The sequence below is a fragment of the Pleomorphomonas oryzae DSM 16300 genome (assembly GCF_000422965.1).
In the GTDB taxonomy this organism is placed as follows: Bacteria; Pseudomonadota; Alphaproteobacteria; order Rhizobiales; family Pleomorphomonadaceae; genus Pleomorphomonas; species Pleomorphomonas oryzae.
In genome coordinates this window covers 1-102,520 of sequence record NZ_AUHB01000019.1, presented here as the reverse complement: position 1 = coordinate 102,520, position 102,520 = coordinate 1, and the positions used below count along the sequence as shown (strand labels likewise).

83 protein-coding genes, 1 tRNA gene and 1 pseudogene are annotated in these 102,520 nt (G+C 62.4%); 47 read left to right on the top strand and 38 right to left on the bottom strand.

Annotation, left to right across the window (positions count from 1 at the left end):
• A partial coding sequence (locus tag G522_RS0122530; protein WP_036840566.1) for a transposase occupies positions 1-266 on the bottom strand: 266 nt, incomplete at its 3' end.
• Positions 267-712: 446 nt separating this feature from the next.
• On the opposite strand from G522_RS0122530, the pseudogene G522_RS28280 reads away from it, so the two are divergent.
• A pseudogene (locus tag G522_RS28280) lies at positions 713-1,028 on the top strand (integrase core domain-containing protein); the annotation flags it as partial.
• A gap of 76 nt (positions 1,029-1,104) precedes the next feature.
• Here G522_RS28280 and G522_RS0122520 read toward each other — a convergent pair.
• The 14 genes from G522_RS0122520 to G522_RS0122470 all read right to left on the bottom strand — a co-directional run bounded on the left by G522_RS0122520 (position 1,105) and on the right by G522_RS0122470 (position 16,795).
• Positions 1,105-2,238, bottom strand: coding sequence for a glycosyltransferase family 4 protein (locus tag G522_RS0122520; protein WP_026792966.1), 1,134 nt, complete (start codon positions 2,236-2,238; stop codon positions 1,105-1,107).
• Positions 2,239-2,423: 185 nt separating this feature from the next.
• Positions 2,424-2,831 carry a serine O-acetyltransferase gene (locus tag G522_RS29735; RefSeq protein WP_210162967.1) on the bottom strand — a complete coding sequence of 136 codons (408 nt, stop codon included), beginning with the start codon at positions 2,829-2,831 and terminating at the stop codon, positions 2,424-2,426.
• 173 nt (positions 2,832-3,004) lie between these two features.
• Positions 3,005-4,141: a glycosyltransferase family 4 protein gene (locus tag G522_RS29730; protein WP_084633352.1), complete on the bottom strand. Its 1,137-nt coding sequence runs from the start codon at positions 4,139-4,141 to the stop codon at positions 3,005-3,007.
• Between the two features lie 39 nt (positions 4,142-4,180).
• On the bottom strand, positions 4,181-4,849 hold the full coding sequence (locus G522_RS30795; RefSeq protein ID WP_425414091.1) for a WecB/TagA/CpsF family glycosyltransferase: 669 nt from the start codon (positions 4,847-4,849) through the stop codon (positions 4,181-4,183).
• 797 nt (positions 4,850-5,646) lie between these two features.
• Entirely contained in the window at positions 5,647-6,609 is a 963-nt protein-coding gene (gene fcl, locus G522_RS0122515; RefSeq protein ID WP_026792965.1) for a GDP-L-fucose synthase, read from the bottom strand.
• Positions 6,610-6,611: 2 nt separating this feature from the next.
• Entirely contained in the window at positions 6,612-7,739 is a 1,128-nt protein-coding gene (gene gmd, locus G522_RS0122510) for a GDP-mannose 4,6-dehydratase (protein WP_026792964.1), read from the bottom strand.
• Positions 7,740-7,793: 54 nt separating this feature from the next.
• Positions 7,794-8,801, bottom strand: coding sequence for an NAD-dependent epimerase (locus tag G522_RS0122505; protein ID WP_026792963.1), 1,008 nt, complete (start codon positions 8,799-8,801; stop codon positions 7,794-7,796).
• Positions 8,801-10,141, bottom strand: coding sequence for a UDP-glucose dehydrogenase family protein (locus G522_RS0122500; protein ID WP_026792962.1), 1,341 nt, complete (start codon positions 10,139-10,141; stop codon positions 8,801-8,803). The genes G522_RS0122505 and G522_RS0122500 overlap by 1 nt, the downstream gene beginning before the upstream one ends.
• Positions 10,142-10,394: 253 nt before the next feature.
• On the bottom strand, positions 10,395-10,958 hold the full coding sequence (nusG, locus tag G522_RS28275; protein WP_084633350.1) for a transcription termination/antitermination protein NusG: 564 nt from the start codon (positions 10,956-10,958) through the stop codon (positions 10,395-10,397).
• Between the two features lie 799 nt (positions 10,959-11,757).
• The gene (locus G522_RS0122490; protein ID WP_026792961.1) at positions 11,758-12,504 is read right to left on the bottom strand and encodes a ThuA domain-containing protein; all 747 of its coding nucleotides are present in this window, start codon (positions 12,502-12,504) and stop codon (positions 11,758-11,760) included.
• Positions 12,505-12,519: 15 nt separating this feature from the next.
• Positions 12,520-13,599, bottom strand: coding sequence for an ABC transporter ATP-binding protein (locus tag G522_RS0122485; RefSeq protein ID WP_026792960.1), 1,080 nt, complete (start codon positions 13,597-13,599; stop codon positions 12,520-12,522).
• A 22-nt stretch (positions 13,600-13,621) separates the two neighbouring features.
• The gene (locus G522_RS0122480) at positions 13,622-14,533 is read right to left on the bottom strand and encodes a carbohydrate ABC transporter permease (RefSeq protein WP_026792959.1); all 912 of its coding nucleotides are present in this window, start codon (positions 14,531-14,533) and stop codon (positions 13,622-13,624) included.
• 1 nt (position 14,534) lies between these two features.
• Positions 14,535-15,422: a carbohydrate ABC transporter permease gene (locus G522_RS0122475; protein ID WP_026792958.1), complete on the bottom strand. Its 888-nt coding sequence runs from the start codon at positions 15,420-15,422 to the stop codon at positions 14,535-14,537.
• An 80-nt stretch (positions 15,423-15,502) separates the two neighbouring features.
• Positions 15,503-16,795, bottom strand: coding sequence for an ABC transporter substrate-binding protein (locus tag G522_RS0122470; protein WP_026792957.1), 1,293 nt, complete (start codon positions 16,793-16,795; stop codon positions 15,503-15,505).
• Positions 16,796-16,998: 203 nt separating this feature from the next.
• Between G522_RS0122470 and G522_RS0122465 the strand changes: the two genes are divergently transcribed.
• From G522_RS0122465 to G522_RS28270, 3 genes are all read left to right on the top strand, one after another.
• Positions 16,999-18,024: a Gfo/Idh/MocA family protein gene (locus tag G522_RS0122465; protein ID WP_026792956.1), complete on the top strand. Its 1,026-nt coding sequence runs from the start codon at positions 16,999-17,001 to the stop codon at positions 18,022-18,024.
• Positions 18,021-19,010, top strand: coding sequence for a LacI family DNA-binding transcriptional regulator (locus G522_RS0122460; protein WP_026792955.1), 990 nt, complete (start codon positions 18,021-18,023; stop codon positions 19,008-19,010). The genes G522_RS0122465 and G522_RS0122460 overlap by 4 nt, the downstream gene beginning before the upstream one ends.
• Before the next feature lie 77 nt (positions 19,011-19,087).
• The gene (locus G522_RS28270) at positions 19,088-22,171 is read left to right on the top strand and encodes an alpha-mannosidase (protein WP_051229103.1); all 3,084 of its coding nucleotides are present in this window, start codon (positions 19,088-19,090) and stop codon (positions 22,169-22,171) included.
• Between the two features lie 38 nt (positions 22,172-22,209).
• On the opposite strand, the gene G522_RS0122450 is transcribed toward G522_RS28270, so the two are convergent.
• Positions 22,210-22,947: a GntR family transcriptional regulator gene (locus G522_RS0122450; protein ID WP_051229101.1), complete on the bottom strand. Its 738-nt coding sequence runs from the start codon at positions 22,945-22,947 to the stop codon at positions 22,210-22,212.
• A 207-nt stretch (positions 22,948-23,154) separates the two neighbouring features.
• On the opposite strand from G522_RS0122450, the gene G522_RS0122445 reads away from it, so the two are divergent.
• Together G522_RS0122445 and G522_RS0122440 are read left to right on the top strand one after the other, a co-directional pair.
• Positions 23,155-24,132, top strand: coding sequence for an SIS domain-containing protein (locus G522_RS0122445; protein WP_026792953.1), 978 nt, complete (start codon positions 23,155-23,157; stop codon positions 24,130-24,132).
• An 86-nt stretch (positions 24,133-24,218) separates the two neighbouring features.
• Positions 24,219-25,064 (top strand): PfkB family carbohydrate kinase, encoded by an 846-nt coding sequence (locus G522_RS0122440; RefSeq protein ID WP_036840561.1) that lies wholly within the window; start codon positions 24,219-24,221, stop codon positions 25,062-25,064.
• A 56-nt stretch (positions 25,065-25,120) separates the two neighbouring features.
• Here the strand turns inward: G522_RS0122440 and G522_RS0122435 are convergent, their stop codons facing one another.
• Positions 25,121-26,209: a LacI family DNA-binding transcriptional regulator gene (locus G522_RS0122435; RefSeq protein ID WP_026792951.1), complete on the bottom strand. Its 1,089-nt coding sequence runs from the start codon at positions 26,207-26,209 to the stop codon at positions 25,121-25,123.
• 371 nt (positions 26,210-26,580) lie between these two features.
• Between G522_RS0122435 and G522_RS0122430 the strand changes: the two genes are divergently transcribed.
• Both G522_RS0122430 and G522_RS30660 read left to right on the top strand, forming a co-directional pair.
• Positions 26,581-27,399, top strand: coding sequence for an ABC transporter substrate-binding protein (locus G522_RS0122430; RefSeq protein ID WP_026792950.1), 819 nt, complete (start codon positions 26,581-26,583; stop codon positions 27,397-27,399).
• A 156-nt stretch (positions 27,400-27,555) separates the two neighbouring features.
• Positions 27,556-29,079 (top strand): amino acid ABC transporter permease/ATP-binding protein, encoded by a 1,524-nt coding sequence (locus G522_RS30660; RefSeq protein ID WP_026792949.1) that lies wholly within the window; start codon positions 27,556-27,558, stop codon positions 29,077-29,079.
• Positions 29,080-29,097: 18 nt separating this feature from the next.
• Here the strand turns inward: G522_RS30660 and G522_RS0122420 are convergent, their stop codons facing one another.
• On the bottom strand, positions 29,098-30,495 hold the full coding sequence (locus G522_RS0122420) for a phospholipase D-like domain-containing protein (protein WP_026792948.1): 1,398 nt from the start codon (positions 30,493-30,495) through the stop codon (positions 29,098-29,100).
• A gap of 244 nt (positions 30,496-30,739) precedes the next feature.
• On the opposite strand from G522_RS0122420, the gene katG reads away from it, so the two are divergent.
• The 8 genes from katG to rpiB all read left to right on the top strand — a co-directional run bounded on the left by katG (position 30,740) and on the right by rpiB (position 40,126).
• Positions 30,740-32,947, top strand: coding sequence for a catalase/peroxidase HPI (katG, locus tag G522_RS0122415; protein WP_084633355.1), 2,208 nt, complete (start codon positions 30,740-30,742; stop codon positions 32,945-32,947).
• A gap of 328 nt (positions 32,948-33,275) precedes the next feature.
• Entirely contained in the window at positions 33,276-34,274 is a 999-nt protein-coding gene (alsR, locus tag G522_RS28265; protein WP_084633348.1) for a transcriptional repressor AlsR, read from the top strand.
• Entirely contained in the window at positions 34,271-35,209 is a 939-nt protein-coding gene (gene alsB, locus G522_RS0122405) for a D-allose transporter substrate-binding protein (RefSeq protein ID WP_036840559.1), read from the top strand. Before alsR ends, alsB begins: the two co-directional genes overlap by 4 nt.
• A 235-nt stretch (positions 35,210-35,444) precedes the next feature.
• Positions 35,445-37,019 carry a sugar ABC transporter ATP-binding protein gene (locus G522_RS0122400; RefSeq protein WP_210162966.1) on the top strand — a complete coding sequence of 525 codons (1,575 nt, stop codon included), beginning with the start codon at positions 35,445-35,447 and terminating at the stop codon, positions 37,017-37,019.
• Positions 37,016-37,966: a D-allose ABC transporter permease gene (gene alsC, locus G522_RS0122395; RefSeq protein ID WP_026792944.1), complete on the top strand. Its 951-nt coding sequence runs from the start codon at positions 37,016-37,018 to the stop codon at positions 37,964-37,966. The genes G522_RS0122400 and alsC overlap by 4 nt, the downstream gene beginning before the upstream one ends.
• A 128-nt stretch (positions 37,967-38,094) precedes the next feature.
• Complete coding sequence (alsE, locus tag G522_RS0122390; protein ID WP_281168507.1) at positions 38,095-38,778, top strand: D-allulose 6-phosphate 3-epimerase; 684 nt, start codon at positions 38,095-38,097, stop codon at positions 38,776-38,778.
• Positions 38,775-39,668, top strand: a complete 894-nt coding sequence (gene alsK / locus G522_RS28260) for an allose kinase (protein WP_036840557.1) — start codon at positions 38,775-38,777, stop codon at positions 39,666-39,668. Before alsE ends, alsK begins: the two co-directional genes overlap by 4 nt.
• Positions 39,665-40,126: a ribose 5-phosphate isomerase B gene (gene rpiB, locus G522_RS0122380; RefSeq protein ID WP_026792942.1), complete on the top strand. Its 462-nt coding sequence runs from the start codon at positions 39,665-39,667 to the stop codon at positions 40,124-40,126. Before alsK ends, rpiB begins: the two co-directional genes overlap by 4 nt.
• A gap of 45 nt (positions 40,127-40,171) precedes the next feature.
• Here the strand turns inward: rpiB and rbsK are convergent, their stop codons facing one another.
• Positions 40,172-41,104, bottom strand: a complete 933-nt coding sequence (gene rbsK / locus G522_RS0122375) for a ribokinase (RefSeq protein WP_026792941.1) — start codon at positions 41,102-41,104, stop codon at positions 40,172-40,174.
• A gap of 164 nt (positions 41,105-41,268) precedes the next feature.
• Between rbsK and G522_RS28255 the strand changes: the two genes are divergently transcribed.
• On the top strand, positions 41,269-42,411 hold the full coding sequence (locus tag G522_RS28255) for an ROK family transcriptional regulator (RefSeq protein WP_051229095.1): 1,143 nt from the start codon (positions 41,269-41,271) through the stop codon (positions 42,409-42,411).
• Here the strand turns inward: G522_RS28255 and G522_RS0122365 are convergent.
• From G522_RS0122365 to G522_RS0122345, 5 genes are all read right to left on the bottom strand, one after another.
• A complete protein-coding gene (locus G522_RS0122365; protein WP_026792940.1) occupies positions 42,365-43,606 on the bottom strand; it encodes an ROK family transcriptional regulator in 1,242 nt (413 codons plus the stop codon). The two genes, G522_RS28255 and G522_RS0122365, sit on opposite strands and share 47 nt — an antisense overlap.
• A 53-nt stretch (positions 43,607-43,659) precedes the next feature.
• Positions 43,660-46,680: an alpha-mannosidase gene (locus G522_RS0122360; RefSeq protein ID WP_026792939.1), complete on the bottom strand. Its 3,021-nt coding sequence runs from the start codon at positions 46,678-46,680 to the stop codon at positions 43,660-43,662.
• A 47-nt stretch (positions 46,681-46,727) separates the two neighbouring features.
• Positions 46,728-47,570, bottom strand: coding sequence for a carbohydrate ABC transporter permease (locus G522_RS0122355; RefSeq protein ID WP_026792938.1), 843 nt, complete (start codon positions 47,568-47,570; stop codon positions 46,728-46,730).
• A complete protein-coding gene (locus tag G522_RS0122350) occupies positions 47,567-48,481 on the bottom strand; it encodes a carbohydrate ABC transporter permease (RefSeq protein WP_051229112.1) in 915 nt (304 codons plus the stop codon). The genes G522_RS0122355 and G522_RS0122350 overlap by 4 nt, the downstream gene beginning before the upstream one ends.
• A gap of 158 nt (positions 48,482-48,639) precedes the next feature.
• Positions 48,640-49,935: a type 2 periplasmic-binding domain-containing protein gene (locus tag G522_RS0122345; RefSeq protein ID WP_026792936.1), complete on the bottom strand. Its 1,296-nt coding sequence runs from the start codon at positions 49,933-49,935 to the stop codon at positions 48,640-48,642.
• 116 nt (positions 49,936-50,051) lie between these two features.
• On the opposite strand from G522_RS0122345, the gene G522_RS0122340 reads away from it, so the two are divergent.
• The 8 genes from G522_RS0122340 to G522_RS0122305 all read left to right on the top strand — a co-directional run bounded on the left by G522_RS0122340 (position 50,052) and on the right by G522_RS0122305 (position 59,201).
• On the top strand, positions 50,052-51,050 hold the full coding sequence (locus G522_RS0122340; protein WP_026792935.1) for an ABC transporter ATP-binding protein: 999 nt from the start codon (positions 50,052-50,054) through the stop codon (positions 51,048-51,050).
• Between the two features lie 26 nt (positions 51,051-51,076).
• Positions 51,077-52,051 carry an ROK family protein gene (locus G522_RS28250; RefSeq protein WP_051229093.1) on the top strand — a complete coding sequence of 325 codons (975 nt, stop codon included), beginning with the start codon at positions 51,077-51,079 and terminating at the stop codon, positions 52,049-52,051.
• A 124-nt stretch (positions 52,052-52,175) separates the two neighbouring features.
• The gene (locus tag G522_RS0122330) at positions 52,176-53,174 is read left to right on the top strand and encodes a LacI family DNA-binding transcriptional regulator (protein ID WP_026792934.1); all 999 of its coding nucleotides are present in this window, start codon (positions 52,176-52,178) and stop codon (positions 53,172-53,174) included.
• 42 nt (positions 53,175-53,216) lie between these two features.
• On the top strand, positions 53,217-54,506 hold the full coding sequence (locus G522_RS0122325) for an ABC transporter substrate-binding protein (protein WP_026792933.1): 1,290 nt from the start codon (positions 53,217-53,219) through the stop codon (positions 54,504-54,506).
• Between the two features lie 116 nt (positions 54,507-54,622).
• Positions 54,623-55,558, top strand: coding sequence for an ABC transporter permease subunit (locus tag G522_RS28245; RefSeq protein ID WP_084633346.1), 936 nt, complete (start codon positions 54,623-54,625; stop codon positions 55,556-55,558).
• Positions 55,551-56,429, top strand: a complete 879-nt coding sequence (locus tag G522_RS0122315) for a carbohydrate ABC transporter permease (RefSeq protein ID WP_026792932.1) — start codon at positions 55,551-55,553, stop codon at positions 56,427-56,429. The genes G522_RS28245 and G522_RS0122315 overlap by 8 nt, the downstream gene beginning before the upstream one ends.
• Before the next feature lie 2 nt (positions 56,430-56,431).
• Positions 56,432-58,129: a GH32 C-terminal domain-containing protein gene (locus G522_RS0122310; RefSeq protein WP_036840554.1), complete on the top strand. Its 1,698-nt coding sequence runs from the start codon at positions 56,432-56,434 to the stop codon at positions 58,127-58,129.
• A 22-nt stretch (positions 58,130-58,151) separates the two neighbouring features.
• Entirely contained in the window at positions 58,152-59,201 is a 1,050-nt protein-coding gene (locus G522_RS0122305) for an ABC transporter ATP-binding protein (RefSeq protein ID WP_026792930.1), read from the top strand.
• Positions 59,202-59,204: 3 nt separating this feature from the next.
• On the opposite strand, the gene G522_RS0122300 is transcribed toward G522_RS0122305, so the two are convergent.
• Positions 59,205-60,107: an AraC family transcriptional regulator gene (locus G522_RS0122300; RefSeq protein ID WP_026792929.1), complete on the bottom strand. Its 903-nt coding sequence runs from the start codon at positions 60,105-60,107 to the stop codon at positions 59,205-59,207.
• A 293-nt stretch (positions 60,108-60,400) separates the two neighbouring features.
• On the opposite strand from G522_RS0122300, the gene ahcY reads away from it, so the two are divergent.
• The 7 genes from ahcY to trxA all read left to right on the top strand — a co-directional run bounded on the left by ahcY (position 60,401) and on the right by trxA (position 74,132).
• Complete coding sequence (gene ahcY, locus G522_RS0122295; RefSeq protein ID WP_026792928.1) at positions 60,401-61,798, top strand: adenosylhomocysteinase; 1,398 nt, start codon at positions 60,401-60,403, stop codon at positions 61,796-61,798.
• A gap of 481 nt (positions 61,799-62,279) precedes the next feature.
• The gene (locus G522_RS0122290) at positions 62,280-64,772 is read left to right on the top strand and encodes a PAS domain-containing sensor histidine kinase (protein ID WP_084633345.1); all 2,493 of its coding nucleotides are present in this window, start codon (positions 62,280-62,282) and stop codon (positions 64,770-64,772) included.
• Positions 64,773-64,783: 11 nt separating this feature from the next.
• Complete coding sequence (tsaE, locus tag G522_RS0122285; RefSeq protein ID WP_026792926.1) at positions 64,784-66,292, top strand: tRNA (adenosine(37)-N6)-threonylcarbamoyltransferase complex ATPase subunit type 1 TsaE; 1,509 nt, start codon at positions 64,784-64,786, stop codon at positions 66,290-66,292.
• Positions 66,293-66,325: 33 nt separating this feature from the next.
• A complete protein-coding gene (locus tag G522_RS0122280; protein WP_026792925.1) occupies positions 66,326-67,066 on the top strand; it encodes a nucleotidyltransferase family protein in 741 nt (246 codons plus the stop codon).
• Positions 67,067-67,069: 3 nt separating this feature from the next.
• On the top strand, positions 67,070-70,126 hold the full coding sequence (addB, locus tag G522_RS0122275; protein WP_026792924.1) for a double-strand break repair protein AddB: 3,057 nt from the start codon (positions 67,070-67,072) through the stop codon (positions 70,124-70,126).
• Positions 70,123-73,620, top strand: a complete 3,498-nt coding sequence (addA, locus tag G522_RS28240; protein WP_051229086.1) for a double-strand break repair helicase AddA — start codon at positions 70,123-70,125, stop codon at positions 73,618-73,620. Before addB ends, addA begins: the two co-directional genes overlap by 4 nt.
• A 191-nt stretch (positions 73,621-73,811) precedes the next feature.
• Complete coding sequence (trxA, locus tag G522_RS0122265; protein WP_026792923.1) at positions 73,812-74,132, top strand: thioredoxin TrxA; 321 nt, start codon at positions 73,812-73,814, stop codon at positions 74,130-74,132.
• 73 nt (positions 74,133-74,205) lie between these two features.
• Here trxA and G522_RS29720 read toward each other — a convergent pair whose 3' ends face one another.
• The 3 genes from G522_RS29720 to G522_RS0122250 are packed head-to-tail and all read right to left on the bottom strand — an operon-like array spanning position 74,206 to position 77,074.
• Positions 74,206-74,451 (bottom strand): FeoC-like transcriptional regulator, encoded by a 246-nt coding sequence (locus G522_RS29720; protein ID WP_169453585.1) that lies wholly within the window; start codon positions 74,449-74,451, stop codon positions 74,206-74,208.
• 5 nt (positions 74,452-74,456) lie between these two features.
• Positions 74,457-76,844, bottom strand: a complete 2,388-nt coding sequence (gene feoB / locus G522_RS0122255) for a Fe(2+) transporter permease subunit FeoB (protein ID WP_245586717.1) — start codon at positions 76,842-76,844, stop codon at positions 74,457-74,459.
• Positions 76,841-77,074 (bottom strand): FeoA family protein, encoded by a 234-nt coding sequence (locus tag G522_RS0122250; RefSeq protein ID WP_026792920.1) that lies wholly within the window; start codon positions 77,072-77,074, stop codon positions 76,841-76,843. Before G522_RS0122250 ends, feoB begins: the two co-directional genes overlap by 4 nt.
• Positions 77,075-77,878: 804 nt before the next feature.
• Between G522_RS0122250 and G522_RS28235 the strand changes: the two genes are divergently transcribed.
• Positions 77,879-82,507 (top strand): 2-oxoacid:acceptor oxidoreductase family protein, encoded by a 4,629-nt coding sequence (locus tag G522_RS28235; protein ID WP_036840581.1) that lies wholly within the window; start codon positions 77,879-77,881, stop codon positions 82,505-82,507.
• 484 nt (positions 82,508-82,991) lie between these two features.
• Here the strand turns inward: G522_RS28235 and G522_RS0122240 are convergent, their stop codons facing one another.
• The 7 genes from G522_RS0122240 to G522_RS30320 all read right to left on the bottom strand — a co-directional run bounded on the left by G522_RS0122240 (position 82,992) and on the right by G522_RS30320 (position 87,287).
• Positions 82,992-83,765, bottom strand: a complete 774-nt coding sequence (locus G522_RS0122240; RefSeq protein ID WP_210162968.1) for a ferredoxin--NADP reductase — start codon at positions 83,763-83,765, stop codon at positions 82,992-82,994.
• A 294-nt stretch (positions 83,766-84,059) separates the two neighbouring features.
• Complete coding sequence (locus G522_RS0122235) at positions 84,060-84,362, bottom strand: hypothetical protein (protein WP_026792918.1); 303 nt, start codon at positions 84,360-84,362, stop codon at positions 84,060-84,062.
• Positions 84,363-84,492: 130 nt separating this feature from the next.
• The gene (gene hisA, locus G522_RS0122230) at positions 84,493-85,227 is read right to left on the bottom strand and encodes a 1-(5-phosphoribosyl)-5-[(5-phosphoribosylamino)methylideneamino]imidazole-4-carboxamide isomerase (protein WP_026792917.1); all 735 of its coding nucleotides are present in this window, start codon (positions 85,225-85,227) and stop codon (positions 84,493-84,495) included.
• Positions 85,224-85,871: an imidazole glycerol phosphate synthase subunit HisH gene (gene hisH / locus G522_RS0122225; protein ID WP_026792916.1), complete on the bottom strand. Its 648-nt coding sequence runs from the start codon at positions 85,869-85,871 to the stop codon at positions 85,224-85,226. Before hisH ends, hisA begins: the two co-directional genes overlap by 4 nt.
• Positions 85,868-86,341 (bottom strand): DUF2628 domain-containing protein, encoded by a 474-nt coding sequence (locus G522_RS0122220; RefSeq protein WP_026792915.1) that lies wholly within the window; start codon positions 86,339-86,341, stop codon positions 85,868-85,870. The genes hisH and G522_RS0122220 overlap by 4 nt, the downstream gene beginning before the upstream one ends.
• An 11-nt stretch (positions 86,342-86,352) precedes the next feature.
• Positions 86,353-86,946 (bottom strand): imidazoleglycerol-phosphate dehydratase HisB, encoded by a 594-nt coding sequence (gene hisB / locus G522_RS0122215; protein ID WP_026792914.1) that lies wholly within the window; start codon positions 86,944-86,946, stop codon positions 86,353-86,355.
• Between the two features lie 113 nt (positions 86,947-87,059).
• The gene (locus G522_RS30320; protein ID WP_169453581.1) at positions 87,060-87,287 is read right to left on the bottom strand and encodes a hypothetical protein; all 228 of its coding nucleotides are present in this window, start codon (positions 87,285-87,287) and stop codon (positions 87,060-87,062) included.
• On the opposite strand from G522_RS30320, the gene G522_RS0122210 reads away from it, so the two are divergent.
• Positions 87,286-88,626 (top strand): MFS transporter, encoded by a 1,341-nt coding sequence (locus tag G522_RS0122210; RefSeq protein ID WP_210162964.1) that lies wholly within the window; start codon positions 87,286-87,288, stop codon positions 88,624-88,626. The two genes, G522_RS30320 and G522_RS0122210, sit on opposite strands and share 2 nt — an antisense overlap.
• Here G522_RS0122210 and queG read toward each other — a convergent pair.
• The gene (queG, locus tag G522_RS28230) at positions 88,604-89,647 is read right to left on the bottom strand and encodes a tRNA epoxyqueuosine(34) reductase QueG (RefSeq protein WP_051229082.1); all 1,044 of its coding nucleotides are present in this window, start codon (positions 89,645-89,647) and stop codon (positions 88,604-88,606) included. The genes G522_RS0122210 and queG overlap by 23 nt on opposite strands.
• A 21-nt stretch (positions 89,648-89,668) precedes the next feature.
• A complete protein-coding gene (locus G522_RS0122200) occupies positions 89,669-90,361 on the bottom strand; it encodes a glutathione S-transferase family protein (RefSeq protein WP_026792912.1) in 693 nt (230 codons plus the stop codon).
• Between the two features lie 206 nt (positions 90,362-90,567).
• Between G522_RS0122200 and G522_RS0122195 the strand changes: the two genes are divergently transcribed.
• Positions 90,568-91,377, top strand: a complete 810-nt coding sequence (locus tag G522_RS0122195; RefSeq protein WP_026792911.1) for an undecaprenyl-diphosphate phosphatase — start codon at positions 90,568-90,570, stop codon at positions 91,375-91,377.
• 10 nt (positions 91,378-91,387) lie between these two features.
• Here G522_RS0122195 and G522_RS0122190 read toward each other — a convergent pair whose 3' ends face one another.
• The gene (locus tag G522_RS0122190) at positions 91,388-92,368 is read right to left on the bottom strand and encodes a complex I NDUFA9 subunit family protein (RefSeq protein ID WP_026792910.1); all 981 of its coding nucleotides are present in this window, start codon (positions 92,366-92,368) and stop codon (positions 91,388-91,390) included.
• Positions 92,369-92,589: 221 nt separating this feature from the next.
• Between G522_RS0122190 and G522_RS0122185 the strand changes: the two genes are divergently transcribed.
• The 12 genes from G522_RS0122185 to G522_RS0122130 all read left to right on the top strand — a co-directional run bounded on the left by G522_RS0122185 (position 92,590) and on the right by G522_RS0122130 (position 102,420).
• Positions 92,590-92,674 (top strand) — tRNA-Leu (locus G522_RS0122185).
• A gap of 399 nt (positions 92,675-93,073) precedes the next feature.
• Positions 93,074-93,688 (top strand): ribonuclease D, encoded by a 615-nt coding sequence (locus G522_RS0122180; RefSeq protein WP_026792909.1) that lies wholly within the window; start codon positions 93,074-93,076, stop codon positions 93,686-93,688.
• A gap of 261 nt (positions 93,689-93,949) precedes the next feature.
• A complete protein-coding gene (gene lptC / locus G522_RS0122175) occupies positions 93,950-94,693 on the top strand; it encodes an LPS export ABC transporter periplasmic protein LptC (RefSeq protein ID WP_026792908.1) in 744 nt (247 codons plus the stop codon).
• A 79-nt stretch (positions 94,694-94,772) separates the two neighbouring features.
• Complete coding sequence (lptA, locus tag G522_RS0122170; protein ID WP_051229080.1) at positions 94,773-95,342, top strand: lipopolysaccharide transport periplasmic protein LptA; 570 nt, start codon at positions 94,773-94,775, stop codon at positions 95,340-95,342.
• A gap of 58 nt (positions 95,343-95,400) precedes the next feature.
• Positions 95,401-96,147, top strand: coding sequence for an LPS export ABC transporter ATP-binding protein (lptB, locus tag G522_RS28225; protein WP_051229105.1), 747 nt, complete (start codon positions 95,401-95,403; stop codon positions 96,145-96,147).
• Positions 96,148-96,251: 104 nt separating this feature from the next.
• Positions 96,252-97,769, top strand: coding sequence for an RNA polymerase factor sigma-54 (gene rpoN, locus G522_RS0122160; RefSeq protein WP_026792906.1), 1,518 nt, complete (start codon positions 96,252-96,254; stop codon positions 97,767-97,769).
• A 345-nt stretch (positions 97,770-98,114) separates the two neighbouring features.
• The gene (gene hpf / locus G522_RS0122155; protein WP_026792905.1) at positions 98,115-98,720 is read left to right on the top strand and encodes a ribosome hibernation-promoting factor, HPF/YfiA family; all 606 of its coding nucleotides are present in this window, start codon (positions 98,115-98,117) and stop codon (positions 98,718-98,720) included.
• Positions 98,721-98,811: 91 nt separating this feature from the next.
• Positions 98,812-99,276 (top strand): PTS IIA-like nitrogen regulatory protein PtsN, encoded by a 465-nt coding sequence (gene ptsN, locus G522_RS0122150; protein ID WP_026792904.1) that lies wholly within the window; start codon positions 98,812-98,814, stop codon positions 99,274-99,276.
• Between the two features lie 142 nt (positions 99,277-99,418).
• The gene (locus G522_RS0122145) at positions 99,419-99,922 is read left to right on the top strand and encodes an MmcB family DNA repair protein (RefSeq protein WP_026792903.1); all 504 of its coding nucleotides are present in this window, start codon (positions 99,419-99,421) and stop codon (positions 99,920-99,922) included.
• 184 nt (positions 99,923-100,106) lie between these two features.
• Complete coding sequence (locus G522_RS28220; protein ID WP_169453582.1) at positions 100,107-101,504, top strand: polyhydroxyalkanoate depolymerase; 1,398 nt, start codon at positions 100,107-100,109, stop codon at positions 101,502-101,504.
• Positions 101,505-101,594: 90 nt separating this feature from the next.
• Positions 101,595-102,023: an Hsp20 family protein gene (locus G522_RS0122135; protein ID WP_026792902.1), complete on the top strand. Its 429-nt coding sequence runs from the start codon at positions 101,595-101,597 to the stop codon at positions 102,021-102,023.
• A 121-nt stretch (positions 102,024-102,144) separates the two neighbouring features.
• Positions 102,145-102,420, top strand: a complete 276-nt coding sequence (locus G522_RS0122130; RefSeq protein ID WP_425414090.1) for a BQ00720 family protein — start codon at positions 102,145-102,147, stop codon at positions 102,418-102,420.
• Positions 102,421-102,520: the final 100 nt, after the last annotated feature.

Here is a 102,520-nt window from a genome sequence, read left to right as displayed (position 1 = left end):
AACGACAGACGGTCGTTGATCAGAAACTCGGCCCGCTCGTCAGAGAGGTTGTTGGCCGCCTGGATCACCAGGATCTTGAACATCATCACCGGATCGAACGGAGGCCGACCGCCTTGCGGGCCGTTGGTGTAATCAAGGGCCGTCAACAGATCGGCTCGGAATATCTCGAAGTCGACGGTCTTGCCAAATGCCTCCAACTGGTCACCGAGGTCGCTCAGCCGCTTCAGCCGGTCATCGAAGTCAAAAAAGCCAGGCAGTCCAGACATCGCCAGAGCCCTCCGCCACAAGGCAAAGGGAATCATAAAACCACTGATTTGGCGAGGTTTTTAGAAGCGTCCAGCTTGGCTCCACATTGATCGAGTTCTTCGACGATCTGATTGGCTCCAAAGGCTTGGTCGCCTGGCAGTCATTGAGTTCGTCGCCGCTGACCATACGTACATTACTGATGGTATCGTAGCGATTTTCCTGCAAAAGAACGAAGTAACCGAGGCTCCTGGACGGACCGGTCAGCGCCAAAATGTCAGTTGCTACGCAGCCTTTAATGCGGCCGGTGGCTTGGCCCTGAATTCGTCTTGTGCATTTCAGACCATGCTAATAGAATTCGGCCGATGATGGCACATTCCAAGTTTGGTTCCCCGGTGGCTTCCAGAATCCATTGCCCGCGCTGGCACAGACGTTTTGCTCTCAATGTTCGACGGCGCGCTATATGACGCACATGTTCGATATGCGTTGTCGCGAGAACGGCATCGAGCACCGCCTGACCAAAGTGAAGCATCCCTGGAACCAATGGGCAGGTCGAGCGGATGAACCGTACGATCAAGGAGGCGACCGTCAAGCGCTTCCACTACGACGATCATCGCCAGTTCGAAGCGCGTCGCGCTGATTTCGTCGCCGCCTACAATTTCGCTCGCAGACTGAAGACCCTCAGTGGCCTCACGCCCTACGAGTTCATCTGCAAATGCTGGACTTCCGAGCCAGAACGATTCACCCTCGATCCAATCCAGCAAATGTCGGGACTAAACACCTAGCCCAATCAGTTGGGCCAGGTTTGAGAAGACAGAAAATACATCAAAAGCAGACCTCGCATGCTGCAGTCGCCATAATTCACGCCCGCAAAATCGCCGTCAGAATTTCGGCGTTTCGAGGCCCATGTGCTGCCAATGCATAGGCACGGGCTTTCTTTCCCATCTCTTTCATTCTGTATGTATTCTCAGATATTTCCTTTATGAAACTCGCAGCGTCCTCTATGCTGCCGCTGCGAACTCCAATTTCCTCCTTCTCAAGATTGCAGTCAGGATCAACCTCAATACTCACGACCAACATCTCGCGAAGCCAAGCCTGAATAAATGTATTAGGAAACCCTTCTCTTACAGAGGTATTAACAAATATGTGACATTGCTCCATAAGTGTCTCGACTTCTATCTGTGTTTGTTCCCCCAGATACTGAAAGCGTGGCAAACTTCTTGCTTCTTCTAGCAAATTGGAATAATCGTCGTCCTGCCGACCCACCATAATCCACTCGAGATTCGTTGCCTCTAGTCTCTTTGCAATTTCGACGAATCTTTCTGGCTTTTTGAACGGTTTCAGATTGGCCACCCAAAGAACCTTTATTTTCTCATAATTTTTTCTGTTTTTGTAATCCACAGGTGAGAAAAAATTTCGCGCGACGAAGATTTCTCTTCCGATCTTCCGTTCTTTTGCTACCAGCCACTGACTCTTGCTCTGGCATACTATCGAGTAAGCTTTCCTGATTCCCCATCCATGCATCATCTGATCTATCGTTCGCAGTATATTACGTTCGATCTTCCGGTAAAATGGACGGAGATCATTGTCATGCGCTACGTGAAAAATAAATCTACATCTATTCAGGAAACTATACACCGCGCAGGTTGCGGTGTATGCGCCACCATCTCTTTGATAAATTACGTCGGGCCGTATCTCCCGAAGGCATTCGTACAATCCAAATGCGTCAACTAACTGCGTGTATCTCGATATCCACAATGGCCCCGGGATCCGCACAATTTTATACTTATTCTTCGATCCAGCATCGTCAGCGATATGCTTACCTATAAAGTATATTTTAGAAGACGTGTTACGCACTAAATGTTCAATAATTCGGTCCACCTGCGCTTGTGCGCCTCCCATGGCGTAAGACGAATGGGTGTGCAGTACAATGGCCACCCGGACATCCTTTTTTCCGTCGAATATATCATTATCGTGGATAGCACCGGATGTCATTGATCTTCCTCTTAATGTAATAGAGCACCTATAGCGAACAATCCCGCACCTCCACCACCATCTGACTGGCTCGGGTATATACGCCACCAGGCGACTCGCCCAAGGGTAAATCTAGCCCAGAGACGTAGTTGCAATCATGGGCGGCGTGATTGACAACGATTCATTGATATATATAACGCCTTTGACTATGTTCGCCTGCGTATTATCCGCGCCGGAACGCCCACAGCTGTACAACCAGATGGTATATCGCGTAAAATTACGGCATTCGCACCAATTTTTACGTCGTCTCCAATTTTTAAGCTCCCGATTATTTTTGCACCCGCCCCAATACTCACTCGATTTCCAATTTTTGGCGCCCCGGAGGGATTGGCATTTCCTATATTCCCGATAGTCACGCCCTGCCTAATGATAACATCATCACCTATAACTGCATTTCCGTGTATAATGATTCCTCCAAAATGCTCTATAACCAACCTTCTTCCTATAATTGCTGAGTCGGGTATGGATATACCGGTCATTATTTCGACCACTTTATGCATCAATATTGATGGAATATACAGTGCTCTTTTAACAAATTTTGGCTTGATAGACATCCGCAAGTGCCTAAAGCGGTAACACAGGATCGCCCAAAATCCTTGGCTCAGCAGCCCTTCTCTATTTGCTTTATAGTCCTCGACAACAATCCAAGGCATTTTAGGACTCACGCACGGATTTTACGATCAAGCTCGTTTTTATTTGAATGCTGTTTGTTTGTATTAGAGTTTACTCACTCTACGTTTCCTCTTAGATTCTTACCCGATGATAGATCGTTATAAAGGCTCAAAAACGCTCTCGAAGTGACACTGGAGTCGAACTTTTCTTTTGCAAAAATTCGACTCCTATTTCCCATTGTGGCGAGCGTTTCTGGCGATGACGCTAGCTCAGAGATCGCGGCAACCAGCATCTCCACGTCATTGGGAGCAATGAGCAGACCTCGCTCACGTCTACCGAGTAACTCAGGGATAGAGCCATACGGGGTTGCAATTGGAACTAAGCCAAGTGACATCGCCTCAAGAACAATCATAGGCATACCCTCGAAAGGAACTTTTGAGGGCAGCACTAATATGTCGTAATTCTTTAGAATTTCTGGCCAATCCGCGTGAGCAAAGACGCCGCCAAAGGTCAGGGCTCTATTTACAGATGCTTCCGTTTCAATTTCCCGTTTTATTGGTCCGTCGCCATATATTGTGAAATGCACCGAGGCTGGATAACATCTATTCGCAGCTTTCAATACCAGGTCTACGCCCTTCTCGGACACTAATCGTCCAGCAAACAACACCCGCAAAGAGTCATCGTCGGCTGCCGGAGTTCTAGCTTCCTTCGGAATCCTGACGGAGTTATATATGCTTATTGATTTCCTGCTGGGGACAAAAGTGTGCTGGGTGAATAACTCAAGTTCTGTTTGGCTTAAAAAGACGATCTTTTCCGACATGCCAATCAGAAACTTTAAGGCCACTCTTACAAGCCCCGTCGGCTTTGTTTCAAGAAATAAACCCCCATGAAAATGGAGTATTACAGCCTTCCCGCTAATACGCGCAGCTAATACAAATGGTAGATCCCGGTAAATGGATCTTGTCATTAACGCGGTGTTGGAGTGTAATATATCGTACTTTTCTGTTATTGCCTTTAACATTCCCTTAAGTATGTTTAGTAGTGATGCTAATTTTCGCAGATACCACTTACCTGTCTGAGGTGCGCCAAGGACGAGATGAGTATAGTGTACTTCATCACCTAGCGCTTGCTTAAGTTCGCTTACGACAGCCGATATTCCGCTGACGTTAACACTGGAAGCCAAACTTGGTGCAGAAATTAGTACACATATCTTTTTTTCTTTTAAAGAACGGGGATCACAATTTGCGTTCATCTTCCGCTCCTGTAGCGCAACGCCTAGAACAAACTAAATTTAGCGGAACTCGCTGGAACCACGGAGGCGGCGTATTACGTTAAAAAGTATATCTGGTACGACGCGGATTATAAATAGAGGTGCGAGGAGCAGGTAACGTTTCCAAAGGCGCTTCGGCTCGCTTGAAAGCCGATGCAGCCACTCAAGACCGTTATCGCGCATCCACTTGGGTGCTCGCGCTACGCTTCCTGATTGAAAGTCAAAAGCGGCGCCAACGCCAATGCATACACCATTGCCAAGCAACGGAGTGGCTAGGTCCATCCAAATTTCCTGTTTGGGGCTGGAAATTCCGACCCAGACAAAATCGGGACGGGATATCCGAATATTTTCAATTTCGCTATAAATCTCATCCGATGTTGCTTGACCTCGACCCAGCGCTCGCATGGGAGGGCTAAAAACTCCAGCGATCTTGAGGCCCGGGAACTTTTCCACCAAACGGCGGGCCATTTCGGCCGCCACACCAGGCTTCCCCCCGTAGAAGTAGTGACTTTGGCCGGTGTATAAGGAATGCGAGCAAAGTGCGTCGACCAAATCTGCCCCTGTAACTCGGCCAATTGCTTTTCCATATCCCATCAACCGGCCTATCCAGACTAAAGGCATACCATCAGGCACAACTAGGAGTGCCTTTTCATGTATTTGGAGAAGGGTCGGGTCACTAGCTGCCAACATAAGGCTCGGGACTTCTCTAACAAGTACGAATCTACATGAATTATCTTTTGCTGCCTGCGAAATGTAATTCACAGCCTGCGTCATATGTGTTGCGCTAATTGGAACGTTAAGAACGCGAAATGTTAAAGGGGGGCTAACCAACACAGTAACGGACTCCTGGGTGAACTTTCTTGCGTATATATTTTTGGTTGTACACTTAACTAAGCTATCGTATTTTATAGATATATTTCATTGTCTTGCTATTTCGCGAAATAGATAACAGTCACTTCTTATGCGCCAACCGCCAGTGCTATGAACTTCAATGTATTCTGAAGGTGGGTTCGAATGGTTAAGGAAAATTAGAGCGCCATTATATCGGCGGGCACAAGAGCGTCCGAAGCCCGCCTAGTGACACGCGGGGGGCTTCGATGTGATCGTATGAGTGCGGACTCTGGCGTGACATGCCGGAGCGGTTAGGATCTTGCCAGACGGTGGGGCGCTTTTACTATCATTCGACCGAGCAGGACGGTGCTCAACTGTATCTCCGAGAATATGTTTCGGCGATTCTGACATAAAGCGAGCGGCGATTTGGGCGACCGCCGGTCAACTACCTCGGTCTCATTAGGCCATGAGCATAGAGTAACTAATTGCCATAAGCTGGACCTCACAACAACATGGCCACGGCTAATGAAATTAGTTAATAGCATAAATCAATTGTCAATCACGCCAGCTGCGTACAGTAAATCACCTTAATTCAGGGCTTCAATCCAAGACCATGATTCTTGTCCATAGATAAAGCCCGTACTGCCGGACTTGAGTTACCGACGCGCTTCTGCCTGTCGTAGCGTCACTTGACCGGCGACGAAAGCGGCATATGTCTCTGCAATACCTTTCTTCAACTCAATCTTTGCCTCCCATCCAAGAGTGCGAAGCTTTTCGGCACTCATGAGTTTGCGCGGCGTGCCGTCAGGCTTAGACAGATCATGAACGATTTCGCCTCTATACCCTACTACTTCACAAACGAGCTTCGTCAATGCCAGGACCGATAGATCTTCTCCCGAGCCTACGTTCACGTGCTCGAAGTCTGAATAGACTTTCATCAGGTGGACACAGGCGTCTGCACAATCATCAACGTGGAGGAACTCTCGCAACGGCTTGCCGGTGCCCCAGACAACAATCTGCTTAGCGCCGGTAATCTTTGCTTCGTGTGCCTTGCGGATAAGAGCTGGCATTACATGGCTGGAATTGAGATCGAAATTGTCGCCTGGCCCATAAAGATTAGTAGGCATTGCCGAGATGAAATCAGCGCCGTGCTGCTTGCGATAGGCTTGGCAAAGTTTAATGCCCGCAATCTTCGCGATAGCGTACCATTCATTTGTTGGCTCAAGCTCACCGGTAAGCAAGGCGCCTTCGACAATTGGCTGGGCAGCAAACTTAGGATAAATACATGAGGACCCAAGAAAACACAGCTTTTCAACACCCGACCGAAACGAAGCTTCAATTATATTAGCTTCGATCATCAAGTTATCGTACAGAAAATCAGCTGGATAACTGTTATTCGCTAGGATTCCGCCGACCTTTGCAGCCGCCACAAACACGGCGTCTGGCTTGGCAGTTGCCACCCATGCACGCACCGTAGCCTGATCCTTGAGATCTACATCATTGCGATTAGCCGTCAGTATTTCGCAATTCTCCGACACCAATCTGCGGACAATTGCGGCGCCCACCATTCCGCGGTGTCCAGCCACCCAAACCTTCTTGCCTTTCAATTCATATGGCATCGTCAGCCCTCCACACTGACTGGCAGGTCTAGACCGTGCTTTTTAAGGAGAGCATACCGCCGCGCAGATTTGTGATCCTCCGCAACCATTTCGCGACACATTTCGCGCGCAGAAATTTCTGGAACCCATCCGAGTCGTTCTTTTGCCTTCTTTGGGTCGCCCAGCAGAGTTTCCACTTCCGATGGGCGGAAATACCGAGGATCGATGCGGACAATCACGTCACCAACGTTAAGTGCGGGCGCGAGGTCCCCAGAAATGGCTGAGACTACCCCAACCTCGTTAACACCCTCTCCCCGAAATTCGATGCTGACGCCGAGGTCTTCGGCCGCCCATGCGATGAACTCACGAACGGATTGCTGCACGCCTGTGGCAATCACAAAATCTTCCGGTTTGTCCTGCTGCAGCATGAGCCACTGCATCCGGACATAGTCCCTGGCATGCCCCCAATCACGCAGCGAGTCGATATTGCCCATGTAGAGACATGGTTCGAGTCCCATGGCGATGTTCGCGAGGCCACGCGTAATTTTTCGCGTGACGAATGTTTCACCGCGGCGTGGTGATTCATGATTGAATAGAATGCCGTTGCACGCGTACATGCCATAGGCTTCACGATAATTTACAGTTATCCAATACGCATATAGTTTTGCTACAGCATAAGGACTGCGCGGATAAAACGGGGTCGTTTCTCGCTGGGGGATTTCCTGAACCAGACCATAAAGTTCGGAGGTGGACGCTTGATAGAAACGGGTTTTCTTAGTTAGACCCAGAAACCGTATTGCTTCAAGAAGTCGCAGGGTGCCAATGGCATCGACATCAGCGGTATATTCGGGAGCCTCGAAAGACACCGCAACATGGGACTGCGCGCCAAGATTATATACCTCGTCGGGTCCGATTTCCTGAATGATGCGCGTTAGATTTGAGGTGTCGCTCAGGTCCCCATAATGCAACTTTAGCTGCGCATTATCGACGTGGGGATCTTCATAAATATGGTCTACGCGTTGCGTGTTAAACAATGACGCACGGCGCTTAATTCCATGTACTTCGTACCCCTTAGAAATCAAAAATTCGGCAAGATAGGAACCATCTTGGCCCGTGATACCAGTAATAAGGGCTGTTTTCCTTTGTGACATTATTTCAAGTCCTAAATGCTGGATTTTATCTGAAATAGTATTTTGATGCCTATTTCAGCCCTTCCAGGTTCTGTACCATTCGACGAAGTTCTTCACCCCGGTTGGAACGTCGGTCTCCGGGACGTATCCGGTCAGAGCCTTGAGCAGGTCGGGTGCGGCATAGGTCTGGGGAACGTCGCCCTTCTGCATGGGCAGGAGGTTGCGGACGGCTGGCTTGCCGAGCGCCGTCTCGATGGCCGTGATGAAGTCCAGGAGGCCGACCGGCTGGCCGCCGCCGATGTTGACGATGCGGAACGGTGCCTGCCTGGACAGCGTGTCGGTCACGCCCTCGACGGTGACGCGGTTGTCCTCGCTTGGAGCGACGGGTACCAGGCGAACGATCGCCTCGATGAGATCCTCCACGTAGGTGAAGTCGCGCCGCATGTTGCCTTCGCCGTAGACGTCGATCGGCTCGCCCTTCTCGATGGCGTCGACGAACTTGAACAGCGCCATGTCCGGCCGCCCCCAGGGGCCGTAGACCGTGAAGAAGCGGAAGGCGGTGGTCGGGATCTTCCACAGGTGAGCGTAGGAATGGCCCATGACCTCCACCGCCTTCTTGGTGGCGGCATAGAGCGTCAGCGGCTCGTCGGTCTTGTCGCTTTCGGCAAACGGCACCTTGTCGTTGGCGCCATAGACCGACGACGTCGAGGCGAGCATCAGGTGCTTGACCTCGCATTGCTTGGCGAGCTCCAGCACGTTCCAGCTGCCGGTCAGGTTGGCGTCGACATAGGCCTTGGGGTTTTCGAGGCTGTAGCGGACGCCGGCCTGAGCGGCGAGGTGGATGATCACCTCCGGTTCGGCCAGCTCTGCGGCCTGCTTCAGCGCTTCAGCATCTTCCAACTGGCCGATCACCGCCCGAAAGCCGTTCGACCGTTCGAGAAGAGCATGCCGCGCTTCCTTGAGGCGAACGTCGTAATACGGCGTCATGCCGTCGAAGCCGACCACGAAGTGACCCTCGTCGAGCAGACGCCGGGCGAGATGGAAGCCGATGAAGCCGGCGGTGCCGGTGATCAGGAAGCGCATCACTCGGCCGCCTTGGAGAGGGAGCCTGTGAGCTCAGAGCCGCGTCCGACGCTGGTATAGCTGAAGCCGTGCTTTTCGATCTCTTCGGGCCGGTAGATGTTCCTGAGATCGACCAGCACCGGCGCCTTCATGACGCCTTTGAGGCGGGGGAAGTCCAGCGCCCGGAACTCGTTCCACTCGGTGACGATGCAGACCGCATCGGCCCCCTCAGCCGCCTCATAGGCGCTGCCGACGTAATCGACGCCCTCGATCAGCTTCCTGGCGTTGTCCATACCCTCGGGGTCGAAGCCGCGCACCTTGGCGCCGGCGTCCTGCAGCGCCTGGATGATCGAGATGGCCGGGCTGTCGCGCATGTCATCGGTCATCGGCTTGAAGGTCAGACCGAGCACCGCCACCGTCTTGCCGCGGGCATCGCCGCCCACTGCCTGGATCACCTTCCTCGCCATCGCTCGCTTGCGAATGTCGTTGACGGCGACGGTGGTCTCGATCAGGCGTACCGGGCTGTCATAGTCCTGGGCGGTCTTGACCAGCGCCAGCGTATCCTTGGGGAAGCAGGAGCCACCATAACCGGGACCGGCATGCAGGAACTTCGCCCCGATGCGGCCGTCGAGGCCGATGCCGCGCGCCACCTGCTGCACGTCGGCGCCCACCTTCTCGCAGAGATCGGCGATCTCGTTGATGAAGGTGATCTTCATGGCGAGAAACGCATTGCCGGCATACTTGATCAGCTCGGAGGTGCGGCGCTTGGTGAACAGCAGCGGTGCCTGGTTGAGGTAGAGCGGCCGGTAGACCTCGGTCATTACTTCCTTGGCCCGCTCGTCCTCATAGCCGATGACGATGCGGTCGGGCCGCTTGAAGTCGTCGATGGCCGCGCCCTCGCGCAGGAACTCCGGATTGGAGACGACGGCGACGTCGGCGGTGGGATTGGTCTCGCGGATGATGCGCTCCACCTCATCACCGGTGCCGACCGGCACGGTCGACTTGGTGACCACCACGGTGAAGCCCTTCACGGCGGCGGCGATCTCGCGGGCAGCGGCGTAGACATAGGAGAGGTCGGCATGGCCATCGCCGCGCCGCGACGGCGTACCGACGGCGATGAACACCACGTCGGCCTCGGCCACCGGACCGGCAAGGTCAGTGGTAAAGGTCAGACGACCCGCCTTGACGTTGGCGGCGACCAGTGCATCCAGCCCGGGCTCGTAGATGGGGATCTCGCCGCGCTCCAGCGCCTCGATCTTCTCCACCGCCTTGTCCATGCAGACAACGTCATGGCCGAAGTCGGCAAAGCATGTCCCAGAAACAAGGCCAACATAGCCAGAACCTATCATCACGATCTTCAAAATCGATACTCCGAAATTCTTCGCTTCAAATCTTCAAACCGACTTCAAACGTTCGATAAAGCCACAACCCGAGCACGGTATTCCAGATAGGCCTGAACGCCCAGCCGGGCCAACCAGACAAAAGCTACCGCACTCCGGGTGAAATCGCTTCACCAGGGACCATTTGCACCACCGTCGCACATGAACAGCCCAAAGACCGTTCTCCCACACCTCGATCGGAGGCTATCAACGCATCAAACCAAACAGGCAGCGATCAGGCGACCTTCAAGATCATGTCCCGAGAAACGCCCGTCCGAACCTGACCCCCCATCAAACTCATCAACAATACCAATCGATTACGCCCATCGAGCCGTTCAATCACGCCCAGCTGTTCGGCAAACGGCCCCTCCCTGAGGCGTACCGTCATGCCGGGTTGCAGCGGATCAACGAACTCGAGAATTCCGTTGGCGTCGGTCGACGCCACCAAGGTTTCAACAACGCCGGCCTTGACCGCCAGGGGAGTGCCGCCGCTGGTCACGAGCGACCGCACACCCAGCGTTCCATTGATCGATCGCCAGCGCGCCCGCATCGGATCCAGGCGCACGAAGACATAACCGCGAAAAACGGGCGCCGTCGTCGCGATTGTCTTGCGAGCATGGCGTCGCACCACTTTTTCAAGCGGAGAAAACGTATAGAACCCCTGCCGACGGAGGTTATCGATTGCGACACCTTCCCGCTGCGGCTGGGTCATGGCGGCAAACCAACGTTCACCCTCTGGAGGCCTTTCAAAAGCGGCCTCAGACACTCCAACAACCTTTTGAGACAATAAACTTTCCATAAGGCCCCTTCTTACGCCAAAACACACGCAACTCGACGCCCTGAACCGTAATTAACCCTCACGACGAAATGCCATCGTGATTTTCAAACCCTTCCTTGCCATTTTAATGCAATTATCCTGCCAATTCACTATCCCCCTAAAACCGCTAGCGTAAGCGGCTCTGGCGACGAAAACGTGACGCTCGGCAGGCGTTGTATCCGATATGGCGAGCTTCCAACCATCCCCTTCAAAAACAAACACTTAACATAAGCCACCAGAGCCAGGCGGCCCCGAAATTTCTGAAATATAACTTGCATTCCAGATGGCTCACCCAGCCCCAACCATCAGGGAAATCCGTTAGTCAACGGTACTTTCGATTGAGTAACGCTGTCAACTGTCACCGCCTGTGAAGGAGGATGCAAACCCGCCCCATAGTAAATCTGCATCACCCAGCGAGCCCAATATCCCAGATTGGGCCGTTGGGCAGGGGCGGGTGAAAACTGGGGTATTAGTGGACCAGGAACCTCTTCAAAGCGATCAAGCGGCAATGCTCCTCGATCTACCGTAGAGGCAGGCAAATACAGCTTCGAGCGGTCGGACTCCCACATCTGCACCAAGCGCCATCTCCCTCGGAGCAAATGTCAGATTCGCCTCACCAGGATCGCGAGGTTGTTGCCGGTTGTCGTTGAGGGAATGCCGAATGGCGATAAATGCCCGTGTGGCATGCGACGGTCGATTTGGCAAAAGGATTGGCCTCGCCAAAGTCGCAAGGAACTTGCTGCCAGCCATCGGCACCAAACGGATGACCTGCTGGGATTTATCAGCTCCTCGCCATCGGACGCGGATGCAAGGGTTCGGCGCGGTGCCAGTTTTCGAGGACGCGGCCGTCGGTGTGGGCCTGCTTCACCCAGCGAATGCCGTTGGAGATGACCTTGTGGACCATCGGGTCGTGATAGATCGGGAAGGTCTCGTGGCCGGGGCTGAAATAGAAGATGCGACCGCGGCCGCGCTGGAAGGTGCAGCCAGACCGGAAAACCTCGCCGCCGGAATACCAAGACATGAAGACGATTTCGTCCGGCTGCGGAATGTCGAAGGGCTCGCCATACATTTCGGAGGCCGCCACCTCGAAATAAGGCGGTAGCCCTTCGGCAATCGGGTGCGACGGGTTGACCACCCAGACGCGCTCCAGATCGCCTTCAGGCATTTCGCGCCAGGAGAGATTACAGTTGGTGCCCATCAGTCGCTTAAACAGCTTGGAATGGTGGCCCGAATGCAGCACGACGAGGCCCATGCCCCTGAGCACGCGCTGCTGCACGCGGTCGATCAGGCCGTCGCTGACGTCGTCGTGGGCCATGTGGCCCCACCAGAGCAATACATCCGTGTCGTCAAGAAGGCTTTGCGGCAGGCCTTCGTCGGGATCATCGAGCGTGCCGCGATGGATCTCGAAATCGGAGTGGGCGATACCCTTGGCGATCGCACCGTCGATGCGGTCGGGATAGATGTCGCTCACCGCCTTGTGGAGCTGCTCATGGCGGCCCTCGTTCCAGATCGTTATCTTGATGGACATATTTTCCTCTCTGCGTCAGGCAGCCTTGGCGGAACGGAGAATCCGTCCATCTGGGCTGAAGATGTGACAGGCGGTGGTCTCAGCGGCGAACGGCACCCGGTCGCCTGGGCGGAAGGTGACGTCGCCCTCGACGCGGACGACGATCGGCTGCTCGATTGAACCGACGGTGAGATAGGTCTCGACGCCCAGTCGTTCGACGATCGCCACCTCGGCGACAAAGTGAGCGGCCTGGGTGTCGACGACCTTGATGTGTTCGGGCCGCACGCCCATTCGGGCGGGCCCTTCGGAAAGCGAAGCATCGGCAAGCACGAAGCTCATGCCGAGCGGGCCCGCGATATGGGCGCGGTCGGCGCTCTCCCGTGTCACCGCGACCGGCAGGATGTTCATCTTTGGCGAGCCGATGAAGGTGGCGACGAACTCGTTGTCCGGCCGATGATAGAGATCCATCGGCGGACCGACCTGAGCAACGGTGCCCTGATTGAGGACGACGATCTTGTCGGCCATGGTCATCGCCTCCACCTGGTCGTGCGTCACGTAGACGACGGTAGCCGAGAGCTCGCGATGCAGCCGCTGCAGCTCGGCCCGCATCTGCACGCGCAACGCGCTGTCGAGATTGGACAGCGGCTCGTCGAACAGAATCAGCGCCGGCTTCTTGATGATGGCGCGGCCGATGGCGACGCGCTGGCGCTGGCCACCTGAGAGGGCGCCTGGCCGGCGATCGAGCAATTCGCCCAACTGCAGGATCTCGGCCACTTCCTCGACCTGGCGACGAATCTCGGCCGGCGCCACCTTCTTGAGGCTGAGCGAGAAGCCGATGTTCTCGGCCACCGTCATATGCGGATAGAGCGCATAGGACTGAAAGACCATGGCGATGCCGCGCTTGTCGGGCGGCACGTCGTTGATGCGCGTGCCATTGAGGACAAGATCGCCGCTGTCGATGCCTTCAAGGCCGGCGATCATGCGCAACAAGGTCGATTTGCCGCAACCCGACGGCCCCACGAAGACGGCGAACTCCCCATCTTCGACCGTAACGTCGACGCCCTTGATGACTTCCAGCGCGCCGTAGAACTTGCGGACGTTGTTGAGGTGGATCATTGGCTCGAACTCTTGTTTTCTCTCAGCCCTTCACGCCGCCCGAAAAGGTCTGGACGAGGAAGCGGCGCGCGAAGCCGAAGGCGACGACGGCGGGAACCAGGTAGATGAAGGCAAGCGCGGTCAGCAGGCCGTAGTCGATCTCGTTGATGCGCAGGAAGGCGCGGAAGAGACCGAGCGGCAGTGTCTGCAATTCCGGCGACGACAGCAGGATCAGCGGCAATAGGAAATCACCCCAAGCCGACATGAAGGCGAACAGGCCGGACGCGGCGAGGCCAGGCAGAGCCAGTGGCACCAGCACACGCCGGATGCGCTGGATCATCGTGGCGCCGTCCATCAGGGCGGCTTCCTCATAATCGCGTGGCAGACCGTCGAAGAAGGTCTTCATGATCCACAGCGACAGCGGCAGCTGCATGGTGGCGAGCACCAGGATCAGGCCGAGATAGCCGTCGATGAAACCGGTCCAGCGCATGATGTCGCGCGTTGCGCTTCCGAAGATGGGGCGCAGCAGGGCGCCTTCGGCGTTGTTCAACGTCAGCAGGAACTTGTAGAGCGGCACCACCAGCGCTGTGGACGGCAGCACGCGGATGAGCAGGATGGCGTAAAGGAAGGGCAGCTTCCACCAGGCACGGGTTCGCGACAGGGCATAACCGCCGAGGCCGGAGAGCACCATCACCAGGAAGGTGGCGGATCCCACCACGAACAACGAATTGAACAACCACTTGGCGCCGTCTTCCTTGGCGAAGACGCGCAGGTAATTGGCAAAGGTCCAGGTCTCAGGCCAGCGCAAGAATAGCTGGGCGTTACCGTCGAACGAGGCGATCAGCAGCCAGAAGAACGGAATGGCGCAGAAGATCGAGATCAGCGACAGCGTCGCATAGGCCATCAGATCGCCACGCACGCAGTTGGCGGATTCGCCGGGAGGAGCCACGGACATGTCAGATCTCCACCTTGGCGGCGCGAACGTAGGCAATGCCGAGCATCAGCGACACCAGCAGGGCAATCACCGCCACTGCCGCGCCATAGCCGAGCTGGTAGGCCGTGAATGACTGGTTGTAGATGTAGATGCTGATGAGTTCGGTGGCGCCGCCAGGGCCACCGCGGGTCAGCGCGTAGACGAGGCCGAACACGGCGATGGTCGAGACGGTCGAGATCAGCATGTAGAGAAGAATGGTCGGCATCATCAGCGGCAGGGTGATGCGACGGAACATTTGTGCCGGCGTGGCGCCGTCCATCCGCGCCGCCTCGTAAATTTCCTGGGGAATGGTGCTGAGGCCAGCGGTCAGCAGGATCATCGCCGTGGCGATGCCGCGCCATGTGTTGACGACGATGATCATCGCCAGCGGAAACACTTGCAGCCAGTCGGCGGTCGGCAGACCGAAGAAGGAGACAATGCGGCTCAACGTGGCGTGATCGCCGCCGGCCAGCATCGAAATCCACATGAAGCCTGCCACCACTTCCGGCGCGGCGTTGGGCAGCAGGATGATCGACGAGAACAAGGTCCGGAAGACGAGGCGACGACGCAGGGCAATGGCCGAGACGAGGCCGAGCACGAACTGGCCGATGATGGCCGACCCCAGCACGAAGACAAAGGTGACGAACAGGGCGTTCCAGAACTTGGCGTCGTTGAACAGGCGTGTGTAGTTGCGCCAGCCGACGAAGCGGGGTGCGCGCGCAGCAGCGCCGGTCAGCGCCTCGTTGGTAAACGACAGATAGACCGAATAGATGGCCGGATAGATGACGAAGGCGAGAAGCAGCAGCAGCGACGGCAGGAGCACGATCATCAGCTGCCGCTCGGCGCGCCGTTCCTGGAGCGTTTTGGCCATGGGGCTCACATTAGTGGATCGAAAATCGTGGGACGCGAGGCAAGCCGCGCGTCCCCTAATTCATGGGCGCAAGAGCGAAATCACTTCACTGCGTCGTCGCCGAGCGTTTCCTTGACGTAGTCGACGAGGATCTTCTGGGCGCCGGCCGCGTCGACTTCCTTGCGGAGCAGAGCATCCGTGGCGCGGGCCACGCCCTCAGCGACGGTGCCGAAGCCGGCAGCCTGCTTCAGGAACGTGCCTTTCTCGGCAGCCGCATGGATCGGAACGAGTTCGGTGAGCTTCTGGAACTCGGGATCGCTGGCCGCGTCCTTGCTCGCGGGAATGTTGCCGATGCGGGCAGCATAGGACACTTGCGTCTCAACCGAACCGATCTCGAGCAGCGCCTTCTTGGCAAGCTCGACATTGGCCGACTTGGCATTGACGGCCCAGGGCGCAGCGAGGTTGGCGAGCACGAACTGACCGCCGGTCTGCCCGGGAACAGTCCAGGTGCCGACCACCTTGGTCACATCCGGGATGGGGTTCTTGCTCTCGCGACCCCAATCGAAAATGTAGCACCAGGAGCCGCAGGTGGTGGCGACCAGCTTGCCGGCCGGGAACAATTCATACTTGGGGATCACCCAAGGCTCCGGTCCGAGCAGCGGTTGCACCGGCATCAAATCCTTGTCGATCAACGTCTTGTAGACATTGAAGACATCCTTGACGCCCTCGCCGTTGAGATCGAGCTTGCCATCGTCTGTGACGATCTGCGGCGTCTTGGAGCCGACGATCAGGTGCTGGAAGCCCTCGTCGAAAGCGCCCGAGCCCCAGCTGACGCCGGCCGGGAACAGGAGGCCGTAGGCACCGGTCTTGGTCTTGATCTCCTCGGCACGGGCGATCAGGTCATCCCAGGTTTTCGGCTGTCCGGTGGAAATGCCAGCCTTTTCCAGCACGTCCTTGCGATAATAGATCTCCTGGATGCCCAGCATGTAGGGCATCACATAGGTCTCGCCGTCCGGGCTGACCGCCAGCTTCTTGGCGACATCGTAGAAGTTCTTGTAGCCGTCCCAGGCATTGATCTCGGTGGTGATCGGCGCGAGATAGCCGGCGTCGACCATATCGGCCACGGCGGCCGTCGACGGCATGGAGAACAGATCGGGGCCGTTGCCGGCGCCGAGCTCGGTCAGGAGCTTGGAAAGATAGTCCTTGTCGGGGGCCGGGTATTCGACCACCTCGACCTTGACCCCGAGCTTCTTCTCGATGCGCTCGACCGTCGATTTCATCGCGTCGATACCGGCCTGGCCGTGATTGGCCAGACGAAGCGTCTCAGCCTGCACGAACGTTGACGTGCAGCCGAGCAGGATGGCGCAGAGGCCACCAAACACCGTCTTCTTCAACGGACAATCCTCCCATGATGGATGCCTGACGCCCTCCAGCGCCAGTCGTAAGAAGTGTACACGTTTTCGCAACTCCGGCAAGTCACCCTATCCCTTCGTCTCATACACCCTACAACATACTGAAATAAACCGATGAAAAATGGCTTGTCAGGAAAAACGCGTCTGTGTACACGTTTGCACAACGGTGGAAGGGAGTTGCACAAATGGTCGCGCGGCTGAAGCTGGGAGTGATTGGCGCCGGGCTGAAGGCGGCCGAATATGCGGCGAGCTGGGTGGCGATGCCCGAGGTAGAATTCGTGGCGCTCAGCGACACGTCGCCGGCTTCCCTCGAAAGGCTCGCCGGTATTTGCCTGGCCAACGGTGCCCCACGCCCGCATTGCTTTACGGACTATCGCGAGATGCTGGCGACCTGTGGCGATGGGCTCGACATCATCTATGTTTCGACGCCGCATGCCTTCCATGCCGAACAGGCGATCGCCGTTGCCGAGCGAGGCATCGACCTGTTCCTCGAAAAACCGATGGTGACGACCGTTCCCGAGGCGGAGGGACTGATCGCGGCGCAAAAGCGCGGCAAGGGAACCATCGTCACCGCCTTTCAGGGTGGATTGTCTCCCCTGGTGCTCGATACGCGCCGCCGGTCGCTCAGCGGTGAATTCAGCGATCTCGTCGCCATTTCCGGCATGATCTGGGAAAGCTGGGCCAGCAACTACGCCGGACACTGGAAGCAGAAGCCGGAGATTTCCGGCGGCGGCTTCATGTTCGACACCGGCGCTCACTTGATGAACACCGTCTGCCTGCTGGCCAACTCCGATTTCGCCAACGTCAGTGCCTATATGGACAATCGCGGCGCGCCGGTCGACGTCGTTACCGCCGTTTCTGCTCGTCTCGCCAACGGCGCACTGGCGACGCTCACGGCGGCCGGCGAGGGGCCAAAGGGCTGCGCCTCGTTCATCTCGCTGTTCTTCACCAAGGCGATCGTTCGCATCGATGCCTGGGGCGGTTGGCGCGAACTCATCCTCGACGGTGTGGCACAGCCGCGCGAAACGGCTGAGATCCTCGACAATCCGCTCAAAAGCTTTCTTGCCATCCGCGCCGGCAGCATGGAAAACACCGGCTCGGTGGAGATGGGGTTGAGATTTGCCCGGCTTTGGGACGCTATCAAAGCGTCAGCGGCGACAAACGGCACCCCGGTGCATATTGGCGGAGCCGGGGGGCAAATGGAACGATGAGCAGGAAACGCATCACTTCGAAAGAGCTTGCGGAACTGGTTGGTGTTTCGTCGGCAACCATTTCCCGGGCCTTTTCGCCGGATGCCCGGATCGGTGAGGAGACGCGCAGCCGGATTCTGGCAGCGGCACGCAAATATGGCTATCAGCCGAACGCCATCGCCCGCTCGCTCAACAATCAGCGATCGCGCCTGGTCGCCGTGGTCGTCAACGCCATCGGCAACCCTTGCGAAGCGGAAGAACAGCAGCTGCTTGTCCATGCGCTGCAAGCTCGCCAGTTGCTGCCGATCATCCTGTGCTGCGGCGATCATAGCGATCGGCTGCAGCTGATGCGGCTGGCCGCGACCTATCAGGTCGATCACGTGGTGATCTTCTCCGACATGGTGTCGCTGCGCGACGCGGTCGACATCTTCCCGACCACCAAGCCGATCATCGTTTCCTTCGAACCGCTCGATAACGAGGAAGTATCGGCCATCCGTATCGACGGTTCGGCAGCCGCCGACGAGGTCGTCGACAGACTGGTGGCCAACGGCAAAAGCCGCTTCACCTATCTTTCCGGCACCAGTTCGAGTTGGATCGACAAGCTGCGGCGCAAATGGTTCGCCGACGCACTCGCTCGGCGTGGCCTCGCCTTCGTCGCCGAGGCAACCGGCACCTATTCCTATGACAGCGGCTTCAAGGAAGCCGTGCCGCTGGTCCATCGCTCCAAGGCCGACGCCATCATCTGCGGTAACGACGTGATGGCGATCGGTGCCCGCGACGCCGTGAAGCGCGTGCTGGGCAAATCGGCGCCGGACGACGTTGCCATTGTCGGCCAGGACGGCATTGCCATGGCCGCCTGGGATTGCCACGATCTCACGACCCTCAGCCTCGACCACGTCGCCTTCATCAATGCCGTCGTCGAGCTGATCGAGCGGCATGAAGCCGGCGACGACAAGCCCGACACCATTACCCTCACCTGCTCGATCCGATGGGGCGCCACGGCCTGACGCGCCTCAGCCACCTCGCCTTCCCCCCGACCCGCTCCCCAGAGGACAGTCGCCCACCCTCCTCGACTGGAAATGACATGCGCCCCTATCGCGACCGCCAAAGAACCCTGGAACAGCTTTCTCGCCATGTTGACACCTGGGTGGATGAACTGGAGGCGTTCGAACTGAAAACTCGGCGTCATTTGGGGCCGTTCGTGGAAATCGGCCCCGACGGCGCTCGGCGGCAAGTTGCCCTTGGCGAGGGCTGGGGCGATCGCCACGGTATTCATCGTTTTGAGCTCGATGAGACAGTCACGCTGCCAGAGGGACCGGTGGAGCTGCGCTTCGATTTCGGCGGCGAATCGCTGGTGCACCTTATCGGTGTCGATGGGACGTTGCTCGACAGCTTCTCCGCCAATCCGCGCCATCGCCGGTTCGAGGCGCCGCGCGGCGTCCCGTTCCGCATCGTGGTGGAGGCGGCTGCCCGCACGCTGTTCGGCATTCCCAATCGCGAGCCACGGCTCGGCATGGCCGAGATCTACGAATATTATCCAGAAATCCGCCACTTGCGCCGGCAATTGGCGACGCTCAAAGAGACAGCCGATGCTGTCGCCGACAAGGAGCTGGCGCGATCGCTGTTCGAGGCCGCCTCGGTCGTCGTCTCCGGCTTGCGCCTGCCGACGGTAACCACCGAAATCGGGCCGCGCCTTGCCGACCGCGCCTGGGCGCGCGACATCTGGGAGCGCAGCTTCGAGCCATCGTCCGAGCCGGCGCCACTTTCGGACGTTGCCATCGTCTCGGTGGTGGAGGCGAGCCGTCGTTTCGACGAGCTCGTTGCCGAGTTGCGAACGGCCTATCCCAAGCAGGGCAACGTCCTGGTCAGCGGCCATGCCCATATCGACTATGCCTGGCTATGGCCGCAGCCGGAAACCGTACGCAAGATCGTTCGCACCTTCTCGAGCGTCAACTCGCTGATGAAGCGCCACCCGGATTTCCGTTTTCTGCAGTCGTCCTCGATCTTCTACGCCCATGTCCAAGAGGAAGACCCCGCCCTGTTCGAGGAGATCCGTGGCTGGGTCGCCGAGGGGCGCTGGGAACCGATCGGCGGCATGCTGATCGAGTGCGATACCAACATGCCCTCGGCCGAGGCTTTCCTGCGCCAGTTCGTGCTGGGGCAGAACTATTTCCTGAAGCATTTCGGGCGGATCAGCCAGGTGGCATGGCTGCCGGACACCTTTGGCTTTACCGGCGCCATGCCGCAGATCATGCGCCACGCCGGCATCGAGGCGCTGGTGACCATCAAGGTGACCTGGAACGAGACCAATCGCCTGACCGACAACCTGTTCCGCTGGCAGGGCAACGACGGATCGCGGGTGTTCGTTCATACTTTCGACGCCTCGGCGCACGAAGGCTACAACATGACCATATCGCCGCCTGCCCTCCTGGAGGTCTGGCGCAACCACGGCGGCAAGGATCTGTCCGACACGGTGATTGCCTCCTATGGCTGGGGCGATGGCGGCGGTGGCCCGGACCCTGACCAGATCGAATCCCTGCCGTTCCTCAATGCCATGCCGGCGATTCCGACCGTCAGCCACGGCGCCCTCGAGCCATACGTTCTCGGCCTGGCCAAGAGCTTGGAGAACGCCGCGCTACCGACATGGCAGGGCGAACTCTATCTCGAATACCACCGCGCTACGTTGACGACGCAGGCGCGGGTCAAGCAGCTTAACCGACGCGCCGAAGCGGATCTCGTTGCCGCCGAAGCGCTGTCGGTGATCGACGCTCTTGATGGCGGATCTTCCAACATGCCGGATCTCGCTGCCGACTGGACGCTGCTGTTGCGCAATCAGTTCCACGACATCCTGCCGGGCTCGTCGATCCGCGAGGTCTATGAGCAGACCGAGAAAGAACTATCCGGCGTCGTAAATCACGCGGCCACCATCAGCCACGAGCGTCTTGCCGGCATCGCCGCCCGGCGCACCGGCGCGCGCGATGGCGTTTTGGTCGCCAATATCTCGGGATCGGCCAAGACAACGCTTCAACTCGAAAGCCAAAATCCATTGCCGACAGCGCTCAAGCCGCAGCGGATCGAGGGCGGCTATGTCGCCACCGTCGATCGCCCGCTTGCGCCGCTGTCGCTGGCCTTCGTCGGGACGGCGAGTGCACGAACCGTCACGACTGACGGCACCGCCCTCGAAAACGACTTCGTTCGGGCAACGCTCGATGAATTCGGCCGCGTCGCCAGCCTCTTCGACAAACGCTGCGGCCGTGAGTTGCTCGATGGACCGGGCAACCGGCTGATGCTCTATCGCAACGATCTGCCACGCCAGTACGATGCCTGGGATATCGAGGCTGGCTTTGAACTCGGCGAGGAGGAATGGCTTTCGGTCGAGAGCTGCCGGGTGACGGCGGCGGGACCGCACCTCGCCGAAATTGAGATTGTCCGCCGGCATTCAGCCAGCACCATCCGTCAGAGGCTGCGCCTGTGGGCCAACAGCCCTCGGCTTGAAGTGGTGACCGATCTCGATTGGCACGACCGCCGCACCTATCTGCGCGCCGTATTTCCGGTCACCGTGCTGGCCGAGGAAGCGGTGTTCGACCAGGCGATCGGCGTCACGCGACGCCCGACCCATGACAATACGACCTGGCAGCGCGCCCAGTTTGAGGCCTGCGGTCACCGCTTCGCGTCACTGTCCGAGACCGACTGGGGTGCGGCGCTGCTGTCGGCCGACAAGTATGGCTTCTCTGCCAAGGGCAACCGACTGACGCTGAGCCTCATTCGCGGACCGATGTATCCCGACATGCTGGCCGACGAAGGCCAGCACCGCTTCGTCTATGCCATTCTGCCGCACGATGGCCGCTGGTGGAGCGAAGCGGTGCAAGCCGAGGCCGATCTTCTCGCCACACCGCCAACCTTCGTCAGCGCCCGCAGCGATGCCGACTACGACATCGTGCCGATCGGGCTTTCTGGCCAGCAGGTGCGCCTGCATGCCTTGAAGCCGGCGGAAGATGGCGAGGGCTATGTCGTGCGCCTGTCGGAGACGGCCGGCCGGCGCGGACCTTTCTCGCTCGCCCTGCCGGAAGGCAAAGCCGCGACGCCGGTTGATGCGTTCGAACGGGTCAAGGCCGAGGACGACAATGCTCTCGACCGTCCGTTCGGTCTCGCCAGCTATCGGTTCTGATGCTGTCGGCTGGCGTTACCATATGAGGCGGCGCCAGCTCAGACCTGGATGACGAAGTTGACCCGGTTGCTGGGCGTCAGCAGTAGTGAGCGCTGAAGCGGCGTGCCTGCCTCGTCGAATACAATCTTCTCCACCTCGAACAGCGGTTCGCCACTGCGGCAATGAAGATGATCGCGCTCGTCGGGGCCGGCGAGGCGTACGTTGATCACTCGACGCGCATGGCGGACTTCGCGGCCATAGCGGGTCTTGAGCAGCCTGTAGATCGAGCTGGCGCCGGCAATTTCGCTGGCAAGATCGGGGAACAAGGCGAGCGGGAAGTCGGAGATTTCAATGGTCATCGGCGCATCGGCGGCCATGATCAGCCGTCTGATGGTCAGGATCAGGGCGCCCTTTGGAATGGCGAGTTTCTGCGCGAGCGCGCTGTCCGCGCTGCCTTCGGTGACGCCGAGCAGTTGCTTGCTGACCTTGTAGCCCTGCAGCGAATAGGTCTCGGAGAAACCGGCGAGATCGACGAGGCTGGTCTCCATGCGTCGGAAGGACACGAAGGTGCCCTTGCCGTGCCGCTTTTCCAGAAGGCCCTCCTCCTGCAGTTCGCTGATCGCCCGTCGCACGGTGATACGGCTCACCGCATATTGCTCGCAGAGCTGCGTTTCTGTCGGCACCGGCTCACCGGGCGCATAGCGTCCGCTCTGGATCGCCTCCGTCAGGCTGTTCTTGAGCTGGAGATACAGCGGCGAGGCGTCCTGCCTCGCGAGACTGTCGGCGGACTGGGACAAGACGACTTTTCTCCTCGGTTCCGAATGGAGGCGCTGGTCGAGTGTAACGGCGACCGTGCCACAGAACACCGGCCAAGTCACCGTTGCCGCTGGTGACGCATGTCGCCGAGGTCGGCTGGTCAGCGCTGCCTTGAAAACGCCGTTGACAGACCTCGATAAGCCATATTAGCGTATATGACGTCATATGACGTTATCAAGGAATCAATCATGACGGAAGTGGTGAAGAACGTCGAGGCGGCGGTGAAGGCAGCGGCCGCCCGCGCAGCGGTGACGGACATCTTCTTTGTGGCCTGTGGTGGCTCCAACGCCCTGCTCATGTCCGGCCATTACGCGGTCGAACGCGAGGCCGAGAAGATTGCCAGCTTCTCCTATACCTCTGCCGAGTTCCTGGCGCGGGCACCGAAGCGTCTCGGCAAGAGCTCGGTCGTCATCCTCTGCTCGCATTCGGGCAACACGCCGGAGACGGTGGCCGCAGCCAAATATGCCCGTGAGGCCGGCGCGCTGACCATCTCCTTTACAAATGTCGAGAATTCGCCGCTCGACCAGGCATCCGAGGCGGCCATTCTCTACCAGTACAATCCGCTGGCCGTTTCCGAAGATCACGCGGCGCCGATGCTGATGCGCCTTGTCTTCGGCATCCTTGCCGCCCGCGAGGGCAACGGCAAGCTCGCCAAGGTCGAGAAGGCGCTGGGTGGCATGGCGAAGACCATCGAGGGTGTCATTGCCCACCACAAGCCGTCGATCGCCGCCTGGGCCGAAAGTTATAAGCGCGAGCCGGTGATCTACACCATGGGCTCCGGCGCCAACTGGGGGTCGGCCTACTCCTTCGCCATCTGCATCCTGCAGGAGATGCAGTGGGTACACTCAGCCGCCATCCACGCCGGCGAATACTTCCACGGCCCGTTCGAGGTGACCGATTTCGACGTACCGTTCATCATCCTCAAGGGCCTCGGCAACGCCCGCAAGATGGATGAGCGGGCGCTCGCCTTCGCCGAGAAATACTCCAAGCGCCTGCTGGTGCTCGACGCCGCCGAATTCGGTCTGGAGAAGCTTGCTGGCGATGCGGCAGAATATCTGACGCCGATGCTGTTCACGGCGCTCTTGCGCGCCTATGCCGTCGCTCTCGCCGACAGCCGCGGCCATCCGTTGACCGTTCGTCGCTACATGTGGCGCATGGAATACTGATAGCTTGAGAGGGTGGGGCGGACCACCGCCCTACCCCATCTTTCCGCGTGGTGTTGGCCGTGCCGCGACGGCCGAAAGGATGAGTGATGGCTGCTTCGAAGTCCTCGCCGGCCCTGCTCGGCATCGGCGACAATGTGGTGGATTTCTATAGGGACCGCGGCGAGTTCTTCCCCGGTGGCAATGCCCTCAACGTGCCGGTGCTGGCCAAGCGCTATGGTCTTGCCAAGACGGGCTATATCGGCCTGATCGGCAATGACGCAGAGGGCGCCCACGTTCGCAGCAGCCTCGATCAAGAAGGCGTCTGGACCGGCCGGCTCCGACAGGCTTTCGGCCCGAACGGCAAGGCGGTCGTATCGCTCGACGATCAGGGCGATCGTGTCTTCCTGGGCTCCAACAAGGGTGGCATCCAGCGGGCGCTTGCCCTGCGCATGGACGTCGAAGACATCGAGGCCATCGAGAGTTTCGGCAACATCCATACCTCGGTGTTCAGCTACCTCGAACCGGAGCTGCCGAAGATCCGGGCGCATGCGCAAACGCTGACCTTCGATTTCTCGACCCACCGCGATCCCACCTATATCGCGTCGGTCGCGCCGCATATCACCGGTGCCTTCCTGTCGGGATCGGGGCTTTCGGATGGCGAGGTCGACGGTCTCATCCAATATGTTGCCGGCTTCGGCGTTACCACGGTCGGCGTGACGCGCGGCAGCGACGGTGCCTTCTGGCTGGCCGACGGCCGGCGCTATCGCCAGGGCATCAAGCCGGCGAACGTCGTAGACACACTGGGCGCGGGCGATTCATTCCTGGCCGGCTATCTCACTGGTGTCCTGACCGGACGATCCATCGAAGCCGCCTTGGATTTCGCGGCCGAATGCGCTTCCGCCACCTGTGGCTATTTCGGCGCCTTCGGTTACCCCCATCCCGCCAGCGACTGAGGCTGCCTGCCATGAGGACGCCCCACCAACCATATCCGGCGCTGAACCGGCAACGGTCAGGTGGTCGCCATCATGGAACGTGGCACGCCGATCGAGCCCCGCTCGATAAAGCGGGTGGGCAACACGCAATGGCGAGCGGGCAGCGTCTCGCCGTTGATACGGGCGATCAGCAATTCGGCCGCCTGGGTGCCCATATCATAGACCGGCTGGTCGATGACGCTGATCGGCGGCGTCGTCACCGACGTCCACTCGGCGTCATAGAAGGAAACCAACGACAGATCGTCGGGGATGCGCAGGCTGCGCGCCTGCATTGCCTTGAAGATTTCGAAGGCAACCAGACTGTCCGACGCCAGGATGGCCGTCGGTGGTTCGACAGCCGACAGCAGCCGCTCGACCGATGCACGCTGCAGGCCGGCAGTGGCGTTGCCGGCGAGGCAGACGCCACGCTCGGGCGCCTCGATGCCGGCGGCATGGCAAGCAGCGAGAAAGCCGTCGATGCGCGCCTTGACCGAGGAGGTGTAGAGCTGTTCCGGTCCGGTAAACACCGGCGGCTCCGCATTGAGCGCTGTAACGTAGGCCAGACGCCGATGACCGGCCTCGATCAGACGCATCGTGGCAGCGAAAGCTGCGTCGCGGTCGTCGGTGGCCACCACGTCGGCGGCAAGGCCGTCGATCGGCCGGTCGAACAGCACCAGCGGGCGACGCGACCGGACGATATCCCGGAGATGAGCAACGTTGCGGTTGTCGGCGGGTGTGACGATCAGACCGTCGACCCGCTTGCCGACCAGCACCTTGAGCGCCGCCTTCTCCGCTTCCACCTCTTCGCCCGAGTTGGCGAGAATAACGTTGAAGCCGTGCCGGTGAGCCGTGTCGGAAATACTGCGCACCGCAATGCCGAAGAAGGCGTTTTCGATATCGCCCACCACGATGCCGATGGTACCGGACTTGCCGGTGCTTACCGAGCGCGCCAGTTCGTTGGGCCGGTAATCGAGCGCCTTGGCGGCCGCCTGGACGCGCAACTTCACCTCTTCGCTGACCGGGCCGTAACCACCGAGCACACGGGCCGCGGTGGCCTTGGAGACCTCGGCGCGTCGCGCCACGTCGGCCACCGTCACGGGGCGAAAGGGAGAAGTTTTCCTATCCATGAGATGTAGCACTACATAGCGATTGACGTCACGTCAATGTCGCAATAACCTCCGAACTGAGACCGGTCTCACACTACATCGTGACCGGATGAAACGATGAAAACAAGTGTGTCGAACATGGTGAAGCCAACATCGACCGCCTGGAAACGACAATCAAAGGTTCTACCTCCGCGTCACGGGGATACGATGCGGTGTGGAAACTTGCTCTGGCGAGGTTGAACGACTTTTACTTCGCCATTCGAAGAAATCCAAACGGGGGTCTAGCAGGGCATCCGTTCGGAACGAGGGTTGCCGCCGCCACGCAACGACAGGGCGGAAACAGACGATAGCAAGCACAACAACAAGGAGAACAGCACATGATCAGCAGTGCAATGAAAGGGTTGGGCCGCCAGATTCGCAGTTTTGGTCTTGTGGCCGCTCTTGCCGCTAGCGGCGTTTCAGCAGCCGCGGCCGCCGGCGACAATCCCTATGGTCTGATCGACCCCACGACCATCAGCGTTGGCACGATGGGGGACTCCAAACCCTATGCTTTTGTTGATGCCAACGGCCAGTTCAGCGGCTTCGACCTCGAGTTCTTCCTCAACGTCGTTTCGCGCATGGGCTTCGACAAAAATCACGTCACCTTCACCGGCCAGGACTTCTCGGCCCTGATGCCATCGGTGGCCAACGGCCGCTTCGACGTGGCAGTTGCCGCCATCGGCACCACCGAGGCCCGCAAGAAGAACGTGGATTTCTCAGATGGTTATCTCGCCGGCTACCTGACCGTGTTGACCCCGGACGCTTCGATCACCACGCCGGAAGGTCTCAAAGGCAAGCGCCTCGGCGTTGTGCAGGGCACCCTGCAGGAGATCTACGCCGAGAAGAACTTCACCAGTTCGGACATCGTGAAGTTCCCTGACAACAACTCGGCCGTCTCCGGTCTCAACAACGGCACGGTCGACGCTCACTTCCTCGATTATGAAGCAGCCAAGCAGTATGGCGAGACCTATCCGGCGCTGAAGCTCGCCGTGAATATCCCGTCCTTCGACGCGCCGGCCGGCTTTGTCGTCCGCAAGGGCAACGACGCCTTCCGGGAGGCGCTCAACAAGAACCTGCATGCCGCGATGGAAGACGGCACCTGGCGCGACCTTTACCAGAAGTGGTTCCCCGGTTCGCCGATGCCCGACCAGTACCTGCCGTCGAAGAAATAAAACGACCTCCGCGCCCGGCATCGTTCCGGGCGCGGCGACAGGTCCCTGTGAAAGCCGTCCATGCCCCCCTGCCGGACGGCCCCTTGACCGGGACGCTCCCTCGCGTGCCCGGTTTCTTTTGTCTCGCTCAGCAGCCGACTTGGAAAGTCTTCCCTAATGGAATGGTTCGAGAACGTTCGTCGCAGCTTTCTGGATTTCGATGCGATGGCGGCCGTGTTGCCGAACATGCTGTTCATCGGTCTCAAGAATACGCTCATCCTCGCCTTCGCCTCGACGATTCTCGGCGTGCTGGTCGGTATCGTTCTCGCGGTGATGGGCATTTCCCGGTCGAGTTGGGTACGGTTGCCAGCCCGCCTCTACACCGACATCTTTCGTGGTCTGCCAGCCATTCTGACCATCCTGATCATCGGCCAGGGCTTTGCCCGCATCGGTCGCCAGATCTTCGGCCCCTCCCCCTATCCGCTTGGAATCATTGCACTCAGCTTGATCGCCGGCGCCTATATCGGCGAGATCTTCCGCTCAGGCATCCAGAGCGTCGAGCGCGGCCAAATGGAAGCCTGTCGGGCACTGTCCATGAGCTATGGGCAGGGCATGCGTCTCATCGTCATTCCCCAGGGCATCCGCCGCGTGCTGCCGGCGCTGGTCAATCAGTTCATCGGCAACGTCAAGGATTCGAGCCTCGTCTACTTTCTCGGCCTGCTCGCCTCCGAGCGCGAGATCTTCCGCGTCGGCCAGGATCAAGCGGTGGTAACTGGCAACCTGTCGCCACTCCTGCTCGCCGGTGTCTTCTATCTCATCATCACCGTGCCGCTCACCCATCTCGTCAACTACGTCGACAACCGGCTGCGCACCGGTCGGCGGCCGATAACTCTGGTCTCCGGCCTCGAGGAGGTCGGCGAGTTGCAGGGCAGTGTCGGCTCGGCGAAAAATACGGCTGAGAAATTGCCGACCTTCAAGGGGGGCAGCCTGACGGTACGCGGCCTCGGCATGGCCTATGGCGATCTTGAGGTCCTCCGGGACATCGACCTCGACGTGAAGGCCGGCACGGTGACCTGCATCATCGGTCCGTCGGGTTCCGGCAAGTCGACGCTGCTGCGCTGTCTCAATCGGCTGGTGGAGCTGAAAGCCGGCGACGTGATGATCGACGGCGCGTCGATCCTTGCCATGAAGCCCGAAACGCTGCGCCGGCGCGTCGGCATGGTGTTCCAGCAGTTCAACCTGTTCCCGGACCATACTGCGCTCGAGAACGTCATGCTGGCGCTCACCAAGGTGAAGAAGATGCCGCCGGCCGAAGCGCGGCGGATCGCCGAGGCGCGGCTTTCCGACGTCGGCTTGGCGAGCCGCATGGACCACCGCCCCAGCAGCCTCTCGGGCGGTCAGCAGCAGCGCGTTGCCATTGCAAGAGCGCTGGCCATGGCGCCGGAGGTAATCCTGTTCGACGAGGTGACCAGTGCCCTCGATCCGGAATTGGTCAAAGGCGTGCTCAATCTGATGTCCGATCTCGGCCAGCGCGGCATGACCATGGTGGTGGTCACCCACGAGATGGGCTTTGCCCGCAAGGTCGCCGATCAGGTGATCTTCATGGATGAGGGGCGCATCGTCGAGGCCGGTGCGCCCGATGATATCTTCGACCGGCCAAACAGCCCGCGCCTCCAGCGCTTCCTCAACGAGGTGCTGTAACAGTGCTAGCGCGGCTGGTCAGAGCAACGGACTGACCAGCCGCGCGAGATTCTCGGCCAAACTCATGATCAATGGCCGGCGGCGCCATTCCATCAGGTCCAGGCGATCGCTCAAAGCCATGCACTGGGCTTGCTGGGCGACCAGTTCGGCCACTTGCTCCGGCTCGTAGAGCAGCAAGCTGATCTCGGCATTGAGCACGAACGACCTGAGGTCGGCATTGCCCGAGCCGATGACGCCGATACGGCCGTCGATAGAGACGTGTTTGGCGTGCAGAAGGTGATTGCGATAGCGATGAATGCGCACGCCCATCGACATCAGCTCGTCGTAGAAGGAGCGCTGCGCCAGGCGCACCATCTTCTGGTCGACCACACGGGACACGACGAGGTCGATGGCAACGCCGCGATAGGCCGCCGTCTGAAGGGCGGCCAACACCGCCTCGTCGGGTATGAGATAGGGGCTGACCAGCGTAACCTGCGTTTCGGCGGCATGGATAAGCGCCACCAGAAGACGCTCAAAGCCCGGTACGCCATAGTCGGGACCGCTCGGCATCACCTGCGCTGGGGCACCAGCCGTCACCGGCATGGGCGCTGGAGGTAGAAGCTCGCGTGTTTCGAGATACCAATCGCTGGCGAAAACGGCCGCCACGGCGGCGGCGGCCGGCCCTTCGACACGGGCAACCAGTTCGTCGTTGACGATACCGCGACGGAAATCCCGGTCGACGATATTTTGCGAACCGACATAGGCGAGACGACCGTCGATGACGGCGATCTTGCGATGGTTGCGCAGGTCGGCCCGCGCTCGCCGGACCGTCGTCCACCACCGCACCGGCAAGGCCAGCTTGCACGGCACGCCTTCGGCGGCGAGGAGAGCAAGCGTCCGCTTCGCCCACGGGCGCGAACCGACGGCATCGATCAGCACCCGAGCATCGACGCCACGGCGGACGGCGCGGCCAAGCGCGGCCGCAACCTTCTGGCCGGTGGCGTCATCGGCAAAGATATAGGTCAGAAGGTGGGCGCTTGTCTCGGCGGCGTCGATGTCGGCTACCAGACTGTCGATCGACAGGTCGTAGTCCGACATCAGAGACAGGCCGGACGCGCCGGTCGCCGGAAACTCGCCCAGCCGTTCCGCGAGCTCGGCAATACCGGGCGCCGGCCGATCGGGCTGCGGCAGCGACGTCGCCGCCCGCCGCCGAAGCGTGGCCGCCTCCGCGAAGCGTTGCTGCCGCCAGGCGGGAAAGCGCGGGCGGCCGATCAGCCGATAGAGAACAAGTGCCGGTACCGGAAGGAAAAATACCAGAAGAAGCCAGCTTCTGGCCGCTTCGGGAGGACGCCGCAATGGAACGACCACCACCATGACCAGGCGGATCGACCATTCGACCAGCAAATAGATGAGCGCCAGATGCTCGGTCCAAACCAACCCAACGCCCTCCACGCGTGCAATCTTTCCTCTATGGCCGAAATGCCCCCGCTTATCCAGTGCCGGCGGTCGCCAATGCAACCATTGGAGCGAAGCTGCCGTCGGCAGAATTCTGCCGGCCACTTCTCCTCAAAGTGGATTGGTGAAAACCGGTATGCCGCCTATGATCGGGCTGGTTGCGAAGGCGTCCCGAGCGGAAGGCCTGCTAGGCGTCGGCGTGGCAAGCAAGAAACGGGAGGGCGACATGGATAAGGTCGATCATCACGGCGCCGGCAAATGCCCTGTCATGCATGGGGTCAGTCCCAACGCGATTTCCGCCGGTCGGTCCAATCGGGACTGGTGGCCGAACCAATTGAACCTCAGAATTCTTCACCAGCATTCGAACCTCTCGGACCCCATGGGTCCGGCCTTCGACTATGGCAAGGAATTCAGCAAGCTGGATCTCAAGGCGGTGAAGGCCGACCTCTACGCTTTGATGACTGACAGCCAGGCTTGGTGGCCGGCCGACTGGGGCCACTACGGTCCCCTATTCATTCGCATGGCCTGGCACAGCGCCGGCACCTACCGGTTGATGGACGGCCGTGGCGGCGGCGGCACCGGCAACCAGCGTTTTGCCCCGCTCAACAGCTGGCCGGATAACGTCAATCTCGACAAGGCCCGGCGGCTGCTCTGGCCGATCAAGCGCAAATACGGCAACAGCCTGTCTTGGGCCGACCTGATCATCCTGGCCGGCAATTGCGCTCTCGAATCGATGGGCTTCAAAACCTTCGGCTTTGGCGGTGGCCGTGCCGACATCTGGGAGCCGGAGGAAGACATTTACTGGGGCGCCGAGGACGAATGGCTCGGCGACAAGCGCTACAGCGGCGAGCGCAACCTCGAGAATCCGCTGGCTGCCGTGCAGATGGGCCTCATCTACGTCAATCCCGAGGGACCCAACGGCAATCCCGATCCGGTAGCTTCAGGGCGCGACGTACGGGAAACTTTCGCCCGCATGGCGATGAACGACGAAGAGACGGTGGCGCTGATCGCCGGCGGCCACACTTTCGGCAAATGCCACGGCGCCGGCGACCCGACACTGGTCGGCCCCGAGCCGGAAGCGGCGTCGCTGGAGACGATGGGCCTCGGCTGGAAAAACGCCTTCGGCTCCGGCAGCGGCGTACACACCACAAGCAGCGGCATCGAGGGCGCCTGGAAGAAGAACCCCACCACCTGGGATATGGGCTATCTCAACACGCTGTTCGGCTACGAATGGGAACTGGTGAGAAGCCCGGCTGGGGCCTATCAGTGGCACGCCAAGGACGTCGCGGAAGAAGACCTCATTCCTGATGCGCACGATCCCACGCGCAAGCACCGGCCAATGATGACAACCGCCGACCTGTCACTGCGCTTCGACCCGATCTACGGACCGATTGCCCGGCGGTACCGCGACGACCCCGCCGCCTTCGCCGATGCCTTTGCCCGCGCCTGGTTCAAACTGACCCATCGCGACATGGGGCCGAAGGTGCGTTACCTCGGACCGGAAGTGCCGACTGAAGATCTTGTCTGGCAGGATCCGGTACCGCCGGTCGAGCATGAACTGGTCGATGCCGGCGATGTCGCCGCGCTCAAGGCAAAGGTACTCGCCTCAGGTCTGACCATCTCGGAACTGGTGTCGACCGCCTGGGCGTCGGCTTCGACCTTCCGTGGCTCGGACAAGCGCGGCGGCGCCAACGGCGCTCGCATCCGCCTTGCCCCCCAGAAAGACTGGGAGGTGAACGAGCCGACACGGCTTGCCCGCGTGCTGTCGATGTTGGAAGGCATTCGGCTGACGTTCAACGCTTCCGCCCCGCGTCCCATCTCGCTGGCCGATCTGATCGTTCTCGCCGGCACGGCCGCGGTCGAAGAGGCCGCGAAGAAGGCCGGCTATACCGTCGATGTGCCCTTCTCGCCAGGACGCACCGACGCAACACAGGAGCAGACGGACGTCCCGTCCTTCGCCGTCATGGAGCCGAACGCCGATGCCTTCCGCAACTACGCAAAGGCCGGGCGCCCGGTGGCGACCGAAGAATTGATGGTCGACCGGGCGCAGCTCCTAACCCTGACCGCGCCGGAAATGACCGTCCTCGTCGGTGGGTTGCGCGTGCTCGGCGCCAACTGGGGCGGGACACTCCATGGCGTGTTCACCGAACGGCCGGGCGTGCTCAGCAACGACTTCTTCGTCAATCTCGTCGACATGACCACGGAATGGAGGCCGCTCTCCGAAGGCGATGAAGCGTTGTTCGAAGGGCGCGATCGGGCGAGCGGCGTCGTGAAGTGGACCGCCACCCGCGTCGATCTGGTGTTCGGCGCCAACTCCCAACTGAGGGCGCTGGCCGAAGTCTACGCCCAGGACGACGCTGGCGAGAAATTCGCCCGCGATTTTGCCAAGGCTTGGACCAAGGTGATGAACGCCGATCGCTTCGATCTCCGCTGACGGAAAACAGTCGGCCCCGGAATTTCCGGGGCCGCCTCGGCAAGCCAAGCGCCAATTGCGGCGGCTCTCGACCAGAATCTTTCAGCAGCCAAAGACCGAACTGATCATCTCGGCGGGCTGATCCTTCCTCTCCCATCCACTCATCAAACCCAAGCGGGTGCGCCCTGACCGGTGGCCGGCTGGACGCACGATCGCGCGCCTCAATCATCCATAAGTATAAACACCAGGCCAAAAGGACCGGTCGGTTTGCACTTTACATCCATGCGTCACTTTCGTAAAGTTTGCCTCATCACGCACGAGGACGGCAAGCGAGCGAGGATGCAACAGCATGACAGGCAGGGAGCGAGCCGGCCACCACAAAGAGAGCGGAACCCGCGACCCTATGGCGGCAGCGGCGCATATTCGCATGTTGCTACCTGCGCTATCCCAAGGGGAGCAGAACGTTGCCCTCTGGTTGCTGGAACGCGGAAATTTGACGAATGGTCCAAAGATCGGTGAAGTCGCCGCCGCTCTGGGTATTTCGGAAGCCATGGTCGTCAAGGTGTCGCGCCGGCTGGGCTACGGCGGCTTCAAGGAGCTGCGCGCCGACCTGATGGCCTATTATGCCAATCTCCGGGTGGAGATCGACGAGGAGCTCAAGCGGGAGGACACCATCCCGCAGATCGTCCGCAAGGTGTTCGCCACCGAGCGTTCGGCACTCGAGGAGGTGGAGAGCATTCTCGACATCGACGCGATCGCCGAGGCGTCGCGTATCTTCATCAAGGCGCGTCACCGCGACCTCTACGGCGTCGGCGGTTCGGCCACCGTTTGCGCCGACGCTTCCCACAAGTTCCTGAGGATCGGCATCCGCTCGAGCGTCTTTTCCGACGCTCACCTGATCGCCATGTCGGCGAGCCTTCTGGAAGAGGGCGATGCGGCATTGGTGGTGTCGCACTCGGGTGAATCCAAGGACGTGATCCTCGGCGCGGAAGTCGCTCGCGCCTCCGGTGCCAAGGTGATCACCATCACCAATTCGATCGCTTCGACGCTAGCCCGCAACTCGGATGTCGTGCTGTGCGCCCCGGCCAAAGAAGCCCCGTTGATGGGCCAGAACGCCGCTGCCCGCATCGCCCAGCTCGCCATCCTCGACACGATGTTCATCTGCCTGGCGCGTGAGGACTACGAAACCGCCGAGCGGAACCTGAACAAGGTGCTGACCTCGGTCGCCGTCTATTCGACGAACGACCGCGGCCGGACCGAAAGACGCGGCACGCCCCGCGCTGACAAAAATTCGCCGGACGGCGTTCAGCCGGCGAAGGAAACCGCAAGGAAAAGGGTGGAGTTATGAAAATCAGAGGCTTGCTCATTGCGACCGTCGCCGCTGCCGGTATGCTTGGCTTTTCCGCCAGCGCCATGGCCGCCGACTACGCCATCGTCCTCAAGACGCTGTCCAACCCGTTCTGGGTGCAGATGAAGGACGGCATCGAGGCCAAGGCCAAGGAGCTCGGCGTCGAGGTCGACATCGTCGCCTCGCCGTCGGAAGAGGATTTCCAGTCTCAGCTGCAGCTGTTTGAGGACATGCTGAACCGCGACTACAAGGGCTTTGGCTTCGCGCCGCTGTCGCCGGTCAACCTAGTCAACCCGGCCGCCGCCGCCTACAAGAAGGGCAAGCCGATCGTCAACATCGACGAGAAGGTTGATATGAAGGCCCTCGAGGCTGCTGGTGCTAACGTCGAAGCTTTCGTCACCACCGACAACGTCAAGGTCGGTGAGAAGGGCGCCAAGTTCATCATCGAGAAGCTCGGCGCCGAGGGCGGCGAAGTCGCCATCGTCGAGGGCAAGGCCGGCAACGCTTCCGGTCAGGCTCGCCATGACGGCGCCAAGGCGGCCTTCGAAGCCACCTCGAACGTCAAGCTCGTCGCCAGCCAGCCGGCTGACTGGGATCGTCTGAAGGCGCTCGACGTCGCCACCAACATCCTGCAGTCGTCGCCCGACCTGAAGGCCTTCTACTGCGCCAACGACACCATGGCGCTCGGCGTCATGCAGGCGGTGCAGAACGCCGGCAAGGCCGGCAAGGTGCTGGTGGTCGGCACCGATGGTGCTCCGGAAGCCCGCGAGATGGTGGCCGCCGGCCGCCTGACCGCCACTGTCGCCCAGGACCCGGCCAAGGTCGGCGCTACCAGCCTCGAACTGCTGGTCAATGCCGTCAAGGCTGGCAAGCTGACGCCGGTTGGCACCGAGCCCAAGTTTGTCGCTGTGGATTCGGTTCTCGTCACCAAGTGATGCCTTGACCGAGGCGAGGCAGCCGTCGCGCATGCGGCCGCCTCCCTCCTCCTCCGTCCGGCGTGTCACTCCCCCGGCGCGCCGGACGATTTCTTGAGCAAGAGCCGCTCGACCTGAGACGGGCTTTTGCTGTCTCCCTTCGCTTTCACGCACCCGCCTTTACCGAAGCGTCCCGCAGGCGCTCGGGCGGATGCTTTGGACAGCCATCCGATCGGACGACCTAAGCGAGATCGACATGTCAAATCTGGCTCCGAACACCGCTGGCCCGGCCGGCACCGAAGCGGTCGCCCCGATCGTCCGCATGGTCGGCATCGAGAAGCATTTCAACAACGTATCGGTGCTCAAAGGTGTCAATCTCGACATCCGCCCCGGCGAGGTGCACGTCCTGCTCGGCGAAAACGGCGCCGGCAAATCGACGCTGATGAAGATCCTGACCGGCATCCACGAGCCGACCGGCGGCGACATCGTGCTGGACGGTGTTTCGCATTCGCTGGTGACGCCGCGCCAGGCCAGCGAGGCCGGTATTTCGATCATCTATCAGGAACTCTCCGTCATCAACGAGCTTTCGGCGCTGGAAAACCTGTTTGTCGGCCGCCTGCCGGTGAAACGCCGCCTCGGCGTCCCCATGGTCGACTGGAAGTTGATGGAAGCGGAAGCGCAGTCGATCATTGGCCGGCTGGGTCTCGGCGGACTGGACCTTCATAAGCCCGTCGGCGAAATGCCGATCGCCCACCGCCAGATCATCGAGATTGCCAAGTCGCTGATGAAGAACGTCCGCGTGCTCATCATGGACGAGCCGACGTCGTCGCTGACTTCGGTGGAAACCGAGCGGTTGTTCGCCCTCGTCCGCCAGCTCAAAGCCGAAGGGACCGCCGTTCTGTTCATTTCCCACAAGCTCGACGAAGTGCGCGAAATCGGCGACTCGTTCTCGGTGCTGAAGGATGGCGTCTCCACCGGTCACGGCCGCATTGCCGACTTCACCAATGACGACCTCGTCCGCATGATGGTCGGGCGCGTGGTCAAGCAGCGCTTCCTGGCGGAGGGGGCGATCGATCGCACCTCGATGCCGGTGCTGAAGGTCGAAAACGTCACCAGTGCCGATCGCAAGCGCGTCCGCGACGTCAGCTTCGAAGTGCACCATGGCGAAGTACTGGGCTTTGCCGGCCTGGTCGGCTCCGGACGAACCGACCTGATGAACTGCCTGTTCGGCGCCGAACCGCGCGCCGCCGGCAAGATCTTCCTCAACGGCGCCGACATCACGCCGAAGAACCCTGTGGAGGCGGTGAAGTCGGGCATGGCCTATCTCACCGAAAACCGCCGCCAGACCGGCTTCACCCCCAACTTCACCATCGAAGGCAACATCGCCGTTACCAAGTCGGTGAAGGATGCGCCGTTGCGTGGCACCTGGGGGCTCGTCGATCGCAAGGCCGAGCGCGTCACCGCCGAAGAGCAGCGCAAGCAGCTCTCCATCCGCTGCGCCGGCATCGACCAGAGCATTCTGGAGCTCTCCGGTGGCAATCAGCAGAAGGTGCTGGTCGGCAAGTGGATGTCGATCGCTCCCTCGGTGATCATCTTCGACGAACCGACTCGCGGCATTGACGTCGGCGCCAAGTCGCAGATCCACGAAATCATTCGGACGCTCGCCAACGCCGGCAAGGCGGTGATCATGGTGTCGTCCGAACTCCCCGAAATCCTGGCCGTCTGCGACCGCGTCGCTGTGTTCCGCAACGGTCGCATCATGGACGTCCTCGACGGTGCCACGGCAACCGAGGAGTCCATTCTGAGCGTCGCAATGAGGGACGGCAAATGAGCCAGCGCGTGAAACTTGGCAAACTCTGGGACATCTACGGGACGCTCTGCATCCTCCTGGTGATCGTGGTGCTGTTCAGCGCCCTGTCCCCCACTTATTTCACCCGCCCCGAAAACATCGTGCAGATCTTCCTGCAGAGTTCGATCACCATCATGATCGCGCTCGGCGAGTTCTTCCCGATCCTGATCGCCGGCATCGACCTGTCTGTCGGCGCGGTCCTGGCGCTGACCGGCATGATTACCGCCCAGCTGATGGTGGCCGGCTTCGACCCGACGCTCGCGGTCCTGCTCGGTGGCGTCGGTGGCGGCCTGGTGCTCGGCGCGATCAACGGCCTCTTGGTCAACTTCACCGGTCTGCATCCCTTCATCATCACCCTTGGCACCAATGCCATCTTCCGCGGCGTAACGATGATCATCTCCGGTGCCAGCCCGGTGTTCGGTTTCTCCTACGACTTCGTGAATACGGTGACCGGCTTCGTCGGCTTCGTACCGGTGCCTGTTATCTTTGCGCTGTCGTTTGCCGCCGTGCTGTGGTTCTTCACCGCCAAGACGCGCCTCGGCCGCAATATCTATGCGGTTGGTGGCAACAAGGAATCGGCCTTCTATTCGGGCATCGACGTCAAGCTGCATACGCTGATCGTCTTCATGATCTCCGGCCTCTGTGCAGGTCTTGCCGGCGTGCTGTCCATCGCCCGTCTCGGCGCCGCAGAGCCGGCGGCCGGCACCGGCTTCGAGACCTATGCCATCGCGGCGGTGATCATCGGCGGCACCAGCTTCTTCGGCGGCAAGGGACGCATCCCCTCGGTGGTGATCGGCGGCCTGATCATCGGCACCATCAACAACGGTCTCAACATCCTACGCGTTCCCACCTTCTACCAGCTGGTGGTGATGGGCGGACTGATCATCTCTGCGGTGGCGCTCGACCGCCTGATCGGCCGCATGCGCTGATGCAAAGCCGACCGGCTACCATATAAGAGTCCCCGTCCCGCCCATTCCTCCTCGGCGGGACGGCCCACCCCGTCGTTCCTCCCACGGCGGGGGCCTGCCGGACCACCGGCTCAGATCAGGACGACCCGATGAAGATCAAGATTTCTCCCTCCCTGATGTGCATGGACCTCCTGCGCTTCAAGGAACAGCTTACCTTCCTCGACAGCCACGCCGACTTTCTGCACATCGACATCATGGACGGCCATTACGTGCCGAACCTGACGCTGTCGCCGTTCTTCATGGAGAATGTCGCCAAGGTCTCGAAGCTGCCGATGGATTGCCACCTGATGACCACCGACCCGTGGATGTGGGTGCCGATCATGGCCAAGGCAGGCGCTGGCTACATCTCGCCGCAGGCCGAGACCATTAACGCCATCGCCTTCCGCATCATCGCCAAGATCCGTGAGCTCGGCTGCAAGCCCGGTATTGTCCTCAACCCATCGACGCCGCTCGATACGCTGCGCCACTACATTCACCTCGTCGACAAGATTACCATCATGACCGTCGATCCCGGTTATGCCGGCCAGCCATTCATCGAGGAAATGCTGGAGAAGATTACTGAAGCCAAGCGCCTGCGCGAGGAACGCGGTCTCAAGTTCCTGATCGAGATCGACGGCTCCTGCAACAAGCGCACTTATGCGCGCCTCGCAGCTGCCGGTGCCGACGTGTTCATCGTCGGTACCTCCGGCCTCTTCCACAACCACGAAGACATCGCCGAGGCCTGGAAGATCATGACCGCTGACATAGAGGCGGCGCTCGGAGCCGCAGCATGAGCGTCTTCGCCGGCATCGATCTCGGCGGTACGCACACCCGCTTCGCCGTGATGGCGGACGACGAATTCGTGCTGTCCGAGAAATACGTCACTACCGATCTCATGGCGACCGGGCCAAAGCTTGCCGGCGTCATCGGGCGCTACAAGGACGTCGTCGCTCGTGCAGGGCTCAAGCCGCAAGCGGTGGGTATCGGTCTGCCGGCAACGCTCGATGCCGATCGCCGGGTTGTCCTGTCGGCGCCCAACGTCGACGGCCTTGACGGCCTCGACGTAGTTTCGCTGCTCGGACATGCTTTCGGGATACCGGTGGTGGCAGAGCGGGACGTCAACTTCCAATTTTTCCACGACATGAAAGCGAGTGGGCGTTCGCCCAAGGTGGCACTTGGCGTCTACATCGGCACCGGTGTCGGCAATGCGGTGTGGATCGACGGCTTCTATACGGGCGCCCACGGCTCCGCCGCAGAACTCGGCCACATTCCGGTGCCTGGTGCGACCGGCACCTGTGGCTGCGGCAAGGTTGGCTGCCTTGAGACGGTATGCTGTGGCCGCTGGCTGAAAGGCTGGCAGGAGCGGAATGCGCCGGATACGCCGATCGGTCAGATCTTCGCTTGCCATGGCAACCATCCAGACATCCGCAACTTCGTCGAGACAGCGGCGATGGGCATCGCCACTGCCGTCAACATCATCGACCCCGAGCTGGTGTTCCTTGGCGGCGGCGTGCTCGAGATGCCGGACTTCCCCTTCGATACCCTCAAAACGCGGCTTCTCGCCCATGCCCGCGCGCCATTCCCGCGCGACGTGCTCGAGGTGCGGCTTGCCTCCAACCTCGGCGACAGCGGCGCACGCGGCGCCTGCCTCTATGTCGCTGGCAAATTCGGAGCGGTACAATGACCGGCAAACTCAAGATCGTCATTTCGTCCGACCATGTCGGGGTCGACCTCAGAAAGACCGTTGCCGCTCACCTCACGGCGCTCGGTCATACGGTGGAAGATGTTGGTCCGGTCACAACCGAGCGGACCGACTATCCCAAGTGGGGCGAGAAGGCTGCGCGCATCGTCCAGGCTGGTGGTGCCGACTTCGGCGTCGTCATCTGCGGTACCGGCTTCGGCATTTCGCTCGCCGCCAACAAGCTCAAGGGCATTCGCTGCGTGGTCTGTTCGGAACCCTATACGGCCCGCCTGTCGCGGCAGCACAACAATGCCAACATGCTGGCTTTCGGAGCCCGCGTCGTTGGGCAGGATCTGGCGCTGATGATCGTCGACGAATTCTTCGCCGCCGAATTCGAAGGCGGTCGGCATGCCGGGCGTGTCGCCATGATCGGCGACTTGGAAACACGCGAAGGGCGCTGATCGACCTTTCCGGTTTATTGTCTCAGGCGGATAGGCCGCGCGTCCTCAGGACGCGCGGCTGTTTCTTGTCAGCAGAGCCTCAACCTCCTGCCGGGTCGGTGCCGCCTCGGAAGAGCCTTCCTTGGTGCAGGCAAGTGCACCAGCCGCCGCCGCAAAGCGAACGGCACTTTCCGTCGTCATTCCCTCCGCCAGCGCTACGGCGAGACCGGCCGCAAAGCAGTCGCCGGCCGCCACCGTATCGATGGCCTTCACTGGAAACGGCGGTATATGGCCCTGGAAGTCGGCGCCATCGACGTAGACGCCGCGCGCGCCCATCTTGACGAGAGCGAGCGGCAAACCGGTGTCTCTCAATCGGCGAGCAGCAGCGGCTGCCGCTTCGATGTCAACAGGCGCAATGCCAGTCAGCGCCTCGGTTTCGATCTCGTTGGGTGTCAAGGCGTCGAACAGGCGAATGGTGTCGGCCTCGAACGGAAAGGTCGGCACTGGCGCCGGATCGAGAATCGCCAGCGCTCCGGCTCGGCGCGCCAGCTCGACCGCCCTCAGCGTTGCCGAAAACGGATGCTCGAGCTGAGCCAGCAGTACTTTCACATCGGCAAACAGCGGGAACGCCGTCTCAACCTGCTCCACCGCAAGGCCGGTGTTGGCGCCGGGAATGACCGTGATGGCATTCTCACCTCGAGCGTCGATGCCGATGACGGCAAGACCAGTCGGCAATTGGCTGTCGATCGCCAGATGGTCCGGACCGACGCCAAGGCCGGCAAGCCGTGTGCGGATGAACTCGCCGAAAGAATCAGCTCCGACACGGCCGATGAAGTGCACCGGCGCTCCGAGTCGCGCCACTGCCACCGACTGATTGGCCCCCTTGCCGCCAAGCACCATGGAATAACGATGACCGGTGAGCGACTCACCGGGACGCGGGGCACGATCGGCGTAGGTGACGATGTCGACGTTGACCGAGCCAATGACGATGATGGACACGACAATCTCCAGAGGGCAGGAAGCAACCGGAAGACAAGAGCTGGAAGCACCTAAGGGCATTGGGAAACGGCGGAACTTTGCTTTCGGGCGGCATCGTTGTATCGCTAGGATATCCACCCGGAAAGCAACATTTCGGACGGGCGGAGAGCGGTGCCAAGGACGGAATGATGACGGGAAATCATCGGTCGGCGACGACGCGCCTTCGGCGAACGCCGTCATCGATCAAGGACGGCCCAGGCATCAACCACGGCGATATCGCCGATCACAATTCCCGCATCGCGCTGGAACTGCTGCGCGTTTTGGGGCCTCTCACCCGCCGCGATCTTTCTCAGCGTCTCGGACTGACCGAGCCGGCGATCACCGGCATCCTGAGGCGCCTTGAGGGACGCGGTCTCCTCACCTCGCGCCGGCAATCCGGTGCCAGCCGATATCCGGTGACCGAGTTCATGATCCGGCCTGAGGGCTGCGTAGCGCTCGGCCTAAGGCTGGCCCGGCGAGCGGCGACGGCCGTTCTGGTCGATGCGGCCGGCAATGTCATCGCTGAGCGACACGATGTGCCGCCGGGCGAGTTGATCGATGCCGGAAAGGCGCTGCTTGCCCTGAAACCGGCCGAGGCGGAAGTGCTGGGCGTCGGGGCCGCCTTGTCGCCCGATGACGGCGTCAGCATCGACGCGGTGCGTCAGGCTTTCGCACCGTTGACCGTGCTGGCCAATGCCGACAGCGCCACCGCCGCCACCGCCGAGCGACTGATCGGCGCCGGCGATCGCGACGGCGGCTTCGTCAGTATTCTGGTAACCCGGTCCGGCGTTCGGGCTGGACTGTCGATCGGCGGCCGGCCTTTCCATGGCATGCACGGCTTTGCCGGCGGCATCGGCGCCATGCGCACCGGCCAGAATCGCGCCCCGCTGGCCGAGGGCCTGTCGCCGGACCGGCTCGACGCTGCCATTGCCGCCGGTGACGACCGCGAGGCGGTCCTTGCCAACTGGGCGCGCGACGCAGCCGACCACCTGCTCGACGCGGTGGTGGCGATTTCCGGCGTGGTGGTGCCCGGCCTCATCCTGATCGGCGGCGACCTGCCGGATGACGCAATCGATGCGGTGGTTGCCGAAACATTGGCCGCGCCGGTGGCAGTCGGTGGCCGGCCGACGACCACGTCGTGGATGCCGCCGCTCTGCCGATCGCCCCTGCCCGCATCCGGGGTCGCCCTTGGCGCGGCTCTGTTGCCGATCGTCGAATTCCTGTTGCCCGATCCCAGACGGCTCAGAGAGACGCCGGCTCAGCCTGAGGCTGTGGCGACACGGGCGTGACCGATCGCAGCGGCACGCGCTTGAGCTGTCCGGCATCGGCCGATGGCAGGCCCAGCCGGTGAGCAAGTGGCATGGCGGCCGCGCCGAGGGCTGCCGCATCCTCCGAGCAGACGGCGCGATGCAGCGTCACCTGCGGCAGGCCAGCGCGCAGAATTTCCTTCTGCGCTTCGACGATCAGTTCATCGATGAGACGCACCGGCATGCGACCGCCGATCAGCACCGCCTCGGGATCGGCGATCAGCGCAATGTGCGATACCGCTTCAGCAAGCCAGCTGGCGGCGCGTGTGATCCAGGCGGACACCAGTGCCCGACCGCGCTCGTCCAGCGCCGCGAGTTCGGCAGGCGTGTGCACGATGATGCCGTGAGCACGAAGATGATCGTAGAGCAAAAACATCGAGAACAGCTCGCCGAACTGGCGGATACGGCCGGCGCCGTTCGCATCGACTTCTCGCACCGGCAGGCAGCCGATCTCGCCGTTGATGCCGCCCGCTCCCTTGTGGCGGACGCCGTCGATCACCAAGGCTCCACCGACACAGGCATTAGCGAGGACATAGAAGAAACTGCCGATCTCCGTGCCAAGGCCGTAGTCGATCTCGCCCAGCGCGGCGGCATTGGCGTCGTTGTCGATGAAGACGGGATGCGGCGTTACCGCCTCGACGGCACCGCGCAGGTCGAAATCGGTCCAGGCGGCGTAGGCGGAGGGACGGCCGATGACGTCGATCTCACCGAGCCAGTCGGGGATCGCCACACCCACGCCGGCGAGGCGCCCTTCGTCCACCAGCTTGCGGCGGCGGAAGCTCGACAGCGCGTCGGAAAACAGTGCCATGAACTCGTCGGGGAGAATGAAGCTCTTCTCGTGATGGACACGCCCACGCACAGTGCCGGTGGCATCGACCACCACTACGGTAAGATGGTCGCGGTCGATGTTGGCGCCAACCGAGAACATACCCTCGGGATCGATCTCCAGCTCGATCGCCGGCTGCCCCCTGAGACCATGCCGACGGCGCGCCTCCATGACCAGGCCGTCGTCGACCAGACGATCGACGATGCGGGCGATGGCCTGCTTGGTCAGGCCACAGCGGGCGGCAAGTTCGGTACGCGAAATCGGTGCGCCCCGATGAATGGCGGCGAGCACCAGTTGACGGTTCTTGACGGCCGCTTGTTCGGCGTTCGATCCGAGAAAACTCACCGACATTCCCTCCCCGCCCGCCGGAAGACCGGCGGACGGGACGAGACTAGCGCGAGGCCTCACGCCTTGCAAAGTCGCCAGCTCTTCACCTCGAAGGGCTTCAGGCCGCGTTCCGGCACATCCATCGGCTCCTCGAGAATGGTGACCGGTCTGTCGATGGTCCAACCGTCCTTGAGCGAAAGCCCGAAATCGCCGCGCCGGCCGGCCGGCTCCCAAACGCGCAGGACCAGACCCTCGCCTTCCTCGGCGGGTTTCAGGACGGACAGGGCTGCCGGGATGCCCTCGGCCACGACCGGCTGGACGAGGCCAGGGGCTAGGCCGGAAACTGTCCGGACCAGCAGGGGTTGGTTGAGATCGTCGGCCTCCTCGCGAACGCCACCGTCGTGCCAAGGGCCGGCGTGGGGCATCAAAGCGTAGGTGAAGGTCTGCTCGCCTTCGTCGGCCAGCGGATCGGGATAGATGGGCGAGCGCAGCAGGCTGAGGCCGAGCACGTTCTCGTGGACGCTGTGGCCGTACTTGGCGTCATTGAGCAGCGCCACGCCGAAATCCGGCTCGGAAAGGTCGAGGAAGCGATGAGCCGCCGCCTCGAACATCGCCGTATCCCAGGACGTGTTGGTGTGGGTCGGGCGGGTGACGATGCCATAGGCGCACTCGGCCGTGGCGTTGCGGCTCTTGGCATTCACGGCGGTGAGCGTTCTCAAGAAGACGCGGCGGTCGTGCCAATCGAGGGTGGTCCTGATGTCGAGGCGACGGGCACCGGCAGCAAGGCTGAGCACCTGCGTGATGGTCGAGGACCGGAAGCGGCGAACCAGCTTGACGGCGACGCGGTGCGGCCCTTGCTCGATGACCTCAAGGCTCTGGAGATCGGTGATCTCCTCGCCGCGCTCGGCATAGTCGCCCTCGATGTCCCAGGCGTCCCAGTTGCGTGGCTTGTCGACCGGATAGGCCATCAGGCGGTTGCCATAGCCGTCGAGCGCTTCGCGGCCGGTCGGCTTGTGCAGGATGGAAGCGATGCAGCCGTTGGCGGCAAGCGCCACGCGCAACACGTCGTTTTCGAGATGCGTGCGACTGACCGACAGCGAACCGGCCGGCTTCAGGCTGGCGGCATCGATCACGGCGACCGCAAGTGGCGGCAGTATTTCCGCCGAGGAGATCACGGTGCCATCGTCGAGGGTTACCCGAACCGGCCGCCCATCGAGCGACGGGTTGACGACCAGAAGGCGCTCACCGGGCGCCTTGGGCAATGCGCCAGCGATGGCGTCGAGCGCCGCCGCCTGCGCCTTGAGGCCGGTATCGATCACGTCGCCGAGTTCCTTGGCAGCATCCTCGTAGACCTCGTGGATCGACGAGCCCGGTAGGATGTCATGGAATTCGTTCTTGAGAACGGTGCGCCAGGCCGGCTCGAGGCTTTCAGGCTTTGGCGCCCCAAGCAGATGGGCGAGCGAGGCGGTGGTCTCGGCGGTGATTAGCGCGCGCTCGGCCTTGCGGTGCAGGCGCTTGACGACGCTCTGGCTGGTCAGCGTGCCGCGATGCAGCTCGAGATAGATCTCGCCCTGCCAGACCGACAGCTTCTTTTCCTTGGCCGAATGATGGGCGCCGTCGAAGAAATCCTTGACGCGGGTCCAGCGCGCCTTCGGCAGCGTCGGGAAGACGCGCAGCTGTTTTTCGCGGGCCACCATTTCCGGCGTCGGGCCACCGCCGCCGTCGCCATAGCCGACGCAGAGCAGCGTTTCCGGATGCAGCGCCTTCTCGCGGAAGTTCCGCCAGGTCGGAACGTGACAATCCGGACGGACGAAGCCGTTGTAGCCCTGCATGGGATTGTCGAAGGTGTGGGCGAGCACGCGGCTGCCGTCGAGGCCCTCCCACCAGAACAGGTCGGACGGAATATGATTGGTCTCCGACCAGTTGACCTTGATGGTGAAGAAGCTGCGGATGCCGGCTTGTTTCAGAAGCTGCGGCAGGGCGCCGGTGAAGCCGAAGCAGTCGGGCTGCCAACAGATGTCATGGCGGATACCGAAGGTCTTCTCGAAGAAGCGCTGGCCATAGAGATATTGGCGCGTCAGGCTTTCGCCGGTGGGCATGTTGGTATCGGGCTCGACCCAACTGCCACCCAGCGTTTCCCATTGGCCGGAGCGGACCCGCTCGACGATCTTTTCAAACAGTGCCGGGTCATCCTCGGCTACCTGCGCGTAGTAGTGGGCCGTCGATTGATTGAAGCGGAAATCCTGCGACGCCTCCATCATCGAAACCGCCGTCGAGAATGTACGGCGGGTCTTGCGGCGGGTCTCGCCATAGGGCCACAGCCAGGCAAGGTCGATGTGGGCGTGGCCGGTGAGTCCGATCTCGCCTTCCGGCGGGAAACGCTGCTGCAGCGCTTCGAGGCGGGCGATCAGCGCGTCGTAAGCCGCAGCAACGGCGGCCTTTTCTGCCTGGTTGAGGGCGGCGGGTGCGTCAATGAGCTCGGGCAGTTGCCAGATCTTCTGCTGGCCCTCGCTGCCGGCGGTGCGGGCGATGTAATCGGCTGTCGAGGACGGCCAGTCGAGGCCGCGCAGAGTATCCTCGGCGGCGGCGATCAGGTGCGGCACGACATCGTGGCCCTCGAGCACGCTGACCGCCTCGATGACCTGGGTGACCAGCAACCACAGCGCCTCGACCGACGGCTCGGACAGCCGGAGTTCGGCGCGGTTGACGTGCGGACGACGCACCGGTTCGCCGAACGGCAGGCGGGCCACGGTTTCCGTGGTTACCTTGAAGCTGCGTCCCGAGAGCGGGAAGCTCTGATGGTAAGGGTCGAGACCGTAGGAGATCGGCTCACAGCCATCGCAGGCAACGGCGATCAGGCTTTCGCCGCCGAGATCGAGGCTAAGTGTGGTCTCCGCAAGCGGCCACCCGGCAGGCACTTGTCCTTCGAGCGCGAAGTGGACGACGCCGTCCTTGCGTGGCCAGGGGGTGCCGATCTCGATGGCCGAACCCTCGAAGGTGATGGCAGCGAGTGGCGCCGTTTCGCGGACCTTCCAGAACTCCAGTTCGGCGACGCGGACTTTGAGGCGATCGAGGCGTTGGGCAAGGGTCAGGGACATGGGAGACATCCAATTCAAACCACGAAATGAAGCGAAGCTGGCCCGCCCTATCCTTTGACGGCGCCGGCCGTCATGGCGCTGAGGATCAGGCGTTGCAGGGCGAGAAAGGCGATGATCGCAGGCACCACCGAGATCAGGCAGGCAGCGGCGAGAACCTGGATGGTGCTGGCATTCTGCGTGCCGGCATACTGGAAGATGCCGACGCCGATTGGGACCAGCGAGTCCTTGGTGATCAGCAGGAAGGGCACCAGGAACTGCGACCAGCCGGCGATCACGGTTATGATGAAGGCCGAGGCGACGCCGGGCGTCGATAGCGGCAGGATGATGCGGATGAACACCGAGAGACGGTTGCAGCCGTCGATCAGGGCTGCCTCATCAAGGCTTTTCGGAATGCCGTCCATGTAGCCCTTGAGCAGCCAGGTAACCATGGGCACGCCGAGGGCGATGTAGACCATGACGGTGCCGAAGTGGCTGTCGATCAGGCCGAGCCGGCTCATGTAGCGGTAGAGCGGCACCATGATGACCAGCGGCGAGATCATCTGGAAGGCGAGGATGCCGAGCATCCAGGCGCCCTTACCCTTGAAGTCGAAGCGGGAGAAGGCATAGGCGGCGGGCGCGGCAATGATCAGACAGCCGACGGCGGACAGGCAGGACAGTTTCAGCGCATTGATCAGGTAGACCGGGAACTGGCTGGAGGTCAGCACCATCGTGAAATTTTCGAGCGTTGGGTATTTAGGAATCAGCCTGGCAACGCCGAGGAACACTTCCTTGCGGGTGCGGAGCGCCATGGACAGCAGCCAGATCAATGGCCAAGAGAAGAAGACGAACATCACGGCCATGAAGGCATAGCTCAGGATGTCGCCGAGGCGATCGCGGGTGCTGAGTTTCATGCCTTTTCCTCCTTCGGCAGGAACGAAGCGTAGACGAGCGCCAAGCCGAGGCTGATGATCAGCATCAGGATCGACAGCACGCTGCCGGCCGCGAGGTCATAATTCCGGAACACCACATTGAAGGTGTAGAGCGACAGCACTTCAGTGGCGCGGCCCGGCCCACCGCCGGTCAGCGAGATGATCGCGTCGAAGGTATTGAGCGTCTGGATGGTGATCAGGATCATGTTGACCAGGATGGCCGGTCTCAGCTGTGGCAGCGTCACAAAGAACAGCCGCTGACGCCCGTTGGCACCATCCACTTCGGCCGCCTCGTAGAGTGAGGGATCGATCGCCTTCAGCGCCGCGTACATCACGACCATGGAGAAGGCGGTACCGCGCCAGATATTGGAGAGGACAACCGACCACATGACGACGTCTGGGTCGGACAGCCACTGAACCGGCGCCATGCCGGCGAAGCGCAGCAGCGAGTTGAGCCCGCCGAACGGCGCCTCATTGAACAGCATCTTCCAAATGATGCCGCCGGCGATACCTGGCACCACCCAGGCAATCAGCGCGGTAGTCCTCAGGATGGTCGTGCCGAACAGATGGCGGTTTTCCGAGCGAACAACGACCAGCGCCATGGCAAGGCCAAGGAGCTGCTGGCCGATCACCGAGCCGGCGGTGAAGATGAAGGTCACCCAGACGATCTGCTGAAGCTCGGGACGGGTCAGAACATTGGCGAACGTGGAAAGCGTGTAGTGGCCCTCGCCGCCCAACAGCGTCAGATCGGTGAAGGCGTAACGAAAAACGTCGATCACCGGATAGAGATAAAACAGCCCCATCACCAGGATCACCGGCATCAGCCAGGGATAGGGAGATGGAACGCGGTTGTGCCGGCCTGCAGCCCCAACGAAAGGCAATCTCGAGCTCATGGCGCGTGCGGACATGGGCACCTCGGGTTCAAGGGTTCGGCGAAGCGAAGGCGGCCGCCAAATTGGGCGGCCGCCCGCGGCGGGGTGGCTCCGGAGCCTTGGTGAGCCACTATCCCACTAAGTGCCGCCCGCCTGGAGGAACGGCGGGCGGCAAAGGCTCAGAGCCGTGCGTAGGCGTCGAGCGATGCCTTGTAAGCGTCGTCGACGGCAGCGTCGGTCGCCGCGGCACCGGTCAGCACCTTGCCCATCATGATCTGGATCTGGTTGGAGATTTCCGGATAGATCAGCACGCCGGGCCGGGCCTGGCCGACCTTCAAAGCCTTGGCGAAGGTCTGGTTGGCCTCACTCTTGAAGACGTCATACTTGTCATAGAGGTCGGCGCGGGTCGGCAGCTGTTCCTGCAGCGCGTTGGCCGGGCCCATATAGATCTCACGGGCAAGCGCGGCGCACATCTCAACCTTTTCCGGATCCGAGGAGAAGGCCGCGACCGTCCAGCCGCCGGTGCCGGTCGACCGCTGATCGGCCGTGATGCCCGGCAGCATCGAGAAGGTCCACTTGGCAAACTCTTCGGGGTCCATGGAATTCTGCAGCTGGCGAAGTTGCCAGTTGCCGCCAACGAACAGCGCCGTCGTGCCTGCCACAGCCGCGGCGTTGAGGTCATCATAGTTGCCGATGGTGGTGACGCGCTTGGGGGCGGCGCCGGACTCGACGAGGTCGCGATAGTAATTGACGGCCTTGACGAACTTGTCGCGGTTGGCAGCGTCCGCGAAGATCGGCTTACCGGCATCATCGACTAGCTTGCCACCCTGACCCCAGAAATTGCCGAGCCAGTCGAAGGCGGTTCCCTCGTAGCGGCTGCCGTTAAACAGGATGCCTTCCATGCCGGCCTCGACCGACTTCAAGCCGGCCGCCTTGGTGTCAGCCCAGGTCACCGGTTCGTTCGGTACGATTTCCTTGTTGCGATAGAGCACGCGAAGATCGGTCGACCACCACCAGGCATAGATCTGGCCGTCCTTGCCGGTTACGCCTTCGCGGACGAACGGGAACAGCTGGTCGATCTCTTCCTTCTTGAAATAGGGCGATAGCGACTTCAGCACGCCGGCCTGCTTGAACAGCGGCAGTACGAAGCTGTCGACGGCGGCGCAATCAGGTGCATGGCCGGCCTTGGCCTGCTCCAGCATACGCGCCTGCTCTTGACTGATATCGCCGGTCATCATCTGCAGTTCGAGCTGCCAGCCGGGATGGTTGTTGATGAACTGCGTATAGAGTTTGGAGTAGCCGGCCGCCCAGGTCGGATCGGTGCTCGACGGGCCGTCGCCCGTCAGGCGGAACACCATCTTCTTCGGCGCATCGGAGGGCCCGACGCGATCGCTGGTAATGAGATCCTCGGCGGCAACCGGCAGGCAGCCAAGCGCCGTGGCCGCGGCGAGCGCCGCTAGCAGAGATTTCTTCATCGCTTTTCCTCCCAGAAGGCGCGGAAGCCGCTCCTCAAAATTTCGGCTTCCCAAACCAACGCCAATTAGATTAAATCACTTTGTTTTGTTGTCAAGCCAGCGTCTGGGAGGTTCGCATGGCCACCGTCGAAATCAGGAATCTGCGCAAGGCCTATGGCGCGCTTGAGGTGTTGCACGACATCTCGATCGACATCGCCGACGGTGAATTCGTGGCTCTCGTCGGTCCGTCCGGCTGCGGCAAATCGACGTTGTTGCGGTGCGTCGCTGGCCTCGAAACCATCAGGAGCGGCGAAATCCGCATCGACGACAAGGTGGTCAACGACCTGGCGCCCAAGGACCGGGACATCGCCATGGTGTTCCAAAACTACGCGCTTTATCCGCACATGAACGTCGCCGCCAACATGGGTTTTGCCCTGAAACTCGCCGGCCGACCCAGGGCCGAGATCCAGGACCGCGTTGGCAAGGCAGCCACCATCCTCGACCTGACGCGCCAACTCGAGCGCAAACCGGTGGCGCTATCCGGCGGGCAGCGTCAACGCGTCGCCATGGGCCGCGCCATCGTCCGCGACCCCAAGGTCTTTCTGTTCGACGAGCCGCTTTCCAACCTCGATGCCAAGCTGCGTGTGCAGATGCGCGTGGAGATCCGCGAGTTGCAGCAGCGGCTTGGCACCACGACCATTTATGTGACGCACGACCAGACCGAGGCCATGACCATGGCCGACAAGATCGCCGTGCTGAACGCCGGCCGTCTCGAACAGGTCGGCGCACCGCTCGATCTCTACCGTTCGCCAGCCAATCTATTCGTCGCCGGCTTCATCGGGTCGCCACAGATGAATTTCATCACCGGCGATCTCGCCAGCAAGGCCGGCGCTGATACCATCGGCGTCCGCCCCGAGCATCTTGTCGTCAGTCGCGATGGCGATGGCTGGCGCGGCCGAGTGATTTCCGCCGAGCATCTGGGCAGTGACACTTTCATCCACGTCGAGATGGCCGACGCCAGCCGGATCACGGCCCGCACGGTTGGCGACATGCCGGTGGCTGCTGGGGACGACGTTGTGCTGACCCCGGAGGACGGGCATTTGCACCGCTTCGGCGTCGACGGCAACGCCCTTTAGTCCGGGAACCGACGGGGAGAGGCTGGATGTATATCGGGATCGACTGGGGCGGGACGAAGATGGAGGTGGTGGGGCTTGATGCCGAGGGCGTCGAGCTCTGCCGCCACCGTATCGCAACGCCGCGCGAGGATTATGACGCCTCGATCCGGGCGGTGGTCGATCTGGTAGCCCATGTGGAAAAGGCGACCGGCCAGAAGGGTAGCGTCGGCATCGGCCTGCCCGGCAGTCCCAACCCGCTGACCGGCCTCATCCGCAACTCCAACGCCTTCTGGTTGAACGGTCAGCCGCTCGGTCGCGATCTCGAAGCCGCGCTGCAGCGGCCGGTGCGGCTTGCCAACGACGGCAATTGCCTGGCCGTCTCCGAGGCGATCGATGGCGCCGGCGCCGGCCTCGATGTGGTGGTCGGCATCATCCTGGGTACCGGCCATGGCGGTGGCATCGCCATCAAGGGCAAGAGCCACGCCGGCTTTCAGGGGCTGGCCGGCGAGATCGGCCACTATTCGTTGCCTTGGCCGAAAGAGGGCGAGTATCCCGGCCCCAGGTGCTGGTGCGGCCGCAACGGTTGCCTGGAAATGTTCTGTTCGGGCACCGGCTTCGAGCTTGACTACAAGACCACCACCGGCATCGATCGCAAGGCCTCCGAGGTGATCGCGCTGAAGCGAGCCGGCGATCCGGTCGCTCTCGAGGTCTACGGTCGCTATGTCGATCGCCTCGCCCGGTCGCTGGCGCTGATCATCGACCTGGTCGATCCGGATGTGTTCGTGCTGGGCGGCGGCATGAGCAATGTCGACGAGCTCTATGACGACGTGCCGAAGCTTCTCTCAACCCGCACCAACCTCTGGCAGGGCGAGGGCAGCCGCCTCGTCTTCTCCGACAGCGTGGCGACGCCTATCCGCAAGGCCAAGCATGGCGACAGCTCCGGCGTCCGAGGCGCAGCCTTCCTCTGGAAGGAAGAACGCCAGAGGTTGCGGACTGATGGCTTTTCCCTTCAAAGGGCGTAGTTCGAATGCCTTGACAAGATCTCGCAGCGATGGCATTGGGTAAACGATAACTCAAGCCACCTACCGACGAGGAATGAAGAGCCGTCTCGGTAAAGCGTCGGCGCCCTGGGAGGGGAAACCACTCGTGACCGTTTCGCTGCAGGATATCGCCAGCATCGCCGGGGTGTCGGTCAAGACCGTCTCCGGCGCATTGCACGGCGGCTCGGCCCGGATGGCCGACGAGACGCGCGATCGGATCTGCAAGATCGCCGAGGAACTCGGCTATGTCACCAATTTCGCCGCGCGCAGCATGCGGCAGGGCTGGATGCCGCTGATCGCCATTATCGGCGATGAACTGCTCACCTCGCCTTTCGCCACCGAGATCATTCGCGGCCTCGACAATTCCGCCCGCAAGGCCGACCTCTCGGTGTTCTTCACCACGATCGGTAGCGACCGCGACATCGCCAAGGTCTACGACGATGTCAGCCGCTTCCGACCCCGCGCCATCGGTTACGCGGCGATGTATCACAAGGAAGTAGCCATCCCACCCGAACTCGCCGACCATATCGGGGTGATGATCAACTGCCGCGACGCGACCGGACGCGTGACGTCGCTGGTGCCCGACGAGGAAGCGGCCGGCCACATCATCGCCAGCCACCTGATCAACGCCGGTCGGCGCAAGATCTCCTTCATCAATCTGCCGGGGCTTCTGGCCGGCGAGCTGCGCGAGCGTGGCTTCCGGACCGCGCTCGGAGAAGCCGGTCTCGAGCCGGTCGCCGTGTTGCCGGCTGTCAAGCGCGCCATCTACGCCGATCGGGCGCGCAGTCTGGTCGCCCAGCATGTCGCGGACCTGATGGCCGGACCCGATCGGCCGGACGCCATTCTTTGCGGCAACGATCGCGTGGCCATGGAGGTCTACACCGCGCTCCGCAAAGTGGGAGCGGGTATCCCCGACGACGTCGCGGTCGCGGGCTTCGACAATCAGATCGACATCGTCACGCGGCTCGACCCGCCGCTGACCACCATGGCCCTGCCCCACCGCGCCATGGGCCGGCTGGCGGCGGAAATACTTCAGGCGGACGAACCGCCGGAGAGGGGGCTGAAATTGCTCCCATTCCAGCTTGTGGAGAGGGCTTCGGTCTGAGCTGGACCTGAAACCGAGGAAGAAACGGAGGAGACTTTCATCATGGGTAATCGTTTACTTAGCGTCTTTGCCGCCACAACCGCACTGATGGCGCTGACGGCCGCCGCCGATGCCAAGACTGTGGTGCGCATGATGCACCAAGGTGATCCCGGCTGGGTGGCGCTCTACGGCAAGGTCGCCGAACGCTTCGAGGCGGCCAATCCGGATGTCGACATCGAGCTGATCTACGCACCGCACGATGCTTACAACGAGAAGTTCTCGTCGGCGGTGATGTCCAAGCAACTGCCTGACATCATGGAGCTCGATGCACCCTTCCTCGCCAACTACGTCTGGTCGGGCTACCTCAAGCCGCTCAAGAGCTACGTCGACAAGGACCTTCTTGACGACATGACGGCGTCCAACATTGCCCAGGGCACCTACCCGATCGACAAGGAGCTCTATGCCATCGGCCTGACCGACAGCTCGGTGGTGCTCTACGGCAATAAGAAATATCTCGAGAAGATCGGTGCCCGCATCCCGAAGTCGGTGGACGACGCCTGGACGCGCGCCGAGTTCGAAGACTATCTCGGCAAGCTGGCCAAGGTGGATGGCGTCAAATGGCCGATCGACACCTTCCGCGGCTATGGCATCAAGACCGAGTGGGTGACCTACGCCTACCAGCCGATCCTCAACTCCTTCGGCTGCGACCTGATCGACCGCAAGACCTGGAAGGCCGAGGGCGCGCTCGACAGCAAGCCTTGCGTCGATGCGCTCACCATGATGCAGACCTGGGTGAAGAACGGCTGGGTCGTGCCGATGTCGTCGGGTACCAACCAGTTCTACGCCGACGGTCAGCCGGCAGCGCTCGCCTGGGGCGGCCACTGGTTCTACGCCGAAGCCGCCGCCAAGATGAAGGACGACGTGGTGGTGATGCCGCTGCCGAAGTTCGGCGACAAGAGCGCCAGCCCCGACGGCACCTGGATCTGGGCGATCACCACCCAGTCCGAGCATCCCGACATCGCCGGCAAGTTCCTGAGCTTCCTCCTGAAGGACAAGGACTATCGCGACTACGCGGTGAGCCAGAGCGCCTATCCCGGCCTCAAGAGCTTTGCCGCCCAGTCGCCGCTCTATGCGGAAGGCGGGCCGATGGCTGTCGCTTTCGAGCAGGCATCCAAGGTGGCCGTGCCACGCCCGCCGCACCCGGCCTATCCGACCATCACCTCCGCTTTCATGCAGGCCGTCGACCAGATCTTCAACGGCGAGGACACGCAGAAGGCGCTGACCGCTGCCGCCCAGAAGATCGACGAGGACATCGCCGACAACGACGGTTATCCGCCGTTCGACGGCAATTGATGTCCGCCCGCTGAGGTCCGTCCGTCGCAAGGACGGGGTCTTTGCACGGCCTAACGGCGCGCGCCCTCCCTTCAGGCGCGCGCCGCATCCTGCCACCATCGCTTGGCGAGGGGCTCATGTCCGCACTGACAATCCCACCGAAGCGGCGCCGCCGTTCCATCATCACCCGTGTCGGCTGGCCGCGTTTCCTGCAGGAAATAGGCATGCTGGCGCCGGCGGTCGTGCTGATGACCGTCTTCCTGATCACGCCCTTCCTGCTGTCCTTCTGGACGGCGATGACCAACCAGCCGCTGGTGCCCCGGCCGACGCCGGTGCGCTTCGTCGGCTTCAACAATTTCCTGCGCATCCTGAGCGACGATCTGTTCTGGACGTCGCTCTGGAACGTCACGCGCTTCACGCTCTGGGTGCTGCCGGTACAATGCGGGCTCGCCTTCCTGACAGCGCTGATCCTCAATCAGAAACTGCCGTTCCGGAATCTGTTCCGCGGTATGTTCTTCCTGCCGGCCATCACGTCGATGGTGGTCGTCTGCGTCATCTGGGGCACGCTGTTCCAGTACCCGACCGGTCCGCTCAACCAGATTCTGGCGTCGCTATCTGGCGGGCATATCCAGCCGATCGACTGGCTGGGCGATCCGAACTGGGCGATGTTTTCCATCGTGCTGCTGTCGGCCTGGCAGGCCTACGGCTTCCAGATGATCATCTATCTCGCCGGCATGCAGGGCATTCCCGACGAACTTTATGACGCCGCTCGCATCGATGGCGCCGGTCGCTGGGGCCGCTTCTGGCATGTCACCATGCCGGGCCTTAGGCCGACCCATGTGTTCGTGCTGGTGATCACCACCATCCAGGCCTTCAAGCTCTACACGCAGGTCGCCATCCTGACACAGGGCGGACCGAAGTCGTCGACCGAGACCGTCGTCCACTACATGGTGCGCGCCGGCTTCGAGGAGCAGAAACTCGGCTACGCTTCGGCGGTGTCAGTGATCCTGTTCCTGATCGTCCTGGTCATCGCGCTGATCCAGCGCAGGCTCATGAGGCGCTTCGATGTCTGATCTCGCCCTTTCCCCCCGCAAGCCAGCGGCGCCTCTCAATGGCTACCGCATCGTCCAGTCGATCTCGGTGTTCGTCATCGCTCTGGTGGTGATCTCGCCGCTGTTCATGCTGTTCATCGCCTCGCTGAAGGACGACCGATTCCAGATCCTCGCCGATATGGGATCGTTCCGGGCCTTCTGGGTGGACAACCCGACACTCAATAACTTCCGCGAGGTCGGCAACTTCGCCGGCGAGCTGGCCTTCGGCCGCTATCTCGGTAATTCGCTGTTGATCCTGTTCTCGACGGTCAGCCTCGGCCTGATCATCAACTCGATGGCCGGCTTCATCCTCGCCTGGGGCAGCCTGCCGGGGCGGGCGCTGATCCTGTCGCTGATCATCGCTCTCTACGTCATCCCGCAGGAGAGCATCATCATGCCGCTGCTGATCATCGTGTCGCGGGCCGGGCTGTCCGACACCTTCACCGCCCAGATCCTGCCCTTCGTGGCGAGCCCCCTCTACACCTTCCTGTTCTACCAATTCTTCGCGCAATTGCCGAAGGAGCTCTACGAGGCCGCCTCCATCGACGGCGCCTCGATCTTCCGCACCTGGTGGTCGATCTTCATGCCGCTCAGTCTGCCGGCCCTTGCCACCGTCTCCATCCTGATGGGCATCGAGGCCTGGAACCAATATCTCTGGCCCATCCTGATCACCCAGACCGACTATGCCCGGCCGATCTCGGTGGCGATCGCCACGTTCTTCGGCCAGGACAGCATCTTCTGGGACCGGGCCATGGCCGCCTCGGTGCTGATGATGATCCCCATTCTCGTGTTCTATCTCGCCTTCCAACGCTGGTTCATCAGCTCCTTTGTTGGCTCAGCGGTGAAAGGTTGACCATGTCCCAGCCATTTTCTTCGGCCGATCAGTCGGGCTGGGAAGCGATATCCTTTGCCCCGGTGGCAGCGGGCCACACCATCGAACTCTTCCTGATGGCCAAGGGGACGGAACCGGCGATCGTCGCTCTGAACGGAGCGGGCGAAGTGATCACCGGGCGAACAGACGCCTTCGAACGGTGGCGCCTCGTTGCCGCAGCGCCGGTCGATCGCCTCAGCTACGATCCCGCGACCACATTGCTGTCGGCCGTCTACGCCTATGATTCAGCCAGCGTGCTCGACACCGGCATTCGGGTGCTGCATGCCGGACCGGCATCGACCCCGCCTAAGCTGGCTGGTGGCTACCATTTCCGGCCGCCTTTCGGCTGGATGAATGATCCCAACGGCTTTGGCCGCTTCGATGGCCGCGCCCATCTCTTCTACCAGCACTACCCGCACAGTCTTCGCTGGCATGCCATGCATTGGGGCCACGCTGTCTCCGACGACCTGTTGCATTGGCGTCATCTGCCGATCTTCCTCGAGCCGGGTGACGCCGTATACGCGGCGAACGGTGCCGGGGGCATCTTCTCCGGCTCGGCGATCGCTGTGCCCGGAGAACCCGGCTTCCGGGCTTTCTTCACCGACCATATCGAGGGCCGGAAGCCGGAGATGGAAGTGCAATGTGCGGTGCGGAGCAGCGACGGCGTCACACTCGACACCCCGCAGACAGTGCTGGCTGGTAGGCCGGATGGGCTCGGCCTCGGTGAGGACAACCGCGACCCTTACGTCTTCCGTGGCCCCGATGGGCGTCTCAAGATGTTGCTCGGCGGTCGCGATGCCGAGGGGGGCGTCGTCATGCTCAACGAGACAGCCGACCCGACCGGCGCGTCCGGCTGGCGCTTCGTCGGTCTTGTCCACCGCGAGCGAGACTATGGCCGCACCGTCGGCGAATGTCCGGCCATGCTGCCGCTCGATGGCCTGGCGGAAGATCCTGAAACCCGCTGGCTTCTGATCGTCGGCCTGTTGATGAGCCGCGATCCGGCGACACGGCGGCGCAATCTCACTTTCGGCATCGTCGGCCATTTTGATGGCCAGACCTTCGTACCCGAATTTCGCCGGGAGCTGGACTTCGGCACGGACGCCTATGGCTTCCAGGCCTTCGTTGACCGGGATGGTCCCGTCGGCATCGCCTGGCTCGCCAACTGGACGGATATCGTCAGGACCGCCGACTGGCCGACCGCGATGACCCTGCCGCGCCGGCTGCTGCTCCGGGACGGCGCGCTGCTCACGCCACCGATCGAGGCGGTCACCACGCTCCGGCAGGCGCTTGTCGATGACCATAGCCTTGCAGCCGGCGACATGGTCGGTCTCAACGACGGTGCCGCTGAGATCATGATCGAGTTCGAAGAGGCGGGCTTGCCCTTCGAACTCACGCTGTCGCACCCGACGCTGAAGCTCGCCATCACGGCCGGCGCAGGCGGGCTCGCCATCCTTCATGAAGACAGCAAGGGTTCGCTCGCTGCGCCGCATTATCTCGCCGTCGGCGCGCAGGTGCGCTCCGTCCGCGTCTTCCTCGACCGGGGATCGATCGAGGTGTTTGCCGACGACGGCCGCTATGCCGGCACCAAGCGGCTTGCCGATGCGGCCCCGGTGACTGCCATCCGCCTCGAAGCCCCGCAAGGACGCATCGCCGCCGCGCGCGTTTGGCGGCTCGGCCTCTGAACAAGATCAAGGGAGGAACACCATGGCCAGCGTTTCCATCGACAACGTCGCCAAGTTCTATGGCAGCCATCAGGTCATCCACGGCATCGATATCGACATTGCCGATGGCGAGTTCGTGACGCTGGTCGGTCCATCCGGCTGCGGCAAGTCGACGCTGCTCAGGATGATCGCCGGCCTCGAGGAAATCTCCGACGGCGACATCCGCATCGGCGACCGTCTCGTCAACGACGTGCCGCCGAAGGAGAGGGACATCGCCATGGTGTTCCAGAACTACGCGCTCTATCCGCATATGACGGTGGCCCAGAACATGGGCTTTGCGCTGAAGCTGAAAGGCGAAAGTCGCGCGGCCATCGACGCTCGCGTCAAGGAGGCCGCAGCCGTCCTGGCGCTCGAGCCCTATCTCGACCGGCTGCCCAAGCAGCTGTCGGGTGGCCAGCGGCAGCGCGTCGCCATGGGCCGGGCGATCGTGCGCAGCCCGCAGGTGTTCCTGTTCGACGAACCACTTTCCAATCTCGACGCCAAGCTGCGCGTGCAGATGCGCGCCGAGATCAAGGATCTGCATCAGCGCCTCGGCACCACGACGGTCTACGTCACCCACGACCAGATCGAGGCGATGACCATGGCCGACCGCATCGTGGTGATGAAAAGCGGCGTGGTCGAGCAGATCGGCCGGCCGCTGGAACTGTATGACCGACCCGCCAACCTGTTCGTCGCCACGTTTATCGGCTCGCCGGCCATGAACCTTATCAAGGGCAGAGTGGGTAGCGGCGGCTTTGTCGGCGAAGGCGGGGTTGTGCTGCCGCTGCCCGCCCGAGCTGGTGCTAGCGCGGTTACCTACGGTGTCCGCCCCGAACACCTGACGCTCGACGAGAGCGGCTTCCGTGCCGAAGTGGTGGTGGTCGAGCCAACCGGCGCCGAAACCCAGGTGCTTGTCCGATGTGGCGGACAGACGCTGGTCGCTGTGTTGCGCGAACGAGTCGACCTCAACCCCGGCGACAGTATCGGCCTCAAGCCGGATCTCACGGCCGTCCATCTGTTCGGCGAGGACGGTCGCCGGCTCCAGCAGGAATAAGCCTCAAGCGGCGGCGCGGGTTTTGCCGCTCGTGCCTGCCCGTCGTTCGGCTCGGAAGGCCGAGGGCGTGCGGCCAATCAACCTGAGGAAGTTGCGATTGAAGGTCGAGAGCGTCTCGTAACCGACATCCATGGCGATCGAGGTCACCATGTCCTCCGTCTCGGAGAGCAGCTGGCAAGCCTTGTAGATCCTGAGATGGTTGATGTACTCGGCGCAGGAGCAACGCAGGTGCCGCTCGAAGAGGCGCGAGAAGGCGGCCAGGGCCATGCCTTCCGTTGCGGCCACCTCGCGACAGGTGAGGCCCGGCCGGTTGAAGTTGGCGGCGATATAGGCGAGCATCCGCTCGAGCCGGCGCGGCTGGGCGCATTGATGCTCCATACCCTTCAGCGACAGCGACTGACGATTGCCGTCATGCTCCAGTACGCGCATCAGCTTGAAGAACAAGGCGATGCGTTCGAACCCGTCGGCCCCGAGCAGCGCCTCCATCAGACCCGCCGCCTCGCTGGCGGCGGAGGGCGAAAATTCGATGCCCGCCCGTGTCGCCTCCAAAAGGGTGGAGAGGCCGGCGCAGTCGGAAAATTCCGCCATGCAACGCTCGGCAAAGCCGGCACCCATCTGAAGCACCAGATCACGGTCGCGAATGCGCCCATCCATGTCACGATCGCCGCCGTCCGACACCCACATGTGCGGCAGGTTGGGGCCGGTCATGACGAGATTGCCCGGGCGGAACTCGCCGGCGTAGGTGCCGACATAGAACTGGCCGGAACTGCGACGGATCAGATGCAGCTCGTATTCCGGATGATGGTGCCAGCCGGAGTAGGCGAAGGGGTAATCGTGCGAATAGACGCGGAACGTGCGCTCGAGCGGCGCCTCGATCACCTCCAAAACGGGCTTTGTCTGACCCATCTTCGCCTCCCTTGGTGGATAGCGGAACCGTCCGTAGTCAGCCGATCGACCTCAGGCGTCGGCAGCCCCAGCCCGTTATGCACAGTTTTACATTAGACTCTCCGTTGCCCCTTTGGAAGTCACGCAACAGCGTCTTTGGGCGAGCAAAGAGCTTTCATCATGATATAAGGATCTCTTTATGTCGTCATTGCACCGGCGGCCGACTTCTCTTATAAGGCGCTGATTGGCGGCCGTTGCCGCCCCTCGTTGGCTCTTAACCAGCATATCCTCACCCCGCACCCGGAGCTCCGCCGATGGTCGCCAAGGAATACATCGTCAAGGACATCTCGCTCGCCGATTGGGGCCGCACCGAACTCGACATGGCCGAGATCGAAATGCCCGGCCTGATGTCGGTGCGCGCCGAATACGCCGCCGCCCAGCCGCTCAAGGGCGCCCGCATCGCCGGCTCGCTGCACATGACCATCCAGACCGCCGTGCTGATCGAGACGCTGAAGGCGCTCGGCGCCGATGTTCGCTGGGCGTCCTGCAACATTTTCTCGACGCAGGACCATGCCGCCGCCGCCATCGCCGCCGCCGGCATTCCGGTGTTCGCCGTCAAGGGCGAGACCCTCAAGGACTACTGGACTTACACCGACCGTATCCTCGACTGGGGCAATGGCGAGACCGCCAACATGATCCTCGACGATGGCGGCGATGCCACACTCCTGGTGACGCTCGGCTCCAAGGCCGAGAGCGATCCGTCCGTCCTCGCCGACCCCAAGTCCGAGGAAGAGGAAGAGCTCTTCGCCACCATCAAGGCACGGCTTGCCAAGGATCCGACCTTCTATTCGCGTGCCAAGGCGAACATCCGCGGTGTCTCGGAAGAGACGACGACCGGCGTCATGCGCCTCTACCAGATGGAATCGCGTGGCGAGCTGCCCTGGCCAGCCTTCAACGTCAACGACAGCGTCACCAAGTCGAAGTTCGACAACAAGTACGGCTGTCGTGAAAGCCTGGTCGATGCCATCCGCCGTGGTACCGACGTGATGATGGCCGGCAAGGTCGCCATCGTCTGCGGTTACGGCGACGTCGGCAAGGGCTCGGCCCAGTCGCTGCATGGTGCCGGCGCCCGTGTGCTGGTCACTGAAGTCGATCCGATCTGCGCCCTGCAGGCCGCCATGGACGGCTTCGAGGTGGTCACGCTGGAGGACGACATCCATCGCGCTGACATTATCGTCACCTGCACCGGCAACCTGCACGTCGTCACCGTCGACGACATGCGCAAGCTCAAGAACATGGCCATCGTCTGCAACATCGGCCATTTCGATAATGAGATCGACGTCGCCGGCCTCAGGAACTTCAAGTGGAAGAACGTCAAGCCGCAGGTCGACCTCGTCGAATTCCCCGATGGCAAGAAGATCGTCCTTCTGTCCGAAGGCCGGCTCGTCAACCTTGGTAACGCCACCGGCCATCCGAGCTTCGTGATGAGCGCCTCCTTCTCCAACCAGACGCTGGCCCAGATCGAGCTTTGGACCCGCGGCGCCAAATACGAGAAGAAGGTGCACGTGCTGCCCAAGCACCTCGACGAGAAGGTGGCCCAGCTGCATCTCGCCAAGCTCGGCGCCAAGCTCTCCAAGCTGACCCCGGAGCAGGCCGACTATATCGGCGTCAAGTCGACCGGTCCGTTCAAGTCCGCGATGTATCGCTATTGAGGCTTTCGGCTTCCCGTCCTTGACGGGAGCCGCCCCAAGTCCTTTGCAATCCCCGCCCGCGCTCCCAGAAGAGCGCGGGCGGTTTTTCTTGCCGGCAAAGCCTTATCCACAGCTGTTCCACATATGCGGATTTTTCCGGGGGACATTGCCGCGTCGCGCAGGAATTGGAGAAAAAGGCGGCAGTTAAAGTGGATAAGACGAGTCTGCTCAATCCTCTGGCCACCCCCTACCGACAGTTGTCGACTCCTTGCGGCCGATGCGCCGGACACCAAAGGTCATTGAACGTTCCGTGAACATAGTGGCCCATTGGACTCGCTCATCACAGATGCGTCCGTCGAGGCTTCCTCGACTCTTTTTGCCCCCCATGAAAGGCGGTATTTTGAAGTGATTCGGAACGGCGGTGGGGCACGCGCCGGTCCGGGACGAACCTCCCTTCGGGAGTGGGCGTCCTTTCCTGAATGCGGCCGAAAGGGGATACTATATGCCGGGGCTGAACCGGACACGATTGCCGTTTGCCGGGCATGTCGGGAAGATAGCCCTGCTCTCGACTATCCTGTCGCCGGTCGTTGCCAGCCCGGCGCTGGCTCAGGCCATCAAGTTCGGCTCCGATGGTTCGGTCTATTTCGAACCGCTGCAGGTGGCCGCCCTCTCCGCCTTCGTGTCGGCGATCTGCATTGCTGTGGTCTCGGCCGCCGCCCTGATCAGGGCGCGCCGTATGGCCGAAGAGGACCGCGAGCGCCTGTTGCGCGAGAACGCCGATCTGAAGCTCGCCGCCGACCGTACCGAAGCCGCCCTCAACGCCGACGACCAGCGCACCGTCATCTGGGGCGCCCGCGATGAAGCGCCGAAAGTGATGGGGTCGCTGCCGGAAGCGTCGGGTGTTCCGCGCAGCCAGGTTGGCTTCCTTGCCTTCGGCCAATGGCTGGAACCGGCCTCGGCCCAGCTCCTGGAAGCCCGCACCCGTGCCCTGCGTACCGACGGAGAAGCCTTTCTCGACGTTCTGACCACCACCACCGGCGTTCACATCGAGGCGGCTGGTCGGGTCAATGGCTCGCGTTGCTTCATTCGCTTCCGCAACCTCACCCGGGAACGGCTGCAATATGCCGAACTCGCCGAGCGTTTTGAACGGCAACGGACGCTGGTCGAAACCTTTGAAGGCCTCATCGACAATGTTCCGATGCCGGCCTGGACGCGTGACAAGTCCGGCCGGCTCGTCTGGGTCAACGCCGCCTATGCGCGCGCCGTCGAAGTGGCCAGCGCGACGCAGGCGGTGGCCGTCGGCGTCGAGTTCCTCGACACTGCCGCCCGCAAGGCGATCGCCGACAGCCGGCAGGGCGCGCCGGTGTTTGAAAAGCGTCTGTCACTGGTGGTGGGCGGTGCCCGCCGGGTGTTCGACGTCGTCGATGTCGAGACGGCATCCGGCAGCGCCGGCATCGCCACCGATGTGTCCGAGCTCGAACAGGCGCAAGTGGAGCTGCGCCGCACGATCGACAGCCACGCCCGCACGCTCGACCAGCTCGCCACCGCCGTTGCCATCTTCGGCGCCGACAAACGGCTCAAGTTCTACAACGCCGCCTACCGCGCCCTGTTCGATCTCGACACTGCTTTCCTTGAAACCGGCCCCGACGATGCCGCCATCCTCGACCAGTTGCGAGTGTCCCGCAAGCTGCCCGAGCAGGCCGACTTCCGGACCTGGAAGCGTGAGCAGCTTTCCGCCTATCAGGCGATGGAGGCCCGCGAGAGCTGGTGGCATCTGCCGACGGGGCAGACGCTACGCGTCATCGCCAATCCCCATCCCCAGGGTGGCGTCACCTACGTCTACGAGAACGTCACCGAGCAGATCGAGCTCAAGAGCCGCTACAATGCGTTGACGCGGGTGCAGGGCGAGACGCTCGATCACCTCTCCGAGGGCGTTGCGGTGTTCGGCTCTGACGGCCGGCTGCGGCTGTTCAACCCGGCCTTTGGCAGCCTCTGGAAGCTTTCCGACGACATGCTGGCCAGCCGGCCGCATATCAACGATGTGGTCGGCCACTGCATGGCCGCTCATGGCAACCGCGAAGCCTGGGATCAAGTCCGCCTCGCCGTTGCCGGCCTCGCCGACAGCCGCAACCGGCTCACCGGCCGGCTCGACCGCCGCGATGGCGGCGTGATCGACTTCACCACCGTGCCGCTGCCGGACGGCGCGACGTTGATCACCTTCGTCAACGTCACCGACTCGGTGAACGTCGAACGGGCGCTTACCGAGAAGAACGAGGCGCTCGAAGAGGCCGATCAGCTGAAGAATGCCTTCATCCAGCATGTGTCCTACGAGCTGCGCTCGCCGCTGACCAACATCATCGGCTTCGCGCAGCTGCTTGCCGACGACAACGCCGGTCCGCTCAACATCAAGCAGCGGGAATACACCGGCTACATCATGGATTCGTCGACGGCACTGCTCGCCATCATCAACGATATCCTCGATCTCGCCACCGTCGATGCCGGCATCATCGAGCTCGACCTCGGCGAGGTGGACATTCCCTCGACCGTCGGCGCGGCCACCACCGGCCTGCGCGATCGCATCGCCGAGGCGCACATCGACCTGAAGCTCGACGTGCCCGACGATATCGGTTCCTTCGTGGCTGACGAGAAGCGCATTCGCCAGGTGCTATTCAACCTCCTGTCCAACGCCATCGCCTTCTCGGATGATGGCGGCGTGGTGTCGCTCTCCTGCCGGCGAACTGATGAGGACATCTCATTTATCGTCGAGGATCATGGGCGCGGCATCCCAGACGAATACCTTCAGGCGGTGTTCGAGCGCTTCGAAAGCCGCACCAACGGCGCCCGCCGGCGCGGCCCCGGCCTTGGTCTTTCCATCGTCAAGAGCTTCGTCGAACTGCACAAGGGCAGCGTCGAAATCAGCTCCAAGATTGGCGTTGGCACGCGCGTCGTCTGCAGGCTGCCGATAAACCCCAGCATCGCTCAAGCGGCCGAGTGAGCGCCGCCGCGATGCCCCCATCCGTCCGCACCGTTACCGTTGCCGATGAGACGGGCACGATGCGTCTCGCCGACGATATTGCCGCCATCACCCGACCGGGCGACGTGGTCGCTTTGCACGGCGATCTCGGCATGGGCAAGAGCGCCTTTGCGCGGGCCGTCGTCCGGCGCCTTGCCGGCGATCCCGACCTTGAGGTACCGAGCCCGACCTTCACGCTGCTGCAAAGCTACGAAACCGCCCGCTTTCCGGTTCATCATTTCGACCTCTATCGCCTCGCCGACCCCGACGAGCTGATCGAAATCGGCTTCTCCGAAGCGATCGGCGAGGGTCTCTCTCTGATCGAGTGGCCCGACCGGGCGGGTGACGAACTACCAGCCGAGCGGCTCGACATCGTCATTTCCGAGGGTGACAGTATCGATGGCCGACGCTTCGCGCTGCATGGCCATGGCGCCAGCTGGACAGAACGGCTCGAGGAGACATTCGCCGTTCGCGATCTCCTCGACCGGGCCAGCTTTGAGGGCGCTGAACGACGGCATCTGCACGGCGATGCCTCGACGCGCAGCTTCGAGCGGGCGACGGTTGGCAACGATGCAGCCGTGGTGATGCGCTGGCCGGCCTGGCGCGCCTACATGAAGCGGGCTGACGACGACCGTTACGAGGAAATCGTCCATCTCGCCGATAACCTCACCGCCTTTTCCGCCATTGCCGACACGCTGCGCCGTCACGGCTTTCGCAGCCCGCGTATTCTCGATTGCGATAGCGAACGACGGCTGATGCTGGTCGAGGATCTCGGTTCGGACGGTATCGTGCGCGATGGCGTGCCGATTGCCGAGCGCTATCTCGTGGCGGCAAGGCGGCTCGCCGATCTCGCAGTCGTGGCTTGGCCTGAGATTGCCATCGACGACACCGGCGGGCGCTGGCCGATGCCGCGCTATGATCGGCGGGCGCTCGCGACCGAGGTCGGCCTCTTTGCTGCCTGGTACATGCCGCGACTGACCGGTGCGCCGCTTGCGGCCGATGCGCGGGCCGAGTGGGATAGCCTCTGGGACGATTTGCTCGCTCGCTTCGATGACGACCAGCAGCGGCTGGTGCTGCGCGACTACCATTCGCCGAATATCCTCTGGCAGGCCTCCGGCGACCCCATCGGGATGATCGACTTCCAGGATGGCTTGCTCGGCTCGCCGGCCTACGACTTCGCCGCCCTGGTCACCGATGCCCGCGTCGACATTCCCGACGAACTCGCCGCAGCAATGACCGCCGCTTATGTCGAGCGCCGCCAAGTTCTTGATGCCGGCTTCGACGCTGCCGATTTTGCCGAACGCGCGGCCATCCTCGGCGCCCAGCGCAACGCTAAAATCCTCGGCCGCTTCGTTGAATTTGCCGCACGCACCGGCCGCACGCATCATCTCCGTTTCCTGCCGCGCGTGTGCCGCAACTTCGAAAAAGCACTCGACGATAAGGTTCTCGCCGGGGTCAAGCTCTGGTATGAACGGCTCGCGCCGCCGGCCAACCGGCCGTGAGCCTTTCCGACTGCCGAGACCCCGATCGCTTCAATGACTGACGCTTTTCCCTCCGCCTTTCATCCTCGCCGGGCCATGGTGCTCGCTGCCGGTCGCGGCAAGCGTATGCGCCCGATCACGGCAACCACGCCGAAGCCGCTGGTGGAAGTGCTCGGGCGCAGCCTGATCGACCGGGTGTTCGATCGCTTGGCCGAAGCCAACGTCGAGACGGCGGTGGTCAACGTCCATTACCTCGCCGATCTCGTCGAGGTGCACGTCAGCAAGCGGCGCGATCTCTCGGTCATCGTCTCCGACGAGCGCGATCTGCTGCTCGACACCGGCGGCGGTGTGGTCAAGGCGTTGCCTCATCTGGGCGACGAGCCATTTTACCATCTCAACTCCGATTCCATCTGGCTCGAAGGCGTGTCCGCCAACTTGCCGGCGCTGGCCCGAGCCTGGGATGACGAGCGCATGGATGGCCTGCTGCTGCTGGCGCCCACGGTTGGGTCGGTTGGCTATTCGGGAGTCGGCGATTTTGAGATGGCCGGCGATGGCCGCCTGATGCGACGACGCGAGCGTACCGTCGCCCCATTTGTCTATGCCGGCGCGGCCATCTTCAAGCCCGCCATCTTTGCCGATCGTCCACTGGCCCCCTTCTCGCTCAACCGAATTTTCGACGAGCTCATCGGCAAGGGCCGCCTGCATGGCGTGCGGCTCGAAGGCACATGGCTGCATGTCGGAACACCCGAATCGATCCGGCAGGCAGAGCGGACCATCGAGTTGTCAGCGGAGTAGGTGATGACCGGGCGCGTTTTCACCATTCACCCTGGTGCGCCCTTCCTCGCCACACTGGCCGAAGCGCTTCTCGACGGCCGCCTGATAGCCGGCCGCAGCTATCGGACCCGACCGCTCGACCTTGCCGACGTCAGCATCTATCTGCCGACTCGCCGAGCCGGCGCAGTGCTGAGGCAGGCGTTCCGCAATGCCTTTGGTGGCGGGTCGGCGATGCTGCCGCGCATTCTGTCCATTTCCGACGTGCTGGAAGCTGAAGACGATCTTCTGGCGCCGGAAGCGCTCGACCTGCCGCCGGTGATCGCCGCCGCCGAACGACGGTTGATGCTGGCGCGTCTCGTCAGCCGCTGGCGTGAACGCGTGGCGAGCGACCAGTTGTTGACGCCGTCCGGCCAGCCGGTAGCCGTGCCCGGCTCGCCGGCCGAAGCCCTCAATCTGTCCGCCGATCTGCTGGCCCTCCTCGATCAGGCGGAACTTGAAAGCGTCGACTGGGGCAAGCTCGACACGCTGGTGCCCGACGACTACGCCGCCTGGTGGCAGCTGTCACTCAACTTCCTGAAGGTGGCCACCGAGGCTTTGCCGGCAGCCATTGCCGAACGGGGCCAGATCGGCGCGGGCGCTTTTCATCGGGCGATGGTGGAGGCCACTATCGCTCGCTGGCAGGCCTGTCCGCCGCCCGGCCCGGTGATCATTGCCGGCTCGACCGGCTCGGTGCCGAGCACCGCCGACCTGATGGCCGCCGTGCTGAAGCTTCACGAGGGAGCTCTGGTCCTGCCTGGGCTCGATATCGGCGCGCCGGCCGAAATGGTTGCCGCGAGCATTTTCGATTGCGCCCACCCCGAGCACACCATGAGCCGCCTCGTCGAGCGGCTTGGCGTCGAACGGCAGGATATCGGCGAGCTGGGCACTCCGAAGCCGGCACTGGCAGCACGCGGCGATATCGTGCGGCGGGCGCTGATACCGGCCGCCGTTACCGATCGTTGGCCCGAACATGCTGCGGCCCTCGATGCCGATGCCAGCGGGACCGAGGCGGCGCTTGCCCACGTTTCGCTGGTGATCGCCGCCAATGAAGCGGAAGAAGCGCTCGCCGCCGCCATCGCCCTCCGCCAATGTTTGGAGAACCCCGAGGCGCGATCGATCCTCGTCACGCCTGACCGGACCATTATCCGCCGCGTGGTTGCCGAGCTTGACCGTTTCGGCATCGAGGTGGAGGACACAGCCGGCCAACCGCTGCCGCAAACGCCCTATGGCCAGCTCGCCCTGCTGCTCGTCGAAGCGGCAACCGAGGACTTCCCTCCGGTGAAAGTGGCGGCCATACTCGGCCATCCCGAGACGCGCTTCGGCTGGACTTCGGCACGGGTCCGACCAGCGGGCCGGCTGATTTCCCGGAAGGTGCTGCGCGGGCCGCGTCTTGCCGGCGGCATCGCGGCGATCTCAAAAGCTTTGCAAGCATTGGAAAGTCGGGACGAGGACTCAGGCGCCATTCTTGCGGATGCGCTCGCCCTCGCCGAGGCCTTGGCGGCGGCGATGGCGCCATTGGTCGCGGCGGCCGCCTTGCCAGCCCCGACGCTTGCCGATTTCCTGGCCGCGCTGCGCGAGACGCTGGATCACGTCACCCGTCGTTCGGACGACGACACAGACGAGCCGAACCGGGCGGAACGACAGCTTTTGAAGATCCTTGAGGATCACCTCCGCGCACCCGACGCCGGCCTTGTCCTTTCCGGCGGCGATTTCGCTCCGGTGCTGCGGGCATTGATCGGCAACGTGCTGGTGCTGACGCCCAGCCGGCAGGCCCGCGTCATGGCCACCGGCCCGATCGAGGCGCGCCTTCTGCCGACCGACCGGCTGGTGCTGGTCGGTCTCGATGAGGGCGTGTTTCCGCCGGTGACCGATACCGGCGCCTGGTTGTCACGACCGATGCGGGCGGGCCTCGGCCTCAGTCCGCCGGAACTCCGCATCGGCCTTTCCGCCCACGACTTTTCCGCCGCTCTCGGCGCGCCTGATACGGTGCTGATCCGCTCGGCCCGACGCGGTGGTGCGCCAACCGTGCCGACCCGTTTCCTGCAACGCCTGACCAGCCTCATCGGTCCGGCGCGGACGGAAGCGATGGAGGCACGCGGGGCTCGCTTCCTCGACTGGGCGCGCCGGCTCGATGACCGGCCGAACGTGCCGCGCGCCGCCCGCCCCAATCCGGCGCCACCACTTGACGCAAGGCCGCGCATGCTGCCGGTCACAGACATTGAAACGCTGATCCGCGATCCCTACGCCATCTACGCCAAGCGCATCCTGAAGCTCAGGCCGCTCGACGGCTTCGGCGAAACACCCGACTTCGGCACCCGCGGCACGCTGATCCACGACATCCTCGCCGATTTCGTGGCGACCTGGACCGGTCCCTGGGATGAGACGGCCATCACGGCACTGATCGAATTCGGCCGGGAGCGGTTTTCCAACGCGCTTGCCACCCACCCCGAGGTTCATGCGCTCTGGTGGCCACGCTTTCAGGCGCTCGCCCGATTCATCGTGCTACAATTCGAGGCCAAGCGCGCGCCACTTGCCCGGCATACCGAGATCGAGGGTACCCTCGCCGTGACGGATCGCTTTACGCTGACCGGACGCGCCGATCGAGTCGATATCGAACAGGACGGGCGCGTCAGCATCATCGACTTCAAGACTGGCCGAGCGCCGACGGCGGCCCAGATCGCCGCGCAATTGACACCGCAGCTACCGCTGGAAGCAGTTATTGCCCGTCACGGCGGGTTCTCCCGCCTGTCGGGTCCGCGCGAAGCGGCCGAACTGGTGCATGTGGTGCTGCGCGGCCTCGAAGGCCGCGACGAGATCGAAAGCTACACTGGCCACGCACCGCGTGGCGGTGACCCGGTGACGCTGGAGGAAACGATCGCCGAGGCGGAAACCCGCCTGCGTGGCCTCGTGCGCGCTTACGCCGATCCCAACCGCGGCTACCTTTCACGCGCCCGGCCGTTCCGCAAGACCGACCGCGGCGACTACGATCACCTTGCACGGGTGAGCGAATGGAGCATCGAGGACGACGGAGGCGAGGAATGAAGATTCCGGTCGCGACCCGCCAGACTCAGCTCCTTGCCACTGACCCAAGTGCCTCGGCCTTTGTTTCGGCCAACGCCGGCTCCGGCAAGACTTGGGTTCTGACGCGGCGAGTGATCCGTCTGCTGCTCGACGGCGTCGATCCCGGCCGCATCCTCTGCCTCACCTTCACCAAGGCAGCGGCGGCCGAGATGTCTGCCCGCATCTTCGACGAGCTGGGCCGCTGGGCCGGCCTTACCGACGATGAACTGACCAGCATTTTGTCCGAACTCGAAGGCCGGCCGGTGCATCCCGACCGCCTGGCGCCGGCCCGGCGACTGTTTGCCCGCGCCATCGAGACGCCGGGCGGCCTGAAAATCCAGACCATACACGCCTTCGCCGAGGCGTTGCTGCAGCGGTTTCCGATCGAAGCCGGGCTCGATGGCCGCTTTCGCGTGCTTGACGATGCGCGCAGTGCCGACCTCTACGCCGAGGCGCGCGCCGAGCTTCTGTCCGCCTGCGCGGCTCATCCCGATAGCCCCGAGGGGCGGGCGCTGTCGGAACTGGTGGCGATTGCCGGCGACGAAACCTTAGACCGGGCGCTTCGTGCCGTCGTCTCCGCTCGCGACGATCTCGCCGCCTTCTTCAATGGCAACCTCTCCATCGATGAGGCGCTTGCCGCTCTTCCGCAGGCGCTTGGCGCGCCGGCCGGAGCTAGCTGGGAAAGTCTGATCGCGGAGATGGCAGTCTCGCCGGACTTTTCGGGCCCGTTTCTCAGCCGGCTTATCGATTCGATCGATGCCTCCAAATCCAAGTCGATGCCAGCCCTTGGCGACGGCTTTCGGGCAGCCCTGGCGGCGCCCGATCCCGAAACGCGGCGGCTCTTGTGGCGCGGCCTGTTCCTGACCGGCAAGGGCGAACCGCGCAAGCGTCCTTTCACCAAGGACGTTCTCGACGCGTTGCCGGAAGCCAACGAGCGTTTCGAGCGGGAGGCACAACGGCTTCTCAATCTCGAACGCGCCTTGTCGGCCACTCTTTGGGGAACACGCAGTGCGGCACTTCTCCGCCTCGCCGACCGGCTGATCGGCCTTATCGAGGCCAAGAAGGCCCGGCTGGGCCTCCTCGATTTCGATGACCTGATCGAACGAGCGGCCGCGCTGCTGTCGCGCTCGGATGCCACCGAATGGGTGCAATACAAGCTCGACGAGGGCCTTGACCACGTGCTGGTCGACGAGGCGCAGGACACCTCGCCGCGCCAGTGGCAGATCGTCGGGGCGCTGACTGGTGAATTCTCAGCCGGCGAAGGAGCCCGCGCAGGACGCCGGCGTACCATCTTCGCGGTCGGCGACGAAAAGCAATCGATCTATTCCTTCCAGGGCGCGGCACCGCACCTGTTCGGCCTGACGCGCCAGACGCTCGGACGTCGCCTCGCCGACGCGGGCCTACCGGTCCATGACCTTCGTCTTACGCTATCCTTCCGGTCGACGGCAGCGGTGGTCGGCGCGGTCGATGCCGTATTCCGGAACCCGGGCGCGCATGCTGGTCTTTCCACTGATGTCGGCCCCACCGTTCATGAGACGGTGCGCGGCCGCGAGCCTGGTCTCGTCGAGTTATGGCCGGCCGTCGAAAAGCTGCCGGCGCCGCCACCCGGCAACTGGGAAGATCCGGTTGATGCCACGGCAGCCGCCAGTCCGGCCGTGCGCCTTGCCGCACGGATCGCCGACGAGATCGCCGGCTGGCTGCGCTCGGGCACTCGCCTCGATGCGACCGGTGCGCCGATCCGGCCCGGCGACGTGCTGGTGCTGGTCCGCAAGCGCGGCACCTTCGTCGAGGCAGTCAACCGGGCCCTGAAGCAACGCGGCGTAGCCGTCGCCGGTGCTGATCGGCTCGACGTGGTCGGCCATGTCGTCACTCAGGATCTCCTGGCCGCCGCCCGCGTCGCGCTTATGCCGGAAGACGACCTGACGCTCGCTACCGTCGCAAAGTCTCCACTCATCGGCCTCTCGGAAGAAGCGCTGTTCCGCCTCGCCCGCGGTCGGCCGGCTCTCCTTTGGGATGCCGTCCGACAAAAAGCTACCGAAGGCGACGCCGACGCCGAGACGTTGCGCGCCACCGTCGCGCTCTGGATGAGCCGCGCCGATCGGGGCGAGCCCTTCGTCTTCCTGTCGCGCCTCGTCGGGCCGGATGGCGGACGAGCCGCCTACCGCGCCCGCTTCGGCCGCGAGGCCGACGAAGTCATCGACGAACTGCTGACACTGGCGCTCGCCTATGAGGGCGAGGAGACGGCCGGCCTCAATGGGTTCATCGACCGGCTCGCCAAGGGGGGCGAACTGATCCGCCGCGAACTCGACGCCGAGCGCGACGAGGTGCGCGTCATGACGGTGCATGGTTCGAAGGGCCTTGAAGCGCCGGTGGTGTTCCTGATCGACCCCGGTGACAAGCCAGCCAGCGAGAAGAACCTGCCCGACATTCTGGCCGTCAGCGATGGCCCAAACCCGCCGATCGTCTGGCGGCAGGGCGGCGCCTTTCGCCCGGCCCCCGTCGAGGCAGCGGCGCAAGCCTTCATCGCCGCGCAGGAGGAGGAATATCGGCGCCTGCTCTACGTCGGGCTGACGCGCGCCCGCGATCGATTGATCGTCGCCGGCCTCAAGGGTGCCGACGAGGGAGCTGATCGCCGCTGGCACGGCCTCGTCGAGGCGGCACTCGGCACCGACGCCGAGACGGTGAGGGGCCCTGATGGGACCGTCGTCGCCTGGCGCTGGCATGCGGCGAATGAAGAGCCACCGGCCCCGGCGCAGCCGGCCAGGGTGAGCGCCGACGAAACGCAGCCCTTGCCTGACTGGCTCACGCGCAAGGTGACCGACGCGCCTGCGGGCCCCACCAGCATTGCGCCGTCGCGTGCCGCCACTTCGGGTCAAGCCGGGGCGACGACAACCACCTTCGATCCTAGAGCCGCAGCCCGTGGCACCATTCTCCACCGCCTGTTCGAGCTATTGCCGGATATCGAGCCGGCTGCCCGCGCCGTCGCGGCTGATGCCTATCTTGCACGCCTTCTTCCCGATCTGCCGGGCGGCGATCGGACCGCGCTTGTCGAGGCCATCGTCGCCCTGATGGCACGACCGGACCTGACGCTGCTGTTCTCGCCGGCGGCCCGTGCCGAGGCGGCGATTGCCGGCAGCGTTGCGACGCCGGCGGGACGGACGATCGCCGTCAGCGGCAGCGTCGACCGACTGCTGGTCGAGCCCGAAGCCGTTATGATCGTCGACTACAAGACGGCGGCGCGTCCCCCGCGCTCGGTGCCGCAGCGATACCTGCTGCAACTCGCCCTTTACAGGGCGGTTCTTCGTCACCTCTGGCCAGACCGCCCCGTGCGCGCGGCCATCCTATGGACGGCGGCGGCGCGGTTCGATGAGGTGGCGCCGGCTACGCTGGATGCGGCGCTTGCCGCTTATCTTGAGGCTGTGGATGCCGGCGCCAGGCCCGACGATCACGAAAATGAAACCGATGACCGGTTCTAGAGCAAAAGTCCGTGGGGCCGTTTTGCCTAAGGTATTGTTTTTTATAAAATTGCGTGTGGGGAGACGTTGGAGACGCCCAGGATCATGCTTCAGCCACGCTTGACGCTTCGGGGTCCGCTCCTTAGCTTTCAGGCAACAGGCGCGGCCCGGCCATGAGTCGGTGCCGCGCTGTCCATCTCGTGAGGTCCGTCATGTCGTCCAAGAAGGTCACCGACCAGTCGTTCACCACCGACGTGCTTGGCTCGTCGACCCCCGTCCTCGTCGACTTCTGGGCCGAATGGTGCGGCCCTTGCCGCATGATCGCACCGGCGCTCGACGAAATCGCCGGCGAGCTCGAGGGCAAGATCACCATCGCCAAGCTCAATGTCGATGAGAATGGCAATACGGCGATGAAGTATGGCGTCCGCTCGATCCCGACGCTGATCATCTTCAAGGATGGTGAGCCGGCGGCCATGAAGGTCGGCGCCGCTCCAAAGAGCGATCTCGCCGCCTGGATCAAGTCCGCCATCTGACGACTTGCTTTCGATCAAGAAAAGCCCGGCTCCGCACTGCGGAAGCCGGCTTTTTTTGTTTATCTGGCCTTGCTCAGCCCGCCAGCCGCAGGTCGCCGACCCACTCGAAGATATCCTCGACCTTGCAGGCGCAACCGCAGGTGCCCGCCTTCGAGCAGCCGGCCCCTGCCGCCAAGGCACGCACCTTGCCCTTGGCAACCCAGAGGTCGAGAACAGCACGGACAGCATCTTCGCCGGCATCGAAATGCAGCGCAACGTCGGAGAGAGGGGCGCTGCCCCGTTCCCTGAGGTAATCGCGGACAGTTGACGGTGTCATCATGGTCATCACTCCGCCGGCTGCGCGGCGAGCGAGCGGCTGCGCGCCCGGCCAGCCATCCACATCGCAGCAATGCCGGCTGCGAAAATGGCGGCGGCCATCACCAGCCATCGGGTGGAACTGACCGGATGGGCGGAAAAGGTCGCCGCTTGATAGAAGGAGACGGCGGCGAGATAGCCAATGGCCGTCGTCCAGGCCGCTGCAAAAGCCGTCCACTTGCCGCCGATCTCGTGCCGCATGGCGCCGAGAGCTGCGACGCAAGGCGTGTAGAGCAGGATCAGCAGCATGTAGGAGAAGGCGGCCGCTGTTCCGCCGAAGTGCGATTGCATGGCGCCGAAGACCGAGCCATTCACCTCGAGTTTTTGGGCGGCGGCGGCGTTGTCGTCGACATAGCCGACGTTCAGTCCCAGTGGATCGGTGAGGCTGCCACCGAGCGCAGCGAGATTTTGTGGGATCGTAGCGGCGGCGGCAAGAAGCTTGTTGCCGAGGCTTTTATCGGCAGACGAGGTCGTACCGGAGGCAGGCACAGCCACATCCTGGCTCACTTGCTCGTAGAGGGCATTGAGTGTGCCGATCACCGCTTCCTTGGCGAAAATGCCGGTGAACAGGCCGACGGCCGCCGGCCAGTTATCCTGGGTGACGCCCATCGGCTCGAACACCGGCACCAGCTCTTGGCTCACCAGCGCCAATAGGCTGGTGCGGGTGTTGTCGCGCCCGACGCTGCCGTCGGTACCGATGGCCGACAGGAAGGACAGCACCATGACGATGGGCACAATCACCTGACCGGCGCGAAGGATGAACTCGCGGAGACGCTGCCAGGCCTGGACGATGACCGAACGGATGGTGGGAATGTGATAGGGCGGCAGCTCCATGACGAAGCGGGTCGGCTCGCCTTCCAGCAGGGTCGACTTGAGGACGAGGCCGGTCAGCACGGCGAAGGCGAGACCGATAATATAGAGGCCGAAGATGATGTTCTGGCCGCTCACCGGGAAGAAGGCGGCGGCAAACAGCGCGAACACCGGCAGGCGGGCGCCGCAGGACATGAAGGGCGCCATCAGTGAGGTCATGACGCGGTCGCGGCGGCTTTCCAGCGTTCGCGTCGCCATGATGGCCGGCACGTTGCAGCCGAAGCCGACGATCAGCGGCACGAAGGACTTGCCCGGCAGGCCGATCGCCCGCATGGCGCGGTCCATGACGAAGGCGGCGCGCGCCATGTAGCCGGAGTCTTCGAGGAAGGACAGGAACAGGAACAGGCAGGCGATGATCGGCACGAAGGTCGATACCGTGCGGATGCCAGAGCCGAAGCCGACCAGGGCCGCCTCGACGATCGGCGGCGTGCCGAGAGCTGAGAGGAGCTGACCGAAACCGTCGACGAAGACGGCGCCAAAAGCCTGATCGAAGAAATCGATGAAGGCCCCGCCCACCGAGATGGTGAACAGGAACATCAGGTACATGGCGAACAGGAAGATCGGCACGCCCAGCAACCGGTTGAGGACGACGCGATCGATCATCTGCGACAACGGAGCCGACAGGCGCGTGGTCTGCCGGTACACGCCGGCCATTAGTTCGCCGATGAAACGGTAGCGGCCGTCGGCGATGACGATGTCGCCGTCTTCGCCGGTTGCCTCTTCGATGTCCGCGCGGGCGCGTTCGACGTCGGCGACCAATTTCGGCCCGGCTATCGTTTCGGCCAGGGTATCGCCTTCGATCAGTTTCAGCGCCACCCAGGCCGGATCGGCCTTTGCAGCCCGAGCCGCATCGGCGACGAGCGGCGCCAGAGTGGAAACGGCTGCTACGATCGCCGGATCCTGTTCTGGCCGGGCCGACGGCCTTATGCCGGCGCGGGCGGCTTCGATGATGGCCACCTTCAGAGCATCGCGGCGTCCGTGATGATGATGGCCAGGATGATGGGCGTGTCCGTGACGACCAAGTCCGCGTGTCGCGACGGTCGGCACCACCGGGCAGCCCAGCCGTTCCGACAACGCGTCGATATCGACTTCCACACCGGCTACCTTGGCCATGTCCATCATGTTGAGGACGACCAGCATCGGTACGCCGAGTTCGAGGAGCTGGGTGGTCAGGTAGAGGTTGCGTTCGAGGTTGGAGGCGTCGACGATGTTGAGAACGAGGTCGGCCTCGCCGGACAGGGTGAAGTCGCGCGCAACGCGCTCGTCCTGCGAGCCAGCGTCGGCGCTGCCGATCAAATAGACGCCCGGCAGGTCGACAACGTCTACCGGCTGCCCGTCGAGGATGAAACGGCCGACGCGCTTTTCGACGGTGACGCCCGGCCAGTTGCCGACCTTTTGCGTCGCACCGGTCAAGGCGTTGAAGAGAGTGGATTTACCGCAGTTGGGATTGCCGACGACCGCGACGACGAGAGGCTCACCGGCCATCATACGGCCTCCAGCTCAAGGATGGCCGCTTCGGACTTGCGGAGCGTCAGCGTGAAGTTGCGAACGGAGATCTCAATGGGGTCGCCGAGCGGGGCCTTGCGGCGCACCTGAAACACGGCCCCCGGGGTCAGCCCCATGGCAAGCAGTCGCTGGCGGTATCCACGATCGCCGGCCACCAGGCCAGTGACGCGGGCGCTGTCGCCCGGTTTCATCGTCTCGATCGAAAGCCCCATCCTCGCGCACTCCAAGCCACATCAGCCGGGCTGGCAGTATCGACACTGCAACTCAGTCTCAACTGTATATGACCCCGTGCAGTTGCCTCTCAATTCGTATTCGACCTTAGGCTTAACGATTGCTACGGAGATGGTTAGAAAATCTTCCTCGCATTCGGTCTGCGTTGGGAAATCTGGAAGACAAGCCGGCCGGTGGCTGTGTAGCGACGGCTAGGTATCGCCGCCCGGGAGAGGGCTCAAGCTTAACCTGCGGAGAAATTCAGCTTTTCCGAGGTTTAAACTTCCATTTCACGGTGAACTTTAAATTTGCCGCGTGTCAGGACGATGGACGGCCAGACAATACCAAACAGATAAACCGATTAATCTATCCGCGAATACTGTTTTAGGCTGGGCCGCGACGATCATCGATGACCCGGTCGCCGGTCCCGGCTACGCGCCGGAAGCAATGCCTATTGTTCACAATTATCGCTTTGTTCACAGTGGGTTGGTTCAGATAGCGCGCCGATATCCGGCTTGCCGGCCGGGGAGATGCCCTGCAAAAAACGCATAGCAGTAAAACCTTCGCAGTTCCACGTAGTCCCCGGTTGAGTACTTACGACAAAGCTCTGCGGTGCCTTTATAACGGCAGAAGGGCCTATCGGTAACAACACCGAAGCCCAAGTAAGTTTCGTATAGTTTTGACTGAAATCAAGGTCAAAACTCCATCGGCAGCTGAACATCGGTGTATCGATGCCCGAACCTCGACCAGTGACTGATCGGACGGGGCGGACAGGAACACCAGATGCAGCAGGACGGATGCAGCAAATGAGCGCGAAATATCCAGGTCTTCCCACGGTCATCAACGGTAACGGCGCCGTGGCCCATGTCATGGGCCACGTATGCGGTGGCGTCATCGGCTACCCGATCACGCCCTCGACCGAAATTTCCGAAATCTATGAGAGCTTCCGCGCTGGCGGCGGCTGCAACGTCTGGGGCCGCCACCCCTTCTTCTACGAGCCCGAAGGCGAACATTCGGCCCAGTCGGGCGCCCTCGGCGCCGCGCTGACGGGTGGCAAGTTCATTTCCAACGCCTCGTCCTCGCAGGGCATCCTCTACGGCCTCGAGTCGCATTACGTGACCGTCGGCAAGAAGGCCGGCGGCTTCGTGCTGCAGGTGGCCGCCCGCGTGGTGTCCAAGCACTCGCTCAACGTCATGGCCGGCCATGACGACGTCTACTCGCTGCTGCCCACTGGCTACACCATTCTGTTCGGTGCCAACCCGCAGGAGGCGGCCGACCTTGCCGCCATCTCCTACAAGGTGTCGGCGCTGTCGCTGGTGCCGGTCGCCAACTCCATGGACGGCTTTGCCACGTCGCACATGCTGTCGGAAGCCAAGATGCCGGAGCCGGCGCTGCTGAAGGAATTCCTCGGCGACCCCACCGGCCGCATCAAGTGCCCGACCGTCGCCCAGGAAATCCTGTTCGGCGCCAAGGGCCGCGCCTATCAGCTGCGTCAGTGGCTGGTCCGCAAGAAGGACAGCTTCACCACTGCCGATGCCACCGCTCTCAAGGCCTATGTTGACGCCAACGAAGACGCCATCGAGGCGGACAACGAAGGCAAGCTGATCGAGACCGCTGCCAAGTGGGTCCCGGCCGAGCTCAAGGCCCAGTTCAAGCGCCAGTGGCTGAATGCATGGGAAAAGGGCACCCGTCAGCTCGTCCCGGCTCTCGTCGACATCCACAACCCCGGCCTGACCGGCGGCGTGCAGAACCAGCCCGACTTCCAATCCGGCGCTGCCGACCATCGCACCCACTTCGTCGTGGACGTGCCGAAGTTCGTCAAGCAGGCCATGGACGAGTATGGCGAACTGACCGGCCGCAAGTATTCGCCGGTCATGACCTACAAGACCGAAGACGCCGATTACGTGATGATCGGCCTCGGCTCGGTGACTGACGACGTCGAAGCCGTTGTCGACTACCTGCGCTCGAAGGGCCGCAAGGTCGGTTCGATCGCCATCAAGCTGCTGCAGCCGTTCCCGGAAGCCGAATTGATCGCCGCCATCGCCGGCAAGAAGGCCGTCACGGTGCTCGAGCGTTCGGACGATACCGCGCTGACCAGCTTCGTCACGCAGGCGCTGTTCAAGGCCCGCGAGAATGCCGACGGCGGCCGCCATCAGGGCATCCCCGCCATCGACAAGCTGCCCAAGGTCACCACGGCCATCTTCGGCCTCGGCGGTCATGACCTGCAGTCGCGCCATCTCGTCGCTGCCTTCGACAACATGGAAGCGGCCCGCAACAACCCGTTCGTCTACCTCGGCTCGCAGTTCTTCTCGAAGAACCCGAATGCCCGCATGAGCGAAGTCCAGGCCAAGCTGAAGGCGGCCTACCCGCAGACCGAGTTCATGGCGCTCGAGACGGGTGAGAACCCCCGCCTGCTGCCCGACGATGCCTTCCGCGTCCGCTTCCACTCGGTGGGCGGCTACGGCACCATCGCCACCGGCAAGCTTCTGACCGACATCCTGGCTGGCGCCCTCGGCCTCTACTCCAAGGCCGCTCCCAAGTACGGCTCCGAGAAGTCCGGCGCTCCGACCAACTATTACATCACCCTGTCGCCGGAGCCGGTGAAGATCACCAACGCCGAGATCGAGGACGTCGAGATCGTCATCTCGCCGGACCACAAGGTCTTCGCGCACTCCAACCCGCTGCGCGGCCTCGCCAAGGGTGGCACGTTCATCCTGCAGACCTCGAAGACGCCGCTCGAGGCGTGGCTCGACATGCCGGCTTCGGCCCGCAAGACGATCCGCGACAAGGAGATCAAGTTCCTGGTGGTCGACGCCTTCGCCGTCGCCAGCAAGAATGCGCCGTCGCCGGAACTCGCCACCCGCATGATGGGCATCGCCTTCATCGGCGCGCTCTGCGGCCACGAGAAGCGGATCACCGCCGGTGCCGATCGCGCCGCCATCCTGGAGAAGGTGCGTCAGCAGATCTCCAAGAAGTTCGGTGCCAAGGGTGACGCCGTCGTTGCCGGCAACATGGCGGTGATCGCCGAGGGGGCCGAGGCGACCCATGAAGTTGCCTACAACGATCCGGCCTTCAAGGCCGCCGAGGCCGACGCCCCGGTGAGCCAGGCCCGCTCGGTGGCCATCTCGGCCTCGATCTGCAGCCTCGACACCAGCTCGCCGGCTGGCATCTTCGATAACGAGTATTACGAGGACATGCTGGCTGGCCCGTTCAAGGACGGCACCATCGGCGAGTCGCCGGTTCTGCCGGGCACCGGCATGTTCATGCCGGCCGGTTCCGCCGCCATGAAGGACAAGGGGCTGTTCCGCCGGCAGGTGCCGGTGTTCGACGCCGAGAAGTGCACGGCCTGTCTCGAATGCACGCTGGTCTGCCCCGACGCCGCCATGCCGTCGACGGTGCATGAGATCGACGATCTCGTTGCCACTGCCGCTCGCCAGATCGACGTGTCGGAAGCCCGCCGTGCCCAGATCGCCAGCAAGGTGCCGGCGATCGCTACCGCCATCCGCGAAGTCTACAAGGCTCAGCCGAAGGCTCGCGCCTTCCATGAGATCTTCGCCCAGGTGGCGCCGGGCGTCGCGGCCGGCGATGCCTCGCTCGCCCTCGACTTCAGCAAGATGGCGACGCTCCTCGCCAACTTCCCGGTGGCGCGTACCCGCCTGTTCTTCGATCAGGCCGAGAAGAAGACGCCCGGTTCGGGCGCCCTCTATTCGGTCGGCCTTGACCCGTGGAAGTGCTCGGGCTGTCTCGAATGCACCACCGTCTGCGGCTCCGACGCCCTGGTTCAGACCGAGCAGGACGACGCGCTTCTCGAGACGCTGCAGGCTCGCTTCGAGTTCCTGACGAAGACGGCCAACACGCCGTCTCGCTTCACCGAGCAGCTGACCGGCGCCAACGCCAAGCGCCTCATCCTCGACCGTGACAACTACTATGCCATGACCGGTGGTCACGGCGGTTGCCGCGGCTGTGGCGAGGTCACCGCGCTGCGTCTGATCATGGCGGCGAACAATGCTCTCCAGGGCCGCGCCCGCAAGGAGCATATCGCCGAAGTGGAGGCGCTGGTTGCTAAGCTTGAAGCCAAGCTTGCCACGGTGACCGACGAGGCGCGTTCCGCCCGCATCAAGTCGTCGCTCGAGACGATCAACCACCACCTCTTCCTCTTGGAGAGCGGCCCGACGGGTGAAGGCCCGGCGTCTGCGGTGGTTGCCAACTCGACCGGCTGCTCGAGCGTGTACTCCTCGACCTTCCCGTACAACCCCTACCGCGATCCGTGGGTGAACAGCCTGTTCCAGGATGCCCCCGCCCTCGCCAAGGGTATCTACGAAGGTATCGCGGCCGACGTGCTGGTGAACTTCCGGGCCATGCGCATCGCCGAGCTGGAGCTCGCCGACCAGTATGACGCGGCCGTCCACGACAAAATGTTCCGCACCTTCGGTTGGGAGCAGTTCAGCGAGACCGAACTCGGCCGCCTGCCGACCGTGTTCTCGATCGGCGGCGACGGCGCCACCTACGACATCGGCTTCGGCGCGCTGTCGCGGTTGCTCTCGACCAAGACGCCGATCAAGGTGATCGTAGTCAACACCGGCGTCTACTCCAACACCGGCGGCCAGGCTTCGACCTCGTCGCTGATCGGCCAGGACTCTGACCTCGCCCGCTACGGCGCGGCGCATGCCGGCAAGACGGACAACCGTAAGGAACTCGGCCTGATCGCCGCCTTCCACCCGGCGGTGATGGTGGTGCAGACTGCCACCTCCATCCAGGGCCACTTCCTGAAGAACGTCCTCTCCGCCCTGTCGCGGACGACGTCGCCGGCCATCATCGACGTCTACACGCCCTGCCAGGGCGAGCAGGGCATCGGTGACGACGTGTCGAGCGAGCATGCCCGCCTCGCCGTCGAGAGCCGCACCAGCCCGGTCTACGTCCACAATCCGGACGGCGGCTCGGTGCTGAAGGAACGCTTCTCGCTGGACGGCAACCCCGACGTCGAGCAGGACTGGACGACCCTCGTCCTGACCTACAAGGACGCCGACGGCAACGAGCAGACGAAGGAAGTGCCGCTTACTCCGGCCCACTTCGCCCACCAGGAAGGCCGCTTCAAGAAGCAGTTCACCGGCAAGCCGCTTGCCGATGACGTCAACAACGCCGTGTCGATCGAAGAGTTCATCGACCTCAGCGACGAAGAGCGGGTCGGCAAGATCCCGTTCATCTGGGAAGTCAAGAAGGGCAAGCTGATCCGCTTCCCGGTGCCGGCCCAGATCGTTCGCCTGGTCGAGGAGCGCCGCCGCTTCTGGCGCACGCTGCAGAACCTCGCCGGCATCGACGCTGCCAAGCTCGACGAAGCCCATCAGGCTGAGCTCGACGCTCTGCAGAGCCGCTACGACGAGGCTCTTGCCGAGATCGACACGCTGAAGGGCGCTTCGACCACCGCCGCCGAGTAATCGGCAGCTAAACTCAAGAAGATCGGGCCGCCGGGAAACCGGCGGCCCTTTTTGTTAGCACGATTGTAAACATTATCGATATTCTACGTTAAAGTACGAGAATATCTGAAACAGATGTATCCCGTAATACGTTATTAGCTCGACTCATTGAAGACGAGTTTCACAAGGGCCGCATATCTTTTTCCGCCTCTCGCGGCAGTGAAGCAATGGGTCTCGCCCTTCCAGAACAAAGCCCCGCAATACCCGTCTTTCTCCAGTGACGGTGCTTCGGAAGCTTTCCTCCCCTCCCGGAGTCTTCATGCGAAACTTCTTCGCCCGCGTAGCGGATCCTGTCGGGCGACCTTGCCGAGAGATCCGATAGGCTGAAGCAGGGTGTGGCCGGCTTTATTGCCATGCTGAAATCCGCTTGATCTCTCCACATCGCAAACAAAAAGGGCGTCCCGAGGGGCGCCCTTTTCATTGATCGCCGTTTGAAAGCAGACGCTCAGCCGACGAAAGCGCGCTCGACCACGAAGGTATTGGGGGCGTTGTTGGCACCCTCGACAAGGCCGAAATGCTCGAGACGGTCCTTGGTATCCTTGATCATCGCCATCGAGCCGCAGATCATGGCCCGATCGATAGCGGGATCGAAGGGCGGGACATTAAGGTCGGAGAACAGCTTGCCGGAATCGATGAGGTCGGTGACGCGGCCCTGACGCGGATGCGGCTCGCGCGTCGCTGCATCATAAAGGCGGAGCTTGCCGGCGGCGAGCTCGCCGAGGAACTCATGGTTGACGACGTCGTCGTAAAGTTCGCGAGCATAAGCCAGTTCCGCCACCTCACGACAGGTCTGGACGAGGATAACCTCCTCGAACTTCTCGTAAACGTCGGGATCTCGGATCAGGCTGGCGAAGGGCGCAACGCCGGTGCCGGTCGACAGAAGATAAAGCCGCTTGCCAGGCAACAGCGCGTCGATCACCAGCGTTCCCGTCGGCTTCTTGCGCATCAGGATAGTGTCGCCAACCTTGACCTTCTGCAGGTGTTCGGTGAGCGGGCCGCCCGGCACCTTGATGGAGAAGAACTCGAGTTCGTCATCCCAGGCGGGGCTTGCTACCGAATAGGCGCGAAAGACCGGCCGCTCGGCATTGGGCAGGCCGATCATCACGAACTCACCGGAGCGGAAGCGAAAGCTGGCCGGACGCGTCGTGCGGAAGCGGAATAATCGATCGGTATAGTGTCGAACCTCGGTCACTGTCTCGGTAAAGACATTGTCGGGAATCGGGAAGGCTTGGGCGCCTTCGGCGCCAGTCGCAACGGTCGAGGTATAGGCGTTCAAGGTCGGCTTCCTCTGCCAGTGCACATTAGGCCGCAACCGACGCGGATCACGCCGACAGATCAGGGCCACATGCGGGTGATAACACCCGCACCTCTTCTAGATGAAGCAAACGAGTTGCAAATTCCAGTCATTCCCAGGAAAAAACCGCCGAAAGCTGCCGACATAGCTGCATGGCAGGATTGCACGGCGAGCTCTGAAGACCGGAAAGCGATTCGGCCGGGCCTTACCTGTGCCCGATCAGCGAAGCGCGGCAGCGCCGGTCCGAGAGGGCCGGGCGTGCTTGGCGGAGGCCTCATGCGCCTCGGAGGCCGGACGCGACAGGCCGGCACGCACCGTCAGCGCGGCGAAGGCGGCAAGCTCAAAAGCCGTGACAGCCAGAACGACCGACAGGGCGATCTGCCAACTGGGCAAGGCCAGCACGGCTGCGCCAACGCCGGCGCCACAGGCCACGATCGGCGCGAGGAGGATGAGCGGGAGCAGGCGCACACGCACGCCGGCCACGAACCCCATCAGACCCGACATCGCGACAATGAACAGCATGGCCATACTCCGGACAAACACCGATGCCCCGACTATGGCAGGCCGCGCTTAGGACTCGCTTACAAAAATAGCTCAATTTTGATTGAATTCGTCGCGACCCCTCATCACGATCTCGAGGGCCCGAGATGGATCAGACTTTGGCCAGCCGGGTAAGGGCGGCACTGGGATCCAAGCGTCCGTCATAAAGCGCACGCCCGGTGATGGCGCCGTCGAGCACAGCCGCTTCCGGCTGGCAGAGCGCTTCGATATCGTCCATCGAAGCGAGACCGCCGGAGGCGATCACCGGGATCGACACAGCTCTGGCCAGCGCCAGCGTCGCCTTGAGGTTGAGCCCCTTCAGCACGCCGTCGCGATCGATATCGGTATAGACGATAGCGGCAACGCCGGCGTCCTCGAAGCGACCGGCCAATTCAATGACGGTGAGTTCAGCGCTTTCCGCCCAGCCCTCCACGGCGACCTTGCCGCCGCGCGCATCGATGCCGACCACAACGCGCCCCGGAAAGGCTTTCGCGGCGGCTTTCACCAAACCCGGATCGCGCAGAGCGACAGTGCCGAGAATGACGCGGGAAATGCCCTTGCCGAGCCATGCCTCGATGGCGGCCATGTCCCGAATGCCACCGCCAAGCTGGACGCGCATTCCCGGCATCACTGCCGCAAGGATCGCATCGACCGCCTCACCGTTGACCGAGCGGCCGGCGAAGGCGCCATTGAGGTCGACGACGTGCAGCCAGGGAAAGCCGATATCCTGGAAGGCGCGGGCCTGCGCCGCCGGATCGGCGTTGTAGACCGTGGCGGCATTCATGTCGCCGAGCTTCAAGCGAACGCAGACGCCGTCCTTGAGATCGATGGCGGGGTACAGAATCACGGGCGCCACCTCAGGAAGTTGGCAATGAGGCCGAGACCAAGCGTCTGACTCTTCTCGGGATGGAATTGGGTGCCGGCGATGTTGTCGCGGCCGACCATGGCGGTAACCGGACCGCCGTAATCGGCCACGGCGATCAGGGCGCCGGTTTCGCGCAACGTCATGTGATAGCTATGCACGAAATAGGCATGCAGGCCTTTGTCGCCAGTCGGCAGCCCCTCGAGCAGGGCATGGGGCCGAACCAGATCGATGGTGTTCCAGCCCATGTGCGGCACCTTGAGGGAAGGGTCGCCAGGCTTGATCGGCTCGACATCGCCGTCGATCCAACCGAGGCCTTCGGTCACTGTCTTTTCAAGACCGCGCTGCGCCATCAGCTGCATGCCAACGCAGATGCCGAGAAACGGACGCCCCTTACCGATGACCGTCTCGGTCAGCGCCTCGATCATGCCGGGAACGGCCGCAAGGCCCGCCTTGCAGTCAGCAAAGGCGCCGACACCCGGCAGCACGACGCGATCGGCGGCCCGCACGGCGCCCGGGTCGGACGTGACCAGGATAGTATCGCCGTTGCCATCACGGGCCGCCCGTTCGAAAGCCTTGGCGGCCGACCGCAAATTGCCGGATCCATAATCGATAATGGCAACCGTCATGGCCGCGCTCCGCTTTCCGGGAAGAGGCCGAGCACGCCCGGCGGGACGCTTCTGGCGGGATGAAGAACCGGAGGCACTGGCGGCGGAACTGGAGAAGGCTGGCTGAGCCAGCTGTCGAAAAAGCGCCGCTCGGCTGCCTCGCGGCTTTGCCCTTCGACGACGCCAGCTTCCCGGAAACCACGCAACGCCAGGGTCAGACGGCGGATATCGTTGGCGGCGACGCCGGTGGCCAGCGCCAGGATCAACTCGAGGCCACCACTGGTGACTGGCCCGAGCCAACGCTCGGCAACGCTGATCAGCGCCGCAACCACCAGCCAACCGACGAGGCCCAGCCATTCGCGGTGCCTCAGGAACCAAAGCGGCCCGAACAGCAGAGCCCAGAAAGCAAAGCCGTCGCGCACGAAGACGGCGCGGTCGGCTGTGACTTCCGACGCGGCGTTGCCCGGCAAATGAACGCTGAAGATGGCCATTGTTGCCTCCGTCAGGCTTCGAGCACGCCCTTGGTCGACGGCACACGGCCGCCTTGGGCCGGATCAACGGCGATGGCGAAGCGCAGAGCGCGGGCCAACGCCTTGAAGCAGCTTTCGGCAATATGGTGGTCGTTCGAACCATAGAAGGTTTCGACATGCAGCGTCAGCCCGGCCTGCATGGCAAAGGCACGGAACCATTCCTCGATGAGCTGGGTGTCGAAGCTGCCGATCTTCGGCGCGTGAAACGCCGTGCGAAAGACCAGATAAGGCCGGCCGGAAATGTCAACGATAACCCGGGACAACGCTTCGTCGAGCGGCAGCGTCACGTCGGCGTAGCGGGTGATACCGGCCTTGTCGCCAAGCGCCGTGCGAAAGCACTGGCCGAGCGCGATGCCGACGTCCTCTACGGTGTGATGGTCGTCGATATGGAGGTCGCCCTTCGCCTTGATGTCGAGATCGATCAGGCCATGGCGGGCGATCTGGGTCAGCATATGGTCGAAGAAGCCGACACCGGTGGAGATGTCGGCCTCGCCACGACCATCAAGGTCGAGGCGGACGGAAATCTCGGTTTCGCGGGTCGAGCGGCTGAGGCTGGCCGTACGCATGGCTCGCTGTCACTCCTTCGGCGGGGATAATCGGCTTCTATCAGGGGTGGGACGAAATGGAAACGGGAAATGCCGCCAATCGGACCGTGTCCTCGCCGGAGCCGCGCTCTCTTTCACCGAACATTGAATGAAGCCTGTCGCATCCGGCCTGTCCTTTTGGCATTCAATGTCGCATGAGAGGGACCAACACTGCCAAACGACCACCAGATCCGGGCGTCGTCGGTCCACCATCTTCTCCCTGCTTTGCGTTCGTCGATGATCGACATACCTGCCCTTTCCTCCGATTCGTCCGCCCGGTATTCACCGGCCGTCGCGCTCACCATGGCGGCGATCGGCTTCATGCAGATCCTCGACAGCGCCATCATCAATACGTCGCTGCCGACCATGGCGCGTACGTTTGGCGTGACAACGATCGATCTCTCGCTGGCCGTCACTGCCTATGTGCTTGCAGCCGCCGCGGCGTCGCCACTGGCCAATTGGTTGTCGGACCGACTCGGGGCGAGGAGCGTACTGTTGGCGGCGCTCGCCGCCTTTACGCTGTCGTCGGTCTGGTGTGCGCTCTGTCAAACACTGCCCGAGCTGATCGTCGCCCGTGTCGTCCAGGGCGTGGGCGGCGCCCTGTTGTTGCCGGTGGGAACCGCAGTGGTGATGCGCCGCGCCGCCGGCACGGATTTCGTGCGCGCCACCGCGCTGATGGTCTGGCCGGCTCTGATGGCGCCAATCGTCGGACCGGTGATCGGCGGCTTCATCACCGAACACCTCAGCTGGCGCTGGAACTTCTGGCTCAACCTGCCGCTCGGCGTCTGCGGGATGCTGGCGATTCTCAAGCTGGTGCCGAACGAGCGCGAGATCGGCGGCCGGCGGCTCGATGTGGCCGGCTTCCTTTTGTGCGCCGCCAGCCTGACGACATTGCTCGCCGGATTCCAACGTTCCGCCGAAGCCGGCAGCGAGCGCGTGGTTGCGCTCACCATGATCGGCGTTGGCGCTGTCCTCGGTGCCGCCGCCGTCCATCACCTGAGGCGATATCCCGAGCCACTGCTGAGGCTTGGCGCGTTGTCTCGGCCGAGCCTCAGTTATGCCTTCCATCCCGGTGGGCTCTATCGCGTCTTGTTCTCGGCCGCTCCCTTCCTGTTGCCGCTGTGGTTTCAGCTCGGCTTCGGGTTGTCACCGGCGGCGGCCGGCCTGTGGGTGCTCGTCTACTTCGTCGGCAATCTCGGCATCAAATTCATCACCACACCGCTCATGCGACGGTTCGGCTTTCGCAATGTCCTCGTCGGTGACGGCATTCTGGTGGCCTTGTCGATGGTGGCTTGTGCTCTGGTCGGCTCTCTCGATCAGCCCCTTGTCGTTGTGCTGATCCTGCTCTTTGCCGGCAGTGTCCGCTCGGTGCAACTGACCACCTTGACGACATTGGCCTTCGCCGACGTACCCGGCGCCGAGCGTGGCAACGCCTCCAACCTGATCGCCATGATGCAGCAGGCGACCCAGGCCGCCGGCGTGGCGGTCGCTGCCTTCAGCCTGTCGGCCCTGCAAATTGTCCTGGGTCGTGGGGACATCGGCCTCCCGGAACTCCAGGGCACCTTTTGGATCATGGCGGCGCTGGCTCTTGTCGGTGCCATCGTCGCGCTGCGTGTTCCCGATGCATTCGGCCGTGAGGTCAGCGGAGCCGGCGGTCGCTAGTCTCTTGCGACGGGAAGCGATCGAGCGCCCACCTGGCCGCTTCCGCCACGACCGGATCGGGGTCGTCGAGCAGGGGTTTCAGCGCTGGAATCAAGGATGGATCGCCGGAATTGCCGATGGCGATCGCCACATTGCGGACGAAGCGATTACGGCCGATGCGTTTCACCGGCGAGCCGGTGAACAGGACCCGAAACTGGGCATCGTCCAGTGCCGCGAGCATGGCAAGCGACGGCGCAGTCAGCTCGGGACGCGGCCGCAGCTTCATCTCGGCTGCCTCGCTGGCAAACTTATTCCAGGGGCAGACGGCGAGACAGTCGTCGCAGCCATAGATGCGATTGCCGATCAGCGGCTTCAGCTCTTCGGGAATGGGGCCGGCGTGTTCGATGGTGAGATAGGAGATGCACCGCCGCGCGTCGATTTGATAGGGCTCCGGCAGGGCACCGGTCGGACAGGCATCGAGGCAGCGCCGACAGGCTCCGCACCGATCGGTCGCCGGCTCGTCCGGCGGTAGCTCGGCGGCCGAAAGAATGACGCCGAGAAACAGCCAGGAGCCGAAGTCGCGCGAGACGAGGTTGGTATGCTTGCCCTGCCAACCGACGCCGGCCAGCGCGGCAAGCGGCTTTTCCATCAGCGGGGCGGTATCGACGAAGACCTTGACGTCGGCGCCCGTATCGCGGGCGATCAGGCCCGCCACATCCTTGAGGCGTCCCTTCACGATATCATGGTAATCGCGGTGGCGCGCATAGACGGAAATGTTGCCGACGGCGGACTTTGCGAGATTGGCGAGCGGGTCGCTGTCCGGGCCGTAGTTCATGGCCAGCACGACGGCCGACCGTGCCTCGGGCCATAGCACGCGCGGGTCGGCCCGCCGTTCGAGCGTCTCCTCCATCCAGGCCATGGAACCATGACGGCCGAGATCGACGAAGGCGCGCAAACGACGCGCGGCGTCACCCAGGCGATCGACCGGTGCAACGCCGATCGCCGAAAATCCGAGGTCGCGGGCGCGGGCCCGCCAGTTCAAGGCGCCCTCCCCAAGGCGGGCTCAAAAATCGAGATCGGTGTAGATCGGCGCGGCCGGCAGACCAGCCAGGCGGTCGGCAAGCAGCGTTCGGAAGGTCGGGCGCGACTTGATCCGGGCATACCAATATTTGGCATTGAGATCCTCGTCCCAAGGAACATCGCCGACGTAGTCAACGACCGACAGTTCGGCGGCGGCAGCGAGGTCGGCAAAGGTCAGCTGCTCGCCGGACAGCCAGTTACGCGAGCCCGACAGCCAGCCGATGTAGTGAAGATGATGCTTGATGTTGACGCGGGCAACCCGGAGCACCTGATTATCCGGTGAGCCGCCGCCCAATTCCCGCGGCAGCTCCAGCTTCATGATCTTTTCATGCTGGAAATACTGAACGGCTTCGTCGTGCGTCTTGTGTAGGAACCAGTCGACGAGACGACGCATTTCGGCGCGTGCCTCGGGATGATTGGGCATCAGGCGGCGGTCGCCGAGCGCATAGCCGCGCGTTTCATCGATATATTCCATGATCGGACCGGAGCCGACGATCGGCGGGCCATCGTTCTCGATCAGAACGGGCACGTTGCCGGCAGGATTGAGCTCAAGGAATTCCGGCCGCCGCTCCCAGCTTTTTTCGGCAATGAGCTCCACCTTGGCGTCGTGCTCGGCCAGCATCAGCCGGACGAAGCGCGACGTGGTGGAAAATGGATGGTGATAGAGCTTGAGCATCGTAAACCCGAAGCGCCGGCGCCGCCGACATCAAGACAAGAGGATGGTAATGGATCGCCAGGGTTATCCAGCGGCGCCCCGTACCCTTCCGATTCGGAACGGCGGCGGAGCTGCGAGGCTGGCCTATAGAGCCGACGCCATGTATGAACAACTGGTTACCAGTTTACCTCATTCGCCCAACCCTTTTTGAACGAAAGCATCGCGACATGGATCTAGCGGGCCTCATTCAAGCGCTTCTCCTCGGCATCATTGAAGGTATCACCGAGTTTCTGCCCATTTCCAGCACCGGGCATCTCATCATTGCCGAGCAGTGGCTCGGCGCCCGGTCCGATATGTTCAACATCGTCATCCAGGCCGGTGCCATATTGGCGGTGACGGTGATCTACTGGCAGCGGCTCCTCGGGTTCCTGATCAATTGGCGCGACCCGGAGACAAGGCTCTATCTTGGCAAACTGATCGTTGCTTTCCTCGTCACGTCCGTGCTGGGCCTCATTGCCAAGAAGCTTGGCTTCAAGCTGCCTGAAACCGTGGTGCCAATTGCCTGGGCTCTGGTGATCGGCGGTTTCTGGATGATTCTCGCGGAACACTTCGCAGCCGGACGGCCGGAGAGCCGCCGCATCAGTTGGACGACCGCGGTGGTGGTCGGCATAGCGCAGGTGGTAGCCGGCGTCTTTCCCGGCACATCGCGCTCGGCAGCGACCATTTTTTCGGCCATGCTGCTGGGCACCGGCAACCGGGCGGCCGCCACCGAGTTCGCCTTTCTCGTCGGCATTCCCACCATGTACGCGGCCAGCGCCTTCGAGATCATCGCCACGCTGAAAGACGGCGCCGCCTCAGCCAACGAAAATTGGCTCGCCCTGGCAATTGCCTTTGTCGCTTCGGCGATCACTGCCTTCATTTCGGTCAAGTGGCTGCTGGGCTACATCCAGACCAACCGCTTCACCGTCTTTGCCGTCTATCGCGTTCTACTCGGCGGACTGCTGTTCGCCTTGATCCTGACCGGCTGGGTCAACTGACCCGTCGGCCTCAGGCCGACGCGCCGTCCCGGTCGTATTGCCCGTGTGGGCGGAAACGCACGGCATATTCAGGCAGCACCGCGCCGAGTGATGTCGGCGCGATGCCGAACGCCTCGAATGTGCGGCCCTCGCCAATGGCGGCGGCCGACACCACGCTTCCCGCCTTCAAGAGCTCGACCTGGTCGGGCGTTAGCGGTGCGCCGGGCAACCAGGCGGTAAGGCGGGCAGCCAGTGCGGCCAGACCGAAGGGAACTGTCAGGAGGCGCGGCCGACGGCCGGTCTCCGCAAGCAAGCGCTCGATGATGGCGCGGAAGGTCAGTACCTCGGGTCCCCCCAATTCGTAGATGCGCCCACCGGTGATCTGGGCTTCGACGGCAGAGGCAATCGCCTCGGCGACATCGGTAACGAGCACCGGCTGCAGAAGTGTGAGACCACCGCCGATCAGCGGCAGTATCGGGCTGCGCGCTGCAAGCTCGCCGAACATATTGATGAAATGATCGTCAGGTCCGAACACCACGGACGGCCGCAACACCACCGCATCCGGCACGACGTCGAGCACCGCGGCCTCGCCGGCTGCCTTGGTGCGGGCATAGATGGATCTCGAAGCGGCATCTGCACCGATGGCCGAAACATGGACAAGCCGAGAAATACCGGCGGCAGCCGTCGCCTCGGCAACGGCACGGGCGCCAAAGGCCTGCACGGCGGCGTGGGTCTGACGGCCAGAGGCCGAGAGAATGCCCACTAAGTTGACGACGGCGTCGGCGCCGCTCACTGCCCGGTCCACCGAGGCGCGATAGCGCAGATTGGCCTGCATCGGCATGATCTGCCCGACGCCCCCAAGCGGCTGCAGGTGAGTCGCCAGATCGGGCCGACGGCAGACGGCGCGAATGCGCCAGTCGCGCTTGGCCAACGCCCGTACGACATGACGGCCGAGAAAGCCGGAGGCGCCGAAGATGGTGACAATCGGCTTTTCTTCCCGAACGAGGGGCATAACGATCCCTTCCTGCGTAGGTTGCGACGGCAATCGAGGTCGTCGTCCGTTGTGGACGAGCCGAACCTGCAAAACCAAATTATTACGGCAGGATGCGGCGCTCTGTACATACCGGACCGCGTAGCATTCCGTAGCCGACGGAATTCATCGGCAGGGATTGAAATGGCGGTTGACAACACCGCGCCGACCCCGTATTCACCCCGCCAGCCGACGACCCCTGTGCCCAGGTGGCGGAATTGGTAGACGCGCACGGTTCAGGTCCGTGTGCCGCGAGGCGTGAAGGTTCGAGTCCTTTCCTGGGCACCATCGTCGATCTCTAGGGATCGACGGGAAGTCGCCGTTCCGTTACCGAATGCCGTTGAATAACCTGCCTTTGGGCAGGTTTTTTAATACCTGGGCCTCATCGCGGGGGTACCCGAGCGGCACACTTGGGCTTTGCTTCGAAAAGGCGGTTATCCCGTTGCTGTGCGAGGACCACTCCGCAGACCGCGTCCACCTCCAGGCCGCCGGAAGGGCACCCCACCGGAACTCTCAGCCTGGCGACGACAATGGCATAATTTTCTTGCACTCGGACGCCCGGCATCCGCATATACGGCGAACTGTTTCCCAAGGACCGGGGGCTGCGCCGCCGGCCGTTTTCACGCATCCATCCTTTGGAAGGTCGAGCGACTTTTGGACGGATGTGTCAGCTCGCAGAGTTTTGCCATGACCATCCGCCTTCACACCGGCGACCTTCCCGATCTCGACGCCTACGGCGATGTCATCGCCATCGACACCGAAACCCTCGGGCTCAAGCCGCACCGCGATCGGCTCTGCGTCGTGCAACTGTCGCCGGGCGACGGTTCGGCCGACGTGGTACAGATCGCTAAGGGGCAGACCGCAGCACCCAACCTTGTCCGTCTGCTCACCGATCCCAGGCGCATCAAGGTGTTTCACTTTGCCCGTTTCGATATCGCCGTCTTGAAGCAGACCTTCGGCATAACCGTCACGCCTCTGTTCTGCACCAAGATCGCATCGCGTCTCACCCGTACCTATACCGACCGGCACGGCCTGAAGGACGTCACCAAGGAGCTCCTTGGTATCGACATTTCCAAGGCGCAGCAGTCGTCGGACTGGGGGGCGACGACGCTCAGCCAGGCCCAGCTCGAGTACGCCGCCTCCGACGTGCTCAACCTTCACGCGCTCCGGCAGCGGCTTCTGTCCATGCTTGAGCGCGAGGGCCGCCTGGAGATGGCGGAGGCCTGCTTCCGCTTTCTGCCGACACGCGCCGATCTTGACCTTGCCGGCTGGGGCGAAGAGGATATCTTCGCCCACAGCTGAATGGCTTAAGGGCGCGCGGTTTTTGCCACCACGCGGTGCAAGAAACTCGCGGCAATTGGGTCAAGAAATAGTAAAGCAATCGCTTGCGAGCAATGGCTTGAATGTGATCGCAGCCCACTCGCGGTACGGCAAGCGTTGGTTTATCTTTATGTTTAGAGTTCGCCGGATAGAACAGGAGCCGGCCTTTGCCTGCGGCATAGCGGCCGACGGGCATCGTTGAGGCTAAAGACGGAGGTCCCGTCCGCAAAACGGGTACGAAGGATGACTGATATCGCGGCGAACCGCGCTTTCGATGGCGACGGCATGGAACCGTTTGACGGGTCCACGCGCGCTGGGCTGTTTGCAACGGCGGCACGAGCGAGCCGGCGGGTTCGTCGTTTGCGTTTTTTGCTGCCTACCGTCGGCGCGCTGCTTTTTGCGCTGGTGATCGTGGCGACGGTGATCACGCGTATCTCCATCAGCCTCAGTATCGGTGATTTGAAGATCACAACCGACGGTCTTGCCATGGACGCGCCGCATCTCTCCGGCAGCGACGGCAAGGGGCGCACCTATACGGTGAGCGCGGCAAGCGCCGTGCAGGATCTCACGGATACGCGCATCATTCGCCTCAAGGGCATTGAGGCAAGTGTGATTCAGACCGATGGCAGCCAAGCACACCTTCTTGCCGACACGGGTGTCTATGATTCCGCGGCGCAGAAACTGGTACTCAAGGAGAATATCCGGCTGGCCAATTCCGACGGTTCGGACGGCTTGCTGAGTCGTGCGGAGATTGACCTCAATACCGGTTCGCTGACCTCGGACAGTCCAGTCGCGTTCTCATCCCGCCTTGGAAAGATCAATGCCGATACGATGGGCGTCGAAAAGAAGGCCGGCACGGTGACCTTCTCGGGTGGCGTTCACATGACCGTCGATCCGGCTGCCACCTCAAATGGCGCAGGCAAAACACTTCCCGGTCAGACGGAACGACCTGGCAAAAAAGAAACCATTCTTAATTCAACCCCTTAAATATGTTTGGGTGGTTCGGGGCGCATCGACCTGAGCCAAACCGTTCTAGCCGCCTCGATGAGGCAGAAGGCAACTGAAGATGACGGTCCGCATGCCCCGCTCCAGCCTCCTCCGCCGGGCCGCCATGGCCGGCTTGCTCATCGGCCTCGCCGTTGGACCGGCTGCCGCCGTGGAACAAACGGCCAAGCTGCCGACAACGACCTATCAAGGCCTCGGCATGTCCTCCGACCAGCCGATCCAGTTCGAATCGGAACAGCTCGAGGTCCACGATCAGGACAAGACGGCGGTGTTTACCGGCCACGTCATCGTCCGCCAGGGGACGACGGTGCTCAAGACCGACCGCCTCACGGTATTCTACCAGGGTTCACCGACAGGACAGGGGCCGCAGCAGGTCAGCCGTCTCGAGGCGAAGGGCAATGTGCTCGTTACCTCGCCCAACCAGACGGCGAGCGGCGACAATGGTACCTTCGACACCGCGGCCAATACGATCCTGCTCACGGACAATGTCGTGCTCACCCAGGGCGACAACGTCATTCGCGGGCCGAAGCTATTGATCGACATCAACACCAGCCAAGCGAAAATGCTCGGTGGGCGGGTACAGATGCTGATCGCGCCGAAGTCGCTCGACACCAAGAACACCAAGGGCTGACATTCCTCTTTTGCCGGATACCTGAGCCTTGCTGAAGCATTTTGCCCAGACCGAGAGCCTGCCGCTTCCCGAAGCGGCCGACACATCCGATCTCGCCGTCTTCAATCTCGTCAAAACCTTCGGCCAGCGGCCGGTGGTGTGTGGCGTTTCCATGCAGGTGCGGCGCGGCGAGGCTGTCGGTCTTCTGGGCCCCAATGGCGCCGGTAAGACCACGCTGTTCTACATGATCACCGGGCTGATCCCGGCCAACGGTGGCAGCATCTTCCTCGATGGCCACGACATAACCGGATATCCGATGTTCCGCCGAGCTCGGCTCGGCATCGGCTATCTGCCGCAGGAAGCCTCCATCTTCCGTGGCCTGACGGTCGAGAATAACATCCGCGCCGTGCTGGAACTGGTCGAGCCGAACCGGGACGCCCGGGAAGCCGAGCTCGACGCCCTCCTCGACGAGTTCCACCTCACTCATTTGCGCCGCCAGCCGGCCATCGCTCTATCTGGTGGCGAGCGGCGGCGCGCCGAAATTGCCCGCGCGCTGGCCAGCCGGCCGGTGTTCATGCTGCTTGATGAGCCTTTCGCCGGCGTCGACCCGATCGCGGTGGGCGATATCCAGGCTTTGGTGCGCCACCTGACGGGGCGCGGCATCGGCGTCCTGATCACCGACCACAACGTGCGTGAGACGCTCGGCCTTATCGATCGCGCCTATATCCTGCATTCCGGCATGCTGCTGGTAGAGGGAACGCCCGACGACATCATTTCCGATGCCGACGCACGTCGCGTTTACCTCGGCGAGCAATTTACCCTTTGATGCTGCCCCCTGCCTAGGTTATGAAGCAAGAAGCGGACCATCTTTGGCCGCTTTATTGACTTTCATGGCTTCCGCTTTGGGGCGGAATGGACGGGAGTTGCTCGATGGCGCTGTCGGCGCGGCTTGAACTGAGACAAAGCCAGTCGCTGGTGATGACGCCGCAGCTGATGCAGGCCATCAAGCTGCTTCAGCTCTCCAATATGGATCTCATCACCTACGTCGAGCAGGAACTCGAGCGCAATCCGCTGCTGGAGCGCGTGGACGACGGTGACGGCGAAGCACCCGCCGTTGAACCGACCGACACCGATCTGCCGGCGCGGGCCGACGCTCCGGACTGGTTCGAGACGGAAGGCGCTCCCAGTTCCGAACGGGTGTCCAACGTCCTCGATACCGATATCAGCAATGTCTACCCCGACGATGCCGGCCAGCCCGAGCGGCCGGCGCTTGACGTCGGTGCGCTAGCCGGTGGCGACTGGTCTTCGGTCGGTCGCGGCGGCACGGGCGAGGACTACAGCCTCGAAAGCTTCGTCGCCGGCGAAATCAGCCTTACCGACCATCTCGCCGAGCAGCTGGCCGTGGCCATTACCGATCCGGCCTTGCGTCTCATCGGCCATGATCTCATCGACCAGGTAGACGAGGCCGGCTACCTCAGGGCCGACCTCGCGGCCACCGCCGAGCGGCTGGGAGCCCCGCTTTCCGATATCGAGAAAGTGGTTGCGATCCTTCAAACCTTCGAACCCACCGGAATCTGCGCCCGCAGCCTTGCCGAATGCCTGGGGTTGCAGCTGGCTGAGAAAGACCGCCTCGACCCGGCAATGCAATCGCTGCTCGGTCATCTTGATCTTCTTGCCCGGCGCGAACTTGCGGCGCTCAAGCGCCTCTGTGGTGTAGATGACGAAGATCTGGGCGACATGATCAAGGAGATCCTGGCACTCGACCCAAAACCAGGCCATGCCTTCGGTTCGACGCAGGTGCAGACAGTGGTGCCGGACGTCATGGTCCAGCCGGCCAGCGACGGCGGGTGGACCGTGGAGCTCAACACCGATACGTTGCCGAAGGTGCTGGTTAACCAGATCTATTACGCGGAAGTGTCGAAGACCGCCCGCGACGAGGAAAAGACCTATCTCGGCGAGTGCTTCCAGTCGGCCAACTGGCTGACCAAGAGCCTGGATCAGCGGGCCAAGACCATTATGAAAGTGGCAACCGAGATCGTTCGTCAACAGGACGGTTTCCTGACCCACGGCGTGGCCCACCTCCGGCCGCTCAATCTTCGGATGATCGCCGACGCCATCGGCATGCATGAATCGACCGTGTCGCGCGTCACGTCGAACAAGTACATGGCAACGACGCGCGGCATCTTCGAGCTCAAATATTTCTTCACGTCATCGATCGCCTCATCCGAGGGCGGCGACGCCCACTCGGCCGAAGCGGTGCGCCACCGCATCCGGCAATTGATCGACGGCGAAACCGCCGACGACGTGCTTTCCGACGACACGCTCGTCAAAATGTTGCGTGACGACGGCATCGACATTGCCCGTCGCACAGTGGCCAAGTATCGGGAAGCGTTGCGTATTCCCTCCTCGGTTCAGCGCCGCCGCCTGAAGCAGCTTGCCGGCGCGTGAAATCACTGTAACCTTTCCTAAATCAGGGCTCATCCGGAAGGTGGATTGATATCGCCACCGGCCGACGCCAAATCTCAAGTAGGCGGGTGCGTCGCCCGATCACGCCAGCTCAGGGAGGTTTCTTCCACGTTCCGCTTCACAATTTGACCGGCGCTCCCCAGCTGGCAACAGCGGGGCAAAGGTGAAGCGACACCAGCATTCCACCGGCGAGACGGAAAGCCGCGCCCCCGCTCGCCAGTGCCGGCAAGAGGCCCGCCTTAAACGGGTAGCCGGAGACGCAGGCACCGAGCGGAGTTTTCCACCGGCGCCCCGTCGCTTCAAAAAGCGCGAGAAACGAGGACTCTGATGCCGCTTCGTATTACCGGAAAGAACGTCGACATCGGCCAAGCGCTTCGCGACCACATCACCACCCGCACCGCAGAGGAACTCGGCAAATATTACGACGAGTCCTTCACCGGCCATGTCGTGGTGCAGAAGGAGGGCAAGGCCTACATTGTCGACTGCTCGATCCAGCTCGCCTCCGGCACGACCCTGCAATCTCGCGGCGAGGATTTCGAGGCTTATCCGGCGGCCGAAAAGGCCGTAGAGCGAATCGGCAAACGGATGCGGCGCCACAAGCGCAAGCTCAAAAACTTCAAGGGTGGCGAATCGGCAGCCGGCGACCAGACGCCGGGCGGCCGCTCCTGGGACGACATCGATGCCCAGGCAACGGTATTCGCCGCGTTTGACGACGAGGAGCTTGGCGAGGACTTCGCCCCGGCTGTGGTGGCGGAAACCACGCAAAAGATCCGGACCATGAGCGTCGGCTCGGCTGTCAGCGAGCTCGACTTTACCGGCGCGCCGCTGGTGATGTTTCGCAACGCCGGCAACGGTGGCGTCAACGTCGTCTACCGACGCAATGACGGGAATATCGGCTGGATCGATCCCTCCCTCAATGAAATCGCCGGATAACGGGGCTCATCCCATCTGTCTTTTCGTTATCTAGACCTATATGAAGGCGAGGGTCGGGCTACCGACCCTCCGCCAAACCTGGAACAAGACGATGGATCTGAGCGACCTCCTGGTGATCGACGCAATCCTGCCGCGGCTCAAATCCGCCAACAAGAAGCAGGCGCTACAGGAGATGGCCGCCAAGGCCGCAGTTCTTACCGGACGAGACGAGCGTGATATCTTCGAGACGCTGATGCAACGGGAGAAGCTCGGCTCGACCGGCGTGGGCCATGGCGTCGCGATCCCACATGGCAAGCTTGCCGGCCTTGATCGGTTGGTTGGTGTCTTTGCGCTCCTCGACCGATCGATCGATTTCGATTCCCTCGACGGCGAACCGGTTGACGTGATGTTCCTGCTGCTGGCGCCGGAAAGCGCCGGTGCCGATCACCTCAAAGCTCTCGCCCGTATTGCCCGCATTCTGCGCGATGACGAGACGGTCGCCAAACTCAGGGCTGCCGACGACGCCGCGGCAATGTACGCGCTGCTCACGGTGAACGTTCGTTCCGACGCCGCCTGAGGCCGCCGCTCCGCTCTCCATCGAATTTCGGTCCGTCGATAGCCCGGGGCAGTTCCCGTCCGGGGCTGCCGAATGTTGCGCCGCGTTCGGGTGCGCCTGTTGATTTTCAGAAACAAATCATGAACAATGACGGCGGAGACTGATGATGCCCCTGCCGACCGCCGCCTTTCCTTCCCCGATCGAAAACTTTGTCAACGATGGCCGTCAGTCGGAAAACGCTCGCCTCGTACAGCGAGGTGTCGGCCGGCTGCTGGCCGGTCACGGCTTTTCCGTTCTTTACGAGTTGCCGCTCGCTTCCAGTCGGCGAGCCGATGTGACCGCGCTTGGCGCAAACGGCGACATCTTCATTGTCGAGATCAAATCGTCGGTTGAAGATTTTCGCGCCGATCGCAAATGGCCCGACTATCGGCTTCACTGCGACCAGCTGTTTTTTGCGACCCATGCCGGCGTACCTGCCGAGATCTTTCCTGAGGAAGCCGGGTTGATCGTTGCCGATGGTTACGGCGGCGCCATCTTGAGAGAAGCGCCCATTCATCGACTCGCAGCGGCGACGCGTCGGGCAATGACACTGCGCTTTGCCCAAGTGGCTGCGAGACGCATCCAGCAACTCATCGACCCGCAACTGCCCGATATGGGAGCGTTCTGACTATCCCTTCGTAGGGTGGCAGACGGAAGTCTATGCCCAAAACACCATTTCAACGGCTCCGCCGCGACTAAGAGCGGGGGTGTCGACGCTTGCTGTCACGGAGGCGAGCGCTATCCTTTCCATGACTGACAATGAAGCGGCGGGGGGACCGGCGGGGGACGATACTGACCGCTTGGAGGAGGGCGTGCCATTTTATCATAGCTATTCCGGATTGGTGTCCGGCCGGGAGCAGCCACCTGATCGCCGGCCGCCGGCAGCCTCAGGTCCATCTGCAGATCTCTATGCCCGTGCCGCCCGCCGCTATTATCATCCGACGTTCAATTTCGGAACGACGGTGGTGTCGGGTGTGCGTGGGCCGGTCTTCGAGCGGATCGTTCATGTCGCGCCTTTCTGGACATTGACCGCCTTCGATCGCGCGCCAATAGACCCCGATGCGGATGTTCCTTGCGTGCTGGTATTGCCGCCCTATGCCGGGCACTGCCCGACGCTTGTCCGCGATACGGTAGCGGCTTTTCTGCCCGGCCATGCTGTTTATGTCGCCGGCTGGGCCGACGCCCGACATGTGCCGCTCTCGGCTGGAGCGTTCGGGCTTGGTGAGGCCATAGAAGCAGTTGCCGACATGGTGGCTGAGATCGGTAGGGCCGTACATGTGGTGGCGGTTACGGAGGCAGGTGTGCTCGCCGTCGCTGCAGCGGCCCTGCTCAGCGGGCGTGGCTATCCGCCCGCCACGCTGACGCTGATCGGCGGTCCGGTCGATTGTCGTGCCGATCATGCGGGACTCGCGGCAAGCGCCACCGCACGGGGGCTCGACTGGTTCATGAGGGCGGTCATCGCCCCTGTGCCGCCGCCCTTCGAGGGAGCCTATCGCGAGGTCTTTCCCGGCTTCTTTACCCTCACCGGTTTCCTGACTCGCAGTCTCGACAGCTCGCTCTCCGATCCCAAGGAGCTATTTTCCAGCTTGATCATTGGTGACGGAGATAGTGCCGACGGCCGCCGCTTCTTCTTCGACGAGTTCCTGGCGGTCATGGATGTGCCTGCGGAATTTATGCTGCAATGGATTGAGGCGGTGCTCATCAACCGTCCCTTTGTTCCCGATCCCAGCCAACCGCGCCTGTCACACGCGACGCCGCCGCTTGCCGGCATACCACTGATGACGGTCGAGGCCGGGAGTGATGCCTTTGGCGGCGGCGGCCAGACCCATGCAGCTCACACGCTGACCGGCATGTCGGCCGAAGGCTGTCGTCACACAGAAGAGCGGGCCGGGCGCTTTGCCCTGTTCAGCGGTGCTCGCTGGCGCGCCTCTATATTCCCGCGCGTCGCCGACTTCATCGCCGGCCAGGTTGGTCTGCCCAAGCCCCCTCAGATCGCGCAAGCCGAGGATCTTCTCGCACTTTCCGGCCTCACTCCGGCATTCATCGCCCGGCTCAATCGGGAAGGCTTCTATTTCCGGCGGCAGCTCGCCCGGCTCGATGAAACCGCGGCCAGTCTTCTGGACCGGCGGCTCGGCACCGAGGCCCATCCGCTCGCCGCCGAGTTGGCCCGCGAAGCCCGCCGTCAGCTAGCCGAAGCCGGACGGTCTTGAACGGCAACGGAGGCAACGCCATATTGAACGCTGGACACTGGGTGCCTCAGGGGCCCGGTCAAGGTCGCTTCGTTGCGAGGACTTTGAAACATGACGAGATTGGCAGGCTTCTCGAGCCCGTTCCTTTTGGGCTTCGACGAGATCGAGCGGGCGCTCGACCGAGTGTCGAAGGCAGCAAATGACGGCTACCCCCCCTATAATATCGAGCGTATCGAACGTGACTCCCCAGAAGGAGACGTTCTGCGCATCACACTGGCTGTCGCCGGTTTCACGCGCGAGCAACTCGAAGTTTCCGTCGAAGAAAACCAACTGGTGATCCGTGGGCGGCAGGCGGATGACAAATCCCGCCTCTATCTTCACCGTGGCATCGCGGCACGGCAATTCCAACGCACGTTCGTGTTGGCCGAGGGCATTGAAATCCTGGGTGCCGACCTCCGGAACGGCCTCTTGTCGATCGACCTGATACGCCCGCCGCTTGAACGGGTGATCCGCCGGATCGAGATCAACGCCGAGGACTGACGATAAACGCGCCAGTCACCTTTTCCCGCTAGACTGTATTTCAGACCCCGACCGCCAATGCCGCGGGCGGCGTCTTCCCCCTGTTCGGTCTTGAGCCGGCGCGGGGGAAAGGAGTGATGCGATGGCTTCTTTCACCAAGAACACTTCCGCCGACGATCGGAAGATCATGCCCGATGCCGCCTTCCGCGAGCTCGGTGGTGGCAGGATGGCCTATCTGCGCCGCGTCTCCTCTGATGACGTGATGGCAGCCCATCCCGGCTATCTAGATCTCAGGCCCGGCATGAAGCTGTGGGCGCTGCATTCGGCCGACGGGCAACCGATCATGTTGACCGATAGCCGCGAAGCGGCCATCGCCAACGCCACAGAGGCCGACCTGACGCCGATGATGGTACACTGACCGGATCTAGATGTGAGCTTTCAGGAGGTTGTCCATTCGGAGCGGATTTTGGAGACTGGAGTTACCACACCTCAGTTTTCCAGGATCGCCCCGAATGAAC

Excerpts from the sequence above, each read along its gene's own strand:
- G522_RS0122520 (WP_026792966.1), bottom strand. The coding sequence starts at position 2,238 with ATGACATCCGGTGCTATCCACGATAATGATATATTCGACGGAAAAAAG.
- G522_RS29735 (WP_210162967.1), bottom strand. The coding sequence starts at position 2,831 with ATGTCTATCAAGCCAAAATTTGTTAAAAGAGCACTGTATATTCCATCA.
- G522_RS29730 (WP_084633352.1), bottom strand. The coding sequence starts at position 4,141 with ATGAACGCAAATTGTGATCCCCGTTCTTTAAAAGAAAAAAAGATATGT.
- G522_RS30795 (WP_425414091.1), bottom strand. The coding sequence starts at position 4,849 with ATGTTGGCAGCTAGTGACCCGACCCTTCTCCAAATACATGAAAAGGCA.
- fcl (WP_026792965.1), bottom strand. The coding sequence starts at position 6,609 with ATGCCATATGAATTGAAAGGCAAGAAGGTTTGGGTGGCTGGACACCGC.
- gmd (WP_026792964.1), bottom strand. The coding sequence starts at position 7,739 with ATGTCACAAAGGAAAACAGCCCTTATTACTGGTATCACGGGCCAAGAT.
- G522_RS0122505 (WP_026792963.1), bottom strand. The coding sequence starts at position 8,801 with ATGCGCTTCCTGATCACCGGCACCGCCGGCTTCATCGGCTTCCATCTC.
- nusG (WP_084633350.1), bottom strand. The coding sequence starts at position 10,958 with ATGGAAAGTTTATTGTCTCAAAAGGTTGTTGGAGTGTCTGAGGCCGCT.
- G522_RS0122490 (WP_026792961.1), bottom strand. The coding sequence starts at position 12,504 with ATGTCCATCAAGATAACGATCTGGAACGAGGGCCGCCATGAGCAGCTC.
- G522_RS0122485 (WP_026792960.1), bottom strand. The coding sequence starts at position 13,599 with ATGATCCACCTCAACAACGTCCGCAAGTTCTACGGCGCGCTGGAAGTC.
- G522_RS0122480 (WP_026792959.1), bottom strand. The coding sequence starts at position 14,533 with ATGTCCGTGGCTCCTCCCGGCGAATCCGCCAACTGCGTGCGTGGCGAT.
- G522_RS0122475 (WP_026792958.1), bottom strand. The coding sequence starts at position 15,422 with ATGGCCAAAACGCTCCAGGAACGGCGCGCCGAGCGGCAGCTGATGATC.
- G522_RS0122465 (WP_026792956.1), top strand. The coding sequence starts at position 16,999 with ATGGTCGCGCGGCTGAAGCTGGGAGTGATTGGCGCCGGGCTGAAGGCG.
- G522_RS0122460 (WP_026792955.1), top strand. The coding sequence starts at position 18,021 with ATGAGCAGGAAACGCATCACTTCGAAAGAGCTTGCGGAACTGGTTGGT.
- G522_RS28270 (WP_051229103.1), top strand. The coding sequence starts at position 19,088 with ATGCGCCCCTATCGCGACCGCCAAAGAACCCTGGAACAGCTTTCTCGC.
- G522_RS0122445 (WP_026792953.1), top strand. The coding sequence starts at position 23,155 with ATGACGGAAGTGGTGAAGAACGTCGAGGCGGCGGTGAAGGCAGCGGCC.
- G522_RS0122440 (WP_036840561.1), top strand. The coding sequence starts at position 24,219 with ATGGCTGCTTCGAAGTCCTCGCCGGCCCTGCTCGGCATCGGCGACAAT.
- G522_RS0122435 (WP_026792951.1), bottom strand. The coding sequence starts at position 26,209 with ATGGATAGGAAAACTTCTCCCTTTCGCCCCGTGACGGTGGCCGACGTG.
- G522_RS0122430 (WP_026792950.1), top strand. The coding sequence starts at position 26,581 with ATGAAAGGGTTGGGCCGCCAGATTCGCAGTTTTGGTCTTGTGGCCGCT.
- G522_RS30660 (WP_026792949.1), top strand. The coding sequence starts at position 27,556 with ATGGAATGGTTCGAGAACGTTCGTCGCAGCTTTCTGGATTTCGATGCG.
- katG (WP_084633355.1), top strand. The coding sequence starts at position 30,740 with ATGGATAAGGTCGATCATCACGGCGCCGGCAAATGCCCTGTCATGCAT.
- alsR (WP_084633348.1), top strand. The coding sequence starts at position 33,276 with ATGACAGGCAGGGAGCGAGCCGGCCACCACAAAGAGAGCGGAACCCGC.
- alsB (WP_036840559.1), top strand. The coding sequence starts at position 34,271 with ATGAAAATCAGAGGCTTGCTCATTGCGACCGTCGCCGCTGCCGGTATG.
- G522_RS0122400 (WP_210162966.1), top strand. The coding sequence starts at position 35,445 with ATGTCAAATCTGGCTCCGAACACCGCTGGCCCGGCCGGCACCGAAGCG.
- alsC (WP_026792944.1), top strand. The coding sequence starts at position 37,016 with ATGAGCCAGCGCGTGAAACTTGGCAAACTCTGGGACATCTACGGGACG.
- alsE (WP_281168507.1), top strand. The coding sequence starts at position 38,095 with ATGAAGATCAAGATTTCTCCCTCCCTGATGTGCATGGACCTCCTGCGC.
- alsK (WP_036840557.1), top strand. The coding sequence starts at position 38,775 with ATGAGCGTCTTCGCCGGCATCGATCTCGGCGGTACGCACACCCGCTTC.
- rpiB (WP_026792942.1), top strand. The coding sequence starts at position 39,665 with ATGACCGGCAAACTCAAGATCGTCATTTCGTCCGACCATGTCGGGGTC.
- G522_RS28255 (WP_051229095.1), top strand. The coding sequence starts at position 41,269 with ATGATGACGGGAAATCATCGGTCGGCGACGACGCGCCTTCGGCGAACG.
- G522_RS0122365 (WP_026792940.1), bottom strand. The coding sequence starts at position 43,606 with ATGTCGGTGAGTTTTCTCGGATCGAACGCCGAACAAGCGGCCGTCAAG.
- G522_RS0122360 (WP_026792939.1), bottom strand. The coding sequence starts at position 46,680 with ATGTCCCTGACCCTTGCCCAACGCCTCGATCGCCTCAAAGTCCGCGTC.
- G522_RS0122355 (WP_026792938.1), bottom strand. The coding sequence starts at position 47,570 with ATGAAACTCAGCACCCGCGATCGCCTCGGCGACATCCTGAGCTATGCC.
- G522_RS0122350 (WP_051229112.1), bottom strand. The coding sequence starts at position 48,481 with ATGAGCTCGAGATTGCCTTTCGTTGGGGCTGCAGGCCGGCACAACCGC.
- G522_RS0122345 (WP_026792936.1), bottom strand. The coding sequence starts at position 49,935 with ATGAAGAAATCTCTGCTAGCGGCGCTCGCCGCGGCCACGGCGCTTGGC.
- G522_RS0122340 (WP_026792935.1), top strand. The coding sequence starts at position 50,052 with ATGGCCACCGTCGAAATCAGGAATCTGCGCAAGGCCTATGGCGCGCTT.
- G522_RS28250 (WP_051229093.1), top strand. The coding sequence starts at position 51,077 with ATGTATATCGGGATCGACTGGGGCGGGACGAAGATGGAGGTGGTGGGG.
- G522_RS0122325 (WP_026792933.1), top strand. The coding sequence starts at position 53,217 with ATGGGTAATCGTTTACTTAGCGTCTTTGCCGCCACAACCGCACTGATG.
- G522_RS28245 (WP_084633346.1), top strand. The coding sequence starts at position 54,623 with ATGTCCGCACTGACAATCCCACCGAAGCGGCGCCGCCGTTCCATCATC.
- G522_RS0122315 (WP_026792932.1), top strand. The coding sequence starts at position 55,551 with ATGTCTGATCTCGCCCTTTCCCCCCGCAAGCCAGCGGCGCCTCTCAAT.
- G522_RS0122310 (WP_036840554.1), top strand. The coding sequence starts at position 56,432 with ATGTCCCAGCCATTTTCTTCGGCCGATCAGTCGGGCTGGGAAGCGATA.
- G522_RS0122305 (WP_026792930.1), top strand. The coding sequence starts at position 58,152 with ATGGCCAGCGTTTCCATCGACAACGTCGCCAAGTTCTATGGCAGCCAT.
- G522_RS0122300 (WP_026792929.1), bottom strand. The coding sequence starts at position 60,107 with ATGGGTCAGACAAAGCCCGTTTTGGAGGTGATCGAGGCGCCGCTCGAG.
- ahcY (WP_026792928.1), top strand. The coding sequence starts at position 60,401 with ATGGTCGCCAAGGAATACATCGTCAAGGACATCTCGCTCGCCGATTGG.
- G522_RS0122290 (WP_084633345.1), top strand. The coding sequence starts at position 62,280 with ATGCCGGGGCTGAACCGGACACGATTGCCGTTTGCCGGGCATGTCGGG.
- tsaE (WP_026792926.1), top strand. The coding sequence starts at position 64,784 with ATGCCCCCATCCGTCCGCACCGTTACCGTTGCCGATGAGACGGGCACG.
- G522_RS0122280 (WP_026792925.1), top strand. The coding sequence starts at position 66,326 with ATGACTGACGCTTTTCCCTCCGCCTTTCATCCTCGCCGGGCCATGGTG.
- addB (WP_026792924.1), top strand. The coding sequence starts at position 67,070 with ATGACCGGGCGCGTTTTCACCATTCACCCTGGTGCGCCCTTCCTCGCC.
- addA (WP_051229086.1), top strand. The coding sequence starts at position 70,123 with ATGAAGATTCCGGTCGCGACCCGCCAGACTCAGCTCCTTGCCACTGAC.
- trxA (WP_026792923.1), top strand. The coding sequence starts at position 73,812 with ATGTCGTCCAAGAAGGTCACCGACCAGTCGTTCACCACCGACGTGCTT.
- G522_RS29720 (WP_169453585.1), bottom strand. The coding sequence starts at position 74,451 with ATGATGACACCGTCAACTGTCCGCGATTACCTCAGGGAACGGGGCAGC.
- feoB (WP_245586717.1), bottom strand. The coding sequence starts at position 76,844 with ATGATGGCCGGTGAGCCTCTCGTCGTCGCGGTCGTCGGCAATCCCAAC.
- G522_RS0122250 (WP_026792920.1), bottom strand. The coding sequence starts at position 77,074 with ATGGGGCTTTCGATCGAGACGATGAAACCGGGCGACAGCGCCCGCGTC.
- G522_RS28235 (WP_036840581.1), top strand. The coding sequence starts at position 77,879 with ATGAGCGCGAAATATCCAGGTCTTCCCACGGTCATCAACGGTAACGGC.
- G522_RS0122235 (WP_026792918.1), bottom strand. The coding sequence starts at position 84,362 with ATGCTGTTCATTGTCGCGATGTCGGGTCTGATGGGGTTCGTGGCCGGC.
- hisH (WP_026792916.1), bottom strand. The coding sequence starts at position 85,871 with ATGACGGTTGCCATTATCGATTATGGATCCGGCAATTTGCGGTCGGCC.
- G522_RS0122220 (WP_026792915.1), bottom strand. The coding sequence starts at position 86,341 with ATGGCCATCTTCAGCGTTCATTTGCCGGGCAACGCCGCGTCGGAAGTC.
- hisB (WP_026792914.1), bottom strand. The coding sequence starts at position 86,946 with ATGCGTACGGCCAGCCTCAGCCGCTCGACCCGCGAAACCGAGATTTCC.
- G522_RS0122210 (WP_210162964.1), top strand. The coding sequence starts at position 87,286 with ATGCAGATCCTCGACAGCGCCATCATCAATACGTCGCTGCCGACCATG.
- G522_RS30320 (WP_169453581.1), bottom strand. The coding sequence starts at position 87,287 with ATGAAGCCGATCGCCGCCATGGTGAGCGCGACGGCCGGTGAATACCGG.
- G522_RS0122200 (WP_026792912.1), bottom strand. The coding sequence starts at position 90,361 with ATGCTCAAGCTCTATCACCATCCATTTTCCACCACGTCGCGCTTCGTC.
- G522_RS0122195 (WP_026792911.1), top strand. The coding sequence starts at position 90,568 with ATGGATCTAGCGGGCCTCATTCAAGCGCTTCTCCTCGGCATCATTGAA.
- G522_RS0122190 (WP_026792910.1), bottom strand. The coding sequence starts at position 92,368 with ATGCCCCTCGTTCGGGAAGAAAAGCCGATTGTCACCATCTTCGGCGCC.
- G522_RS0122180 (WP_026792909.1), top strand. The coding sequence starts at position 93,074 with ATGACCATCCGCCTTCACACCGGCGACCTTCCCGATCTCGACGCCTAC.
- lptC (WP_026792908.1), top strand. The coding sequence starts at position 93,950 with ATGACTGATATCGCGGCGAACCGCGCTTTCGATGGCGACGGCATGGAA.
- lptA (WP_051229080.1), top strand. The coding sequence starts at position 94,773 with ATGACGGTCCGCATGCCCCGCTCCAGCCTCCTCCGCCGGGCCGCCATG.
- rpoN (WP_026792906.1), top strand. The coding sequence starts at position 96,252 with ATGGCGCTGTCGGCGCGGCTTGAACTGAGACAAAGCCAGTCGCTGGTG.
- hpf (WP_026792905.1), top strand. The coding sequence starts at position 98,115 with ATGCCGCTTCGTATTACCGGAAAGAACGTCGACATCGGCCAAGCGCTT.
- ptsN (WP_026792904.1), top strand. The coding sequence starts at position 98,812 with ATGGATCTGAGCGACCTCCTGGTGATCGACGCAATCCTGCCGCGGCTC.
- G522_RS0122145 (WP_026792903.1), top strand. The coding sequence starts at position 99,419 with ATGATGCCCCTGCCGACCGCCGCCTTTCCTTCCCCGATCGAAAACTTT.
- G522_RS0122135 (WP_026792902.1), top strand. The coding sequence starts at position 101,595 with ATGACGAGATTGGCAGGCTTCTCGAGCCCGTTCCTTTTGGGCTTCGAC.
- G522_RS0122130 (WP_425414090.1), top strand. The coding sequence starts at position 102,145 with ATGGCTTCTTTCACCAAGAACACTTCCGCCGACGATCGGAAGATCATG.